A 115343-nucleotide genomic window follows, 5' to 3' on the forward strand; every position below is an offset into this window, starting at 1 on the left:
GATCCATTGCATTGACACGATTCCCCGATAGAAGTCAGTGCGCATAACCGCAAACGGCAGATCGCCACGCACGAGGGCGTGGCGATCTGCGGGGCGATTACTTGATGGTGGCCAGCTTCAGGCTGGCCGGCGAGCTGACTTCGATTTCGGCACGCGAGCTGTCGCGCTGGATCTTGCCGAGCACACAGACGTCCTTGCCTTCCAGGCTTTCCGGGGCAAAGCTGAACTTGCCGCGGTTGGCGCCGTCGATGCGGGCCGAGAAGGTGTGACGCGGGAACATGCCGCCCATGTACAGGAAGGTGGGTTCACCTTCCGAGCTCTGGGCGTACTTGGCCTTTTCGACCTTGCCGCACACCATGCCGTCCTTGCCGACGAAACGGGTCGCCATTTCCGGCGGAATCATTTCCTGCGACTGAGCCGACAGCGTGGGAGCAACAATCACGAGAGCAGCGACGGGGAGGAGCGAGAGCAGGAACTTCATAGGGATTCTCCAGAATCAAAAGTCGAACGGTGACCCGTTTGTGTACGCGGGCTTCTATTCAGCTATCGGCTAGCCGCCGTTCAACTTGAATCCGAAAAATGTGATTTCTATCTCACTTCAACTTCGTTGTGCGTCTCGTGTCGGGAAGCTCCCGACACCAGATGGTCTGAATCAGGCCGCTTCTTCGGCCAGTTGCTGCTGACCGAGCTCGGTGCTGTCCAGCAGGGTCTCGATATCCAGCAGGATCAGCATGCGATCGTCCTGGGTACCGATGCCCGAGATGAAGCGGGTGTCGACCGAGGCGCCGAATTCGGGGGTGGGGCGGATCTGGTCGTCGTTGAGCGGAATCACGTCCGAGACGCTGTCCACCACGATGCCGACGACGCGGTCTTCGACGTTGAGCACGATCATCACGGTGAAGGCGTCGTAGCGCGCTTCTTTCAGGCGCAGCTTCAGGCGCAGGTCGATCACCGGCACGATGGTGCCGCGCAGATTGATCACACCCTTGATGTAATCGGGTGCGTCGGGCAGGCGGGTGACCGAATCGTAGCCGCGGATTTCCTGCACCTTCAGGATGTCCACGCCGTAGTGTTCTTCGCCCAGGGCGAAGCTGAGGAATTCACCACCGGTGCCGGTGGTCGTGCTTTTGTCGTTCATGGAAACTCCGGGCGTTGCGGCTGAGTGTCGGATTGCAGCTATAGGAAAAGCATGCGGATGAGGATTGCCCTAGCAACATCGGCGCAGCGCAGGGCAACTTTAGCCGTGCGCCGTGGCTGGTGCGGGTGGGTTCAGAACACGCCGCTCTTGCGCGCATTGCGCTGGCGGTCGACCCGGAAGATATAGCGCTGGATGGTCTCGTCGGCACCGCGCGGCAGGTCGCTGAACTGCATGCCGACACGGAAACCTTCGCTCCCGTTGGGCAGGGTCTGCTTGTACTGGCTGCACACCGTCAGCGGCAGGGTGATCGGAGCGGTGTCGGGCAGTTGCAGCGTGCAATTGCGGTAGGTGCGCTGCGGTTCGAGCAGAGGCATGCCATCGGTGAGCGAGACCGCCAGGCCGCCGCTGCTGATATCGATCACGCGCAGCTGCAGGTTGAGATTGCCGCCCTGTGCCTCGTCCTGGCGAATGATGCAGACGGGCGAGTCGGTGATCGGCGTTTCCAGTCGGTACGACTCGCGACGCTGCAGGTGATACATCGCCTCGGGCAGCTCGGCGCGGAAGGCGACGTGGATGTCGCGCTCCAGCCGCTCGGGCGTTTCCAGGCGGAAGCGGATATTGACCCGTTCCAGTTGTGCGTAGCACAGCAGGTACTTGGCGTCCTGGATGGCGCGGTTGGAGGCCTCGTTATGGCTGCCGTCCAGAATCACGCAGTCGTCGTCTTCGTCCACCTCGAGCACGGCGGTGGGCACGGCCATGTCGCGCCCGGCGACATGCATGGTCACGATGGCGCGCTGGTCGAGCAACTGACGTAGCAGGCCACGGATCTGCCGTTTGTTGCGCAGCAGATAGCGCTCGTCACCTTCGGCGAGGTGGTCGGCGTCGTGGTCCAGCTCTGAGGTATCGCCTTGGGACATGGGCACAGGCACAGTAGATGCGGGAAGCCGCCGGAACGGTTGTCCCGGCGTCGCCTTGATATCGGCGGCAAAGCGAAATCTTTAAGAGCGGCTGACAAAAACTATTGCGTGAAGCCTTGGTTGCTTTGGGCGTTGTGTTCCCAGCGGCTGAATAGTGCACATGGATCAAGTGTAGAGCGCGTGGTGCTGCCGCTTGGCTGCAGGGCCCTTGCCCGCCCGCCATCGCAGAACACGCTGTAAGTACATCCATCTAGGCGCTGGCGCGGCATCCATGCCGCGAAAGGTCCCGCGACGGTGGGCGGACAGGGACCAGTGGAAATGGTCTGTGTGCAGGGTTCCAGGCCTCTTTTTTAGTTGCCGTGTTTCGATGGACTTGGGTAGTGCAGATATATAAGTCGCAGAGCGGGTGATCTGCGGGCTGGCTGCAGGGCCCTTGCCCGCCCACCATCGCAGGACACGCCGCAAGTACGTCCGTGTAGGCTCTTACGCGGCATCCATGCCGCGTAAGGTCCCGCGACGGTGAGCGGGCAAGAACCAGTTGAGATGGTCGGTATGCATAGGGGAAGCGATGCATGACATGTGCTGGTCGGATCACTAAGCGTTCGATCAATCTCTGACCATTTTCCATTCGCAAGCCAAACAATACGCTTTCAAGAAAGCGGCCGACTAACTCCCTGGCGCGGTGTCCTTGCCGGTTGCGGGACCCTTGGCGGCATGGATGCCGCCAAGGAGCCTCCATGGACGGATTCACGGCGTGTCCCGCGAGCGGTGAGGGCACCGCGCACTCGACTCAACGGGCTTTTGATTCGCGCCTCAACGACGAGGCGCAGTCTCCACTGACGGATTGATGGCCTGTCCCGCAAGCGGCGAGGGCATCGCGCCCTCGACTTACATATTCGATGGGCGCGCTGTCGTCGTTTGCCGCATCAGATGTAGGCGTGGCGCGCGTTGGCCAGCAAGGTGTTCAGTTGGTCCTGCTGTTCCAGGCGGAACACAGCCACTGCATCCACCAGTTGCGCGGCCTGGTCTTCCATCGCGCGTGCAGCCGCGGTGGCTTCTTCCACCAGGGCGGCGTTCTGCTGGGTGCTTTCGTCCATCTGGGTGACGGTCTGGTTGACCTGGGTGATGCCGGCGGCCTGCTCGCGCGAGGCGCTGGTGATCTCGCTCATGATGTCGGTGACGCGCTGCACCGAGCTGACCACCTGCTGCATGGTGCTGCCGGCTTCGGACGCCAGTGCGGCACCGTTGCCGATGCGGGTGACCGAGTCCTGGATCAGGTGCTTGATCTCCTTGGCTGCGCCGGCCGAACGCTGTGCGAGCGTACGTACTTCCGAGGCGACCACGGCGAAGCCGCGGCCCTGTTCGCCGGCGCGTGCGGCTTCCACTGCCGCGTTCAAGGCCAGGATATTGGTCTGGAAGGCGATGCCGTCGATGACGCCGATGATCTCGGCGATCTTCTTGGACGAGGTGTCGATGTCGGCCATGGTGGTGACCACGCGGCCGACCACATCGCCGCCCTGGGCCGCCACGCCGGCGGCGTCCAGCACCAGGCGGTTTGCCTGGTCGGCGTTGTCGGCATTCTGCTTGACGGTGGCGGTGAGCTCTTCCATCGAGGCGGCGGTTTCTTCCAGGGCCGCGGCCTGCTGTTCGGTGCGACGCGACAGGTCGCCATTGCCGGTGGCGATCTCGGTGGCGGCCGAGTTGATCGCCAGCGAGGAGTCCTTGATCCGGCGCACGATGCCGGCCAGCTGGTCGGCGGTGGCATTGGCGTCGTCGCGGATGGTGGCGAACACGCCTTGCAGGTCGCCATCCATGCGCGCGGTCAGATCGCCCTGCGACAACGCAGAGAGCAGGGCGGACACGCGCGACAGCCCGTCCGCATTGTTGTCCAGCAGCGCGTTGAGTTGCTGGGCGAGCAGCAACAGGAAGCCCTGCTTGCCTTCCAGGCCGACGCGCTCGCTCAGGTCGCCGGCGGCGGCGGCCTGCACGATACGTGCGACCTCCTGTTCCACCTGGACTTCCTGGGTGCGGTCGGCCCACTCGACCACAAAGCCCATGCGCTCGCCGGCCGCGCCCAGCACCGGGTTGACCACCAGCCGCATGGTGCGGCCGCCGACATGGATCTGCGCGGTGTGCGTGCCGGTGAGCTGGTCGAGCATGCGTGCCTGGTGCTCGGGCTTGCGATGGAACTGGTCGATGCTGGCATCGATCAGCGCATCGGCATCGAAGTTGGGCAGGTCGCGGCGCAGTTCGTCCTGCACGCTCTTGAGCATGCGTTGCAGCGGGCGGTTGACGTAGATGATGCGGCGATCGGCATCGGCGATCATCACGTTGGTGCTGACATCGTCCAGCGCGGTGCGCACGCGCAGCGCTTCGCTGGCGATCAGCTGATCGCGTTGCAGCCGCGCGCGCAGGTCGTCGCGCATGGCGCGCGCGTTGAGCAGCAGGCGACCGAGTTCGTCTTGGCGGTCGATCTCGATCGGGTTGTCCAGGCGCCCGGCAGCCACATCGCCGAGCACGCGTTCCACCGCCAGCAGCGGGCGGGTGACCATCTTGCGCGCGGCGATGAAGACCACTGCGATGCACAGGCCCAGCACCACCAGCGAGAACAGCAGCATGCTGCCCATCAGCTCGTCCAGCGGGCCGTCGATGGCACTGCGCGGCTGGGTGCCGATCACCGCCCACTGCCACGGCGCGTAGCGCTGGGCGGTGACTTCGAAGGCCTGGGCGTTGCCCTGGGCATCGCGCAACTGCAGGTTGGCGCTGGGCTGCTTGCCGTCCAGCACCGACTGCAGCAGCGATTGCTGCTCGGTCGGCACCAGCGCCGCCAGCGTGGCCGGTGTGCCCGGCGGTGCGGCGATGACCTGGCCCTGGTGCTCGCCCGGCGCCATGTCGACGATGAGGAAATAACCGTCCTGGCCCAGCTTGGTGGTGCTGACCTGCGCCTTCAGCGCGGCCAGGCCCTGGGTGTAGTTGCGCCCGACGAACAGTGCGCCGATCACCTCGCCAGCGGCATTGCGCAGCGGCTGGTAATGGGTCATGTACTGCTCGCCGAACAGCTGCGCCTGGCCGGTGAAGGCCTTGCCTTGCGACAACGCGGCGTAGGCCTTGCCCTTGCGGTCGAGCAGGGTGCCGATCACGCGCTCGTTCTGCTTGTTGCGCAGCGAGGTGGTGATGCGCACGAAGTCGTCACCGGTGCGCGCAAAGATCGTGGCGACCCCGCCGGCGGTCTGCGCGAAGCGATCCACGGCGTCGAAGTTGAGATTCAGTGCCTGCTTGCCGGCACGCAGCGACGGCGTCTGCTGCGCGCCGATGGCGACGGTGCTGGCGGTGTCGAGAGTGCGCTCGCCGCTGGGGAGTATGGTCTCGAACACGCTGCCCAGGCGCTGGGTGCCCTCGGTCAGGGTGACGTCGTACATCGCCACCGACTGCTGCATCAACCGGGTGCTGGAGCGCAGCTCGGCCTTGACCTGGGATTCGATGTCGTCGGCGGACTGGCGGTAGATGGTCAGGGCCAGCAGGCCGAGGGAGAGCGCGATCACCACGGTCAGCAGCGCGGACAGCCGGGTGCCGACGGACAGGCGGTTGAAGGAGTGCATGAGGAATCGACCTTGCCCGGGGGAGGGCGTTACGGATGCGTGAAGTCGATAGCGGCCGTTTATGCAATTAATTGATGGTTTGTGTCGAAATCCGCACAATTGTCCAGTTCGCTTGCCTAATTGGGCGGCTCCAGCGATGTGGCAGTTGTTAGTTTTTGATGAAGTATGGCGCGTCACATGATGCGTGGCCTGACGCCCGCTGGCGGATGGCCACAGATGCCCGGAACAAAAAAAGGGCCGCTTCCCTCGCCAGGAAGCGACCCTCAAGATTCGTCACCGAATCAAACTGCGCTCGAATGGTATTTCTGGAGACTGCGGGTGTGACGCGTTGCGGTGGGGCTCAGAACTCCTGCCAGTCGCTCGGATCGGCGGTGGCTGCCACCGTCGTCTTGCCGGTGTTGCTGCGGCGCGGGGCCGCGTTGCTGCCGGCACGGGCAGCCGGGCGGGCGGCAAAGCGTGCGTTGACCGGCGCAGCGACCATCGACGCGGGCTGACGTGCGGCCGGGCCCTGCTCGACGATCTTGAACACGGCCACCGCCTCGGTGAGTTGCTGGGCCTGTTCTTCCATCGCGCGGGCGGCGGCGGTGGCTTCTTCCACCAGCGCGGCGTTCTGCTGGGTGGCTTCGTCCATGTGGGTGACGGTCTGGTTGACCTGCTCGATGCCGGCCGACTGTTCCTGCGAGGCGGCGGAGATCTCGCCCATGATGTTGGTGACACGCTGCACGCTGGCCACGATCTCGGCCATGGTCTTGCCGGCCTGGTCCACCAGCTGCGAACCGTCGGCCACCCGCTGCACGGAGTCGTCGATCAGGCTCTTGATCTCCTTGGCCGCCGCCGACGAACGCTGTGCCAGGGTGCGCACCTCGGAGGCGACCACCGCAAAGCCGCGGCCCTGGTCGCCGGCACGCGCTGCTTCCACTGCTGCATTCAGGGCCAGGATGTTGGTCTGGAACGAGATGCCGTCGATGACGCTGATGATGTCGGCAATGCGCTTGGACGAGGCCTCGATGCCGCTCATGGTGTCGACCACCCTGCTGACCACCTCGCCGCCCTGCGAGGCCACGCTGGCGGCGCCGATGGCGAGTTGATTGGCTTGGCGTGCGCTTTCGGCGTTCTGGCGCACGGTGGAGGTGAGTTCCTCCATGGAGGCGGCGGTTTCCTCCAGGTTGGCGGCCTGCTGCTCGGTGCGCTGCGACAGATCCTGGTTGCCGGCTGCGATCTCGCTGGCGGCGGCGTTGATCGAGGTGGCCGAGTGCTGGATGTGCCCGACGATGCCGGACAACTGGGTCGCGGTGGCGTTGGCGTCGTCGCGCATCTGTGCAAACACGCCCTTGAACTCGCCGTCCATGCGCGCGGTCAGGTCGCCCGCCGCAATCGCGCGCAGGATGCCCGACAGCGACTGCAGGCTGCCGTCGGCGGTAGCCATCAACTGGTTGAGGCTCTCGACCATGACGCGGAAATCGAACTGGAACTGCGCCGCATCGCCGCGTGCACCGAAGTTGCCGTCGGCAGCGGACTGGGCCAGCTGCTTGATCTGCTGATTCATCGCCGCCAGGTTGGTTTTCACCTGCGCCATGGTGTCGGTCAGCCTGGCCTTTTCGCCGGGCAGCGCGTCCATGTCCTCGCTGAGGTCGCCGATGGCGTAGCGGCCCATGATCTGCGCCAGACGCAGCGTCACCTGCACGTGGCTGTCGACCAGTGCGTTGGTATCGCCGGCCATGCGGCCGTAGTCGCCCGGGAATGCGTCGGCATCCATGCGGAAGCTGATCTGGCCGTTGTCGTGGCGCTTGGCCATGTCCAGCTGCGCGGTGATCAGGTTACGCACCTGCGACTGCATCTTGTCCATTGCCTGCAGCAGGCGGCCGGTTTCGTCGCTGGCCTCGCTGTGCACTTGGTTATCGAGCCGGCCGTCGGCGATCGCTTCGGCGGCGCGGGTGGCGCGGTTCAACGGGCCGGTGAGGCTGCGCGTGATCGTCCAGGCCAGCAGGGCGCTCAGCAGCACCACGGCCAGGCCGCCGCCGACCAGCATGCTGCGGCCACGCGCCATCGAGGCATTGGCCTGGTCGTAGGCCAGCTGACTGCTCTTGCGCTGTGCGTCCGAGTAGGTGCGGATCGCATCCTGCCAGCGCTGGGTGGCCGGCGCGGCGCGTTCAAGCAGGATCGGCATGGCCTGGTCGACCTTGCCGGCCGTGCCCAGTTCGCGCACCTGCTGGTTATGCGCCAGCGCCTGCTCGCGGGTCGAATCCAGCGCGTTGCGCAATTGCTGGTCGTGCGCGTCGGCGGGGAACGCGTAGAGTTTCTCGCGCAGTTCCTTGTAGCGGATGCGCTGGGCGTCGATCACGTCGCCGAACTGGCGATTCTGCTCGGCAGTGGTCGGCAGCACGATGTTGCGCAGGTTCAACGAGATGGTGGCATTGGCGTCCAGCATGTCGGTGGCGTACTGGATCATCGCCATGTTGCGGTTGACGATGGTGTCCAGGCGCTCACGCGCCTGGCTGAGCGTGTACAGGCCGGCGGCCACCAGCGCGCAGGACAGAAGGATCAGCACGCCGAAAGCCAGGGAGAGGCGCTTGCCGACGTTGAAGCGGTGCAGAAAGGAATTCATTGGGTGACCTGAGCGAATGTGCCGTTAGGTGGACTGGCATGCGATGCACTGCTGGAGCAGTGCGTCGCACGTCATGCCTTGTGTGATGCGTCGGTCAGATAACGGCGTTAGAACTGCTGTATTGAGGCAGGCCGGGCTGGCCGGTAAAGCCGGGTCTCAGGCACGTGACGGCCATGTGTACAAGGGGTAGGGAATTGGTGGGGGTGTGTCGGGAATTTCCCTAGAAAACACGCGTTGAACGCGGTTTTGGAGGCAGCGCGATAGAGCCCGGGGTGCGCGATGTGAAGTGCGTTTTCACGCCGGACGCGGTGTATGCGGGCCTGCGGACAGTTGGCATGGCGCGCACAACGCAAAACGGCACCGCCTGTGCGGTGCCGTTGTGACCTTGCTGCGGATGCGGAACTGCACGGCCGCGTGCTCGAGCGTGGTGTCGAGCATATGTATCCCGCGCACCGTGCACGCCGGTTGCAACAACTGGCGTGCACTGCTGTCGATGTGCTGACAGCACCTGTTGGCGGTTTAGAACTCCTGCCAGTCGCCCACGTCGTTTGCCGTTGCCGATGCACCCGCGGTGCTGCGGCGCACGGGCGCGGCCGTGCTGGCGCGGGCGATCGGGCGCGGTGTGCTGCGGGCATTGGCGGGCGCATTGGCAATGGCCGACAACTGGCGCGCCACCGGTGCGTGTTCGGCAACCTTGAACACGGCGACCGCTTCGGTGAGCTGCTGGGCCTGTTCTTCCATTGCCCGTGCGGCGGCGGTGGCTTCTTCCACCAGCGCGGCATTCTGCTGGGTGGTTTCGTCCATCTGGGTCACGGTCTGGTTGACCTGCTCGATGCCGGAGTACTGCTCCTGCGACGCAGAGGAAATCTCGCCCATGATGTTGGTGACGCGCTGCACGCTGGCAACGATTTCGGCCATGGTGGTGCCGGCCTGGTCGACCAGGGTGGCCCCCTGGGTGACCTTGTCGACCGAGTCGTCGATCAGGTGCTTGATCTCCTTGGCCGCACCGGCCGAGCGCTGTGCCAGTGTCCGCACTTCGCTGGCGACCACGGCGAAACCGCGCCCCTGTTCGCCGGCACGCGCCGCTTCCACCGCGGCATTCAAGGCCAGGATATTGGTCTGGAACGCGATGCCGTCGATCACGCTGATGATCTCGGCGATCTTCTTCGACGAGCTCTGGATGTCGGACATGGTGGTGACCACCTTGGCCACCACATCGCCGCCCTGCGACGCCACTGCGGCCGCGCCGATGGCGAGCTGGTTGGCCTGGCTGGCGTGTTCGGCATTCTGCTTGACGGTGGAGGTGAGCTCTTCCATCGAGGCGGCGGTTTCTTCCAGGTTGGCGGCCTGCTGCTCGGTGCGCTGCGACAGATCCTGGTTGCCGGAAGCGATTTCGCCCGAGGCCAGGCCGATCGCGTCGGCAGCGGTCTGGATGCGGCCCACGATGCCGGCCAGCTGTTCGGCGGTGGCGTTGGCGTCGTCGCGCATCTGTGCAAACACGCCCTGGTACTGGCCACTCATGCGTGCGGTGAGATCACCGGCGGCGATCGACTGCAGCAGGCCGGACAACGACTGCAGGTTGCCGTCGGCGGTGGCCATCAAGGTGTTGAGGCTTTCCACCATGATGCGGAAGTCGAACTGGAACTGCTCGGCATTGCCACGCGCGGTGAAGTCGCCGTTGGCGGCGGCCTGTGCCAGCTGCTTGATCTCGGCGTTCATCGTCGACAGGTTCAATTTGACCTGATTCATTGCCGTGGTGATGGCGGCTTTTTCGCCCGGCAGCTGCGGCATGTCTTCGCTCAGGTCACCGATCGCATAGCGCTCCACCAGGTGGATGGTCTGCATCTTGACCTTGATGTGCGCGGCGACCAGCTCGTTGGTGTCCTTGGCCATGCGGCCGAAGTCGCCCGGGAAGGCGCTGGCATCCATGCGGAAGCTGATCTGGCCGTCATCGTGTCGCTTGGCCATGTCCAGCTGCGCGCTGATGAGGTTGCGCACCTGGCCCTGCATGCGATCCATGGCCTGCAACAGGCGGCCGGTTTCGTCGTTGGACTGCGTGCGTACGTCGTTGTCGAGATTGCCGTTGGCGATCGCTTCGGCGGCGCGGGTGGCCTGGGTCAACGGGCGCACCAGGCTGCGGGTGATCAAGAAGCCGAGCAGGGTACTGAACAGCACCACCGCCACGCCGCCGCCGATCAACAGCGCACGGCCGCGGGCCATTTCTGCCGTCGTGGCCACATAGGCTTCCTGGGTGCGCTGACGCTGCAGATCCGAATACTCCGTCAACGCATCCTGCCATTGCTGCGTGCCCGGTGCGGCCTTTTCCAGCAACAGCTTGAGTGCCTCATCAGCCTTGCCGGTCAGGCCCAGCTGCACGACGGTGTCCCTGGTCTCGCGGGCCTGCTCACTGGCAAGGTCGATCCGCTCGCGGATCTGGGTGGCCTGGGGCGAGGCCGAAAACGCATACAGCTTGCGGCGCGTGTCTTCGTAGCTCTTCAGCTGGTTCTTGATGATGGCGTAGAAGCGCAGATTGTCTTCTTGCGAGGTCGGCAACACGATGTTGCGCAACTGCACGGCGATGACCGAGGTGGCGTTGGTCATGTCCTGAGCGTACTGCATGATCGTGATGTTGCGGTTGACCACCGTGTCCATGCGATCGCGGGCCTGCGCCAATGTATGCAGGCCGGCGGCGACAAGTGCGCACGACAACAGGATCAGCGTGCCGAAGGCGAAGCTCAGGCGCTTGCCGACGTTGTACCGTTGAAGAAGAGCGATCATTTGGGGTCTCAAGGCAGTGGGACAAGAAGGAACAAGACGCGTCGGGTTGACGCGTGGGCGATGCGCAGTGACGGCGCAGCAGGCAGGCATCCAGCCGATCCATCGCCCGGGCCGTAGCGCGGCCCGGGCGATTGCAAGGCAGGTAGGCGTGCCGTTGTAGGTAACGGCCAGCGGCTATGGCACTGAACGGGTCAGCCCCGCTGCGTATGGGTGGCCGTCACCGAAGTGACGCGCATGTGCACAAACGGCCGAAAAATGCTGATGGGAGCGCTATCAACGCGCCTGCCCGCATCGGCGGATTCACATCTGTCTCACCCCATCGGGCGCGATGCGAGACGCCAGGCGCGAGCATGGCCGGGTGCAAGACACCGGCGGATGTAGCAATCCACCCGGCGATGCGACCTTGTCGCACCCGCGCGTAGAAGCAGGGCTTTGCCTGCGCCAGGCATCGAACGTGCCCTGCGCCGTGTTGACGCGGCAGCGGCGATCTCATGCCGCTGCATTGGTTTGGATCGGATGCAGCGCTTTCTTACGGAACAGGGGCTGTCACGTTGCACGAGGGCCCCGTGCGCCGGCCCGCAGGTGTGCAACAGACCGCGCGGCGCGCGCCACGCACATCCGCATGCGACCGCGTCACGCGGCGCGCACGAGCCTGGCCGGCCTGGCGAGGCCGTGCAGTTGGAACACCGACACCGCATCGCGCAACTGCTGCGCCTGTGCTTCCATCGCACGCGCGGCGGCGGTGGCTTCTTCCACCAGCGCGGCGTTCTGCTGGGTGGACTGGTCCATCTGCGCGATGGTCTGGCCGACCTGTTCGATACCCTGCGACTGCTGCTGCGAGGCTTCGCTGATCTCGTGCATGATCTCGGTGACGCCGTGCACCGAATCGACGATGTCCTGCATGGTGCGGCCGGCCTGGCTGACCAGCACGTTGCCTTGCTCGACCCGGTTCACCGAATCGTCGATCAGCTGCTTGATTTCCTTGGCCGCGCCGGCCGAGCGCTGCGCCAGCGTGCGTACTTCGCTGGCGACCACCGCAAAGCCGCGCCCCTGTTCGCCGGCACGCGCCGCCTCCACTGCTGCATTCAGGGCCAGGATATTGGTCTGGAACGCGATGCCGTCGATGACCGAGATGATGTCGGCGATCTTGCGCGAGGCGGCCTGGATGCCGGCCATGGTGCCGACGACTTCGCCGACCACCGTGCCACCTTGCGCGGCCACCGCGGCGGCACCGACCACCAGCTGGTTGGCGCGCCGCGCATGCTCGGCGTTGTTGCGCACGGTGGAGGTGAGTTCCTCCATCGAGGCGGCGGTTTCTTCCAGGTTGGCGGCCTGCTGCTCGGTGCGCTGCGACAGGTCCTGGTTGCCGGCGGCAATCTCGCTGGCGGCATCGTTGATCGCGTCGGTGGACTGCTGGATGCGTTCGACGATATCGGCCAGTTGCACCACGGTGGCATTGGCATCGTCGCGCATCTGCGCGAATACGCCGTGGAAGTCACCATGCATGCGGGTGGTGAGGTCGCCGGCGGCGATGGCCCGCAGCACGCTGGATAGCGCGCCCAGATTGCCATCGGCGGTGGCCATCAGCTGGTTGAGACTTTCCACCATGGCCAGGAAGTCGTGCTGGAAGCGCTGGGTATCGCCACGCACGCTGAAATCGCCGTTGGCCGCAGCCTGCGCCAGCAGCTTGATCTCGCTGTTCATCGCAGACAGGTTGCGCTTGACCGCGTCCATGGTGTCGCTGAACACGGCTTTTTCGCCGGGCAGGCGGTCCATGTCCTGGCTCAGGTCGCCGATGGCATAACGCGACATGATCTGGGCGAGTTTCATCTTCACCGCGATATGCGAGCCGACCAGCGCGTTGGTGTCGCGCACCATGGTGGCGTACGCGCCCGGGAAGGTCTCGGCGTCCATGCGATAACTGATTTGGCCGGCGTCGTGGCGCTGGGCCATCTCGCTCTGCGCGGCCAGCACCCGCTGCAGCTGCTCCTGCATCCGGCGCATGTTGTCGAGCAGTTGGCCGGTTTCATCGCGGCTGGGCGCGGCGATGCGCTCGCCGAGCTGGCCTTGCGCGATATTGGCGGCCACCACAGCGGCGCGGCGCACATTGCGGGTCAGCCGCGACAAGGTGTACCAGCCCAGCGCTGCGATCAGCACCGCCAGCAGCGACAACCCGGCGATGGCCTGCCACATCGCGTTGCGGGCATCGGCCAGGTGGCGTTCGGACTGGCGCTGCAGGGCCTGCAGCGAGACGCTGCTGAGCGCCTGCATGGCTTGGCCGAGATCGTCGAGCGCAGCGTTCCACTGGGTGTCGGCGTTGGCATCGCTGCCGTCCAGCGCGGTGCCGAGTGCGGCCAGCGCCGCGGTTGCACGCGTGGTTTCGGTCCTGGCGGCATCGGCCAGGGCGGGGTCGGGTTGTTCCAGCAGGCCCATCGCCTTGTCCAGCTCATGCCGGAAGCGCACATGGCTGCGAGCCAACTGGCCGAGCTGTTCGCGCAGCATGGCGCGGCTGTCGGCCGCCTGCGACGGATCGCTGGCCGCATCCAGGCGGGTCAGCGATTCGGTGGCATCGGGGCTGTAGATCAGGGTGGCCACCACCAGGTGGTAGCTCTCGATATAGGGGGTATAGACCAGCTGGCTGTCGTCGCGCAAGGCGTCGAGCGCAGCAAATGCCTGCTCGCTGATCGCGGCGTAGCCGTCTGCCGCGGCGCTGCCGACGTGGCGCTGCTGCAGGCCCAGCAAGGCCTTCTGGCTGCGTTCGAAGCCCGGCATCGTGGCGGTGGTGGCCAGCAGGTGTTGCAGATCGCGATCGGCGCGCGCGGCCGCGGCTGCAGCGGCGTCACCGCTGTCGACGTGGGCGGCGTGCAGGTCGGTGATCAGGCCCAGCATCTGCCCAAGCGGCGCATAGCTACGCAACTCGTTGCTGCTGATGGCCACACTTTCGTTGAGCTTGCCGCTGTACAGCAGTACCGGAATGACCAGGCCGGCCAAGGCCAGGATGCCGATCATGCCGAGTTTCTTGGCGATCGCCAGATCATCCCAGCGGCTGCTCCAGCGCTGGTGAGAGGGTGGGGCGGTCTGCGGCGACAGCGCGGGCGAAGTGGTCATGGAAGATTCTCGTAGGCGTACGCAGCCTATCGGCCCATAACAGTTATGCCTTGAGCCGGTCGGCATCGATGCCGACCGGCTCCATTCAGAATGTTGTGCTCGCTTGGCTCAGAACTCCTGCCAGCTGGCGTCGTTGCTTGGCGCGGTGACCACGGCACGCGGCTTGGACGCGGCGGTGCGTCCGGCCGCGACCACCTTGGCCTTCAGCGCGGGAGTCACCACCGGCCGCGGCGCGGCGGTGCGCACCGCCGCGAGGGCATGGGCGGCATCGGTCTTGAACACCGCCACCGCGTCGGTGAGCTGGGTGGCCTGGTCTTCCAGCGCACGTGCGGCGGCGGTGGCTTCTTCCACCAGCGCGGCGTTCTGCTGGGTGGCCTCGTCCATCTGGGTGACGGTCTGGTTGACCTGCTCGATGCCGGAGGACTGCTCCTGCGAGGCAGCGGAGATCTCGCCCATGATGTCGGTGACCCGCTGCACGCTGGACACGATCTCGCCCATGGTCTTGCCGGCGCTGTGCACCAGCACCGACCCTTCGGAGACACGCTGCACCGAGTCGTCGATCAGCCCCTTGATCTCCCTGGCCGCCGCGGAAGAGCGCTGCGCCAGCGTGCGCACTTCCGAGGCGACCACGGCAAAGCCGCGTCCCTGCTCGCCGGCGCGGGCGGCTTCCACCGCCGCGTTCAAGGCCAGGATGTTGGTCTGGAACGAGATGCCGTCGATGACCGAGATGATGTCGGCGATCTTCTTGGACGAGGCTTCGATGCCGCTCATGGTCTCCACCACCTTGCTGACGATCTCGCCGCCCTGCGAGGCCACGCCGGCCGCGCCGATGGCGAGTTGGTTGGCTTGCCGTGCGCTCTCGGCGTTCTGCTTGACGGTGGAGGTGAGCTCTTCCATCGAGGCGGCGGTTTCTTCCAGATTGGCGGCCTGCTGCTCGGTGCGCTGCGACAGATCCTGGTTGCCGGCCGCGATCTCGCTGGCAGCGCCCTTGATCGACACCGCCGAGGCCTTGATGCCGCTGACGATCTCGGCCAGCTGCGTGGCGGTGGCATTGGCGTCGTCACGCATCTGCGCGAACACGCCGCGGAAGTCGCCGCTCATGCGTGCGGTGAGGTCGCCGGCGGCGATGGACTGCAGCAGGGTGGAGAGCGACTGCAGGTTGCCGTCGGCGGTGGACATCAGGTTGTTGAGGCTTTCCACCATCAGGCGGAAGTCGTACTGGAAGCGCTCGGCATCGCCGCGGGCGCTGAAGTCGCCGTTGGCCGCCGACAATGCCAGGTGCTTGATCTCGGTGTTCATTGCACCGAGATTGACCTTGACCTGCGCCATGGTCTCGCTGAGCACGGCCTTTTCGCCGGGCAGTTTTTCCATATCCTCGGACAGGTCGCCGATCGCGTAGCGGCCCATGATCTGCGCCAGCCGCATCTTCACCGCAATGTGCGAGCCCACCAACGAGTTGGTGTCGTGCGCCATGCGGCCGTACTCGCCGGGGAAGGCAGCGGCATCGATGCGGAAGCTGATCTGGCCATCGTCGTGGCGCTTGGCCATATCGGTCTGCGCGGCGAGCAGGTTACGCAGCTGCAGCTGCATCTTGCTCATCGCCTTGAGCAGGCGGCCGCTTTCGTCGTTGAATTGGGTGTCGACGTCGTTATCCAGTTTGCCGCCGGCAATCGATTCGGCTGCGCGGGTGGCCCGGCTCAGCGGCTGGGTGAGGCTGCGGGTGATCAGCACGCCCAGCACGCCGCTCAGCAGCACCACCAGCAGCGAGCCGCCGACCAGCAGCTTGCGCGAGTCGTCCATGGATTGCAGTGCGACCGCAGAGGCCTCACCAGCCAGCTTGTCCTGCAGGGCGATGTTTTCGGCGATCTTGTCCTGCCATTGCTGCATCGCCGGCGCGGCCTGGGTCAGCAGCAAGGGCAGCGCCTCGTCGCTGTGGCCGGTCATGACCAGATCCATGACCTTGTCGTTCAGTGTCTTGACCACGGCGCGCCGGCGATCGATTTCTGCGCGGATCTCACGTCCCTGGTCAGACGGTGGAGTCGCATACAGCGCTTCGCGTGCCTTGGAGTAGTCGGCGCGCGCCGCCTGGATGAGCTCGATAAACTTGACATTATCTTCATTGCTGGTGGGCAGCACCACGTTACGGATCTGCATCGCAATGACGGAATTGGCATTCATCATGGCGTGGGAGAGGCGGATCTTCTCCATGTTCTGATGCACCAGCTGGTCCACCAGCGCGCGCGCGGAAGTCAGGCCGCGGTAACCGATAAAGGCAATAAGGCCGGATAAAACGATCAGGACAGCAAAAGCCGCCGCCAGTCGAGGTCCGACGTTGTAGCGTTGGAGAAGTGCAGTCATGACAGATCCTGGAAGGCGTTATGCGATGGATGGGAGCGACCGGATAATGCCAGCCCGTATTTTGCGTGACATGTCGCTATGCGCAGTAACGGCGCGCGATCGCAGTGCTGAATACCTCGATATCAAAAAAATATATAACCCGGTCAGGCTTGTGAAGAATATAAGTCGCCAGAGATGGGGTTAATTGGTTTTTGTAATCGCTACCAGTGGAAATAATGCCGAACTCGACAGTTTGAATATTGCTACATAAGTAAAAGTTTATTTTAAAGCTGTTTTATCGCCTAGCGGGTTGATGTGTCTTTTCAAAAGCGATGCGGCAATAAAAAAGCCGCGCTCCCAGGAGCGCGGCTTGTATCTTTTACAGCGGCCAGTGCGCGGCCGCTGCGGCGTTTCCTAGAACTCGGCCCAATCCGACTCGTTGGACGGTGCCAGCGCCACTGCGGCGCGTGCAGCGGGCCTGGCGACCGGCGGCTTGGTCGCCGCTGCGCTGGCGGCAGCGGGCCGCTTGGCAGCGATCTGGCGCACCACCGGTGTGGCACGCGTCACCGCTTCCAGTTCGGCCGACAGGCGGAACAGGGCCACCGCTTCGGTGAGCTGCTGCGCCTGTTCTTCCATCGAACGCGCGGCGGCGGTGGCTTCTTCCACCAGCGCGGCGTTTTGCTGGGTGGCTTCGTCCATGTGGGTGACGGTCTGGTTGACCTGCTCGATGCCGGCCGACTGTTCCTGCGAGGCGGCGGAGATCTCGCTCATGATGTCGGTGACGCGCTGCACCGAGGAGACGATCTCGCTCATGGTGGTGCCGGCCTGGTTCACCAGTGCCGAGCCTTCGGCCACCTTGCTGACCGAGTCGTCGATCAGGCTCTTGATTTCCTTGGCGGCGCCGGCCGAACGCTGCGCCAGCGTGCGCACTTCGCTGGCGACCACCGCAAAGCCGCGGCCCTGTTCACCGGCACGCGCCGCTTCCACCGCCGCATTCAAGGCCAGGATGTTGGTCTGGAAGGCGATACCGTCGATCACCGAGATGATCTCGGCGATCTTCTTGGACGAGGTCTGGATACCGGACATGGTGGTGACCACCTGGCCGACCACGCTGCCGCCATGCGAGGCGACATCGGCCGCCCCGATCGCCAGCTGGTTGGCCTGGCGTGCGTGCTCGGCATTCTGCTTGACGGTGGAGGTGAGCTCTTCCATCGAGGCAGCGGTTTCTTCCAGGTTGGCGGCCTGCTGTTCGGTGCGCTGCGACAGGTCTTGGTTGCCGGCGGCGATTTCGCCAGCGGCGGTGTTGATTGCCAGGGTGGAGTGCTTGATGCGCCCGACGATGTCGGTCAGGCGCTGGGTGGTGGCATTGGCATCGTCGCGCAGGCGCGCGAACACGCCGTGGAATTCGCCGTCCATGCGTGCGGTCAGGTCGCCTTCGGCCACGGCGCCGAGCAGCTGCGACAGCTTGCCCAGATTGCGGTCGCTGACCTCCATCATCGAGTTCAGGTCCGCCACCATCACCGCGAAGTCGTACTTGAAGCGCGCCGCGTCGCCGCGTGCGCTGAAATCGCCGGCCGCTGCGGCCTGCGCCAGCTGCTTGATCTCGGTGTTGATCGACAACAGGCTGGCCTTGGCGGCATCCATGGCCTCATGCAGGATGGCGCGGCTGGCCGGCAGACGGCGTGCGTCCTGGGTCAAATCGCCCTGTGCGTACTGGTTGAGGATGCGCACCGCATCGGTGATGGCATCCAGATGCTCGAAGATCATCGTGTTGATGCCAGTGGCCAGGGTGCCGTACACGCCGGGGAAATCCTCCGGCATGCGGTGGGTGATGTCTTCTGCCGCGTGCAGGTGCGACATGCGCGCGGTTTCGTCGCTGAAGCGGCGCAGCATCTGCGTCATGCTGCCGGTGGCGTCGAGCATCTGGCCGATTTCGTCCTTGCTGGTCTTGCTGACCTGCACGCTCAGATCGCCACGCGAGACCGCCTTGATGGCGCCCAGCGCCTTGGACAGCGGATTGGTGATGCTGCGTGCGATCAGCCAGCCGAAGGTTACCGACAGCGCCGCCATCAGCAGCGTGCCGATCAGCAATACCGCGCTGGTCAGCTTGAAAGAGGCGTCGCTGGCCGCGACCATGTCGCTCAGGGCCTTGGATTGCTGTGCATACAGCTTGTCGACCGAGGCGAACAGTTCCTTGCGGATCTCGCCGGACTGCTTGCGCGAAAATTCCATCGCCGCAGCGCGGTCGGGTTCTGCATAGAGCTTGCGCAGCTGCTGGTTGGCGGCAAAGTAACGCGTGCTGGCATCGCTCAGCTTCGCGTATTCGGCCTGCAGCGGCGAGCCGGCACCGATCTTGGCGTCCAGCAGCTTTTGCGTTTCGACGTACTTGGCCTGGATCTCGTCCATGCGTTTGAAGAACATCGCATAGCGTTCCGGATCGTCCAGATTGACGAACTGGCCCACTTCATAGACGCGGAATTCGCCGGCAAAGCCACGCAGCTCAGATAGACGGCTCAGCACCGGCACCACGTCCTGGTTGATCAGGGTGGTCTGCCGCTGCATCTGCTGCATGCGCGAAAAACCGAGCCCACCAAGCAGGGCGGTCAACACGGCACTCAGGCAAAAGGCAAACATCAGTTTGCGGCGGATCGGCCAATCGTTGAACTTGTTCATCAGTAACTCCGGGGCATTGCGCAGGAACGCTCTCCAGCACGCTAGCGGCTGCCCGGCATGATTCTTTATCTTTGAAGGATGAACGGTGCCGTGGCCGGCCCGCGGATGCCGCAATCAGGCCGTTGGCAACGCTGCCGTGGCGGGCAGGGCGGCACGCCGGTGGCGCGGCCGCTGCGCGGGTGCGGCCCAGGCTTGGGCCGCCTGCACGCGTGGCTCAGAAGTCCTGCCACTGCCCGTCGTTGCCGCTGGCAAGCACCGGCGTAGTTGCCGGCTTGCGTGCAGCCGCTGCGCCGGGGCCGCGCTTGGGCGCAGCCACTGCCGCCGTGGCCGCCGGCGCTGCCGCCATCGGTGCCGGCGCATCGGCAAGGGTGAAGCGCGACACCGCCTGGGCCAGCTGGCCGGCCTGGTCTTCCATGGTGCGCGCGGCGGCGGTGGCTTCTTCCACCAGCGCAGCGTTCTGCTGGGTGGCCTCGTCCATCTGGGTGATGGTGAGGTTGACCTGCTCGATGCCGGCCGACTGCTCCTGCGAGGCGGCGGCGATCTCGCCCATGATGTCGGTGACACGCTGCACGCTGGCCACGATGTCGGCCATGGTGGTGCCGGCCTGCTGCACCAGCACCGAGCCTTCGGCGACCTTGCTCACCGAGTCGTCGATCAGGTGCTTGATCTCCTTGGCGGCGCCGGCCGAGCGCTGCGCCAGCGTGCGTACTTCCGAGGCGACCACCGCAAAGCCGCGCCCCTGTTCGCCGGCACGCGCCGCCTCCACTGCTGCATTCAGGGCCAGGATATTGGTCTGGAAGGCGATGCCGTCGATGACGCTGATGATCTCGGCGATCTTCTTCGACGAGACCTCGATGCCGGACATGGTGGTGACCACCTTGGCCACCACCGCACCGCCTTGGGAGGCGACGCCGGCCGCGCCGATCACCAGCTGGTTGGCCTGGCGCGCGCTTTCGGCATTCTGCTTGACGGTGGAGGTCAGCTCCTCCATCGAGGCGGCAGTTTCTTCCAGATTGGCGGCCTGTTGTTCGGTGCGCTGCGACAGGTCGTTGTTGCCGGCGGCGATCTCGCTGGAAGCGGTGTGGATGCTGCCGGCGGCTTGCTGGATGCGTCCGATCACCAGTGCCAGCTGCTCGGCGGTGGTGTTGGCGTCGTCGCGCATGCGGGCAAACACGCCGTGGAAATCACCCTGCATGCGCGCGCTCAGGTCGCCATCGGCCAGTGCGCTGAGCAGGCGCGAGACCTCGGCGATGCTGACCGCGTTGGCATCGAGCAGTGCGTTGAGCTGTTGCGCCAGCTGCAGGAAGAAGCCTTGCTTGCCGGCGCTGTCGATACGCTTGGACAGGTCGCCGGCCGCGGCGCTGCGCACCACATCGGCCACGTCGATTTCCACGCGTGCCTCGGCGGTGCGGTCGCGCCATTCGCAGACAAAGCCCAGGTGCGCACCGGCCGAGTCGCGGATCGCCGAGACATCCTGGGTGATGCATGCCGCGCGGTACTGCACCTGGCGTTGCGCCGAATCCTGGCGATCCAGGCGTTGATAGATCTCCGCATCCTGCGCATTGCCCACTTCCAGCATGGACACCGATTGGCCGATCAGGTTGCTGGAGCGGTCGAACGCCGGCGCGCAGGCATGGATGTCGTCGGCATAGGTCTGCAGCAAGGTCCGCAGCGCGGTGTTGGCGTAGATGATGGTCAGGTCCGGGTCGGCGATGTACATGCCGGTGGAGGCGTTGTCGAGCGCGGTGCGGATGCGCAGGTTTTCCGCAGCGATGCTGCGCTCGCGCTCCAGGCGTTCGCGCAGGTCGCGCTGCATGCGCGCCAGTGCGGCCATCAGGCTGCGCGTGTGATGTGCGGCCACCGGAATGGGCTGGTCCAGGCGACCTTCGGCGATGTGCTGCGCAGCGCTCATGGCCAGCTGCGGCTCGCCGCCGAGCAGGCCGAACACCGAGCGCAGGATCCAGCCGGCGGCCAGTGCCAGGCAGACGAAAGCGAGCACCACCGCGCCGCCTTGCTGCCACATCACCCGGTGGCTGTCCTGTTCGGCCTTGAGCCGATTGGCCTTGTTCAAGGCCAGGATGCGCTCGCTGATCGCGCCCATGCGGGTTTCCAGCTGGGCAAACTTGGCGGTGAAGTCGGCGTAGGCCGCGCCGCTGTCGGCCTGCGTCTCGGCCAGGGTCATGACCTGGTCGGCCGCGCCGATATAGGCCTGCAATGCCGGTGCCGCCGCGTCCAGATCGCTGCGCAGTGCCGGGTCCAGCGGCAGTTTGCGGTTGGCCTGCAGCGCCTGACGAAACTCCGTGGCGTGTTCGCCCAGTGCGCTGCGTGCTTCTGCGATCGCGGCGGCGTCCTGGCGCGAGGCGGCCAGCAGGGCGGCTGTGACGTCGCCGCGCAGGGCGTCGTGCATCATGTCGGCCTGCATGTGGTTGCGCAGCGCATCGGAGGAGATGACCTGTGCGGCGATCGCGTCGAGCAGGCCGCGCTGGCCGTTGTAGCCGACGCCGCCCAGCGCGAGCAGCGCCAACGCTGCCACCAGCACCAGGATCCCCAGCATATGCATGATTTTCATTGTGCGGCCTGTTTCAGAAGCGGAAAGACAGACCCACGCCGAGCGCGTGATCCGGTGAGCGATCGTTGAGGCCGCGGCTGTACACCGCATCCAGTTGCACGTCGTTGCTCAGCAGCCAGGCCGAGCCGACGTCGAGCAGTGCCACGGTGCCGCCGTCCTCGCTGTTGGCGACCTGCGGCAATGCCACTTCCACGAAGGAGCGCACGCGCTCGTTCCAGGCCTTGCCCAGCACCGCACCGAAGATGCCGGCGGTGTAGCGGTTGCCTTGCCCATCGTCGTCCCACACCACGCCGGGCATTACCCCTGCGGAGAGGCTGTCGCTGAGCTCCCATTCGGCCACCAGCCGCAACGATGGCCGTGCACCGTGCCCACGCAGGGCGCGGGCGCCGCTGGGCAGGTCCACATGCAGCAGCCAGGCCAGCGAGGCCTTGCCGTCGTCGGACCCGGCAAGATGGTGCTTGACCCCGAGCGCCACATCGGACATGCCGCTCACCTTGGCCTCGCCGGGTGCGTCGATGCGCTGCCAACCGTCGGTTTCCAGCCGCAGTTCCCAGCTCTGGCCGAGGCCGTAGCGAAACAGCGTGGGCGTGGAATATCCGTCGACCGAGGCATCGCGCTCCCAGGCGACGCTGGTTTCCACCTGCAGCCGGCGGTCGCCGACGGTGAGGCTGGACTCGACGAAATCAGGACGGTCGGTGGCGATCAGATCTTCGGCGCGGGCATGGCCGACGACGCAACACAGCACAATACAGCTGGCAACAAGGCATGGCTTCATGGCAACCCCTGGAACGCGCGAATCTCCGGGCGCATGCGCGAGTCTGGCGACCGGGCACATGCGCTGCTGGACCGGCTGCTACGGTGGGGGCGCAGGCAGTCGATGTCTTCCTCGCTAACGGCAACGGCGGCTGAATCTTTAAGCGTGGCCGATGGCCGGAGCCGGGCAGGGGAACGCGGTCGAGTGTCAGGTCCGCGATAGGACGATGTGGATGTGCTTCATCCTGTGTCGGCAACTGCGCGCGTGCGCAGCTGCCGACGCCGCACTCAGAAATCCTGCCACTGGCTGTCGTTGCCGGCGACACTGCCGGGCGACTTGCGGGTAGGGGGACGCGGCGGTACCGCCGCACGCTTCTTGTCGGTCGGCGCCCGTGTGGATGGCGCAACCGCGCTGACCACCGGTCTGGCGGCAGGGGCAATCGCCGCCGGCCTGCCGGCATGGCTGAGCTTGAATACCGCCACCGCCTCGGTCAGCTGGCCGGCCTGTTCTTCCATCGCGCGTGCAGCGGCAGTGGCTTCTTCCACCAATGCCGCGTTTTGCTGGGTGGCCTCGTCCATCTGGGTCACGGTCAGGTTGACCTGCTCGATGCCGCTGGATTGCTCCTGCGAGGCGGCGGAGATCTCGCCCATGATGTCGGTGACGCGCTGCACGCTGGCGACGATCTCGGCCATGGTGGTGCCGGCCTGCTGCACCAGCGACGAGCCCTGCGCCACCTTGCCGACCGAATCGTCGATCAGGTGCTTGATCTCCTTGGCCGCGCCGGCCGAACGCTGCGCCAGGGTACGTACCTCGGAGGCGACCACCGCAAAGCCGCGGCCCTGTTCGCCGGCGCGCGCCGCTTCCACCGCCGCGTTCAAGGCCAGGATATTGGTCTGGAACGCGATGCCGTCGATGACCGAGATGATCTCGGCGATCTTCTTCGACGAGACCTCGATGCCCGACATGGTGGTGACCACCTGCGCCACCACCGCGCCGCCATGCGAGGCGACATCGGCCGCGCCGATCGCCAGCTGGTTGGCCTGGCGTGCGTGCTCGGCGTTCTGCTTGACGGTGGAGGTCAGCTCTTCCATCGAGGCGGCGGTTTCTTCCAGGTTGGCGGCCTGTTGTTCGGTGCGTTGCGACAGGTCGCTGTTGCCGGCGGCGATCTCGCTGGCGGCTGCGTTGATCTGCGTGGCCGAGGTCTGGATGCCCGAGACGATGCCGGTGAGTTGCGCCACGGTGGCATTGGCATCGTCGCGCATGCGTGCGAACACGCCCTGGAACTGCCCGTCCATGCGCACGGTGAGGTCGCCCTCGGCCAGCGCGCTGAGCAGGCGGGAAATACGCTCGAGGCCTTGCGAGGTGGTTTCCAGCAAGCCGTTGAGCTGACGGCCGAACTCCAGATAGAAGCCGCGCTTGTCGTCCAGCGCAAGACGCTGGCCGAAGTCGCCCATCAGCGCCGACTGCACCAGCGCGGCGACCTCTGCCTGCGTGCTGACTTCGGCACTGACATTGCGCCACAGCAGCATGCTGCCGCTGCGATGGCCGTCGGCGGCGTAGAGCGGGGTCATGGTCAGATCCAGCGTCACCGGGCCGAAGGTGTAGCGCTCCAGCGTGGTGGACTGCAGTTGCTGCAGGCGCTGCAACCGCGCCTTGCCCTCGGCATCGGTGCCGAACACGTAGTCCAGCGGTTTGCCGACCACCGCATCGGCGCTGAAGCCCTGCTGGCCCTTGGCATGAAACGCCGCTTCGCCGCATTTGAACGAGGTGTGCAGTGCCTCGGTGATGAACACGGCAGTGTGCTGCTCGTCGGCCAGCAGCACTTCCATTTCCGAATGTTCCAGCGCGGTGCGGATGCGCAGGTTTTCGTTGGCGATCTGTGCGTCGCGTTCAATGCGCTGGCGCAGGTCGGTCTGCATGCGCTGCATGGCGCCCATCAGGCGGCCCACTTCGTCCTGGCGCTGCGCGGCAATCTGGTTGTCCAGCTTGCCGGAGGCAATCGCATCGGCCACCTTGGCAGCGGCGTCCAGCGGACCCACCACCTGACGCCGCAACAGTACGAACAGCGCCAGGCTGAGCACCAGCGCCGAGCCCAGGCCGACCGCCAGAATGGTCCACAACAGCCGATGTGCCTGCTGCATGATCGCCGCATACGGCACCACCACGCCCAGCGCAAAACGCTCCTGCGCCTGGCCGATCTGCAACGGCACATAGGCGCTGACGGTACCGGCGGCATCCGGCGTGAAGTCCAGATAGTCCTTGCCGGCCCTGGTGGCCGCCAGCATCGTGCGATAGTCGGCGCCGTCGGCCGGCTTGCCGATCCGCGCAGCGTCGCGCGAGGCCAGAATCACCCCGGCGGGCGAGATCAGCTCGACGTAGCCGTCGTCCATCGGACGCAAGCCGCTCAGGCGCTTCTGCAACGCGGCCAGGGCGAAATCCACCGATACCACGCCCACATACTTGCCCTGGTCCATGATGGGCGTGGACAAGGTGGTCATCAGCACCGGCTTGCCGCCGATCTGGTAATCGTAGGGGCCGGCCACGATCTGCCGGCCCAGCTCGCGCGGTTTGAGGTTCCAGTCGCCGTCGCCGGGTTTTTCGTAACCGACCAGGGGTTCGCGGATCAGTGACTGGCCGTTGTGGGCCCAGTAGGTCATGAAACGGCCGGTGTTGTCGTGACCCTCGGCATCGACATAGTCGCCATCCTTGCCGTCGAAGGCCTGCGGCTCCCACAACGTGCCCATGCCCACCCATTCGGGATGGTTTTGCAACTGGTCGTGCACGATCGCCGACGCCGCCTCGCGGCTCACCCCGCCATGCGCACGCTGCGCCAGCAAGGCGCTGGCGACCGACTGGCCGGTGGTGAACGCCTGCCCCAGCTCGCTGCCGATCTGTTCGGCCTGATAGCGTGCGGCGTTCTGCATCGTGGTCTGTGCCGAGGCGATCAGTGCGCGACTGCTTTGCCAGTAGCTGATCGCCGCAGTGAGGCCGAAGCACAGCAACGCAGCGACGGCGGTGCCGAGCATCAGGCGGTACGCCAGACTGCCGCCGGAGCGGGATTGCGTGGGGGACGAGGGCATGGGCGTGGCTTCGAAGTGAGGGAGGTGGTGCGGGAGCGATCGGGCGGTCGTCAGCTGGCGACGCGCAAGGCCTCCGCGCGCGCGGCACTGCGGCTGCTGCCGCGCTGTGCGGGCGAGGCAACGCTCACCCGGAAGCTGGACACCGCTTCATCAAGCTGCTGCGCTTGCTGCTGCATGGCGTTGGCGGCGGCGGTGGCTTCTTCCACCAGCGCGGCGTTCTGCTGGGTGCTCTCGTCCATCTGGGTGACGGTGAGGTTGACCTGCTCGATACCGGCCGATTGTTCCTGCGAGGCGGCGGAGATCTCGCTCATGATGTCGGTCACCCGCTGCACCGAGGACACGATGTCGGCCATGGTCTTGCCGGCCTGATCCACCAGCGCCGAACCCTGCGCCACCTTGCCGACCGAATCGTCGATCAGGTGCTTGATCTCCTTGGCCGCGCCGGCCGAGCGTTGCGCCAGCGTGCGCACTTCGCTGGCGACCACCGCAAAGCCGCGGCCCTGTTCGCCGGCACGCGCCGCTTCCACCGCTGCGTTCAAGGCCAGGATGTTGGTCTGGAAGGCGATGCCGTCGATGACCGAGATGATCTCGGCGATCTTCCTGGACGAGGTCTGGATGCCGGACATGGTGTCCACCACCTGGCTGACCACCTGGCCGCCCTGCGAGGCCACCGAGGCGGCGCCGATCGCCAGCTGGTTGGCCTGGCGTGCGTGCTCGGCATTCTGCTTGACGGTGGCGGTGAGCTCCTCCATCGAGGCGGCGGTTTCTTCCAGGTTGGCAGCCTGCTGCTCGGTACGCTGCGACAGGTCGTTGTTGCCGGCGGCGATCTCGCTGGCCGACCCGGTGATGGCACCGGCGGCCTGCTGGATGCGCCCGACGATGCCGGCCAGCTGCGTGGCCGTGGTGTTGGCGTCATCGCGCATGCGTGCGAACACGCCGTGGAACTGACCGTCCATGCGCGCGGTGAGGTCGCCCTCGGCCAGCGCGGCCAGCAGCTCGGACAACTTGCCCAGGTTGCGGTCGCTGACTTCCATCATCGCGTTGAGGTCGTTGATCATGCGCGCCGAGTCGTGCTTGAAGCGCGTGGCATCGCCGCGCTGGCTGAAGTCGCCATTGGCCGCGGCCTGGGCCAGGCGCTTGATCTCGGTGTTGATCGCCAGCAGGCTGGCCTTGGCCGCATCCATCGCTTCGTGCAGCACCGCACGCGTGCCCGGCAGGCGCGCGGCGTCGCGCGACAGGTCGCCTTGCGCATATTCGTTGAGGATGCCGATCGCATCGATGATGGCGTCCAGGTGTTCGAAGATCATCGTATTGATGCCGCCGGCCAGCTCGCCGTAGACACCGGGGAAATCGGTGGGCATGCGGTGGCTGACGTCATCGCCGGCGTGCATGTGCACCATCACCTTGGTCTGCGCGGAGAAGCGCTCCAGCGTGTGCACCATGTCGTCGGTGGCCTTGAGCATCTGGCCGATTTCGTCGCTGCCGTGCTGTGCGGTGCGCACGCTCAGGTCGCCACGCGCCACGCCCTTGATGGCGGCGAGCGCACGCGAGACCGGCTCCAGGATCGAATTACCGATCAGCCAGCCCACCAGCAGGTTGAGCAGCACCAGCACGCCGCCGGCCAGGGTGACGACGCCGGTGAAGGCCAGCGCCTGCGACTGGGTGTCGTCCAGATACACGCCGGTGCCGATCACCCAGCCCCACGGCTTGTACAGCGCGGCGTACGAGGTCTTCTGCACCGGCTCCTTTTCGCCGGGCTTGGCCCAGGCGTAATCGACGTAGCCGCCGCCGGCCTGCGCCGCAGTGACGAAGGCCGGGAAAATCCGCTTGCCGTCCGGGCTCAGCACATCGTTGAGCGGCTTGCCGTTGAGATCCGGGCGGATGGGGTGCATCAGCATCACCGGCGTCTGGTCGGTGACGTAGATGTAATCCACGCCGCCGCGTGCGCGCATGGTGGACAAGGTATGCAGCGCGGCTTTCTTGGCGCTGTCCACGTCCATCTCGCCCTTCTCGGCGCGCTCGGCGTAGCCGTTGACCACCGCAATCGCCATCTCGATCTGGCTCTTGAGCCCATCGCGGCGCGTATCGGTGAGATCCACGTATTGCATGCGGGCGGCGATCACCGCCAGCGCGATGATGCCCAGCGCCACCAGCGCGGTCTGCGCCAGGAACTTGCGCTTGAGCGGAACGTTGGCCAGCGTGTTTGCAATCGTGGTCTTGAAGGTCATGGTAGGTATCCAGCAAAGGAATGTGACCGGGATAAGTCGAATAGCGACCTGATCCCCAAAAGGTTGAGTGCCGCGCGATAGCCGGTCTGATGGCGGTTTTTCAGCGTGTTTGCGGCTGTGGCCGCACGCCGAGCGCGCCTGACCCGGTTGCCGGCGCTGCGCGGCGGCAGCGCGCAACCGTGCGGGCAGGGCAGGCGGCACCGGGATCAGCCGGGCAGAACGCGGCACACGCGCAGCTGCACGCCAGGCCGCGTGGTTTGGCGCAGCGCCGGGCTAGCTAACCGGGAAGGCTGCAGCGCCGCCGCGACCACCCGGTCGCAGTGCGGACAATGCTCAGTTGCGTTGCGTGGTGCGCACGCTGGCGACCGATTGCTGCAGGGCCTGCAGTTCGGTCCACAGCACATGGCGCGTGTCGCCGGCATGGCCCAGCGACAGGGCCTGCGCGTCTTGCAGGTCGCCCTCGTGCAGGGCGCGGTTGGCCTGCCGATGTTGCGCCAGGTACTGGCCCAACTGCTGCTGCACCAGCGCGAACTGGCGCGCCTGTTCGCCCTGCGGCGCGCTGGCCTGGAAGTAGCCCGCATGCCGTGCAATGCGTTGACGCAGCTGACCCAGGCGCTCGTCGTAGGCCTCGATGCGGGCGGGGTCGTGCGCTGCGGCAAGCTGCGCCCGCTGGTCGTCGCGCAACTGCACCAGGTCGATGGCCAGCGACTGCAGCGCGCTCATCGGCACGTTGTCCAGCAGGACCGAAACCGGCGCGGCCGGCGCTGCGAAGGACGGCGGCAACGAGACGCTGGCAGCCAGCAGCGCGACGGCGAACACCGAGCCCAGCATCTGGCGGGCAGAGCGTGGTGAGTTGACGGTAGGCATGCGGACTTCCTCGGACGTAGCGCGGGCCAGGCAGCCCCCATTGCTCCTGGTATCGGCCGCCGAAGCTTGTGCTTGATCACCTTTCGACCAACGGCAGCAGTTCCTGGCGATCGCGGGGGTGGTGTGGTCCGTCTGTGAGTCGCTGCCGGATGGCAAGACGCCCCGACAGGATCGGGGCGTTGCGGGTGTCGATGTAGAGGTGCCAGACCCGACAGCGCGGTTGCCTGTTCCCGCGCACGACAGTGGCGTGCAGCCCCTGGGAAGGGGACGAAGGCAGCCTCGTTTGGCTTAAACCACGGCCAGATGCCGCGGGGCGGGTTGGCGACTTGCCGGCGACAGCGCAGCATGCGGCTGGATCTTGAAGATCGCCACCGCATCGGACAGCTGGCCAGCCTGTGCTTCCATCGTACGCGCAGCGGCGGTGGCTTCCTCCACCAGTGCCGCGTTCTGCTGGGTGGCCTCGTCCATCTGGGTGACGGTCAGGTTGACCTGTTCGATCCCGGCCGACTGCTCCTGCGAGGCGGCGGAGATTTCGCCCATGATGTCGGTCACGCGCTGCACCGAAGACACGATGTCGGCCATGGTCTTGCCGGCCTGATCCACCAAGGCCGAGCCCTGCGCCACCTTGCCGACCGAATCGTCGATCAGTTGCTTGATTTCCTTGGCCGCACCGGCCGAGCGCTGCGCCAGCGTGCGTACTTCCGAGGCGACCACGGCGAACCCGCGCCCCTGTTCGCCGGCACGCGCCGCCTCCACCGCCGCGTTCAAGGCCAGGATATTGGTCTGGAAGGCGATACCGTCGATGACGCTGATGATGTCGGCGATCTTCTTGGAAGACACCTCGATCCCGGACATGGTGGTGACCACCTGTGCGACCACGCTGCCGCCTTGCGAGGCCACTGCGGCGGCGCCGATCGCCAGCTGGTTGGCCTGGCGCGCATGCTCGGCGTTCTGCCGCACGGTGGAGGTGAGCTCCTCCATCGAGGCGGCGGTTTCTTCCAGGTTTGCCGCTTGCTGCTCGGTGCGCTGCGACAGGTCCTGGTTGCCGGCGGCGATGTCGCTGGCGGCCGAATTGATCGAGCCGGCGGCCTGCTGGATGCGCCCGACGATGCTGGCCAGTTGCTCGGTGGTGGCGTTGGCATCGTCGCGCATCTGCGCGAAGACGCCGTTGAACTGGCCGTGCATGCGTGCGGTCAGGTCGCCGGCGGCAATCGCCTGCAACAGCGTCGACAGGGAGCGCAGGTTGGCATCGGCGGTGGCCATCAGCTGATTGAGGCTGTCCACCATCGCGTGGAAATCGTACTGGAAACGCTGCGCATCGCCGCGCACGCTGAAGTCGCCGTTTGCAGCGGCCTGTGCGAGCAGCCTGATCTCGCTGTTCATCGCCGACAGGTTGTGCTTGACCGTATCCATGGTCTGACTGAGCACGGCTTTTTCGCCGGGCAGGCGGTCCATGTCCTGGCTCAGATCGCCGACTGCATAGCGCGACATGATCTGCGCCAGCTTCATCTTCACCGCGATATGCGAGCCGACCAGACTGTTGGTGTCGTGCACCATGGTGCCGTAATCGCCCGGAAATGCGCTTTGATCCATGCGGTAGCTGATCTCGCCGGCCTCGTGGCGTTGCGCCATTTCCGATTGCGCCGCCAACACTGCCTGCAGTTGTCGCTGCATGTCCTGCATGCTGCGCAGCAGCTGGCCCGCTTCGTCGCGGCTGTCGACATGGATGGCGTTATCCAGCTTGCCTTGGGCGATGGCGCCGGCCACCCGCGTGGCGCGACCGAGCGGCCCGGCGATGCTGCGGGCGATGAACCAGCCTGCGGACGCGGCCAGCAGCACCGCCAGCGTCATCGCTGCGAGCATGATGCGCACCGAGGTTTGATACGCCGCTTCGGCCATGGCGATTTCGGCATTCATCTGCGCGGTATTGAACTTGGTCAGCTCCACCAGCTTGGCGAACAGATCCCGACGTGCGGGGCGCGACTGCTCGTCGGACACGGTGTTGGCGGTGACCAGGTCGCCGGCACGCACGGCTGCGCCAAGCGCCGCGTTGGCCTTGTAGTAGTCGGCGAGCTTCTGCTTGACCGCCTCGTACAGCTCGGCCTCCTTGCCCGGCTGCGTGGTCCTGGCATACGCAGTCTGCGCGATCTCGACCTCGCTGCGGGCCTTGTCCATGCGCTCGAAGTAGTTCTGCACCGCCTTCGGATCGTCTGCGTGCGCAAGTTGCGCGAGCTCGTAGGTGCGGAATTCGCCAAGCAGCGCGCGCATTTCGCTGAGCTGTTGCACCGCCGGTGCCCAGGTATAGCCGATCTCGCGCAGCAGATGCGCACTGGATTGCATGCGTGTCAGCGCGAATACGCCGAGGCTGAGCGTGATCAGGACGGTAATGGAAAAGGCAACGGCGAGCTTGCGGGCAACGGCGAGATTGCGGAACCAGTTCATCGAAGTCATCTCGTGCGTACAGAGATCAATGGGCAGCGTTGGCGTCTGCAAGCGGGCAGACGCGCCAGGACGGTCGCTGAGTCGGACATGGCCGCGGGCCAGGACACCCCGCGGGTCGTGCCCTGCCGCGCGGGTTCGGCGCTGCCGGCGGGCCCCAGACCGCCGGAAACATCGCACCATGGTGTTGGATGTGTTGCAGGTGTTGCGATGCGGCGTCCGTGCCGCAGTTGTTGTACTGACTCAGGCGGCCTGCGGCACGCGAAGCGAGCGCACCAGCCCACCGATGTCCACGATCAGCGAGACCCGGCCATCGCCCAGGATGGTGGCGCCGGACACGCCCGGGATGCGGCGGTAGTTGTTCTCGATGTTCTTGACCACCACCTGTTGCTGGCCGAGCAGTTCGTCCACTTCCAGCGCGATCTTCTGGCCATCGCCTTCGACCACCACCACCAGCGGTTCCTGCGAGGACTGCTGCCCGCCGAAGCCGTAGTAATCGGTGAGCGACAGGATCGGCAGGTATTCGCCGCGCACCCGCAGCACCCGGCCGTCGCCGGCCATCGAGCGGATGTCTTCCGGTGCCGGCTGCAGGGCTTCGAGCACATAGGCCAGCGGCAGGATCAGGGTTTCGCCGGCCACCGACACGGTCATGCCGTCGAGGATGGCCAGAGTCAGCGGCAGACGGATCAGCACGCGGGTACCGCTGCCAGCATTGCTTTCCAGCTGCACTTCGCCACCCAGGCCCTGGATATTGCGGCGGACCACGTCCATGCCGACGCCACGGCCGGACAGGTCGGTGACGGCATCGGCAGTGGAGAAGCCCGGTGCGAAGATCAGATCCCACACCTGCGCATCGGTCGGGTTGTCCGGCACGGCGATGCCGCGTTCGGCCGCTTTTTCCAGGATCTTGGCGCGATTGAGGCCACGGCCGTCGTCGCTGACTTCGATCACGATATGGCCACCCTGATGCGAGGCCGCCAGGGTAATCGTGCCGGTCTCGTCCTTGCCGGAGGCGCGACGCGCATCGGGCATTTCCAGACCGTGGTCGATCGAGTTGCGCACCAGGTGCACCAACGGATCGGCAATCTTTTCGATCAGGCCCTTGTCCAACTCGGTGCCTTCGCCGATGGTGCGCAGGCGCACCTGCTTGCCGAGGCGGCTGGAGAGGTCGCGGACCAGGCGCGGGAAGCGGCGGAACACCGCATCCACCGGCAGCATGCGCACGCCGATGACCGCCTCCTGCAGATCGCGGGTATTGCGTTCGAGCAGATCCAGGCCGGCGAACAGCTGTTCGGCATGCGCCGGATCCAGGCCGGTGGAGACCTGCTTGAGCATGGCCTGGGTGATGACCAGCTCGCCGACCAGATTGATCAATGCATCGACCTTGTCGACGCTGACGCGGATCGAGGTTTCTGCTTCGGCAGCGGCGGCCTTGGCCGGCGTGGCAGCAGCAGCGGCCGCAGGTTCGGCAGCAGCGGCAGGTGCCGCAGCGACAGCGACCGGCGCCGCGACAGTGGCTTCGACGGCCAGGCTCGGCGGCGGGCCGGGCACCGCCATCGGGCGGATGTCCAGCTCGCAATCGTCCACCACCCAGGCGAAGGTGTCTTCGATCTTGCTGCGCGGAATCTTGCCGATCAGGCCCAGATCCCAGGCCAGGTAGGCTTCCAGCGGGTCGATGTTCTCAAAGCCCGGCATGCGCTCCAGGCGTGCGGCAATCTGCAGCGGGCCCAGGTGCTCGAGCTCACGGATGATGCGCAGCGGGTCGTTGCCGCTCATGAACAGCGACGGCGCCGGGGTGAACCCGATATGCCAGGCCTCGGGTTCTTCTTCCTTCGGCTTGGCGACCGCCGCGGCGGTCGGCGCTTCGCCGGCCAGCACGGCGTTCAAACGGGTATGCACGGCCTTGACCGCGGCCGGGTCGGCCGGGGTGCCGTGTTCGGCTTCGCGCAGCAGGGCGCGCAGCACGTCGACCGAGCCAAGCATGGCATCGACCGCATTGGGTTCGAGCTGGCGCTTGTTGGAGCGCAGCTCGTCCAGCAGCGTCTCCAGCACGTGGGTCAGGCCGGCGACGGCTTCGAAACCGAAGGTGGCCGCGCCGCCCTTGATCGAGTGCGCGGCGCGGAACACCGAGTTGATGATTTCCGGGTCGCGGTTGCCCTCTTCAAGGGACAACAGCCCGGCCTCCATCGCGTCCAGCCCTTCGCGGCTTTCCTCGAAAAAGGTGGCGTGGAAACGTTGCAGGTCCATGCTCATGGGCGTGAGATCCGATGGTGAAGCGAGTAAGGATTAACCCAGAACTTTCTGGACGGTGGCGATCAGCTGTTCCGGATTGAACGGCTTGACCAGCCAGCCGGTAGCACCGGCGGCCTTGCCTTCGGACTTCTTGTCGGCCGCCGACTCGGTGGTGAGCATCAGCATCGGGGTGAACTTGTAGTCCGGCAGCTGGCGCAGCTCGCGGATCAGCGAGATGCCGTCCATGTTGGGCATGTTCACGTCGGTCACCACCGCATTGAAGCGTTGGCCCTTCGCGCGGCCCAGCGCAACGGCGCCGTCCTCGGCTTCTTCGACGGCAAAGCCGGCAGAGGTGAGGGCGAAAGAGACCATCTGGCGCATTGACGCCGAATCGTCCACCACCAAGATACGTGCGCTCATGCGGCGTTCTCCACAGATTTCAGGTTGTCATTGGATGCGGAAAGTCCGAGCGCGTCGGTGACGCCGAGCAGACGGGCCGCATCTCTAAAAGTGTCGTTGCAGCCATCGAATTCGGTATGCAAGCCCGCCTGGCGGCGGCTCTGCACAAAGGCGCAGAGCAACTGCACGCTGGCGGTATGGATGCGCCGGACGTCGCCGGCATTGAGCACCAGGTCGCCGTCCTGGGTCAGGAACGCGGCAAGCTTCTGCTTGAGGTCGGCGCTGGTCTCGATGCCGAGATCCTCACCCAATGTCACTGTGCTCATTGTTGCTCCGAACGGATGGTTCTATGCGTACTAACGGCGGGGGGCGGGAAAGCTTTAACGCTGAATCGTTGCGCGTGCAGGTGCGCGTCAGCTGCGCGCTGGATCAATGCAGCAGATGGCTGGCATCGAGCAGGATCATCGGTTGATGGCCCAGCCGCGCGACGCCGCGGAACAGGTTGTTGGAAATGCGGCACAGGCGGGCGTTGTCCGGCGGCTCGATCTGTTGATCGGTCAGGCTGGTCACATCCTCCACCGCCGACACGCGCAGGCCCATGGTTTCGCCGTTTTCTTCCAGCACCACCACACGCGTCTGCAGATCCATGTCGATCGGTGCCGAACCCAGGTGCATGCCCAGGTCGATCACCGGCACCACCTGGCCACGCAGGTTCATGATGCCGAGCATTGCGCTGGCGGTGCCGCGCAGCGGCAGCAGCGGCACCGGCAGCACCACTTCCTGCACCTTGAGCAATTCCAGCGCATAGGTCTGCTCGCCGCAGCGCAGGCGCAGCCAGCGCGTACTGCGTTCGCTGGCGCGCCGCTCGGCCTGGATGTGCTCGGCCTGGCCGGGCGCCAGCAGCGCCTGCAGGCCTTGCGGATAGATCGGCGACGGCGGCGCGCGGTGCGGTGCCTGCATCGGTGCCGGTGCAGGCCGCGCCGGTGCCGGCGGGGCAGGTGCGGCATCGGCAAAGGCCGGGTCGGCATCCATCTCCGACAGCAGATCGGCCGCCAGCAGGTCCGCGCCGGCGGCAGCGGTGGCAAACGCCGGGTCGGCGTCCATTTCGGCCATCAGGTCGGCGGTGCTCATGAACGGGCTGGGTGCAGCGGTGGCAAAGGCCGGGTCGGCATCCATTTCGGCGAGGAAATCGGCAGCGATATCCGCGGCGCTGGGCGCGGCAACCACCGGCGGCCCGAAAGCCGGGTCGGCATCCATTTCGGCGAGGAAATCGGCAGCGATGTCCGCGGCGCTGGGCGCGGCGATCACCGGCGGCCCGAAGGCCGGGTCGGCATCCATTTCGGCCAGGAAGTCTGCAGCGATATCCGCGGCGCTGGGTGCAGCGACCACCGGCGGCCCGAAGGCCGGGTCGGCATCCATTTCGGCCAGGAAGTCTGCAGCGATGTCCGCGGCGCTGGGCGCAGCAGCCACCGGCGCCCCGAAGGCCGGGTCGGCGTCCATTTCTGCGAGAAAGTCTGCAGCGATCGCGTCGGCGCTCGCCACCGCTGCAACCGCGTGGGCGGTAGCCGCTTCCGACACGGCGGCCGCTTCGGGAGCCGCGGCAGCCTGCACCGGCGGCTCGGCCAGCGCAACGTCTGCGTCCGCAGGCGCCGGAGTTTCGCTGGCAGCAGGGGCGGCAGCGGTGGCAGCGGGGATCTCGACGCCGGCATCGTGCAACAGGCCTTCCAGATAATCGTCCAGCTCACCGTTGGCGGTGTGGTTGCTCATGCAGCTTGCTCCATACGCATCGCGTCATCGGCCAGCACCCATTCCAGCGCGCGGCGATAGGCGGACAGGCCGCGGCCCTGGTAGTCGCCGCCGGTGGCGGGAACGGTCAGTGCGGCGGCATTGCAGATTCGGGTATCCACCGGCACCGCGTCTTCCCAGACGACGGCGCCATAGGTGTCCTGCATCTCCTTGAGTGTCTCGGTGCCGGCACGGGTGCGACGGTCGAACAGGGTCGGCAGGATCGACACCGGCAGCGCGCGGCGACGCGAGCGCTGCACCATGTCGGCAGTCCGCACCATGCTGGCCAGGCCATGCAGCGCCAGCGGCTCGGCCTGGGTCGGCACCACCACGCGGTCGCAGGCGGCCAGTGCGTTGATCATCAGCAGGCCGAGCGTGGGCGGGCAGTCGAGCAGGATGTAGTCGTGCTGGCCGGCGTGCCGGGTCATCGCGTTCTGCAGCGCCAGGCCCAGGCCGGGCTGGTTGGCGCTGCGGCGTTCCAGCGTGGCCAGTGCGGCTTGTGCGCACACGTAGGACAGGCCGGGGATGGCGCTTTCATGGGCCAGGCTGGCCAGGTCGCTCGGCGGGGTGCCGAACAGGTCCAGCACACCGCGCGGCGGCGGGTCGATCGCCACACCGAACGCGCGGGTGAGGGAGGAGTGCGGATCGAGGTCGATCAACAATACCCGGTGGCCGAGCGCGGCCAGGCCGCGACCCAATGCCAGCGTCGTGGTGGTCTTGCCGACGCCGCCCTTTTGGTTGGCGATTGCCCAGATACGCATCTCACTGCACTCCTTGAATTACGGCGGGGACGGAACTTGTGCCGCTTTCGGTGGTGACGGCCGTTTGGCCGCCGTCAGACTTGGGAAGCTTGGGCGCCCCGGCGGCGGTCGCATGCATCTGCGATGGCGGATCGGGTGCGAGTGAGCCAGCCGAGTCAGCGAGGATGATCAACACCACACGCCGGTTCGCATTCCGTCCCGCCTCAGTGCTGTTATCGGCACGTGCGCGGAATTCTCCATAGCCCACCATCGCCAATCGTTGCGGGGCCACGCCGTCGTCGGCAAACAGGTGCACCACGCTGGCGGCGCGCGCGGCCGACAGCTCCCAGTTGGAGGGGAACTGTGCGGTGGCGATCGGCTGGTTGTCGGTATACCCCTCCACGCGCACGCCATTGGGCGCATCGCGCAGCACCGCGGCCAGCGCCGACAGGGTGCCGCGGGCGCTGCCGGCCAGCGAGGCCGAGCCGGTGCCGAACAGGATGTCGCTGTTGATCTCCACCTCGATCCACAGGTCGTTGCGGCGGATGGTGATGAGTTTCTGCTCGATCAGCGGCGCCAGCGTCTTGCTCAGCTGCTGGGCCACCGCGTCCATCTGCCGCTGCGCGCGCGCCAGCTGCGCCTGGTTGCGCAGCGACACCGGCATGCGCATCTGTGCGGCCATCGACGGCAGCAGGGTAGGGTCGGTCGGTCCGCTGGAGGCGGCCATCGGGGCGCCGGCCTTGATCACCGAGGGGCGGTCGTAATCGGCGCCCAGGGTCTGGGTCTTGCCGATCTGCACCGGGCTGGCGGCAGTGGACGAGCCGCCGAAAGCGGTGGTCAGCGCCTGCGCCATGACCTTGTACTTGCCCTCGTTGAGCGAGGAGATTGCGTACATCACCACGAAGAACGCCAGCAGCAGCGTCATCAGATCGGCATACGGAATCGCCCACGCTTCGTGGTTGCCATGGTCTTCGTGATGTTTGCGACGGCGGGCCATGACGGGACTAATGCAAGTATCCGGCCAATTTCGACTCGATGTTGCGCGGGTTCTCGCCCTGGGCGATCGCGATCAGGCCTTCGATCGCCATTTCGCGCTCGTTGGTGCTGCAGTGGATGACGCTCTTGAGCTTGGCGGCGACCGGCAGGAACAGCAGATTGGCCGAGGCGATGCCGTAGATGGTGGCGGTGAACGCCGCGGCGATGCCATGGCCGAGCATGGCCGGGTCGGCCAGGTTCTTCATCACCGCCATCAGCCCCAGCACGGCGCCGATGATGCCCAGCGTGGGCGCATAGATGCCCATGCCTTCGAACACCTTGGCCGCGGCAAGATCCTGACGCTCCTGGTTGTCCATTTCGATCTCGAGCATGTGCCGCATGGATTCGGGCTCCACGCCATCGACCAGCATCTGCAGGCCCTTGCGCAGGAACGCGTCGTCCTGGCGCGGGAGCTGGTCTTCCAGGCCCAGCAGGCCCTGGCGGCGGGCGATGTTGCTCCATTCGACGATGCGCGCCAGCAACTGCGGGCGGTCGCTGGCCGGCGGCTGGATCACCCAGCGCAGGATCTTGAAGGCGCGCCGGAAAACTGCCGGCGAGGTGTGCAGCAGGATCGCCGCCACGGTACCGACGATCACGATCACGAAGGCAGCCGGCGACCACAGCGACGAAATGCCGGCGCCTTTCAACACGCTGCCGCCCACGATCGCCACGATCGCGAGCACCAGTCCGATGATGCTGAGTCTGTCCATGGAAGCGATATCGGCGCGAGCCCGGCGGACTTGATAGACGCACTCGGTCGATGCGCCAGAAAGTTGTCGTTTTGCGGCATGGGCCGCTTCCACGCTGGCGGCGATGCAGGGTTGACAGGTCTTCGGCGCATGCGCTTCCGACCAAGGCGTGTCATCAATGCCGCAGCAGGCCCCGCCGTCCTTGCGCGTGTACGCAGGCAACAAGCGCGCGCATGTTCGGTGTGGCGATCGCGTTGGCGATGGCCGCCAAGCGGCGTGTGGCAGGCGATGCCCTCACGTCGATCCAGTCTCTTGCTGAGCTCGGTTTCAAACAAGGTGTGTGCTGGCGCGTTGGCAAAGCGCTTGCGTCCGGTTGCGGGCAAGGATGCATTGCTTGCAGCGATCACGCTGCTGCAGCCGGCAACGCGGCAGGCCGTGCCATGCCGCGTGCAAGCGTGGCGGGCCGGCCGGCCATCGTGGATGCCCTGCAATGCCGCGGGCCTGTTGCGGGGCAGAATGCGCTGCCGCATGGGCTGTGCTACTTAGCTTTCCACGGTATTAGAACGATCTAATTGCATCTGCGTGGAAGCGGACGCAAGAGGAGGGGGGCGCAACGGCGCCGGATATTTTTGTGTCACTTCGCGCAGCGTTCTTGGCGGATCGTTGGATCGACAGGAATCGGCCGAAGCCAATCACTATTGGGAGAGCATGATCGAAATGAACTGCATGCCATTCGCACGCAACCGCAGCACGCTGTCCGCCGGTATCGCCATCGTCTTGTTCGCGAGCGCCGCCTCTACCACCGCTGCCGCCCAGCAGGCCGGCGTCACGCGGGCGCCCACCGGCCAGGCCGACGTGCAGGCCACGGACCTGGATGCGGTGACGGTGACCGGCTACCGCTACGCGATCGAAAAAAGCCTGGAGCAGAAGCGCAACGCCAACGCCGTGGTCGATGTGATCACCGCCGAGGACGTGGGCAAGTTCCCCGACAAGAACGTGGCCGATGCGCTGCAGCGCGTGCCCGGCGTGGTCATCAGCCGCGACGGCGGCGAAGGCAAGAACGTCAGTGTGCGCGGCCTGTCCTCGGAGCTGGTGCTGACCGAATTGAACGGCAACTACATCGCCACCGCCGAATCCAACGGCGACCCGACGCGCTCGTTCAACTACACGCTGCTGCCGTCGAACCTGCTGGGCAGCGCGGAGCTGTACAAGACCCCGGAAGCACGCATCGACGAAGGCGGCATCGGCGGCACGGTGATCCTGCAGACGCGGCGCCCGCTGGAACTGGAGCCACATTCCGGCTTCGTCTCGGCCGAGGGCACCTGGTCGGATACCAGCAAGAAGACCGACGGCCAGTTCTCCGGTTCGTACTCGTGGCACGACAAGGACAACCGCTTCGGTGTCTTCGTGGGCTACACGCAGCAGAAGCGCACCGCTCGCACGCTCAATGCCAGTACCGAGAGCTGGCAGTGGTACGGCCGCGACGAAGTCGGCCCGGCGGTCGACGTGAATGGAAATCCGTCGGACTTCAACGCCAACTGGTGGGGCGGTACCGGTTTCTGGAACCAGGACGGCAATTACTCCACCGGTTTCATGATGCCGACGGCGGTCAGCCTGGACGCCAAACGCGAGGAGCGCGAGCGCAAGGGTGGGCAACTGACCTTGCAGTTCAAGCCGACCGACGACCTGACGCTGACCGCGAACTACTTCCGCTTCGACCTGTCGCAGGACTCGCAGACCAATACCATCAAGATTCCGGAGTGGAACATTGCCCGCTATAACGGCGACGGCAACTGGCGCGGCGGCCGTCTGCTCGACGGGCTGCAGTTCGATCCCAGCGGCACCATCGTCACTGGCGCCGCCTACAGCCTGCGTCCGGGCAAGACCTATTATTGCAGCGAGGCGCAGGCCGCCGCGGCCGGCCTGCCGCCGGGCGGCTGGGGCTCGGACGATTGCACCGTGCCGACGCCGCAGATCACCGGCAGCTACAACATCGAGAAATCGCAGTCGCAGACGGTGGACCTGGGCGGCGAATGGCGTGGCGAGCAGGTGGACGTGGCATTCAAGGTCGGCCGCACCTGGGCCAAGGGCGGGCCGGAGCTACAGTTCTCCCTGCCGATCAAACCGCGCCTGCAGAACGCCGACGGCAGCTGGAGCAACGGCAACTTCGCCAGCGCCTGGGACCTGACCGGCACACCGAGCATGACATTCTCGCCGCAGCTGATGCAGAACCTGCGCGACGGCATCCTGCAGGTCGACCTGGGCTCGACCGGCTCGTCCTGGACCCGTAACACCAATCAGCAGCAGTACGCGCAGATCGATACCACCTGGCATTTCGATGGCGAGGTCGTCGACTCGCTGCAGTTCGGCCTCAAGCGTCGCGACGGCGGCATCCACCGCAGTACCGGCAACAACTACTGGGTGTGCCCGGGCACCGATCCGGGCGACTACGACAACCGCTACTGGAACGGGCGCTGCAATGCCATCGCCACCCAGTTCTCGCCGGGCCTGCTGTTCGCGCAGGACAACCTGGCCGGTGGCGTCAACGCCAGCGCGTTCCCGGCGATCAACTTCCCGGGCTACATCGGCTACTTGAACCAGACCTACGGCGCGATGCAGACCCGCAGCGAAGACAACTTCGTCTACAACGTCGACGAGGAGATCTATTCCACCTACCTGCAACTCAACTTCCACACCGAGCGACTGCGTGGCAACGTCGGCGTGCGGGTGGCGCGCACCGGCCAGCGTGCCGATTCCACCGACAAGGTGACCGCCTACAACGACTACTTCTTCGATGGCGCCGACGGCAATCCGCTGGCCTGCCAGCAGGGCGCCGCCATGCCCAGCGGCGCCCCGGCCGACACCTATTGCGGGACCGAAGGCTACTGGCGTTTGTCCGACAGCGTGCAACGCACCGAGTCGTTCGTGGTCAGCGGGCTGGACCGCAACTACACCGACGTGCTGCCGAGTTTCAATCTGGCTTACGACCTGACCGAGAACCTGCTGCTGCGCGCGGCAGCCGCCAAGGTGATCGCACGTCCCAGCTACAACGACATCGCTGCGCCCGGCAGCCTGGAGTTCTACAGTCCCGAGTACGTGGCCGACCGGCGCCTGACCGGCGGTGCCAGCGAGCAGGGCTGGTACGGCTCGGGCAGCAACAAGAACCTGGAGCCGTACAAGGCCAACCAGTTCGACCTGGGGCTGGAATGGTATTTCCAGCCGGGCTCGGTGGCAGGTGTGGGACTGTTCCGCAAAAACGTGGAGAACTTTGCGGTCGACGTCATCAGCGACGTGAACATGATGGTCGACGGGCAACCGGTCACCGTGCAGAACTACAGCACCCAGGCCGGCGGCCAGGACGCGGTCTCGCAGGGTGTGGAGCTCTACGCGCAGCACACGTTGCCATTCGGTCTTGGTGTGCAGTTCAACTACACCTACAACGATGCCAGCAAGGCGGCGGTGCGGCTGGAGGATGGCACCGAGGCCGGCAAGACCTCCATGCCGGGCAGCGCCAGAAACCAGACCAACCTCACCGTGTTCTACGAGACCGACAGCCTGCTGCTGCGCGCCTCGTACAACCGTCGCGGCGAGCTGGTGCAGGGCCTGGTCAACGGGTTGAACGTCTTTGAGGAGCCGTACTACCAGATCGATCTGAACGCGGCGTACAACATCACCCCGGCGCTCAGCCTCACCGCCTCGGTGCTGAACCTGACCAAGCAGGAGTCCCGCTCGCACCTGGGCGAGGACACCCGCGCCCGCTTCTACACCGGCGGATACGCAGGCCGGCTGGCGTACCTCGGGCTGACCTACAAGTTCTAGCGCCAACGTGTCGCGCCCATGCCTGCCGCGTGGCGGTATGGGCGCGATGGTTCGGTGACGGCCGGACTGCAGTGTTCGCTGTCCGCGACGACATCGTCGCGTGTGCGCGGTCGTTCACCGCAGGATCTCATCGCATGAGGTCTTTGCTGGTGCGAATGCTCTCCCTGTCCCCGGTGCCGTCGCTGGCCACGCCGACGCTGGCTGCCGCACCGCGGTCAAACCGTCGAGCGATGCGGCGATCTAGTCGGGCCTTGCTGAAAAGAAGTGGACCTGGGCCTGTTATTTCGACCCGTTATTTCGACACCACGGGCGACGACGCAGCGCCATTTCGTCGGCGATCGGGGTGATTCATCGGCGGCTTCTGTGGCTTGGTCGCAAACGGATTGCCACGCCCCCGCGCGGATGGCAACTTGCAGCGGCGATCACGTCGACCTGGAGCCCCGCATGACCCCCGTTGCCCTGTATTCGCCCGATCCAGCCCGCGGCTGGCTGCCCTGGGCCTGGGTGACGCCGATCCTGATGATCCTGTTCAACGCGGCACCAGCGATCGCGCTGGACGGGTGGATGCAGTCGCAGCATTGGTCGACGCCGCACGGCGATCCGATCGGCCTCGCTGGCTTGTATGCGCTGTTGTGGATCGGCTTCGCGCCGACGCTGGCGGCCGTGCTCGTCTGGGTACGCTTCGTCGAAGGGCGCTCGCTGGCGAGTATCGGGCTGACCGGTCCGGCGCCGCTGAAAACCTTCCTTCGCGGACTGGCCGTTGGATTCGGCACGGTCGCGCTGGTCGTAGTCGCGATCTGGATGGCTGGCGGCATGCAGGCGGCGGGCTTGGGGCAGGCCTGGCGGTCGCCCGTCAGTCTGCTGCACATCAGTCTGCTGCTCTTGAGTTTCATGTTCCAGGCGAGCGTGGAGGAAGTCATCTTCCGCGGCTGGATGCTGTCGGTGGTGGCGCGCAAGACCAATGTCGCGGTGGCAGTGCTGCTGGTGTCGCTCGTTTTCTGCTTCCTGCATTTCAGTCCGCACCAGCCGCCCCTGGTCATGCTCGGCACGTTCCTGTTCTCGCTGTTCGCCTGCGCCTGGGCGCTGCGGACCGGCAATATCTGGGGCGTGATGGGCTGGCACGCGGGGTGGAACTGGTTGCTCGCGACCGGCTTCGAACTGCCCGTCACCGGCATCGATGCGCACTTGCCGGCGCTGCTGGTGGCGCTACGCCCGCAAGGCCTCGACGCTCTGACCGGTGGCGCGCAAGGGCCGGAAGGCAGTTACCTGTGCAGCGTCTTCTTCGTCGCCGCGATCGCGTGGATCCAGTGGCGAAAGACGCGCGGAGCTCAGAACTTCTCGCCGACCAGCAGGTAACGCCACTGCCCGGGCGGCATCGCCCCGTCCGGGCCCTTGCCGATCGGATGCTGGTTCGCGCCATACCGGCGACGACCACGCAATGGAGCGTCTGCTAGCGCTCGGTGGGCCGATCGACGCTCCGCTACGGGGCTTCTCGGTAGGGTAGGGGAACTGCTATCCAGTACTAGAATTAGGGATGTTTATCGGGAGTAGGGCAGCTCCCGACCCTAAGCGGTCACTCAAAAGAACGGGCTCAGATTCACTCAAGGAAGTCGACCTGACCCTGAGGTTTCAGAACTACAGCACCCAGGCCGGCGGCCAGGACGCGGTCTCGCAGGGTGTGGAGCTCTACGCGCAGCACACGCTGCCATTCGGTCTTGGTGTGCAGTTCAACTACACCTACAACGATGCCAGCAAGGCGGCGGTGCGGCTGGAGGACGGCACCGAGGTCGGCAAGACCTCCATGCCGGGCAGCGCCAGAAACCAGACCAACCTCACCGGGTTCTACGAGACCGACAGCCTGCTGCTGCGCGCCTCGTACAACCGTCGCGGCGAACTGGTGCAAGGCCTGGTCAACGGGTTGAACGTCTTTGAGGAGCCGTACTACCAGATCGATCTGAACGCGGCGTACAACATCACCCCGGCGCTCAGTCTCACCGCCTCGGTGCTGAACCTGACCAAGCAGGAGTCCCGCTCGCACCTGGGCGAGGACACCCGCGCACGCTTCTATACCGGCGGATACGCAGGCCGGCTGGCGTACCTCGGGCTGACCTACAAGTTCTAGCGCCAACGTATCGCGCCCATGCCTACCGCGTGGCGGTATGGGCGCGATGGTTCGGCGGCGGCCGGGCTGCAGTGGAAGTGAACCTGGAACCGTTACTTCGAAAGTAGATCTTCCATCCAAATTACACCAAAGTTTTTTGGCATTAAAAGCTCTGCAGTCCTCGCCTTTATGTGCACGTCCCCTTGAACCTTAACCATTTGCCCTTTGTCATGAGCAATAACTGCCAAATGGTAATCATCACCCATCAGTGAGACACGGATCTTACGATCCATATCGCTGACCGTAGCATCCAAGGTTATGACCCCCTCAGTTTCGCCTTTTTGACGAACGAGTTTTGTGATATGACCAGTCAATATTCTGTCTTGTAAGACGTAGTCATCTTTGTAGTAGTCCGATGCCTTCTTCAGAATTTGCACTTGCCGCTCTTCAAAATTGAATTTGCGGGGTTCGCTTTCAAACATCGGACCAGATGATGCCGTGACAATTACCTCAAAAGCTCGATTGTTTTTTTCACCACTAAAGCCGAGTAAAGCATCACAAAGATTTGCACTTGCACCTGATGAAACTGCTGCGTCGAACACTTTAATCTCGCCCATATCTTCGTATCTCACGCTCGCTGCCGAAAGTGCGTCTAACCCAGCTACGAGCTTGGATGTGATGGCTTGACCCAAACCAACAGAATCCGCAATTGGAATAGCGGCATCAGACTGATCGAGCGGGAAGTTCTCCTGATTAGGCGCAATTACATTGACTACGTAGCTTCCAATCTCTGTTTGCCCGAGAAGGAGAGAGTCCAGGTAGCCGCGAGCATCTTTAGAGGTGGGTCCGGAGAAATGCCGACGATTGGCGTACACGGCCTGCGCAGCGGCAGCCAGCAAATCTTTAGCTTTTGATATAAGCAACACACCATCGTTGATTGGGATAGTCCCGTCCTGCGTGTCCGCATGAATGACCCTAATGGTGATGACATTAGAGATGAGGCGCTTTACGTCACTAATCACATCGAAAACAGGACGCTTTTCAAATGATGCAATGGCCGTCAGCGCATCGCGTAGTCGCTGCTTAAGATCTTTAACATACGGAAACGGGAGAACCACTTCTGCGTCTAGGTCATTACGTCTATGCCATATTGTCGCTACGCTCCGAATCTTACCGTCTTCGAACCATTGCCTCGACTGTAGATAAGCATGTATCTGCTCGATGGATACGAGCATGTCCGTCCGAGCACGATTGTCGTTTCCAATCACAACGACTCACCCATGCTCGCACGGTCCATCATCTGCCAGAGCGCTGTGCTAGTTAGACGCTGCACCAGTGGTATATCCACGGTGACAGATGTCTGGTTGTCAGTCGGAGCATGATCTCGTAACGAAATCCAATGGCAAGAATTGAATAATACGATGTGATCGTCATTATTCTTTATCCATTCTTGAAAATCATCAGGCACTAGCAATACAGCGAGATAGCGCGGCACCACCACATCATCGCCACGCAGGTCATTGTAGTTTTTTATCTTCAACGGGAACTTAATTGCATCATTTACTATCAATTCCTGAGAAGAGCATTTTAACTGGACTTGAATCATTGGGCTCCGCATCCTGCCCGGACCGAAGTCACCTTTTGTTTGGAAGGTTATGTCGATGCTGTCGTCGTCAACTCGGAAATCGCCCCTATTTAGGCCAGCCTGCGCCGCAAGCGCGCAAACGTAGGCGTACTGGAACTCCTCTTTCTGTTTCTGCGGATCCATCTACCAAGCCATGCTCTTCCCAGAGAGTCTGATGTTCACACATATTCGGGTTGACAGCCAAGGGGCGGAAATAACGGTTCCAGGTTCAGTTTGCGTTGCCCGTATGGAACTGCGCCAGCGGCGCACACAGCCGCGCGAGACCCGCCAGCGTGTATTGACACGCCAGACCGTGTACTTGCAATCTAGTCCCAAGGAGCGTCGAAACTCCTCACGTAGCGGTACCCACCTCCGTCAAACCGGTGGGTTTTTTGTGCCTGCATCCTGCAGGTACAAGCCGACGCAATGCCTGTGTCGGGAGGGCGGCTAATACAACACCCGCAAGGGGAATATGCCCGCCGGCTACGTGCGGTTTCGAACCTCCCGACATCCCGTCGCCGTTGGCGGCGGTTCTTGGGTTGTTCCAGGAGGGCGTTGCCATGTCTACCGCACCATCCATGCCGGCATTTGTGCCGGTTGATCTGTTGCCAGCTTCCGCTCACCGCCTGCGGTGGGATATGGGCGATGTGCTGCGCAGGCTCGACGCAAGCACAGCTATTGAGCAGGCGAGAGACCATACCGCGCATCCGCTGAGTCGCCAGCTCGGTGTATTGCCGCACACCTCGCGCCGCCTGTCGGCACGCAGGGCTGTGCCATTGCAGCAGTACGTCGCTGCAACCATCACCTGCCACCACCCGGAGGCGCCATGACACGCCGCCGCCCACCCACGGCATCTGCCAGCGCACGGCCCACCCGCACGCGTGCGCGCCCCGCGCCACCCAAGCGGGTGCAGTGGGTTGTTGTGGAACCCGACCGCACCAAGCTGCCACCGATGCTGCCACCCGACCCGGACGCCTCCCCGCAAGGTCCCGGCACGCTACGCGCACCCCGCCGCGCCCGCCGCCCGCGCCAATGCACCGTCAGCTACACCCATTACCCCGGCGCCCACGACCACGCCGGCGACCAGCACGTGCCCCACGTCCGCCTTAGCGGCCTATGGCTGGAACAGCTGGGCTTCGCCATCGGCACCAAGCTGCGCATCACCGCCAGCGCGGGGCAGTTGTTGATGGAGGTGTTGCCGCCGGTGGAGGTGCCGGCCAAGGCGCGCAGCGTGCGGCGATGATGTGGCGGCTGCCATAAGCCTTGCGATTGACCTCGGTGCCGGATGCCACTAGCGTCGCAGCCACACCAGCGCACAACGGGAAATAACGGTTCCAGGTTCACTTCCACGGCAGCCTGGCCGTCGCCAAACCATCGCGCCCATGTCCGCGCGCGTAGCGGCGTAAATCGGCAGCGATACTGCTAGTGAAACGACAACGGCCGCAGTACGCGGCCGTTGTCATTAGATCAGGCAACCAGGATCGTCTTGCCGATTCCCGATTCCCGATTCCCGATTCCCGATTCCCGATTCTCCCAATCCCGAATCCCGAATCCCCAACCTCAATGATCGCTGGAGCGCAATCCATCCACATCCAGAATCAGCGCCATGCGGCCGTCGCCGATCAGGGTGGCGCCGGCGTATCCGGGCAGGCCGCGCAGGGCACGGGGCAGGGGCTTGATCACCACTTCCTCGCGGCCGCGGACCTGGTCCACCACCAGGCCGAAGCGGGTTTCGCCGGCCTGCAGCAGCACCACCGTCAATAGCGGCGGTTGTTCGGCAGGCACGCCCAGCCAGCGGCGCAGGTCGATCAGCGGCAGGGTGTGCGAGCGGCGGTCCAGCACGGCGCGGCCGTCGAACCAGCCCAGCGAGGTCTGCGGGGCGTGCAGCACCTCGACCACGCGCGCCAGTGGCAAGGCGTAGACCGCTTCGCCGGCCTGCACCAGCAGCGTGGGCAGGATCGCCAGGGTCAGCGGCACGCGGATCATGAAGCGGCTGCCGCGGCCCAGTTCGGACTGGATCTGGATCTGTCCGCTGAGTTCGCGGATGCGCGATTGCACCACGTCCATGCCCACGCCGCGGCCGGAGATGTCGGTGACTTCGGCCTTGGTGGAAAAGCCCGGCATGAAGATCAGGTGCAGGCACTCGTCGGTGCTCAGGCGGGCGGCGGCTTCGGCGTCGATCAGGCCCTTGTTGCGGGCGATCTCGCGCAGGCGTTCGGGGTCGATGCCGGCGCCGTCGTCCTGGATCTCGATACTGACGTAGTCGCCTTCCTGCTGCGCAGACAGACGCACGTGACCACTGCGCGGCTTGCCGGTGGCTTCGCGCAGGGCCGGCGATTCGATGCCGTGGTCGATCGCGTTGCGCACCAGGTGCACCAGCGGGTCGGCCAGGGCTTCGACCAAGTTGCGGTCCAGTTCCGTCTCGGCGCCGATCAGTTCCAGTTCCACTTCCTTGGACAGCGTGCGCGCGACATCGCGGGCCACCTTGGGAAAGCGCGCGAACACCTTACTCACCGGCTGCATGCGGGTACGCATCACCGCGGTCTGCAGGCGCGCGGTGGCGATGTCTAGCGTGCTGACCGCGCGGTCGAGTTCTTCGTCGCGCAGGCGGGTACGCAGGGTCTTGAGGCGGTTGCGCGACAGCACCAGTTCGCCGATCAGGTTGACGATGGCGTCCAGGCGCTTGGTGTCCACGCGCACGGTCTGCTCGGCGTCGGCCGCCTTGGCCGCCGCCTTGGGCGCGGCCTTGGCGCCAGGCGCAGCAGCGCCGTGTGCGTCATCGTGTGCGGGTGCTGCGGCAGCGGCCTTGGGCGCGGCCTTGACCGCCGGCGGGCCGCTCTTGGCATCGAACTGCGCAATCAGCGAGGCCGGCGCGTGCGGCACGGTTTCGCCCGAGCCCATCGCATCCAGCATGGCCTGCAGATAATCCAGCGACTGCTGCGCGGCATCGAAGTGATGCGCCTGCAACACCGCCTGGCCGGAGCGCGCCATGCCCAGGGTTTCCTCGGCGGCGTGGCAGAGCTCGACCATCGGCTTGATCGCCAGGAAGCCGGCGCCGCCCTTGAGCGTGTGGAAGCCGCGGAACACCGCGTTGAGCTGGTCGGCTTCGTCCGGTGCCTGTTCCAGCGACACCAGCTGTTCGCCGAGGCGATCCAGGATCTCCTGGGCCTCGACAATGAAATCGGCAGCAATATCGTCTGGAACAGCACTCATGGTTACAGCCCCAATCCGGACAGCAGGTCGTCGGCGTCGTCTTGCGACACCGCGTGACGGTCCAGGCCCTTGACTGCAGGACCGGCAAGACCGCCGTCGTCTTTCTTCGGCTCGGGATTCTTCGGCGGCAGGCCGAGTGCACCGAAGCCCTCGTGCACGCGCCGCACGATCCCGGCCACGCGACGGATGATCTGGCCGCTCAGGTCCTGGTAGCTCTGCGCCAGCGACAGCTCGGTCAGGTTATGGCGCATCTTGTCCATCAGCGCGCCCTGGTCCTGGTTCAGGCCACCGTCGCGCAGCTGGTTGGCCAGCTCGCGGCATTCCTCGACCAGGTCCAGCGTGCGATGGCTGGCCTTCTCGGTCATTTCCACCACGTGGTCCAGGCGCGAGCAGGCATCGTCCAGTTCGCCGGCTTCCTCGGGCACGGTGGGCAACTCGCCCAGCGCCTGCCCGAGTTCGCGCGCGAGCCGGCTCAGGCTCTGCATCATCGGGCGCGTGCGCAGCGCGGCGAGGTGGTCCACCTCGCGCCGCCAGGCGACCTGGTCACCGCTTTCCAGTGCATCGAGCGCGTGCTGCAGGCGCTCGATCAGGGCGGCACGTTCGGCATCGGCTTCCACGGTGGCGTTCATCAGGCGGTCGCCGCCAGACGTTCGAACACCTTGCCCAGCTTCTCTTCCAGCGTCTGTGCGGTGAACGGCTTGATGATGTAGCCGTTCACGCCGCACTGGGCCGCTTCGATGATCTGCTCGCGCTTGGCTTCGGCGGTCACCATCATCACCGGCAGGTGCTTGAGCTTGGCGTCGGCGCGGATGTTGCGCAGCAGGTCGATGCCGGTCATGCCGGGCATGTTCCAGTCGGTGACCACGAAATCGAACGGGCCCGCCCGCAACGCCGCCAATGCGCTGTTGCCGTCTTCGGCCTCTGCGGTATTGGTGAAGCCCAGATCGCCCAACAGATTCTTGACGATACGTCGCATCGTCGAGAAGTCGTCCACGATCAAAATCCGCATGTTCTTGTTCACATCAAGCTCCTAACACTAAAAAATGCGCGAAAAAATCATTCGTCAATTTCGACACCGGCATCGGCCAGTTCGAAGACCTTGAGGCGGCCGCGCAGACGCACCACCGCCTGGCCATGGATCTGGCAGACGCGCGATTCGCTGACACCGAGCACGGCGCCGATTTCTTTCAGGTTCAATTCCTGTTCGTAGTACAGCGACAGCACCAGCTGCTCGCGCTCGGGCAACTGGCCGATGGCCTTGCCCAGCTCGCGGCCGAATTCGCCACGCTCCATCATCTGCTGCGGATTGGGGCCGCCCTTGGCGGTGGTGTCCAGCTCGCCGTGATCCTCGATCCGCGACTCCAGGCTCAGCACCTGGCCGCGGGCGGCATCTTCCATCAGACGCAGGTAGTCGGGCAGCGGCATCTCCATCGCGGCGGCCACTTCGGTGGCGGCGGCGGCGCGACCGGTGTGCTGTTCGATCTTGCGCACGGCGGCGGCAGCGTCGCGTGCGCGGCGGTGCACCGAGCGCGGCACCCAGTCACCCCGCCGGATCTCGTCGATCATCGAGCCGCGGATGCGGATCGAGGCGTAGGTCTCGAACGAGGCGCCCTGTTCGGAGTCGTAACTGCGCGAGGCTTCGATCAGGCCGATCATGCCGGCCTGGATCAGATCGTCCACTTCCACGCTCGCCGGCAGGCGCGCGGCCAGATGGTGGGCGATGCGGCGCACCAGGTCGGCATGCTGGGTGACGATGTCGTTGGCGTTGTTGCGCTGCACGGCGCGGTACTGCGCGCTGGCCGTGGTTGCGGTAGCGGTGCTCATGCGGCCACTCCCCGTTGGATGATGCGTTCGACGAAGAACTCGACATTGCCGCGCGGCACGGTGGGGGCCTGCCAGCGCGAGGTACGGCGAGCGATTTCTGCAATGGCCTGCGCCGACGGACTGGCGGGGTAGGCCTTGATGACCGGTTGCTGGCGCTGCACCGACAGGCGCAACCAGTCGTCCTGCGGCACGTGGCCGAGGTAGTTCAGCGACACGTCGCCGAGGAATTTTTCGCAGACCCGCGACAGCTTGTCGTACAGCAGGCGGCCCTCGTTGGGGTCGCGCACCATGTTGGCGATGATCTGCAGGCGGTCCACGCCGCGTTCGCGCGAGAGCACCTTGATCAGCGCGTAGGCGTCGGTGATCGAGGCCGGCTCGTCGCAGACCACCACCACGGTGTCCTGGGCGGCCTGGCAGAAGGTCAGCACGCTGTCGGTGATGCCGGCGGCGGTGTCGATGACCATCACGTCCAGATCGCGTTCCAGCTCGGAGAACACGTTGACCAGGCCGATGTGCTGGGCCGGGGCCAGTTCGGCCATGTGGCGGCGACCGGAGGCGGCCGGGACCACCAGCACGCCGCCGGGGCCTTCGATGATGACCTCATCCAGCGTGCAGCGGCCGGCGATCAGGTCGGCCAGGGTGTACTTGGGCGACAGGCCCAGCACCACGTCCAGGTTGGCCAGGCCCAGGTCGGCGTCCAGCAGCAGGGTGCGCTTGCCCATGTCGGCCAGCGCCACGGCCAGGTTGGCGGAGATGTTGGTTTTACCCACGCCGCCCTTGCCACCGGTCACGGCAATGGTGCGCACCGGGCCCAGAGGCTCGGGACGGGTCGCCGACAGAGGGAAGGCGTTGGTCAGCTTGGCGTATTCACGCGACTGCATGGTTGTGCTCCGGAGTACAGGGCTTATCGGCAGCGCGCCGCAAATCTTCAAGGCGAAGAACGAGACTGGCGGCATTGGCGCGGTGCAGGTCGTCGGGGACCCGCTGTCCGTCAGTCACCCAGGTGATGGGCATTTGGTGATCGACGACGACCGACAGCGCACTACCGAAGCGGCCGGTCTCGTCAAGTTTGGTCAGCACCACGCCCTGGGGCTTGGCGTGGGCAAAGCGGCGCACGACCTCGTCGAGGTCGGAAAAGTGCGCGTTGGCAGGCAGCACCAGCAGCGAGGTGACCTGGTGCGCGGCGCGCAGCCAGTTCAGCTGGGCGGCCAGGGCGCGGTCGCGCTGGCCCATGCCGGCGGTGTCGATCAGCACCAGCTTGTAGTCGCGCAGGCGCTCGAGCAGTTCCAGCAGGCTCTCGGCGCTGTCGGCCTCGTGCACGGCGATGCCGAGCTGACGGCCGTAGCTGTGCAGCTGCTCGCGGCCGCCGACGCGCTGGGTGTCGGTGGTGACCAGGGCCACGTCGCGCGGGGCGTGCTGGGCGGCGAAGCGCTGGGCGAGCTTGGCGATGGTGGTGGTCTTGCCGGCGCCGGTCGGGCCGACCAGGGCGATCACGCCGCCGCGTTCCAGCGGGTCGACCGGGGCCACCGGCAGGCGCTTGGACAGCAGCCCCAGCATCAGCCCGCGGCCGCGGTGCAATTCGGTATCGGCCGGAATCTGCAGTGCCACGTCGCGGATCAGGCCGGCGTCGAAGCCGTAGTCGTCCATCAGCTCCAGGGCCTGCGCGCGCACCGGCGAGCCACGCAGGCGCTCGTCGGTGAGGCGGTTCATTTCGCGCTCGATCATCTGCCGCATCAGCGCCAGCTCGCCACGCAACTGCTTGAGTTCTTCGTCGTTCTGCGGCGCCGGGGCGGCGGCGACCGGCACCGCGGCCAGCGCCGGCGGGGCGACCACCAGCGGCGGCAACGCGGCCGGCGGCAGGATCTGCGGCAGCGCGTCCAGGTCGAAGTCGGCGTCGTCGTCCAGCGCGTCCTCGTCCTGGTCGTAGCCGGCCTGCGCAGGCGCAGCGGCGGCGGCCATGATCGGGGTCGGGGCCTGCACCGGGGCAGCCTGCACGGCGGCGCGCTGCACCGGCGCGGTGGTCAGGAAATCGGCGAACAGCTGTTCCGGCACGGCCGACAGCGCGTGTTCCTGGCGCGGCGCGGCGGTCACCGCGACGGCGTGGGCCAGCGCCTGGGCGGCGGGCGAGGGGACGGCGGCGCTACGCACCGGTGCGGGCACCTGCGGCTGGCGCGGCACGTTGACCGGCTGGCGCAGCGCAATCGCGGCGATCATGTCTTCGGCGGCACTGGCAACGCGCTGGCGCTGGCTCGTGCCGGCATCGGCGGCCGGCTTCAGCGGTGCGTGGACCGGTGCGGCGGCCGCTTGCGGGGCCGGTGCTTGCGGGGCAGCTGCCGACGGGATCGGCGCGGCGGTAACGGCCGGCGTCTCGGAGCGCGCGGTTTCCAGGGCGCGCTGCACGAGTTCTTCGTCGTAGTTGCTGGCAGCGACGATCTCGATGCCTTCGGCGGTGCGGCGATTGGACAGGATCACTGCGTCCGGGCCGTGTTCTTCACGCACCATGCGGAATGCGGTGCGCATGTCCGGGGCAACGAAGCGTTTGATTTTCATGCGAAGTGCCTCCAGGAACGGGACCCGCCGGACGCCGGACGGGTGCGCGATGAATGTGGGTGTGTTGCCAGCGTCATGAGTTGCCTGTCCCGTTCGGTTGTTCCAAGTGCTGCTCTCGCCCCGCAGCGGTGGCGCTGGCTGCGGTCTCGGCAGAGCTAATGCACGCGGCGTGCCAAAACGGGGTGCCGGGGTTCCGGCGCGGGAAGCTGGTGCGTTAGGACCAGGCGGGAGCTGTGTGTCCGGCTGGGTCCGACGGCTTCAAGTCAATGGATTGATTGACTTTTTTCCGGGGCGGCGATGCGCTGGCGTCGTCGTGCGGGCGGATGCGCTGGCGGGTCGGAGGTCCAGTCTGAGGCGCTCGGAACGCCTGGAAACGGCCAGCGCCGTGCAATCGATTGGAGATCCGGACCAGTGGCGGCTTTCCGACGCCGGGTGCTGGTCGGCGTGGTGGGTAGGTTCGTAGGAGCGCACCCGGGCGCGACGGGCCGTGCCGGTAACGCCTGTCGCGCCCGGGTGCGCTCCTACCGTGGTGTCGGCGTCTGCGGTGTGTTCCCGGGTTGCCTGGCCTGTCGTAGGAGCGCACCCGGGCGCGACGGGCTGTGCCGGTAACGCCTGTCGCGCCCGGGTGCGCTCCTACGGTGGTGTCGGCGTCTGCGGTGTGTTCTCGGGTTGCCTGGCCTGTCGTAGGAGCGCACCCGGGCGCGACGGGCCGTGCCGGTAAAGCCTGTCGCGCCCAGGTGCGCTCCTACCGTGGTGTCGGCGTCCGCGATGTGTTGTCGGATTACCTGGCCTGTCGTAGGAGCGCACCCGGGCGCGACGGGCCGTGCCGGTAACGCCTGTCGCGCCCGGGTGCGCTCCTACGGTGGGGTCGGCGTCCGCGGTGTGTTGTCGGATTGCCTGGCCTGTCGTAGGAGCGCACCCGGGCGCGACGGGCTGTGCCGGTAACGCCTGTCGCGCCCAGGTGCGCTCCTACAGTGGTGTCAGCGTCCGGGGTGTTTTCCAGGATTGCTGGCCTGTCGTAGGAGCGCACCCGGGCGCGACGGGGTGTGCCGGTAAAGCTAATCGCGCCCAGGTGCGCTCCTACGTCGGTGGGCGGTCTCAGCTGATCGTGCCGACCAGCTTCAGGCGCTTGTCTTCGGGCACTTCGCTGTAGGCCAGCACCGACAGGGACGGGACGCTGTGGCGGACCAGGCGGGCCAGGGCGGCGCGGACCTGGCCGGGCACCAGCACGACCGCCGGTTCGTTGCGCGCTTCCTGCTTGCCGACGCAGTCGGCCAGGCTCTGGTGCAGGCGTTCGGCCAGGCCGGGCTCCAGCGCCACGCCGTTGCCGTGGGTGGATTCCTGCAGCACGCGCTCCAGCTGCGGGGCCAGCGTGTAGACCGGCAGCTCGGCCGACATGCCGGCGATTTCCTGCACGATGAAGCGGCCCAGCGAGGTGCGTACCGCGGCGGTGAGGGTGGTCGGGTCCTGGCTGTGCGGGGCGTGTTCGACCAGCGCTTCGACGATCTTGCGCAGCTGGCGCACCGGGATGCGCTCGATCAGCAGGTTCTGCAGCACGCGCACTACCACCGACAGCGGCAGCGCCTTCGGGGTGAGGTCTTCGACCATCTTCGGCGCGGTCTTGGCCAGGGTCGCCAGCAACTGCTGCACTTCCTCGTGGCCGAGCAGTTCCGGGGCGTGTTCGCGGATCAGGTGCGACAGATGGGTGGCGACCACGGTGGCCGGGTCGACCACCGTGTAGCCCATCGATTCGGCATAGGCGCGTTGGTGCGGCTGGATCCAGGTGGCGTCCAGGCCGAACGCCGGGTCCTTGCCGGGGATGCCGTCGAGCTGGCCGAGCGCACCGCCCGGGTCCAGCGCCAGTTCGCGATCGGGATAGATTTCCGCGGTGGCCACCGGCACCCCGTGTACCAGCAACCGGTAGGCGTTGGCCGACAGCTCCAGGTTGTCGCGGATATGCACCGGCGGCACCAGGAAGCCGATGTCCTGGGTGAGCTTGCGGCGTACGCCCTTGATGCGCGCCATCAGTTCGCCACCCTGATTCTTGTCCACCAGGGGAATCAGCCGGTAGCCCACTTCCAGGCCCAGCGGGTCGATCGGGCGCAGCTCGTCCCAGCTCAGCTCCGAGCTGGCCTGGGCGGCAGTGGCCGCGGCGGCGGCCTTGGGATCGGTGGCGGGGTCGCCGGTCGGCGGGATGACCAGGCTGCGCTTGTACATTTTCCAGGCGATCACGCCCAGGATCAGGCCCAGCGTCAAAAACGCGACGTTGGGCATGCCCGGCACCAGGCCGACCAGGCCCAGGATCGCCGCAGCCACCGCGAGGGCGCGGTGCTGGCCGAACACCTGGCTGATCATGGCGCCGCGCATGTCCTGCGCACGCGAGGCGCGGGTCACCAACAAGGCCACCGAGGACGACACCAGCAAGGCCGGCAGCTGCGCCACCAAACCGTCGCCGATCGACAGCAGGGTGTAGGTGGAGGCGGCATCCACAAAGCTCATGCCGTGCTGGAACATACCCACCGCCATGCCGCCGACCAGGTTGATGAACAGGATCAGGATGGCGGCGATGGCGTCGCCGCGGATGAACTTGTTGGCACCGTCCATCGCACCGTAGAAGTCGGCTTCCTCGCGGACTTCCTCGCGGCGGGCCTTGGCTTCCTCGCGCGTCAGCAAACCGGCGTTGAGGTCGGCGTCGATGGCCATCTGCTTGCCGGGCATGGCGTCCAGGATGAAGCGCGCGGTCACTTCCGACACGCGTCCGGCACCCTTGGTGATGACCACGAAGTTGATGATGGTCAGGATCGCGAACACCACGATACCCACGGCGTAGTTGCCGCCGATCACGAACTGGCCGAATGCCTCGATCACCTTGCCGGCTGCGGCATGGCCGTCCTGGCCGTTGATCAGGATCACGCGGCTGGAGGCAACGTTCAGCGCCAGCCGCAGCATCGTGGTCATCAGCAGCACGATCGGGAAAATGGTGAATTCCAGCGGGCGCTGCACGTACACCACCGCCAGCAGCACCATCAGCGAGATGGCGATGTTGAAGGTGAACAGCGCATCCAGCACCGGCGCGGCCAGCGGCACCATCAGCATGGCCAGCATGGCCATCAGGGCCAGCGGCGCGCCCAGGCCGTTGCGCAGCAACTCCATGATGCGCCGGGCATTCATCGGGGCGGGTTGGGCGCTCATGCGCTGGCTCCCTTGCCGAACTCATCCACGTCCAGCGACGGCAATTCCGGCATCGGGCCGCCGTTCCAGCCACGCAGCTGGTAGACGTAGGACAGCACCTGGGCCACGACCGAATAGAGTCTCACGGGAATTTCCTTGCCGATTTGCGCTTCTCTATACAAGGCGCGTGCCAAAGGCGGGGCGGTGACGATCGCCACCCGGTGCTGTTCGCAGGCTTCGCGGATGCGGAAGGCCATTTCGTCCACGCCCTTGGCCACCACGATCGGGGCGCGCATCTTGCCGCCTTCGTACTTGAGCGCCACCGCGTAGTGGGTCGGATTCATCAGCACCACGTCGGCCTTGGGCACCGCTTCCATCATCTGGCGCTGCGACATCTGCATCTGCATCTGGCGGATGCGGCCCTTGACCTCCGGGCTGCCCTCGCTTTCTTTCATCTCGCGCTTGATCTCTTCGCGCGTCATCTTCAGCTTCCGCAGCCAGTTCCACTTCTGGTACGGCGCGTCGATGGCGGCCAGCAGCACCAGCGCGCCGGCGGTGTAGAACAGCAGGCTCTTGGTGAAGTCCAGGCCGTTGCCTACCGCCTGTTCCAGCGGCTGGTTCACCAGCGAGCGCAGGCCGTGCAGGCCCTTGGAGATGCACAGGCTGGCGGCCAGGCCGACGAACAGCAGCCGCAGCACCGACTTGATCAACTCGGCCAGGCTGTTGCTGCCCCACATGCGCTTGATCCCGTTCATCGGGTTGAGCTTGGTGAGGTCGGGCATGATCGCCTTGCCGGAAAAGCGCAGCCCGCTCATCAACAGCGGGCCGGCTAGGCCGGCGGCCAGGCAGATGCCGATCAGTGGCAGCATCACCCACAGCAGCTGCAGCAGCAGGTCGCCGAAATGGCCGAACAGCGCCATCGGGTTTTCACGCATCTTCGGGTCCGGACTGAGCGCGGTCTTCATCCAGACGCTGGCGCCATCGCCGATGCCGCGGGCCAGAGCCATCAGCGCGAACACGCCGGCACCGAACACCGCGGCAGTGGACAACTCGCGCGATTGCGGGATGTTGCCCTGCTCGCGGGCTTCGCGCAGGCGTTTTTCGGTGGGAAGCTCTGTGCGTTCGCCGCCGTCTTCGGACTCGGACATGGAGGTGCCGGTGACTGGTCAGTCCTGCGTCATGCAAGTGGCGTTCCAGTCGCTGGGGCCGGGGTTGGGGAGTCGGGGTCGGGGGAGAGCTGGCCGAGAGGGGGCCGGCCTGAAAAAGTGGCTGATCGGGGCAGGCGGCGCTGTGGGGCCGCTGCGTTGGATGCGCCTGGCCTGCGCCCCGGGGCGCGGCTGCTCATGCCACCGAGGATTCGGGCTCTTCCGGTTCGATGCGATTGCGGCCATGCCGCTTGGCGCGGTACAGCGCCTCGTCGGCACGCGCCAGCAGCGTGGCGGCGTTGTCACCGCTCCGGAACCAGGCCACGCCGACCGAACAGGTCACCGGCAGCGGCCGGGCGGCACCCACCTCGTACGGTGCCAGGCTGAGCTTTTCGTGGATGGCGCGCAGCCGGTGCTGGCTATGCTGCGACATGCCCGGCAGCAGCAACAGCAGTTCCTCGCCGCCGTAGCGGCCCACCTTGTCCGAGTCGCGCAGGCAGGCGGTCAGGCGCGCGCCGACCTTGGCCAGCACCGCATCGCCGACCAGATGCCCGTGTTCGTCGTTGACCAGCTTGAAGTGGTCCAGATCGATCAGCACCACCGCCAGCGGATGCCCGCCGTGCGCGCAGGCCTGCAGTTCTTCGGCCATGGCTTCGAGCACGCCGGAGCGGTTGAGCAGGCCGGTCAGGGAATCGTGGCTGGCCTTCAGGGCCAGCGCCGCACGCGCGCTTTCCAGATCGCGTTTTTCGTGTTCCAGCTGATAGGTGCGCTCGGCCACCAGTTCGGCCAGCATGCGTTCGCGCGCAACCAGGTGGCGGTGCCGCCAGCGCCACAGGCCGGCCAGCAGCGCGCTGCCGATCAGCACATACAACGCGATCGCCGGCGGGCTGCGCCACCACAGCGGGGCCACCGCAAACGGCAGGTCGGCGATCGGCGAGGTGGTGCGGCGGTAGCGGTCCAGCACCTGCACCTGCAGGCGGAAATGCCCGGAGGGCAGCGGCGCCTGGTCGATCGACAGGTTGTCGCTCTGGATCCATTCGTTGTGCAGGCCGAGCAGGCGGTAACGCACGGTCAGGCGACTCGGGTCGTCGTACACCTCCATCGTGGACAGCTCGATATGCAGCGGCTGGTCGCTCCAGCCCAGCAACTGGCCGCGCTGCACCGGCACGCCGCCACGGCTGACGCTGTCGATGCGCACGCTGGGCTGGCGCGCATCGAATAGCCGCGCCGGGTCCAGCAGATGGCTCACCCCGCGCGAGGTACCGATCCAGATCGACCCATCCGGATCCTCGGCGAAGGCCGCTTCGGAGATGTCGTCCCACAGCAGGCCCTGCGATTGCGACAGATGCGCCCAACGCTCGCCGTCGTAGACCTCCACGCCGCGCGCATGGCCCACCCAGACCCGGCCGAGGCTGTCGCCGCGCATCAGGTAGACGCCGACATCGCGCAGCGCCTCGTCGCTGATCGCCTGCAGATCCAGCCGCTCGCCCAGCAACATGCCGTGCCAGAGACCGGGCCGATAGAACGCCAGCCACACCTCGCCGCTGTCGCTGATGTGGAACTTGCTGATCCACGGGTCCGAGGCGCCGCCATTGACCAGCACCTCGACCCTGGACCAGCGCGCGCCCTGCAGCCGGAACAAGCCGTTGGCGGTGGACACCCACAACGTGCCGTTGGCGGTCTGCTGGATGTCGGTATAGGCGATGGTGGGCATCTCCGGAACAGCTTCCATCGTGCCGCCATCCAGCGGATGCCGGATCACGAACAGGCCGCCCGCGCTGAGCATCCACATCCGCCCCTGCCGATCGATCAGCAGGCGGCGTGCGGTGCGCGGCAGTTTGGCGATCTGCGCGCTGCGGCCATCGGGCCAGGTGCGGCGCAGTGAACCGGCCGAATTGAGCGTCCACAGGCTGCCATCGGCGCTGCGTTGCATGCCCACGATCTGGATCCCGGAGGCCTGCAGGGCCGGGACGAACCGGCCGCCCGGATCGACCTGGCGGCCGGTGCCGTGTTCGTTGCCGACCAGCAACGCGCCCTGCGCGTCGCGGGCGATCGACCAGGTAGGCGCGGCCGGCATGCCCTGCGAGGCGTCCCAGTTCTCGATCCATTCGTAGCCGGCCCAGCGCACCAGGCCTTCGCCATCGACGGTCATCCAGACATCGCCATCGCGGTCCACCAGGATCGCATCGCTGCTGCCGGGCGGCAGCCCGTTGTCGGCGCCGAAACTGCGCCAGCGGCCGTTCTCCCAGCGCGCCAGCCCGTCGTTGCGACGTACCAGCACGCGTCCTTCGCGGTCCAGCACCAACGGCGCCTGTCGCCCGATGGTTCTGCCATCGAGCAAGGGCAGCGGCCGCACGCTGAATTTGCTGGCGCCCGGCGCGCGATAGAGCAGGTTGCCGGTGCCGCGGACCCACAGTGCGCCGTCGTGATCACGCAATACGCTGTACCAGCGATCTTCCGGCACGCCTTGGTCCGGCCCGTACACCTGCACCTTGCGCTGCGCATCGATGGCGCACAGCCGCTTGGCGCAGCCGGCCCACAAGGTGTCGCCGTCCACCGACAGGCTCAGCACCTTGGACAGCTCGGGCACGCGCACCCGGGTGGCGGTATCCAGCAGCGGCTCGCTATGCCAGTGGCCGTTGCCGCGTGCGCTCAATCGTTCCAGCGTGCCGCCATTGGCCAGCACCGTGCCCCAGGAGGGACTGGCCAGCAGCATGTCTTCCTGCAGGTGTTCGGCCTCGTCGGGGGCCAGTTTGCGGAAGCCGTGCTCGTCGCCGACGAACAGGGCCTGGAAGCCGGCCACCCACAGCCGCCCGTCGGCGGCTTCGGCCATTGAGGTGATCGGTTCGTTGCGCAGGCCATCCAGCATCACCTGCTGGAAGCTGCGCCCGTTGTAGCGATACAGGCCACTTTCGGTACACACCCACAGCAGCGTGGCGCGGGTCTGCAGCAGGCAGGTGCCGGCCAGCCCGAGCAAGCCCTGGTCGTGGGCGTAGCGACGAATGCTCGCGCTCTGCGCGCCGGCCAGATCGGCCAGCGACAGCAAGGCCAGCAGCAGCACCGCCAAGAACGGTGCGCGCCGGCCTGACGACCTGCATTGACGGTACTCAACCCCCACGAGCGTTGCACTCTCCCACGCATCGGCGCGTGTGGTCCGCGCCCCTCGCGCGGGTGTCTCACGCTTGCCATGGGCGGCCCCCATAGCAGGCCGCAGTAAACCGACTAGCGGCTGTTCACGCGTGTTTCTTTAATGCTTAAGCAGGCATGGCGGCGTGAGTGCGCAGCGCGCACGGCCCTTGCCGGGCGCGTGTTGTTCCCTGGGCCGGACCCTGTCGCTGCAGGCGCGATCACGCCGATGGCTTGATGCCGGTCGCGCAACGGCTGCATGGCTGCCCGCACGCAGGCGTCGCAGCGGACACGTCTTTCCCGGCAAGGCGTCCGTGGGAGGCTACGTGCCCGGCCGGTTGGCAGATCGCAGCAATGGCGCTGTCCTTCGGCCTGCGGCCAGGCGCGGGTTCAGCCGCTGGACGCGGCGTCGTAGCGCACATGGTCGTAATCGATGCGGTTGCGTCCATTGCGCTTGGCGCGATAGAGCGCGGCGTCGGCACGCGCCAGCAGCTGTTCCAGGGTTTCGCCCGGCTGGAACCAGGCCACCCCGACCGAGCAGGTCACCGGCAGCACGCCACCATCGATCGGGTAGTTGCCACAGATCCCGCGATGCAACGCCTGCAGGCGATGGGTGGACTGGGCACTGAGCCCCGGCAGCAGCGCCAGCAATTCCTCGCCGCCGTAGCGACCGATGCGGTCGTCGCCGCGCACCAGCGTATCCAGGCGCCTGCCGACTTCGGCCAGCACCGCGTCCCCGGCCAGGTGGCCGTGCTGATCGTTGACCAGCTTGAAGTGGTCCAGGTCGATCAACACCACCGCCAGCGGCCGCGCGCTGGTGTCGGCACGCGCCAGCATGCCGCGCAGCGCGTGCAGGATGCCGGCGCGATTGAGCAGCCCGGTCAGCTCGTCGTGGGTGGCCTTGAGCGCGAGCTCGGCGCGTGCCGCCTCCAGCTCGCGCTTGTCCTGTTCCAGCTCGGCAGTGCGCTCGGCCACCAGTTGCTCCAGTTCGCGTTTGCGCCGCAGCAGCTTGCGCGTGCGCCAGCGCAGCAGCGCGATCACCGCGGCAATGCCCAGCAGCACGTAGCCGGCCACTGCCGGCACGCCGCGCCACCACGGCGGGCGCAGCACGAAACGCAGCCGCGCGACCGGGCTGGCGCTGCGCTGGTAGGCATCCAGCGCCTGGACTTCCAGCGTGTAGGTGCCGGGCGGCAACAGCGGGTAGGTGAGGTGACTGAGCGAGGTCTGGGTCCAGCGTGCCTGGTGGCCCTCCACCCGGTAGCGGAAGCTGATGCGGTCCGGGCCGCCTTCGGCGCCGGGCGCGCTGATGTCCACATCCAGCGGCACCTGCGACCAGTCGACCTGCGCCCCCGGCGTGATCGCCTGGTTGCCACGCCGCACGCGCAGGATGTCCACGCGCAATGGCGGTGCGGCGAACACGCGCAACGGATCGATCAGATGGGTGGCACCGCGGCTGCTGCCGAGCCAGATGCTGCCATCCACGTCCTCGAAGAACGCATTGGCCGACATGTCGTCCCACAACAGGCCCTCGGTGCGCGTGGCCCGCGACCAATGGCCGTTTTGCAGCATGTCCAGGCCCTGGCTGCTGCCCAGCCACAGCCGGCCCTCGCGGTCGTGGCGCAGGATGAACGGCATCACCCGCGCCACCAGCGGATCGTCGACCGCGCGCAGCGCCAGCACGCCATCGGCCTGCAGGCGGCCATGCCACAGCCCGGTGTCGCGCAGCGAGATCCACAGCTCGCCATCGGGAGCAAAATCGATCAGGAAGAAATCCTGGCTGGGCAGCACGCCACGCACCTGCACGCGTTGCCAGGCACCGTCTGCCTGCCGCTTGTACAGCCCCTCGCGGGTGCTGGCCCAGAGCCGGCCCTGGGGATCGAGATCGACATCGCCCACGAACGCGGCCGGCACGCCCGGATCGCGGATGGCCTGGTATGGCGCGCCCGGCGGCATGCGATACAGGCCGCGCGGGGTGGTGATCCACAAGGTGCCGGCGGCGTCGAACAACAGCTTGTTGATCGGCAGGCCCAGCTGCAGCACGTCGACGGTCCGGCCGCTGCGCGGATCGCGCCGCGCCAATGCGCCGGACGAGCGTGCCACCCAGGCGGCGCCGTCTATCGGCGAGAGCGCCAGGGAGATCGACTGCAGCAGCGGCTGGCCGTCGTCCAGCGTCCAGGGCTGCATGCGCCCGCTGCGCGGATCCAGCACATTGGAGCCGGCATCGCCGCCGACCAGCAGCTCGCCGCTGGGCAGGCGCTGGATCATCCAGGTCGGCGCTTCCGCCAGGCCCTGGCTCTCGTCCCAGTGTTCGATGTTGCCGTAGCCCAGCCAGCGCTGCACGCCCAGGCCACGGGTACCGATCCATAGCTGGCCGGTGCGCTGCATCAGCAACGGGCCGACCATCGGGCTGATCGGCAGCCCCTGGTCGTGGCCGAAGTAGCGCCAGTGATCGCCTTCCCAGCGCACCAGGCCGCGATCGGAGCGGGTCAGCAGGCGGCCCTGTGCATCTTCGGACAGGGTGGTGGCGGCCGAGAGCGTGTCGAAGCTGGTGCCTGCCGGCGCCGCATGGTTGCGGAATACACGCTCTCCCGGCGCGCGCGACAGCACCAGGCCACCGCCGCGCAGCCACAGGGTGTTCTGGTGGTCGCGAAAGATCGCCCGCCACTGCCGCTCCGGCACTCCGTCGGCTTCGCCGAGCAACTCGGTGCGTCCGTTCTCGTCGATCCGGCAGACGTGCGGCCCGCAGCTGCTCCAGAGTGCCGTGCCATCGGCAAGTAACGCCTTGCCGGCCGGCAGGCTGGTGCCATCGGCCAGCAGCAACGGCAGCGGGTGCACCGACCAGCCGCCCGTGTGATCCGGCGACAGGCGCAGCAAGGCGTTCTCGCTGACCACCACCATGCCGCCGGCATAGGCAGCCAGCACATTGCCGCTGTCGGCGCGGATCGGTTTGCCGTCGCGCAGCAACTGCACGAACGCACCGCCGTCGCGCACGAACACGCCGTTGGCACTGGCAACCCATAACCGTCCTGCGGCATCCAGCGCCAGGGCGCGGATATAGCGCGCATCCAGGCCACTCTCCTGGCCAACCGGGGTGAAGCTCTCGCGCTCGAAGCGGTGCAGGGCCAGCTCGGTGCCCACCCAGACCACGCCCTGGCGGTCTTCGAGCAGGCTGTTGACGGTCATGCCCTGCAGGCCATCGGCCTGGGCGTAGTCGCGGAAGCTGTAGGTCTGCGCCCGCGCGTGGCCGCACGCCAGCAGCACGGCAATCCAAAGACAGCCCCAGGCCCACCAGTGGCCGCGTCGTGACGCAATCGGAGCGAACAGCGCAGACACGTTGGGCATCGGTTCCCGCCGACTTTGGCGTGGGTGAGTGATGGCGATTGGCGGTATCAATCGTCCTGTGGCGTTGACGGCTGACCAGCGAAAAACTTGAGGCAGTTCACACTTATGGATGTGTCCGCTAGGCAGTCAAATCCCTGGCGGCGTCGAAGGCGGTATCGAACATGCGTTGCACGGGCGGCGCGAATTCGCTGGCGAAGCTGGACAGCAGGAACAGTCCCAGCAACACCGTCAGCGGCAGGCCCAGCTGCATCGGATTCAGCGCCGGCGCGGCCTTGGCCAGCGCGCCGAAGGCCAGGTTGACCGCCAGCATCGCCACCATCATCGGCAGTGCCAGGGTGAGCCCGCCGCGCAGGATCTGCAGGAACAGGGTCGGCGCCACCTCGGCGAAGGCGGCGGCATCGGGAAGCGCGGTGCCGATCGGCAGGGCCTTGTAGCTGTCCACCAACAATGCGATCACCGCCAGGTGTCCGTTGGCCGCGAAGAACAGCAAGCCGAACCCGAGATAGAACCACTGCGCGATCACTCCGGAGGTGACTCCGCGCAGCGGGTCGGACATCTGCGCGAACGACAGGCCGGTGGACTGCGACACCAGCTCGCCGGCCATCGCGCCGGCCTCGAAGATCAGCTTGAGCATGAAGCCCATGCTGGCGCCCACCGCCAGCTCGCGGGCGACGCTGAGCACCGCCTGCGCGGTGAAACCGTCCCAGTCCGGCACCGGCGGCAGCAGCGGCGCCAGCACCATCGACAAGGTCCCGGCCAGCATCACCCGCACCCGTCCCGGCACCGCGCGCGTGCCGATCAACGGCATCGCGGTCAGCAACGCACCGGTGCGCAGCATGGTCCACATGATCGCCCCGACCATCGCAAACGCGCGCTGGCCGTCGATCACCATCTGGGTGGCAGCATCCATCCGGCCGGGTCCGCTAACCGATCAGGTGCGGTATGCGCTGGAACAGCGCAATGGTGAACTCCACCAGATGCCCCAGCAGCATGCTGCCGGTGGCAAACAGGGTGGCCGTCAACGCCACCGCCTTGGCCACGAAGGCGATGGTCGGTTCGTTCAACTGGGTGGCGGCCTGCACCACGCCGATCACGACACCGACGACCAGCACCGCCAGCAACATCGGTCCGGCAATCCACAGGACGGTGACCAGGCCACCACGCAATTCGGTCAGGGCGATTTCAGGGCTCATGGGTGTGGTGATGCAAGTGGGGTGCCAATGGATAGGATTGGGGATTGGGGATTGGGGAATCGGGAATCGGGAGGCGGGAGGCGGGAGGCGGGAGGCGGGAGGCGGGAGTCTGAATAGGGGGCTGAGCTGTTCGACGGTGTGTGGGCTGACAAAGCTGCGGTCTGCAGAAACTCGCCCCTCTCCAGCGGGAGAGGGGGGTGGGGTGAGGGTGCGAGGCGAAGCCACGCGTGTTGGGTGGCTCCGCGGGCCCATTGCTCAGCCGTGCGCTTCGGCGCTATCGGCTGCACTGGTTGGCGCGCTTGCTGTCTGCTCTGCGTCTGTTGCTCGACTTCGGGACCCCATAGCGAAGCGGCAGGACGGGTCGGCACGCCGGCAGGGCGGCACGCATGCAGACCTTGCGGCTACGACGCGTTGAAGCTCGCGGCCAATGTGCCCACCACCAGCACCCAGCCATCCACCAGGATGAACAGCAGGATCTTGAACGGCGCCGAGATCAACATCGGCGACAACATCATCATGCCCATCGACATCAGCACGCTGGCGACCACCAGATCGATGATCACGAACGGGATGAAGATCAGAAAGCCGATCTCGAACGCCGTCTTCAGCTCGCTGGTCACGAACGAGGCCACCAGCACCGGGAACGGCACCGCATCCGGGCCGGCGTACTTGCCGTCGCCGGCCATGCCGGCGAAGGTCATCAGGTCGGTCTCGCGGATCTGCGCCAGCATGAAGGCGCGCAGCGGCTGGGTGGTCAGCGTCCAGGCGGTCTGGAAATCGATCTGGTTGTTGAGGTACGGCGAGAGCCCGGCGCCCCACATCTTCTGCCACACCGGCATCATCACCAGCGCGGTCAGGAACATCGACAGCCCCAGCAACACCTGGTTGGATGGGGTCTGGCCGGTGCCCAGCGCCTGGCGCAGCAGGCCCAGCACGATGGTGATGCGGGTGAAGGCGGTCAGCACCAGCAGCATCGACGGCAGCAGGGTGATCGCCGTCATCAGCAGCAAGGTCTGCAGCGGCAGGCTCACCGGCTGGTCGCCGATGCGGCCGACGCTGACATTGGGCAACGACGGCAGCTGATTGGCGCCGGCCGGAGCGGCCGCCGGCGCGGCGGCCTGGGCCATGGCCGGCAATGCGGCGGGCGTGGCAGCGGCCAGCAGCGGGCAGCTCATCACCAGCAGGATCAGCACCAGGCGGAGGCTGCGCCCCCAGCGATTCCAACGACTCAACATGTCACGGGTCCTTGCGCAGCTTCTGTGCCAGCAGCTGGGCGAAATTGGGAAGTTGCTTGAAGTTGGGCAGGGTGGGGGCGGGCGCGGACGGCAGCGGTTCGGACAGGGTGTGCAAGGTGTTGATGCCGCCGGCGGTGACGCCGAGCAACAACTGCTGGCCGTTGACCTCCACCACCACCACGCGTTCCTTGGCACCCACCGCCAGGCTGGTCACCACCCGCAGGCCCTCGGTACTGCGGAAACCGCTGCCGGGCATGCGCTTGAGCAACCAGCCCAGGCCGACGATCAGCGCCAGCACCAGCAGCAATGCAAACACCGCGCCAAACAGGCTGGGCGAGGACGGCGCCTGCGCGCCGACCTGGGTGGCCTTGGCCGCGACCGGCGCGGCAGCGGCCAGCAGGCCAATCACCGCAGCCTCCGGATCCGTTCGCTGGGGCTGACCACGTCGGTCAGGCGGATGCCGAAGCGGTCGTTGATGACGACCACTTCGCCATGCGCGATCAAGGTGCCGTTGACGTACACGTCCAGCGGCTCGCCGGCGCCACGCTCCAGTTCCACCACCGAGCCCTGGTTGAGCTGCAGCAGGTTACGGATCGGGATGCGCGCGCGGCCCACTTCCAGCGACAGCGTCACCGGCACGTCCAGGATGACGTCCAGGTTGAGGTCGGTGGCATTCTGGTCGTGCTCGGCCTGCAGGCTGTCGAAGGTTGCAGGCGCGGCGTCGAGGATGTCGGAGTTGATCATTTGCTGGAGTCCTGGGAGGGAACGGCGCGTGGGGCTTGCACGCCGGGCGGGCGTACGGCGGTGATCTTGACGGCGTTGTTGCCATTGGAAACGCCGAATTCGCCGGTGAACAACGGAATGTCTTCCACGCACAGCGGCACCTGTGCGGGCAGGTCGATCGGCAGGATGTCGCCGATCTTCAGGCCGGTGAGCTGGCGCAGGCTCATGCGCTTGCTGGCCAGCACGCTGGACAGGGTCACCTCGGCGGTATCCAGCTGCTCGCGCAGCATCACGTTCCAGGAGTCGTCGCGGTCGTTGCGGTCGCTCTGGATGCCGGCATCGAGCAGTTCGCGGATCGGCTCCAGCATCGAATACGGCAGGGTGATGTGGATCTCGCCGCCGCCGCCTTCCAGCTCGACATGGAAGCGGCACACCACCACGTACTCGCGCGGGGTGACGATGTTGGCGAAGTGCGGGTTGATCTCCGAGTTGATGTACTCGAAATCCACTTCCATCACCGGCGCCCAGGCTTCCTTCAGGTCGGCGAAGGTCTGCTTGAGCATCAGCTGCACCACGCGCATCTCGGTGGCGGTGAATTCGCGACCTTCGATACGGGTGTGGTAACGGCCGTCGCCACCGAAGAAATTGTCCACCACGGTGAACACCAGCGTGGGTTCGAACACGATCAGGCCGGTGCCGCGCAGCGGCTTGAAGCGGATCAGGTTGAGGTTGGTGGGCACATACAGCGAGTGCATGTACTCGTTGAACTTGACCAGGTCGATGCCGCGCACCGACAGGTCGGCCGAGCGCCGGATCAGGTTGAACAGGCCGATGCGCCACAGCCGCGCAAAGCGCTCGTTGACCATCTCCAGGGTCGGCATGCGGCCACGGATGATGCGGTCCTGGCTGGACAGGTCGTACTGGCGCGCCTCGCCGGGCAGCGGCTCCGGCTCGGTGTTGACCGCACCCGAATCCACGCCATGCAGCAGGGCATCGATTTCGTCCTGGGAAAGCAGATCGCTGACGCTCATGGGGCAGGCCTTACTGGGTGACGAAACTGGTGAACAGCAGTTCTTCGACGCACTTCTTGCCGGTCTCGCTGGTCATGACCTTCTGCGCTTCGGCCAGGGCGGCCTTCTGCAGCTTCTGCTTGCCGACCAGGTCGGCCACATCGGTGGCCTTGACCTGCGACAGCAGCATCAGCAGATGCGCGCGGATGGCCGGGGCGTTTTCGGTGATCAGCTTGAGGTCTTCCGGGTCGCGGGTGACCAGCTGCACTTCGACCTGCAAGTACTGCGGGCCGTCGCCGGGATCGGCCAGGTTGACCACGATCGCCGGATCCATCGGGAAGTACTGCGCCGGCTTGGGCACCTCGGCCACCTTGGGCGCGGCGTGCTTGCCGTCTTTCTCCTCGCCCTTGTGGCCGAAGAAGAACCAGGCGCCGCCACCGGCAGCGGCCAGCACCACGACCCCGACGGCGATCAGCAGAAGTTGCTTGCCGCCCTTCTTCTTGTCGCCCTTGTCGTCTTTGTCTTCGGTCTTCTTGGGTTTTTCCGCGGCTGCCACAGTCTGCTCCAGGGGGAATGCTCACCCAGTGGATGCAATTGGCATGCCAATCCGGCGACGGTTTCCTGGCGCGCATGCAGCTTCAACGACAAAACCCCCGCAGGCCTTGCGCTGCGAGGGTCGTGGGGTGCCGCCCGAGCTTGCCGGCACCCAGGTTTTAGCCGCGCCGGGGCGCGCCCGGCGCGCACGCTCAGGCGTAGGCGTCCAGCAATCCACGCTGGCGTAACACCACCGACGGAATTCCGACGGGCGGGCTGTCGTCCAGGCTGAGGCCATTGCCATCGCTGCCGCCGCCGTTGCGGTTGCCGGACTGGCTCTGCTGTTGCTGGCCGACATCGGCCTGGCCGAGCTGGAAGCCGTTCTGGCCGAGCATGTCGCGCAGGCGCGGCAGGCTCTGTTCCAGCGCCTGGCGCACGTCGGCATTGGCGGAGCTGAAGCTGGCATTGACCTTGTCGCCGTCCAGATGCAGCCGCACCTCCACCGGGCCCATCTCGTTCGGGGTCACCTTGATGTGGGCATGGCCGATCTTCTGGTCGGCCAGCCAGCTCAGGCGCGCGCCGATGGCGTCGTCGAAGGTGTCGCTGCCCATTTCCGGGGTCGGCGTGGGCGAGGCGCTGAACACCGGCGCCGGGTCCTGCAGGCGGCCGAGCGCGGCCGCCGTGGTGGTCGGCAGCACGAACGCCGGAGCGTCCGGCGCGGCCGGGCCGGCGCTGTCGTCGGTGCCCGGGTCCAGCGCCTTGGTCGCCATGCTCATTAGCGCGGCCGCCTGGGCGTCGCCGCTCAAGGCGGTGACGGAGGTGGGCTTGGCGCCTGCGGTGGCAGCCGGTGCCAGCGCGCCCAATGAGGGCAGGGCGGTGCCGGCGGTCGCGGGTGCGGTGGGTGTGGCCGCGTCGGTCGGCAGCGCGGTTGCAGCCGGCGTGGCGCCGGCGGCAGCGGTCACGCCGGCCGCCAGTGCCGCAGCCGCGGCCGCCAGCACATCGCCGCCGGGCAGTGCCTGCGCCAGCAGACCCATGCCGAAGCCGCCCAAGCCCGGCGGTGGCCAGCCGGTGTCGGCGGCGGTGGCTGCATCGGCCGGCGCGTCTTCGCCGTTGCTCGCGGTCTTGCCGCCCTTGCCGGTCTTGGCGGTGCCGGTGGCACTGCTGCCGTCGGCGGCAGCCGGTTCCTTGGCGGTGCCGGACTTGGCAGCCTTGGCATCGCCATCCTGCGCGCGCGGGCGTGCGGTGGCATCGCCCGGCGCGTCGTCGCCGTGGTCGTCGTCGCTGCGCTGCCTGTCGGACTGGTTGGGCTTGGGCGCAGCCTGCTTGGCCGGCACGCGCTCGGGCGCCTGCGGCGGGGCCTGGTTCGGCGTGTTGGCCGGGTTGAGCATGCGCGCGAACTGGTCCTGGCCAGCGTCCGGCTCGGACGAGGGATCGCTGTAGCTGGGTTTCTTGCCGGTGCCGGCGAGTGCACCGAGGCCGGCGGCAAAAGCGGACAAGGGGTTCATGCGGATTCTCCGTGGGTATCTTCGCTGCGGGCCAGGCGCGAACGACGCGCGCCGAGGTCGTCCATCTCACGCTGGTCGCGGCGTTCGATCACCTTGTTCTCCTGCGCGCGGTAGCTGGCGGCCAGTTGCTCCAGTACCTGTTTCTCGCGGCTGGCCAGCAGCAGCCGGGTGCGCTCGGCTTCCACCTTGTTGCGGTTGGTTTCCACGGTCTGGGCCTGTTGCAGCACGGCGCTGTCGAGCCGGTCCAGGAAGGCGCGGCGGTTGCTCAGCGCCACGGCGCTGGTGCCGGCCATGTGGCTGTTGGCGTATTCCTCGGCGTAGCGGCGCAGTTCGTCCAGACGCGACTGGTGGGTGTCCAGGACGCGCTGGCGCTCGGCCAGGTCGCGCGCGACCTTGTCTTCCTGTTCCTGGGCGCGGCGCAGCAGGGGGTCGATCCGTTTGGATTGCATCATGGATTAATTCTCCGGTTCCACCAGCTGCTGCAGCGCGGACAGGCTGTCGCTCAGAACCGACGCCTTGTGCACATCCTGGCCAAGGAATTCGACGATCTCTGGCCAGCGCGCCAGGGCTTCGTCGGTGGCCGGGTCGCTGCCGCGCTGGTAGGCGCCGATGGCGATCAGGTCGCGGTTGGCGGTGTAGGCCGACAGCAACCGCTTGAGCTTGCGGATGCGCAGGCGCCAGGTGTCGTCGGCGATGTCCTGCACCACGCGGCTGACCGAGGATTCCAGGTCGATGGCCGGATACAGGCCGCTGTCGGCAACCCGACGCGACAGCAGGATATGGCCGTCCAGGATGGCGCGCGCGGCGTCGGCGATCGGGTCCTGCGGGTCGTCGCCCTCGGTCAGCACGGTGTAGAAGGCGGTGATCGAGCCGCGCCCCTTGGCGCCGTTGCCGGCGCGTTCCACCAGCGCCGGCAATTTGGCGAACACCGACGGCGGGTAGCCGCGGGTGGTCGGCGGCTCGCCGACCGACAGGCCGATCTCGCGCTGCGCCTGGGCGAAACGGGTCAGCGAATCCATCAGCAACAACACGTTCAGGCCCTGGTCGCGGAACCATTCGGCGATGGCGGTGGCGCGGTAGGCGCCATGCAGGCGCGCCAACGGCGGCCGGTCGGCCGGGGCGGCCACCACTACGGCGCGACGCAGGCCTTCCTCGCCCAGCGTGGTTTCGACGAAGTCGCGCACTTCGCGGCCACGTTCGCCGATCAGCCCGACCACGATGACGTCGGCCGAGGTGAAGCGGGTCATCATGCCGAGCAGCGTCGATTTACCGACGCCGGAGCCGGCGAACAGGCCCACACGCTGGCCGCGGCCGATCGGCAGCATGGCGTTGATGGCGCGCACGCCCACGTCCAGCGAGGTGGTGATGGGCTCGCGCGCCAGCGGGTTGATCGACACGCCGGCCATGCTGACGCTGCCTTCGCCGCGGATCGGGCCCTTGCCGTCGAGCGGGGTACCGTCGCTGTCGATGACGCGGCCGAGCAGGCCTTCGCCCACTTCCACGCCGCCGCGGCGCCGCGAGGGCACCACGCGGGCGTTCGGCAGTAGGCCATGCAGTTCGGCGCTGGGCATCAGGTAGGTGCGTTCGCCGGCGAAGCCGACCACTTCGGCATCGACCCAGCCGCCGTCGACTTCGACCTTGCAGGTGGCGCCCATCGGTGCCTCGCAGCCGGTGGCTTCCAGGGTCAGGCCGACTGCGCGGCGCAGGATGCCTTCGCGGATCAGGGTGCGGCCGGCGCTCGGTTCCAGCCCGAGCCCGCTCAGGCGGGTGGCCAGGCGCAGGTTGCGCGCGTCCAGCCAGTCGGCCGGGGTGGCGCCCAGCAGGGCGCTCACAGGCCCGCTCCGGATTTGCGCATGACCGTCTCCAGCGCGGCCCGCAGGCGCGCGTCCAAGGTGCCGTCCACGCGCACGCTCTCGGCATGCACGCGCAGGTCGCCGCGGCTCAGGCTCAGGTCCGGGGCCACGCGGGTGGTGCTGCTGGGCGCCAGATGCGGCAGCAGCGCGGTGATGTCGTCCGGATGCAGGCGCACTTCCACCTCGCGGCCGGCGCCACCGACCGCATCGATGGCCTCCTGCACCAGCTCGGCCAGCAACTGCGGGTCGGCCTGGTAGGCACGCCCGACCAGCGAGCCGGCGATGCGCACGGCCAGCTCGCCGAGCGCGCCGACCACTTCGTTCTCCAGCCGCGCCAGCGGGCGGGTGAAGTTGTCCAGGATGCCGTCGATCTGCGCGGTCAGGCGGCGCACTTCGGACTGGCCCTGGGCAAAGCCTTCGGCATGGCCGCGGGCGAAGCCTTCCTGCTGGGCGGCGTCTTCGATCGCCTGGATCTCTTCCAGGGTCGGCGGACGCAGCACCGGCTCGAGCACGGCCGGCTCGTCGTACTCCGGCGCCGGCGGGGCCGGCTCCAGGTGCAGGTCGGGGGCCAGCCAGCGGGTGACGATGTCGTTCATACCATCGCCTCCGCACCGGCGCCGCCGAGGCTGATGGCGCCTTCGTCAGCCAGGCGGCGAACGATGGTGAGGATTTCCTTCTGCGCCGCTTCCACGTCGGCCAGGCGCACCGGGCCGCGCGCTTCCATGTCCTCGAGCAGGATCTCGGCGGCGCGCTGGGACATGTTGCGGGTGATCTTCTCGCGCACCTTGACGTCGGCACCGCGCAGGGCCAGGCCCAGGCGCTCGCCGGAGACCTCGCGCAGCAGCGTCTGCAGGCCGCGGTCGTCCAGGTCCACCAGGTTGTCGAACACGAACATCAGGTCCTGGATCTTGCCGGCCAGGTCGGCGTCGATCTTGCCGATCTCGCCCAGCACGCCCTGGTCGGCGCCGGTGTCGAGGAAGTTGAGGATGTTGGCGGCCACCTTGATGCCACCCACATTGGACGACTTGAGGTTCTGGTTGCCGGAAAACTGGCGCTCCATGATGTCGTTGAGCTCGCTCAGCGCATTGGGCGGGATGCCGTCCAGGGTGGCGATGCGCAGCAGCACGTCGGCGCGGGTGCGCTCGGGCAGCAGCTTCAGGGCCTCTGCAGCCTGGTCGCTGTCCAGATGCGCCATGACGATGGCGATGATCTGCGGGTGCTCGTTGCGCACCAGGTCGGCCACCGCGCGCGGGTCCATCCACTTCAGGGTGTCCAGGCCGGTGGTGTTGCGGCCGAGCAGGATGCGGTCGATCAGGCCACCGGCCTTGTCGGCGCCCAGCGCCTGGATCAGCACGTTGCGGATGTAGTCGTCGGCGCCCACGCCCAGCGAGGTCTTGCCGGCCAGTTCGCCGTTGAAGTCGTCCATCACCTTCTCGACCTGATCGCGCGAGATGCCGGTCATCGTGGCCATGGCGATGCCGATCTTCTGCACCTCCTTGGGGTCCATGTGCTTGAGCACTTCGGCGGCGTCGCTTTCCCCAAGCGACAGCAACAGCACGGCGGCGCGCTGTACGCCGGTCATCGGTGGTGTATCAGGCTTCACTGGCGACCCATCCCTTCACGACTTGTGCGACACGTTTTGAATCGGCTTTGACTGCTTCGCGTGCAAGACGCATGCGTTCTTCGTAGGCGTCCGGCAGCGCGATCGGGTTCTTGCGGTCCTGACCGAGCTGGGCGGTGTCCTCTTCCAGGCGCGGCATCAGGTCGTCATCGTCGACCATCCGCACGTCGGCGCTCTGCGGAGTGCCATCGTTGCCGCCCTTGGCCTGCTTTTCCTTGATTGCGGTCACGCCGGTGAGCTGGCGCAGGGTGGGGCGCACCACGCCGAACAGCAGCGCCAGCACCACCACCGCACCGACCAGCAGGCGCAGACCGTTCTGCACGCGCGGGTCTTCCCACCACTTCGGGCCTTCCTCGCCGGCCACCGCTTCGCGCACGAACGGGGCGTTCATCACCGACACCGTGTCGCCACGGGCCGCGTCGAAGCCCACCGCCTGCTTGACCAGGCCCTCGATGCGGGTGAGCTCGGCGGCCGTCAGCGGCTGCTCGACCATCTTGCCCTTGGCACCGGGGCGCGGGACGTTGTCCAGCAGCACCGCCACCGACACCCGCTTGATGCGGCCGGCCGGCTGGCGGGTGTGTTGCAAGGTCCGGTCCAATTCGTAATTGCGGGTGGCGCTCTTGGAACTTTCGGTCGGCGCGGCCGGTGCGGCGGCCTGGCCATTGGCAGCGGCCGGGGTGCCCGGTGCGCCGGCAGTGGCGTTTGCGGCCGGCGCCGGCGGCTGGCCGGGGCTGTTGCTGGTGGCGCCCGGGGGGCCCTGCGGGCCGGTGGCGCTGGTGCTGGTGTCGCTGACCTGTTCGCTGCGCAGCTTGGCCGGTTCGCCGTTGTAGAGCTCGCGGGCTTCCTCGACCACCGAGAAGTCCATGTCCACGCTGACTTCCGGGTTGACCCGGCCCGGGCCGGTCATCGGCTCGAGCAGCTCGCGGATACGCTGGTTGTAGGAGCTTTCCTGGCGACGCACCTGTTCGAACTGGGCGGCATGCTGGGCGGCGTCGCTGTTGGGGTCGGCGATGGAGAGCATGCGGCCGCTCTGGTCGACCACGGTGACGCGCTCGGGGGTCATGTCCGGGATGCTGGAGGCGACCAGGTTGACGATGGCATCGACCTGGTTGCGCTCCAGGCCCTGGCCGCCGCGCAGCTCCAGCACCACCGAGGCGCTGGCCACGTCACGCTGGCGGGTGAAGGCGCTGGGCTTGGGGATGGCCAGATGCACACGCGCCTCGCGCACCGGGCGCAGGGTGCCGATGGTGCGCGACAGCTCGGTTTCCAGTGCGTGCTGGTAGCGGGCGTTTTCGACGAACTGGCTGACGCCGAAGCCGGGGTCCTTTTCCATCAGCTCGAAGCCGCCGCCGGTTTCCTTGCCGGTCAGGCCGGAGCCGGCCAGCTTCAGGCGGGCATCGTACAGACGGTCCTGCGGCACCGAGATGGCGCCGGTGTCCTGGTCGATCTTGAACGGGATCTGCGCGGTGCGCAGCAGGTCGGCCGCTTCGGCATTGCCCTTGTCGTCCAGGCCGGTGTACAGCGACTGGTAACCGGGCTTCTGCGACCAGAAGAACACTGCCAGACCGGCCGCCACCGCCACGGCGATCATCGCCATCATGGTCAGCTTGCGGGTGATCTGCAGGCTGCGGACACGGTCGAACCATTGCCCCGCCTTTTCGGCGTTCTGGTTCATGTTTTCTTTGGTGATCGCGAGAGCCATGTGTCGTCAACCCTTACAGCGGCATGTTCATGACGTCCTGGTAAGCCTGGACGAGACGGTTGCGGACTTCCACGGTGGCGCGGAAGGCCACCTGGGACTGCTGGGAGGCGACCATGACCCGTGCCAGATCGGCACTGGGGTCGCCCATTTCAAAGGCCTTGGCCAGCGCGCCGGACTTCTGCTGGGCCTCGTTGACGCCGCCGATGGCGCCGCGCAAGGTCTCGCTGAAGCTCGGTGCCTGGGTGGCCGGTGTTCCCTGTGTGCCGGCCAGCCCCTGGATCTGATTGCCGCGCGCCGCATCGCCCACCGCGCCCATCGGGCCTTGGCCCATCTGCGTCTGGTAGCTGCGGATCTGCGAGAGGATGGAGGTAACGGAGTCGCTCATGGGTGCGGTCAGCCAGGGAGGCATCCACACCAATGCAAGCGGCGTGCCGAAACCGCGCCGGGATTCCGGCGCCGGGGGCGGGGAGGGGCTTTAAGTCAGCCGCGGATGGGTCTGGCGTTGGGCGATGGCCCAGGAGTATTGGGTGCAGAGCGTCGGATCTGCGGCTTGGCTGCAGGGCCCTTGCCCGCCCACCCTCGCAGGACACGCCGCAAGTACGTCCGTGTAGGCGCTTACGCGGCATCCCTGCCGCGTAAGGTCCCGCGACGGTGGGCGGACAAGGACCAAGCGAGACGGTGGTGCATGCACCCGCGGCCTCGATCCACTAATCCGGCAACCACGCCTTACGCCAGCGATCAAGATTGCTTCCGGTCAGCATCCAGTCGCGGCGCACCACGTCACGCAAGGCCGCGCCCTTTGCCGCTGAAGCGGCCGGGTCGGCCAGATGCTCGCGGATCGCGCCGATCCAGTCGCGGTAGCGGTTTTTCACCAGGGTCACCGGCAGGTTGCCCTGGTAGCAGCGCACATCGCTGGCGATCACCGGGTAGCCGCAGGCGCCGTATTCGAGCAGGCGCAGATTGCTCTTGCACTCGTTGAAAAGGTTCTGTTCCACCGGCGCCAGCGCCAGGTCCAGATCCAGCGCCGCCAGGGCGGCCGGGTAATGATCAATCGGCACGCCAGGCTGGAACTGATGGATGTGCTGGCGCAACGCGAACGGGTACATCCCCATGAACACCCATTCGACCTCGTCGGCCAGCTCGCGCACCACATCGGCGATCAGTTCGAGGTCGCCGGTGTGACTGACGCCGCCGGCCCAGCCGATGCGCGGCTTGCTGCCCTGGCGCTGCTTGCGTTCGCTGCTTGCGGGCAGGTGCTCCCACCAATGCGGCGGCAGGCGGTTTTCGGCCACGCGGATATCGCCATGCAATCCGGCGAACGCCTCGGCCAGGGCAGGGGTGGACACCACGAAGCGGTCCACCATGCCCAGCCCGCGCCGCACGGTCTTGAGGATGTCCTTGGGCATGTGCTCGCGATGCGCGTTCTTCAGCGGCAGGTTGGGCAGGTAGTCGTCCAGCTCGTAGACCTTGAACGCACGCGACAGCGCCTGCATCCGCCGCATCGCTTCCAGTCGTGGCTCGCCGACCTGGCGTTGCAGGATCACCACGTCGGGATCCTGGCGCGCCAGCTCGCTGATCTCCAGATAGCCGTTGAACAGCACGCCTTCGACCATGCCGGCTTCGCGCAGGGCGCGTAGCGGCTGGATTACCCGGTAGTGGCCGCAGCCTTCGATATCGGCGGGCAGGGCGATCATCGTCGGCAGCGGTCGCCACGACTGCAGCGGCCGCCAACTGGCGCGCGGGTCGGCCAGCTGGAAGCCGGCGCCGGGATCCAGCGAGAAGCCCGGGTTGTAGGCCGGGTCGTTGGCCATCACCGGCAGCCAACGCGCATACATCGCTTCTTCGTCGAGTGCAGTGGCGGGTGGCGCGTCAGGCGGGTCGATCAACAGCTGCGCGCGCGCGGCGTAGACATTGAGATAGCCGGCCTGCTGCAGGCGCAGACATAGATCGACATCGCTCCATTGCGTCAATGCCGGTTCCTGCGCAAAGCCGCCGGCGTCCAGGAACAGCTGGCGCGGCAGCATCAGGCATTCGCCACTGAGCGCGCTGTAGTTCTGATCCAATTGCAGGCGCTGCAGATAACCCGATTCGTCGAACGCCGCACCTGCGAAGGCGCGCGCCGCTGGTGCCCCCAGGCCTAGCAGCAGACCGGCGTGATGCACGGTGCCGTCGCCGCGCAGCAGCTTGCCGGCGACCGCGCCGACCTCCGGGCGCAGCGCGTGGTTGAGCAGCTGCGCCAGCCAATCGGCCTTGATCGCTGCGGCGCCGGCCGCCAACCACAGCAACACCTCCCCACGTGCCTGCTCGGCCGCCGCATTGCAGGCCGCCTCGCGCGAGGGCTCACCGTCGAAGCGCAGCACGCGGATCTGCTGCAGGCCGAGGTTGTCGATGCTCGCCAGCCAGTCGCGCAACCCCGGCTCGGCGCTGTCGCCGCGATCCAGCAACAGCAGCTCATAGTGCGGGTAGCCGGTGTTGGCGAGCACGCTTTCCAGGCAGCGCTGCACCTGCGCCAGGCGTCCATCCACCAGCACCAGAATGCTGATCAATGGTTGCTGTGCATGACGGTAGTCCACCGTGTGCCGGCCGGGGCCGTTGCTGCTCACCACCGCGTCCACGTACCCGCGCGCGGCAAGATGGCGGCTGATGGCGCGCTGCTCGTCTTCGTCGCCATGCCGCGTGGTGGCCGATGCCACCAGCAAGGGTTCGGCGATGTGCTGGATGCAGGCCAGGCCATAACGCTCGACCAGCCCAAGCTGGTAATCCAGTTCGAAGGCGTCGCTCGTTTCTGTTGCAAAGCCGCCATCGGCCAGCAACGTGCGGTGCCGGAATAGCCAATGCCGCGACATCGTCGACGGTGAACTGAGCAACATGTCCAGATACAGCGCCGGCCGCATCGCCAGCCCCAGCTGACCGCCGTCCAGTGCGACCACTTCGTCGGCGTAGACGGCCTGACACGCGTCCGGCAGCGCGAGCATCTCCAGCGCCAGCATCAGCAGACCGCTGGCGGTGAACAGGCTGCCGGCCTGGACCAGCAGTACCCAGTCGATGGACTGCTGTGCGGCGATGGCTTGGTTGAGTGTCGCTGCCAGGCCTTGCGGGCCGATCAACACGCCGCGCTCGCCGTGGTTGGCAACTTGCTCCGGCGAGCTGCTGATCACCCAGGTCTGCTGGTTCCGGTAACACGCCACCGCCGCCAGGCTGGCCTGGGTTGCGGCCACCGCTGCCGCATCGCCGTCGCTGTCGACCACCATCACTGCGATCCGCGGGCCGCCCGCATGCGCCTGCAAACGTGCATCGATCAAGGCGCGCTGCACGGTGCTGGGATGACGCACCCCCAACCAGGTGGCCGGCGACACGCGCTCGGCCATTCCTGCGCTCTGCATCAAGGCGTTGACCAGATCCACCGACTTGAACACCCGCGCCTTGTGCGGGCTAAGCGGGGCGACACGCACCTGGCGGTTGTCGCCGCCCTCGCGCCGCCAGCCGAGTTGGCGGATGCCCTGGCGCAGGTCGTCGTGACCTTGATCGCCGATACCGGGCTGATCGCGGCCGGCCTGACTGAACTGCGCGCTGGACACGCGGAACTGCGTGAGCGGGCTGGACAGAAAGGCCAGGTTGCCGTGACGCAGCAACTTGACGTAGATCGCCAGGTCGCCAACCCAGTGGATGGCCTTGCCGTTCAACATCATCAGCTCGCCACCCAGCGCCACCAGGTCGGCGCGCCGTGCAAGCACGCAACTCGGCTCGCCGATGAAGTTGATGGCGTGGTCGGCCAGGAACGACACCAGCTCCGGCCCGTGGATCAGCACATCCTCGGCAAACGGGAAGCTGGTGGCCAGGATGTCCGGCAACGGCGCACCGTCGTCGTCGATCCGCAGCCGGCGCGAGGACGCCAGCGCGGTGCCGGGGTTGCGCTCCATTGCGCCCACCAGCTGCGCGACGCAGTCCGGCTGCAGCACGTCGTCGTCGTGCAGGAACTTGACGTACTCGCCCTGCGCCAGGCCGATCCCCTTGACCGTGCTGCCGAGTTCGCCGAGGCGGGGGGTATTGCGGTGGTAGCGGATCGGAAATGGGGCGTCAGCCAGCTTCGACGCCAGCACGGCCTCGATGGCGCCATCGGCGTTGTCGTCGCAGATCACCAGCTCCAGCGCCGTGTAAGTCTGCGCCAGCACGCTGTCCAGCGCCTGCGCGAAATAGCGTGGCTTGTAGGTCGGCATGACGATGCTGACCAGGGCAGGAGAGCTCACGGGTGGTGGTTCGAGTTGATCATTCACGAATTATCCGATGCTGGATGCAGTGCCAACGCGAATTGGTCCGATCACGCGGAAGGCAGCGAGCATCGGATTGGCCGAACCGATGCAATATGCATGCCGCTCGAAGCATGACACGTCGCTATCGGGAGGAATGGCTGCGCTGCTACCGTGCTGCGCGTCGGCGACCATTTCCGTCCTGGCTCCTGAAGCAGGCAACGCGCTTGGCTACGGGCAATGATGAAAAGACCCTCGACCGGTGAGTGGCGATGCCTAGACAAGGTTGCAGGATTACGATTGCTGTGATCCGGCTATCCTGCATGTCAACGGTGAACGCATCGAGAGCGCAGTGCACGCGAGATCTGGACCGGTGAACAGTCAAAGGCCGGTGGGCAGTCTATCCAGAACGTCATAGGTTATGTTGATACTGCCGTTTCCGTTCGTTACCAGCCAAACGCCATAGCCCGGGGGGAGGTAGACCTGGTAGGGGAAGTGGTCTGAGGGAGGGGCAACGCCGAGAAATATTACCCTCTTGGTTCCGTCCCCATATCCTGAAGGTGCCGAAGTATCTGCGTAGACGGCAAGGCCTATTGCGGATGAAGCGCCGCTCAGACTACATGTGCGAATCACCAGGCCGTACTGGTTGGTGGCAGGAGACACAATTTGCGTGACAACGTTGGCTGCAACGCCGACATTCGCGAATTGAGTTCCTACCGGAACAATCGTTGTCTTGCCCGAGATTTCCATGGTGGTTTCCTCGTTTCAGAATACTGCTGAGATGCGCCGATAGGATGATATCCGTCGAGATCTACAGGACGTTTCGACGCACGACGCGCACACCGAACCATGACACTACCCAGTGGAGTGTAAGCTGACAAGTCGAGTTTTCGCTGTGTCCACAGTCCGGCTTATGACATTAATCGAGTGCCCTTTGCCATTCTCTCGCAAGTCGATGATGGCGTAGACTAACTGGTAGGTGTCCGACAGCATGAGCAGGTCCTATGCTTTTCAGGAAGTTCTATATCTCCATGGATTCAGGAAGGGGATGGTTGAAAAAAAAATTTGCGGGCGTCAATCATCGCTCTACCTATCCAAGCCGCGAAGTTTCCTGGGCTTACTCCGCCCAGGGCGGCGGTGCGGCACCAGCGACTGGCGATGCATACAAAACGAGGTCGTAGTAGTGGCCGGGAGAGTGCTGGCGTAGACGGAAGTGATAGCCATCCACCAACTTGTCCAGTTGTTCCACGATATCCAGTAAATCCTGGGCGTAGTGGTACACACAGATGGCCATGCGGGGACGCTGGGTGCGGATGAGGTGAGATGCGCCTTCGAGTGCCCTGGCTTCGAACCCTTCGATGTCCAACTTCAGTAACGTCAGCTTTTCCAATTCATCGTCAAGACGAGTAGTAGCAACGGAGATTCCGCCATCCGGCGACACATGGCTGGAAACGGTGCCGGTCTCCTCGAAGCGCAGCGTCGTCTGTTCGTTGGAGATCGCTTTTTTGATGGCCCTGAAATTGTGCGGGGGAAGGGGAAGGGCACTCGCGACGCCCTCCAATTTCTGGAAGTTGATATTGTCGGGTTCGAAGGCGGTGATGCTCTCGTAGCGATGGCGGGATGCTTCTAGAAACTTGTGGACGATGGGACCTTGGAAGGCACCGCCATCGCAAAAGTGTTCACGCTTGCCCAACTGGAATGTGCTGGTATCGGCGTATTCTGAAAAGTACTCGTTGATCGGCGTCGCCCAGCAGTCCAGCAGGAGGCTGGAATCGTAGGTCAGGCGGAACAACAGGTTGCTGTAAAGCGTAAAAACGCTGAACTCGTCGTCCAGTCGATCCGCAAAACGCAGAAATTCTTCCAGGCGTAGAAGCGTCCGCTGACGGTATACCTGAGCAGGCTCGTATACGGCGACCAGCCCACAGTGGGCAACGGCCAGGCAGGCATTTACCCTTTCAATGCCTGCTTGCTCGCAGAGCTCGCGGGCCAAGCCCGATTCTCCCGGGCTATAAGAAAAGTCGATGGCCAATGCCTGGGGATACTGGGCCGCTTGTTCGATGAACTGGCGAGAACTCCAGCGCGTCACCCCATGAACGGTGTCGCTGTCGCTTGGCTGGTCATCAACGGCGGCGATTACATGGCTGGCGTGCTGGACGATCTTTGAGCCATAAATGTTGCCAATTCCCGAGCGTGGATGGAGCAGAAAGAGGGGGCGCTGCTCGAAGTGTGGGATCAGCGGATCCAGGGAAGGCGCAACGCTCAGTTGCTCAATACCCGTGCTGGTGCACAGGTCATTTGCAAACGCCCGTCCGCGCGGGCTGCAGGAGAAATCGATAGCGATCGCATCGGCATACTGCCCCGCCTTGGCAAGAAACTCCTGACTGCTCCAGCGCGGCGCGCCGTGAATGCGGTCCTGGTGGATGCTTTGGTCATCAATTGCAGCAATAACATTGCGCAGGTGGGCAACGACCCTGGGAGCATGCACCATGCCTGCATAGGACTCGGGAGCGACGAGGAAGACAGGACGGTTGGCAATCGCGGGCAGGCGAGCAATGACATCCTCCAGCGCAGGGCGCTCCTGCTCCGCAATACGGAGAATCCGTTGGCGAAGCTGCTCATTTCTTGCGTTCATGAACGTCATTTCTCGTAGGTATGAATGGGAGCGTCGTAGCGGGCGTCGAAATAGGTCTTGGCAGGCACGTCCTCGCGGTAGATACGCGGCTAGCCAAGTTCGCAGCTTCGTCCCACCTTGACGCCCCGCGCACGATGGCGCCTGTGCTCAGCATGCTCTTGCCGCAGATTTCGACGCCTTTGCCGATTTGTACGCCATGCTATATCTAGCAGGAGGATTTGATACGGCATGCCGGCCCCGGGTGCGCGCCGGCAAGGATGACGGTGTTTGCACGCAGTTTTTTCCTGCGCGTGGCGAACTAACAGATTTCAAGGTCGGTCCTGTCCGCAGCCACGGGTTGGAAATGACGCTTTCATGGCCGCTGTAGTCTCTGCAAGACGGATCGTGCCTGGATTAGAGCTCGGCGCAAGCAGAAAAATTACCAAGGCGTGCGAGCTGCTCAATGAGCTCATCGGTTTGAGTCGTTGGGTCTGCATCTAGCGCTCTGTGTCAACTTTTATGATGCGCGCCGCCGGGCCTTATCAGGCCAACGAGGACGCCTGAATGCAGCTGCTGATGAAGTTTGCCGATCAGCAGCGTTTCGTGGCGTTTGCTTGTTTCGCTTGCTTAGATCAGCACATGCGCGCTGTCGTCGCAAACGATCATTTCCGATGCAGTCCAAGTCCGGTGAGCACGCTGTCCAGCCCGCTTGATGTAAGGAAATTTGTAGGCGGTCACGAGGATGCTGACCATTTTAAGGGGAATTGGCGCGGCATCGGCAAAAGCAACCGAGCGCGCTCAGCGCAAGTGCCGACGGAGGTCGTCCCAGTCCAGCAGGTCGGTAGCGACACCGCGTGCGGCGAGTAGGTCTGAATACTGCTGTAAATCGTAGGACAACGCTGTCCGCAGCGAGTCTAACTTTGGTGCGTCGAAGTCGGGCTTCTGCTCATCGAAAGGCAAGTCGCGGCTGGAGAAGCCAAACTTTACATCATTCGTCTCAGGTACCTCGCCGATCAGCCTCGACAGGAACTTCACGCGGTTTGCTTCCTCTTTCAGCTTGTCGAGTGAAACCAGGATCAGGTCCTCCGGGCGGTAGCGCTCAAGGAAGCTCCTAATGCAGGTGTAGTAGAAACTCGCCACCAGGATAGACATGAAGGGGAAGCTCCGGCGAGTCATCAGGAACGCTGTTTCGTAATCCAGCCGGCCTGCAAAGTCTCCTTTTCGGAGTCTATCGATCTCTGCATCGAAATGATGCTCGATGTAACCAGAGGAGACCCGAGAAAACATACGTATGTGAAGGTCCTTCTGTTCCTGGTAGGAAGTGGAGGCGGTGATCTTTGGCAGTCGCGTCCCATCTCGGGAAGTGGTGGTTCCGGAGATCGTCAGGTAACTATCGGAAAGCGCCAGCGCTTCGCTGCCCTGGAGGGCGTTGATCTTATTCATGCGGTAGGAGCTCCAGGTCCGCTCGAACGGATTGCGCAGGCATAGCACGATCCGGGTGCCATGTTCGGGCAGCCGCGAGATCGCATAAGGGCTGAGGGCGTAGCCCGAGCTGGCATCCAGCCAAGGTAGTTGTGCGGGTGCGGGCAGTTGCGGCTGCGTACCGGGAATCAGGTAGCTATGCGGCTCCTTGATGTCCTCGACCAGATACTTTGCGATCCCGTTTCTGGTCAGCCAACCGGCCAGGGACGTAGTTCCGCATTTCGCCATGCCGGAGAGAAATATGTAGTTGGTTTTCATTGTGCGACGGCCGTGCGACCCGGCTCCTCCATTACTGTTCGTCACTATCCGTAGACCAGGATGGGCTCGTCATAGCGAGTGTCGTACACCGTGCGGCTGGGCACGTCCCGGTTATATAGTCGTGGCCAGCCCAGTTCGCAATGGCGCCCGATCCGAACGCCGGGGGCGACCACTGCCCCCATTCGCAGGATGGCGTGCGCGCCGATCTCCGTGCCCTGGCCGATGCTGACGCCGATGTCGCACCAACACGAGGGGCGCAGATGCACGCCAGCCCCAATCTTGACCCCGCTCTGCAGCACGGTGTTGTAGTCGATACGGCTGCCTGCGCCGACCACCACGCCGTCGCCGATGAAGCAGTTGCGGCCGATCACCGCATCGGCAGCGACTACGGCCGACGTGCTGACGAAGGGCTCCAAGCTAAAACCGCGTGCCATCGCCAGCTGCATCAGCTCCGCGCGCTTGAAATTGCCGAAGCGTTCGTCGAAAGCCACGAACATGGCCCCGTCGGTCGGATTCAGTCCATCCAGCACGCCCAGATCGAATTCGTGTTCCGAGTCCTGTGGTACATCGATCCTGATGACCATCTCGTCCGGACGCGCGTGTTTCCAGGCATGAAAGGCCAGATCGAGGTATTCGCTGCTGCCGATGATCCACCTAGATATCATGCTCGGTCTCCATCAGCAGCGTGTACCAACGTTCGACCAGGCGATTCATGGATTCATAGGCTCCCTGGGTAGGCAGCGGCGCGTCGGTGTGCAATGCGGACTGCACCCGCTCCATGATGTCCACGTCTTCGCCCACTACCACCTTGCTGCCGTGCATCTGCGCAAGCAGCACTTGGCTGGAAGAACCGTAAGGCTGTTTCTTGCGTGCGCTAAACCAATAGATTTCCAGGTCGGTCCGGTCCGGGGCGACGGGGATATGGTGTTCCAGCGTGAAGGAATAGCCACCGTTGGAACTGGCGATATGCATGTTCGGGAAGGCAAGCCAGTTGAAGTAGGCATCCTGCTTGCCCCAGCGCTCCACTTTGTCGTGCCAGCCGAAATGCTGAAAGTTGGGGATGGGGGCTTCCGGGCCGCCGAAACTGAAGCGGCGCATCTCGCGCCGCAAGGCTGCGGGCGATGTGCCCTGCAAGGCTTCCATGGACTGCCTGGCTTGTTCCTCGTTTACCTGGGGAGTGAAGCTGACACTCTTGGCCAGTGTTTTGGGGTGGACAAAGCGCGGGTGGTTGGCGTCTCGCAGATTCTCGTAGGCCAGCTTCCAGTTGTACCGGCCATGCCATGTGGTCACCATGACCTCGGTGTCATATGCGTTGGAACTACTTTCCAGCAAGGCGATGAAGTCTGCCGAAAACTGCTCCTCGATGGGCATCGGGTTGGGGTCGAGGTTGACGAACAGCAGGTTGCCGATGGCGCGCAGTGAGAATTCGCGCAGCTTCAGGTTGTCCCTTTCACTAGTGTCCAGGCGATAGATCGCATCGCAGTCCGGGATGTTCTTTACCCGGCCTTGTTCGTCGTAACTCCAGGCGTGGTAGGGGCACACCAAAGGCCGGCAACCGATAGCACCGGTTTGAATCAGTGCACTGCGGTGAAGGCAGACGTTCTCGAACGCACGGATTTGGCCGTGGAAGTTCTGGATCACCAGGGGAATGCCCGCGATCTTGCGGGTGATGAAGCAGTTGTTTTCCCGCAGCAGTGTCTTGAGCCCTGCAAATAACCACACCCGACGGAAGATCTTGCGCTGCTCGCGCTCGAAGATTTCCTGCGACAGGTAATACTTGGGGTGCATCCGGGAGCGCATGGATCAGTCTGTTGGAATGTTTTTGTGGAAAACAATTTTGGCCGGATTGCCGAACACCGTGGCGCCGGCCGGTACGTCCTTCAGGACCACCGCACCGGCTCCGATGACCGCGCCGTCACCGACCTTGACGCCTGGCATCAGGGTAGCGCGTGGGTGCACGGTGACGAAGTCGCCGATCTGCACGCCACCGCCCATGAACGTCATTGCGCCAACGTGCACGTAGTCACCGATGCGTACGTCGTGCCCGAGCATGCTTTGGGCATGGATGGTGACAAAGTCGCCCATGCGCACGTCCGGCCCGGAATGGACCATCAGACCAAAGAAGCAGCCCTGGCCGAAATGCACCCGCCTGCCCAGACGGACGTCGGTGCAGATTGGAATGAACCGCCCGCCCTTTTCGAGGATCGGCAGAGCATAGCGGTGGCGGTCGTAGGGGTTTCCCATCGCACAGACGAATACATCGTCAGGCTGGGGCAGATAGCTCATCGGATCGCCGATGATCGGTGTATCGACCCCGTAGCGATCTAGGATATCGGCGCGGCTGTCCAGGAACCCGCCGATCAGCCAGTCCTTGCCATGCCCGGCATCGTTACGCATTTGCTCCAGGACTTCGCGGCCCCAGCCGCCGGCGCCGATAATGAGTGCGCGTTCCATCAGAGCACCGCCCCGCCGTCCATGACCAGACTGGTGCCGGTGACCCAGCGGCTGGCGTCGGACAGCAGGTAGACCGCAGCGTTGGCGACATCTTGCGGTGTGCCTAGACCCAGTGGATGGCGCGCGCGTTGTTGGTTCAGCAGTTCATTGAGCCCGTTGTCCTCGCCCCAGAGGCGCGGAGTGGGTACGGCCGATGGCGAAATCCCGTTGACTCTCACGCGGTGCTTCGCCTGTTCCAAAGCCAAGCACCGGATAATGCCCAGCAGGGCGGACTTCATTGCCGAGTACGGCCCCACGCCGCGTGTACCAATATGCGCGGAGGTGGACAGCATGAACACGATGGAGCCTTGCGTGTTAATGGCATTGGCTTGCAGCAGACGCTGCGTCAGCATGACCGGTGCCAGGAAATGCACCTGGTACATGCGCGTCATCAGTTCTTCCTTCAGTTGGCGGATCGGCGACAGCATCTGCCCGCCGAAGCAGTGCACGACGCCGTCGATGCGCTGGCTGGCTTGCACCAGGCGCTCCCGGTCCTGCGAAACAGTCAGGTCGGCCTGCACCTGCACATGCCCATCGCCGGCCAGTTGCGCATGGGTTTGCTGGAGACGCTCGGGATCGCGACCGCTGATGACCAAGCGTGCGCCACGCCGTGCGCAGGTCAGCGCGATTTCCTGGCCAAGGCCGGACGATGCGCCGGTGACCAGGATTGTCTTGCCAGTTAGGGAAAAGGCTTTGCGAGTCGGATTGCTCATGCGTAGATGTCCATCGGCACGGTCAGGCCACCATCTACGACGAAGTAGTTGCGGGTGACCCAGCGACTTGCGTCGGACAGATAAAACACCGCCGCATAAGCCACGTCTTCCGGTTCACCCAGTCCCAGCGGGGTCAGTTTGGCGTGCTCGTCGATGTTCCCGCCGCTCTTGTTGAGGCCTTCAAGCATTGGCGTGCGCACGTAGCCGGGCACGATGCAGTTGGCGCGGATACCGTGCTTGGCCACTTCCAGTGCCAGAGTGCGCATTGCGCCGAGCAGGGCTGACTTGCTGGCGGAGTAGGCGGCAGTGGCCACAGGACCGATGTGCGAGCCCACCGCCGAGATGAATAGGATCGAACCTTTGGCGTTGATGCGCTTTTTCGCCAGCAGGCCGCGCGTCAGTAGCAGCGGTGCATAGACATTACTGGCGAAGGTTTCGTCCAGTTGCGCGCGGTTGATCATCCGGAATGGTGCTAGCCGGGCGATGCCGGCCGCGTGTGCGACGCCATCCAGGGCGCCGACCGAAGCCACCAGATGGTCGATGTCCTCCTGCTTGTCCAGATTGGCGATTACCTGCTCATGCCCGGTGCCTTCAAGTGCGGCGAAGGTCTCGGCCAGGCGGCCTTCGTCGCGGCCGCTGATGACCAGTTGTGCGCCGATCTGCGCGCAGCTCAGCGCGATCTGTCGTCCGATGCCTGATGATGCGCCGGTGACCAGGATGCGTTTGCCCTGCAACGAGAACGGGTCGTTGGGATCGAGGGAGATATTCACGACTCGATCAACGCGGGAAACACCGCGCCTTCGATATCAACCAGACAGGTACCCCAAGACAACCCGATCCCGAAGCCTGAAAGAAGGACACGCTTGGGGCCAGATTCCAGTTCCTTGTTGATCCGTGCGGTCATGGTCAGCGGCAGCGATGCGCCGCTGGTGTTGCCGAAGTCGCGCAGGGTGGACGGCACCTTTTCGATCGCAAGGCCGAGCTTCTTGCGAATGGTCTCGTTGATCATCCGGTTGGCCTGGTGGAACACGAAATAATCGATGTCATCCTTGCTTACACCGGCATACGCGATCAATTTTTCGACTGCGGGGGGAACGCGCTGGGTCGAGAAGCTGAGCACGGCGGTGCCATCGAGCTGCAGATCGGTGGCCCGGTGCCAGCGATCCTTCTCGTTTTCACGATATGGCAGCAGGTGCTGAATGGCGACAGGCTCGCGTTGACCACCCACCGGCAGGATGATGGCTTTGTAGCCGCTGCCATCGCTGTTGAGGTCGAAATACATCGGCGGCGCGTCGGCGCTGAATTCCAGCGCCGTGGCGGTGCCGGAATCGGAGAAGATCGGGTCTTCCAGATTGGCGCTGCGGTCGCCGACCAGCAGCAAGCCTTTCTTGACGCCGCCGGCGGCGATCATCGAGCCGAGCAGGTTGATGCCGAACGGGTAGGCCGAGCAGCCCAGGTTGACGTCGAAGGCGACCGTGGCATGCGATAGCCCCAGTCGGTCCTGCAGGATGATCGCGGTGGCCGGGATCGGGTAATCCGGCGATTGGGTCACCACGATCAATGCATCGATTTCCTCACGCTTCCACTGCAGACGCTCCAGCAGCACTTCGGTCGCATCGAAGGCCAGGTCGGAAAAGCACTGCCAATCCGAGGCCATGCGGCGTGTCTCGATGCCGATGTTGCGCACCAGGCGCTCGCGTTCGGAGCGGATCTGCGGCCGGCAGTCGGTGAGATTGGACACCACCCGCTTCGGCACGCAGGTCGCCATGCCGGCAAAGCGGACGTTGTGCAGCGTGGAGGTCGGCATGTTACGCCTCGGTCAGTTTGTAGAGATCGCCCACGGTAGTTGCGGCGGTGAGATCTTCGCCGGTAATGGTCTTGCCGTACTCCATGTCGAACATGACGATCACACCCAGCGCGGCCAGCGAATCCCACTCCGGCAATTCCAGCAGCACGGTGTCCAGCGTGACCTCCACCGGTTCCTGGAAGTCGGTGGCGGAGAGGAAGTTCTCGATAAATGTTGCCTGGGTCATGCGAGCTCGCCTGGTTGCCTGTTGAAGAGATGGGAGTCTGAAATGCAGCTGCAGCGTGTTGCGATCATGTTGCGTGTGCGCCGGCGATCAGATCGGCAATGGTATCCACCTGGTCGCGGGTCAGGCCAGGAAAGATCGGCAGACACAATACCTGTGCGGCCACCGAGCGCGCGACCGGCAGCCATGCCGGCGCCGAGGAGGGCAGGGCGCGATACATCGGGAAATCGCTGATCAACGGATAGAAGTACCGCCGCACCAGGATGCCGTGCTCGCGCATCACTTGGTACAGCGCGTCGCGCGACAGCGGGTAGTCGTCCTGCACCAGGATCGGAAAGTACGCGTAGTTGGCACTGGCGTGATCGGGCCGCGCTACGCAGCGCACGCCGCGAACATCGCTCAGGCGCTGCCGATACTGCGCATCGATGGCACTGCGCTGGGCGATGGCGTGATCGATGTGCTTGAGCTGCAGCAGGCCGAAGGCTGCGCTGATCTCGTTCATCTTGCCGTTGATGCCCGGTGCCACCACCGTGGTCTCATCGACAAAGCCGAAATTCTTCAAATGCCCGATGCGCTGATAGGTTCTTTCGTCCGGGCAGACGATGGCGCCACCTTCGAAGGTGTTGAACACCTTGGTGGCATGGAAGCTCAACACGCTCAGGTCGCCATGGCGCAGGATCGAGCCACCCTCATCGCGCACGCCGAAGGCATGCGCCGCGTCGTAGATCACCTTGAGGTTGTAAATGTCGGCGATGCGCGTGATGGCAGCGGTATCGCAGGCGGTGCCGTAGCAGTGCACCGGCATGATGGCGGTGGTCTGCGGGGTGATGGCCGCCTCGATCTTGGACGGATCCATGTTGAGCGTCACCGGGTCGATATCCACAAACACCGGCGTGATGCTCTTCCACAGCAGCGAATGCGCAGTGGCCACGAACGAGTAGGGCGTGGTGATGACCTCCCCGGTGATGCGCAGCGCCTGCAGCGCTGTGATCAACGCGGTGGTGCCGTTGGTGAGCAAGGCCAGGTGCGGCACGCCCAGGTACTCGCACAACGCGCGTTCGAACGCGTGATGCATGTCACCGCCATTGCTGAGAATGCGGCTGGACCAGATCTGCTCCAGATAGGGCAGGAATTCTTCCAGCGGCGGCAGCAGCGGACTGGTGACAGGGATGGGCATCAATGCCTCGGCAGGTGCTGGTGAATGTCGGGATTCCGCCGCAGCCGACGGCTGCGGACGGGGCAATCCTGCTGAAGCAAACGCTATGCCAGCGAGCCGGGCGGTGAGGCCGGCCCGCTCAGTTCGCCAGCTCGGTCTGCTCGCGATCGATGCCGTACTTGCGCAGCTTTTCCACCAGCGTGGTGCGGCGCAGGCCCAGCAGTTGCGCCGCATGCGCCACCACGCCCTGGGTACGTTCCAGCGCCTCGTTGATCAGCGCCAGCTCGATGTTGGCCATGTGGCCCCGCAGGTCGATGCCATCGTCGGGCAAGCTGGAGCTGGTCGCCGGCTCGGCATCGGCTGACGTGGATGGCAGGGTCACCACGTTGCCCGGCAGCGCGATGTCTTCGATGGGGGCGGCAACCAGCGCCGGTTCGGGCGCAGGCTCGACCGGCACGGCCGCGGCAAAATCACCGCGGTAGCGCGCCGGCAGGTCCTGCACGCGTACCAGTCCGCCCGGATGCAGCACCGCCAGGCGCTCCACCAGGTTGGTCAGCTCGCGCACGTTGCCCGGCCAGTCGTAGCTGCGCAGCGCCTGCAGTGCTTCGTCGGCGAAGCGCACTTCGCCGCGTCCGGTGCGTGCCAGCTGCCCGGCGATGGTCTGCACCAGCATGGCCAGGTCGTCGACGCGTTCGCGCAGTGCCGGCATCTCGATCGGGAACACGTTGAGGCGATAGAACAGGTCCTCGCGGAACTGGCCGTCGCTGATGCGGGTTTCCAGGTTGCGGTGGGTCGCGGCGATCACACGCACGTTGCAACGGATGGTCTGGCCACCACCGACACGCTCGAAGCTGCGCTCCTGCAGCACGCGCAGCAGCTTGACCTGCATCGGCAGGCTCATGTCGCCGATTTCGTCCAGCAGCAGGGTGCCGCCCTCGGCCATTTCGAAGCGGCCCTTGCGGGTGCTCAGCGCGCCGGTGAAGGCGCCTTTTTCGTGACCGAACAGCTCGCTTTCCAGCAGATCCGGCGGGATCGCGCCGCAGTTGATCGCCACGAATGGCCCGTCGCGCCGCGGCGAATGCTGATGGATGGCGCGCGCGACGACTTCCTTGCCGGTGCCCGATTCGCCCAGCACCAGCACCGTGGTGTCGAAGGCTGCCACCTGGTCGATCAAGCGGCGCAAGCGGGTCACCGCCTCGCTGTTGCCGGTCGGGCCAGTGTCCTGCTGCACGCCGGCCTGGTGTTCGGCGTCCAGGCGCTTGAGGCTGGCACGGCGCAGCAAGGCTTCCAGCTGCGTGTGCCGCAGCGGCGTGTCCAGCGTCCAGACATTGGCTTCGTGCAGGCCATGGGCCTGTGCGAACGCGCTCGGGCTGCCCTCCATCAGCAGCACCGGTGGCGGCAGCTTGGCATCGGCCAGCCAGTCGAAGAACTTGTCGGCCTGTGCAGCGTCCTGCGCCGAGCCCACCATCACAGCCATCCATTCGTCGTGGCGATGGCGGCCGGGATTGATGTCGGCGCCGTCGGTGACCCAGCGGGGATTGAAGTCCATGAACTCGAGCAGCGAGACCGTGCGCTCGGCGCGCACGGCATCGCTGTCGATCAACAGAATGCGGGACTCACTCATTCCTGGCTCCTTCCGTCAGGCCCTCCAGGATTGGCATGACTTCCTGGATATAGGACAGCTTGCTAACAAAATTGTCAGCACCCGCGCGAAGAGCATGTTCACGATGCTCTGCATCGTCGAAGTGGCTCGCGATGACAATATACGGCGGATCGTCCTGCGTCTTGATCAGACGCGTTGCCTGCAGCCCGCCCATCTCCGGCATGGCCAGGTCCATCAGCACGACATTGGGGCGCAGCGACTCAGAGCGCTCGATCGCTTCCAGTCCATTGGCGGCACTGCCCACGATATCGAGCCACTCCACTTTGCGAAAATGACGCATCGCAGCGTTGATGAAGCCCTCGTGGTCGTCGACCAGCAGCACGGTGAGTTTGCTCATAGTAGTCCTTATCCTGCCCGGGCAAGCAGCGGTTTGTTGGTGCGGCGGCGCTCGCGTGCCGGGGCGATGTCGAGTTGTTCGCGGTACTTGGCCACAGTGCGACGGGCAATATTAACGCCCTGGCGCGACAACAGCCCGGCGATGGCTTCGTCGGCCAGCGGCCGCCCGGCCGGCTCGCTTTCGATCAGTCGCCGCACCATCGCCTTGACCGCCTGGCCGGAGACGCTGGCGCCTTCCAGGCGCACCGCAAAGAAGTGCTTGAGCTCGAAGGTGCCGCGCGGGGTCTGGATGTATTTGCCGGTGGTAATGCGCGAAATCGTCGACTCGTGCATGCCGATCTCATCGGCGATTTCCTTCAGCGTCAGCGGTGCCATCGCTTCTTCGCCGCGCACCAGAAAGGCGGCCTGGCGTTCGACGATGGCGCGGGTGGCGCGCAGCAGGGTCTCGTAGCGCATCGACAGGCCGCGGGTCAGCCAGCGCGCTTCCTGCAGCATGTCACGCAGCGGCTGGGCGGCATCGCCGGCCTCGGCCAGTGCGCGCTCATGCACGGGGTTGATGCTCACCCGATGCGTGGTGGCCGGGTTCAAGGCCACCCGCCAGCTGCCATCGGCATGCCAGGCGAGCACGTCCGGAATCACGTTGGCGTTGCTTTCCTGCGACAGGTCATCGCCGGGGCGTGGCTGCAACGACAGGATCAGCCGTACCGCTTCGCGCACATCGTCCAGCTCGGCATCGTGTGCGCGCGCCAGCACCGGATAGTCGTGGCTGGCCAGCAGGTCCAGGTCGCCGGCAAGGATGCGCGCGGCCAGATGGCGCGCCGGCACGCGGCCGGGCAGGGCGCCCAGCTGGGCCTGCAGGCACTCGCGCAGGTCGCAGGCGGCCAGGCCGGCCGGGTCGCCGTGCAGCAGGCGCTGACGGACCGCTTCCACTGCCTGCACGGTCATACCAAGACGGGTGGCACCGAGCTGCTGCAGCGTCGCCAGGGCCTCGCTCAGATAGCCGGCGTCGTCGGTCTGCTCCAGCCAGAACGCGGCGGCCCCCAATGCGGCCTCGTCCAGGTCCAGCGCCAGATCGCGCAGGATGCGCACATGCGGATCGGTGGATTCGCCGGCTGCCACGCGCTGCATGCGGTCATCGTCGTCGCCGTTCCAACTGCTGCTCTGCACGTCCCACATCGTGCTTTCCGGCAGTTCATCGAAGGCGGCGACATCGGATGCGCCATCGTCGCTGGTCGCGACAGCGTCGCTGTCGGCCAGTTCTTCCAGTTCCAGCAGCGGATTGGTTTCCAGCGCGCGACGGATTTCCAGTTCCAACTGCATGCCGTCCAATTGCAACAGACGGATCGACTGCAGCAACTGCGGGGTCAGGTGCAGTTGCTGGCCAAGCTGGGCGGAAATGGTCGTCTTCATCGAAGCGCTTCCGGAAGGCGCCGCACGTGGCAGCGATGGAACGCATCTTGCAGGACAAGGCGACGGGTTTCTAATCAGGGAATCGCGTGAGGCAATTCGTGATTTTCCTGACAGCGCGTGGGGAATTCCCTGACGTTCAATACGGACTCAAGCGTGCCCGCCGGAATCCCGTCACTGTTTTCGTCGCTGGCGGCCATTTCCGGTCGGCGCGGCGGTCTGCTCAGACCAGTTCGTTATGATGCTTGGCGGCCAGCAACACCAGGTCGTTGGCACGCCGGCAACCGAGCGATTCCATCATGCGCGCGCGATGGGTTTCCACCGTCTTGACGCTGATGCCGAGGTCGGCAGCGATTTCCTTGTTGCTCTGGCCGCGGCCGATCTCGCGCAGGATCTCGCGCTGGCGCGGCGACAAGGCGGCGATACCGACTGGTTTTTCCCGGCCCAGCATCGGCGCGATCATCTTGGACGAAATCTGCGGGCTCAGGAACACCTGCCCAGCTGCTGCTGCACGCAAGGCCAATTCCAGCTCGAGCGGCGCCGCATCCTTGACCACGAAGCCCACCGCGCCGCGATCGAGCGCATCGCGCACGTGCACCGGGTCGTCGTGCATCGACATCATCACCACATGCGTGCGCGGCGCGGCGCGCAACACATCGGTCATGGCATCCAGGCCGCTGCGGCCAGGCAGGGACAGATCCATCAACACCAGATCAGGCCGGTGCAGGGATGTCATGTCCAGGGCTTGCTGTGCGTTGCTGGCCTCACCCACGACATCGATGCCGGCGAAGGTTTGCAGCAGCCTGGACAGGCCGGCACGGACAAGGGTGTGATCGTCGACGATGATGACTCGCACGGCGCAGAAGAGACCTTTTTTCAGTAAAGGGCACCTTAGCCGACCCGGCGCCCCGCGCCAACAGGCGCTATCAGCGCTGGCGGCGGGCGTCGGCGATCTGACGGCGATGCAGACGGAACAGATGACGTTCCAGCGCCTCCTGCAAGCCTGGGGAAAGCGGCGCAAACCGCAGCCATAGCCAGTGATCGTGGCCATCGCTTGCGCTTGCCAGGACCTCGGCAGGAAGCTGTACCAGTTCAGGAAGCCAGTCGGAGGGTTGCAGGCAAACGCTGCCCAGGGTGCCCGGCGGGTGGCTGCTTGCGCAGCTCAGGCGGATTCCGCGCACCGACCACTGCACGTTCGCCTGGATCAGTCCGGTGTCGCCCTGTTGCACCAGGCGGCCGATCAGGGCCAGCATCAGGTCGAGCTTGGCGTCCATGCGCTGCACCAGCAGGGGCAGCTCGCCACGGTCTTCGCTGCTGTCTTCGCTGCGCAGGTCTTCCACCTGGCCCAGGCTGCGCAGCAGGGTTTCTGCGGCACTGTGCGAGCCGGCGTCGCTGCCGGCACGGAAGCCGGCCGGCAGGCGCACTTCGCAGCTGAGCGTGTCGGCGAACAGCGCGGCATCGGCCGATGGCGCGAGTGTGCCGAGCGCGGACATCAGATCCGTCCGACCCGTGCGTAGGCGCGGCTGGCCGTAGAGGACGTGCGCTGCGCGCGGATCAGATCCAGCAGCTTGCGTCGACGCTCGAGCATCATCCGCATCAGGTCCTGCTGCATCACCTGCAACGTCTGCAACGCGTCGCGGTCCTGACTCAGGTCCGCCTGCTGCGCGTACTCGCGCAGGTGCAGATCGTGGGCATCCAGCATGAACGGCATCACCTCGAATTCCTCCTGCGCCATGGCCAGGCGGATGTCGGCAATTTCGGCTTGAAGGCTCTGCGCGCTATGCATGGTATGACTCACGAAGCGGCGGAAAGGCCGCGTTGGTCCAGGGGGATGGAATTCCACGCCGAATCGATTTCGCTGAGCAGATCCAGCGCTTCGGTCAACGCGGTTTCGTCGTTGTGCAGGTTGGCGGCAGTCAGCCGCTGCATCACGTAGTCGTAGAGCGCCGACAGGTTACCAGCGATCTCGCCACCGGCTTCGTGATCGAGCGATCCGTTCAAGTGGCCGACGATCGCGCAGGCTTCGCCGATGGCCTTGCCCTTGCGCGCCTGGTCGCCCTGCGCCAGGCAGGCCTGGGCCAGACGGATGCGCTGGCAGGCGCCGGCGAACAGCAGCGACACCAGCTTGTGCGGGTCGGCTTCGGTCACGCTGGTGGACACGCCGACCTTGCGGTATTGCTCGGCATACTGACGATTGGAACCGTACATGGATGACTCCTCAATGGGCTGACCTTCGTTGGTCCCGGAGCGCTGCGCTCCTGCGACGACGCTCCTGCCGGAAGGCAAGGCCGAAATCACGATAGGCCCTTCTTGTATCGGCAACACCATTGCGGGACTTGAGGATCCTCATCACGGAAATCAGCTCGTCAGCAGGCTGCTGAGCGAACTGGTGCTGCTCTGCAGCTTGCTGATCATGGTTTCCATCGCGGTGAACTGCGCGGTGTAGCGATCGCTGAGCTTGGTCATGCGCGCGTCGAGGTCATCCAGGTCATCCTCGTAGCCCTTGATCTGCTTGTTCAAGCTGTCCGAACGCAGGGTCAGGGTGCCGTTGTTGGCGTTGACGTTGCTGTCGAGCAGCTTGGTCATGGCCGAGCCGAACTTGCTGTCCTTGCCGAGCACCTCGGCGGCGGCACCGCCGTCGGCGGCGATGGTGGTGTCGAACTTGCCGCCATCGAAGCTCATCACCCCATCCTTGTCGATGGTCAGGCCGAGCGACTTGAGTTCGGTGAGGTTGCCGCTGACCTGGCCGCGCAACTGCTGCTGCAGGCCGCGCACCAGCGAGTCGCCGGTCAACGCCGCGGCGGTCTTGGTGGTGGCATCGTAGGCGCTGCTCTTGGCCAGCAGGGTGTTGGCGGTGTTGTAGGCGGCCGCGTACGCGGTCAGATTGGCCTTGAGGCCGCTGGTGTCGGCCGCAACGCCCAACGTGACCTTGGTGCCTTCGGCGGCCTTGGTGAGGTTGAGCACCACGCCCGGCACGATATCGGTGACGGTGTTGGAACTGGAGGTGCGTTCGAAGCCGTCCACGCGCACCAGCGCATCGGTCGCGGCCACGGACTGGGTCAGGCCGCCGCTGACGCCGGGGCCATAGGTGAGGCTGCTCAGGCTGGGGTCGCTGGCGCTGACGGTCAGCGCGCCCTTGGTACCGGTGTCGACCGCGTTGAACACCAGGTGCTGGCCGTCGTTGGCGGTCACCACGCTGGCGGTGACGCCCTTGCCACCGGCCGCCTTGTTGATGGCGGCGGCGATGTCGGTGAGCTTGTCGGTGCCGCTGATGTCCACGGTGATTTTTTTCTCGCCATACCCGATCGTCAGCGTGCCGCTGCCGACAGTGGCATCGGCGACGAACGCGCCGGAGGCGAGCTTTTGCGCGCTGGCCAGCGAGACCACTTCCACCGAATAGTTGCCCGGCGCGGCCGAGCTGGTGGTGGTGGCGGTGAAGCCGGCATCGGTCGGCACCGTCGCCTTGTAGGCGTTGGTGTCGGCGCTGCTGATGACCTTGTCCAGCGCAGACTTGAGCGTGGTCATGCTGCTCTTGATCTGGCTGATCGCCGACAGCTGCGTGGTCGCGGCGGTCCCGGCCTTGTTGATGCGCGCCTGCTCCGGGTCTTTCTGCCGGGAAACCAGGGTGGACACCACAGTTGGGATGTCCAGACCGGAGCCGGAAGTGCTGATCACCGATGCCATGTTGCATTCCTCGTCTGGGCGTCCAAGCAAGGATGGACGCATGGGATTACGAGACGGGTATCGGCCGCATCCGTCAGGACTTTAGCGGCAGCGACCCCGTTTCGCTCACGAGTTTGGGTAGTGCAATTTCCATGCCGGCGGGATGCGTCAAAAAACCCGCGCCAGCAAACCGTGCTGCGCATTCGCCCTCAAATCTCGGGCGAAGCAATCTGCGGCCACAAAAAAAGCCCCTCCGAAGAGGGGCTCTTGAGTTGGTGCGAAGAGCTGCCGATTACTGCAGCAGGCTCAGCACGTTCTGCGGAACCGACTTGGCCTGGGCCAGCATCGCGGTACCGGCCTGCTGCAGGATCTGCGTGCGGGTCAGCTCGGCGGTTTCCTTGGCGTAGTCGGTGTCGCGGATACGGCTACGCGAGGCCGACAGGTTTTCCGAGGTTGCGCTCAGGTTGGCGATGGTGGAGGTGAAGCGGTTCTGCACCGCACCCATGTCGGCGCGCGAGGAGTTGACCGCGGTCAGCGCCTTGTCGACGATTTCCAGGGCCTTCTGTGCGCCGGAGAACGTGGAGATGTCCAGGGTGCTCAGGGTCGAAGCGGTGGAGCCGGAAGCGGCCGAGGCGGTGGTGATGCCTGCGCCGACGGTGATGCCTGCGGCGCTGGAAGTACCGGCGGTCAGCGAGGTGAAGTCCTGGCCAGCCTTCAGCGATTCGATCTGCACCGTACCGTCGGTCTTGATCGAGGCGTACATGCCGGTCTGGTCGAGCTTGTCGTTGATCGCCGCAGCCACCTTCTTGTTGACGTCGGCAGCGCTCTCGCCGACGCCGATCTTGACGTCCGCGATGGTGACGCTCTTGGCCGCGCCGCTGGCGTCCTTGAACGACAGGCTCATGCCGCTGATCGAGCCCGATGCGGTGGAGGTGCCGGTCACGCCAGCGCCGGAAACGGCGGCAGCGAAGTTGGCCTTGCCCAGCGAATCGACGTTGGCGTCGACGATGCTGTTGATGCCGATGGTCTGGCCGGCGTCGGCGCCGACCTGGAACAGCGCGCCGGAGAAGTCGCCGTTCAACAGCTTGGTGCCGTTGAAGTTGGTCTGGTTGGCGACGCGGTCGATTTCGGCGGTGAGCTGCTTGACTTCGGAGTTCAGCGCGTCACGGTCGGTCGGCGAGTTGGTGGCGTTGGACGACTGCACCGACAGCTCGCGGATACGCTGCAGGTTGCTGCCGATTTCGACCATCGCGCCTTCGGCGGTCTGGGCCAGCGAGATACCGTCGTTGGCGTTGCGCGAGGCAACGTCCAGGCCGCGGATCTGCGTGGTGAAGCGCTCGGAGATCGCCAGACCTGCGGCGTCGTCCTTGGCGCTGTTGATGCGCAGACCCGAGGACAGACGCTGGATGCTCGTCGACATGCTCGCGCTGCTGGTGTTGAGGTTCCGCTGAGCGTTCAGCGACATTACGTTGGTGTTGATTACCTGTGCCATTTTGATTTCTCCTAAGCGATTTTTCCGGCAAGGGGGACTTGCCCGGAGCCTCCGCAGGGGGGCCATCAAGTTGGCCGTTGCCGCTGCTGAGATGAATAACGGCGTTGCGTCGGGAACCTTTAGCGAAATCCAGTGTTTTTTTACTGTCTTTCTGCTGCGGGACGAAATACGGAAGCGTTGTGTATCAAGGGGTTTGGTTTATTCGGCAGCACCCCGTAGATCTTTAGGGTTGGTATAACTTTCGACGAATAAACTCCGTCGGCCTGCGCAAGTGCTCGCGCGCAGGAGTGCAGAAAACACGGGTTTTCTGCTGTAAATCAGCGGATCAGGTTGAACAACGACGACGACTGCATCTGCTGAAAAATCGTTTGAGCGGCCTGCAACGAGGCCTTCTCCAGTTCGTACTGACCAAGCGCCGAGGCGTAGTCCAGATCGCGGATCGACGACAGCGTGGTCTTGAGGGTGACCTCGTTGGATTCGAGCAATGAGTTGGCGTTGTCGATCGCCGACAGCTGCGCGCCGCCGGAGGCGCGCGCATCGATCATCTTCGACGAGGCCTGTGCGATGTCGCGCATCGACGACTGCAGCGTGTTGATCATCGCCGCCTTCTGCGGCTGGGTCAGCGTGTCGGAGTTGAGCGCGCCGACCAGGTCGTCGATGGTGGAGAACACGTCCTTGGTGGTGGAGGCGCCGATCTGGAAACTGTCGCCCACCGCCGGTGCGCCGCTGATGCGCATGCGCACGCCGGCCGCGTTGATGTCCTCGCCATCCTTGTAGGTGCCGGTACCGACCACCGTATTGGTGCTGTCGCGCACCTCGTAGGTGTCGGCGGCGGTGAACTGCACGCTGTAGCTGCCGCCGTTCCAGCTGCCGGTGCTGGAGTCGCGGCTGAAGTCCAGCAGCAATCCGGTGCCGGTGTTGGCAGTGTTGGGGTGCGCATCCACGGTGCCGTCGCCGGTGCGGATACGCATGAAGATTTCGCTGCCGGGCAGGGTGTCGCTGACGAAGGTGTCCGGCGCCACTTCGACCTGTTTCTGGGTCTGGTCGCCGTTGTAGGTGACGCCGCCGCTGCTCTTGATGAACGGTGCGCTGCCATCGGCGGTGCCGCCGAACAGGTAGCGGCCGGTGCCGTCGGTGCTGTTGGCCAGGCTGACCATGCTGTCGCGCAGGGCGGTCAGTTCCGAGGCGATCGCCTTGCGGTCGTCGGGGCTGAGCGAGGAGTTGTTGGCCTGCACCGCCAATTCGGTGACGCGCGCCATTTTGTCGCCGGCCTGCGACAGGGCGTTTTCCTGCAGGCCAAGGCGGTTCTGCACGTTGTTGGCGTTCTCGCCAAAGCGGGTGATCGCGGCCAGTGCGCGATCCAGGCCGACCGCAGTGCCGGCGGCGACCGGATCGTCCTTGGCGGTGACCAGGCGCTGCCCGCTGGCGAGCTGGGCCTGGATCTGGTTCAGCCGGGACTGCTTGGCCGTCATCGACGACACCGACTGGCTGTACATCATGCTGGTGGAGATACGGTCAGTCATCAGCGTACGGCACCCAGGATGGCTTGGAAGATGGTGTCGGCGGTGGAGATCATCTGTGCGGCGGCCTGGTAGGCCTGCTGCAGCTTCAGCATGTTGGCGGCTTCCTCATCGAGGTTGACGCCGGAAATCGAGTCGCGGCTGGCCTGCGCCTGGTCGTTGATGACCTTCTGCGCGTCCGAGGCATAACTGGCCGCACGCGCGGCCGAGCCGACCGAGGTGGTCAGGCCCGACAGCGCGCCGTTGAGCGTGACCGTGCCGCCGCTGAGCGCCTTGGCATCGTCGAGATTGGCCAGCAACTTGGCGTTGCCGTTGTCGCTGGAGCCGGCGCCGGTGGGGCCGACGCCGAAGGTGTCGCCGGCCTTGGGCGCGCCGTCCAGCGCAAAGCTCCAGCCGTTGGCGCTGATGGTCTGGCCGGCGGTGTAGGCGAACGGGCCGGTGCCGTCGATGGTGTACTGGTTGGCGTCGATGAACTCCACCGACGCCGGGGTCAGCAGCGCCGGGTTCTGCGCATTGGTGACCTTGACGTCGCTGATCTTGCCGGTGCCCAGGTTGGCGACCGTGGCGGTGGCCTTGACCGGGGTGGCTGCGGCAATCCGCGAGGGGTCGGTGATGGCCACCGACAGGGTGCCGGCCAGCCCGGCAGTGGGCTGCAGCAGGAACTTGTCGCCGTTGGCCGGCGTGCCGCCGACCACCAGGCTGACGCCGTTGAGCACCAGCGGATTGGCCGGGGTGCCGGTGCCGCTGAGCGGCACCGCCGAGCCGGTGCTGGCATTGGTGGCCTTCCACGCGGTGCCGTCGAAGCTGAGCGTGACGTTCTGCCCATCCACCGCCGCCATGTTGCTGAAGCTGGCACTCAGCGACGCGCTGCCGGTGTTGGCGGGGTTGGCGGCGGTGGTGGGCGAGCCGATGTTGAAGAAGTTGCCGCCCATCGCGCCGTACAGGTCCATGCCTTGCGCGTGACCGGCGTTGAAGGTGCTGGCCATGCCCACGGCCAGGCGGCCGAGTTCGGCCTGGGTCGGCTCCAGCACGCTGGTGCGGAATTCCAGCAGCCCGCCGATCTGCCCGCCCAGCGAGCTGGCGCTGAGGCTGACATTCTGGCCCTGGGTCTGCATTGCCACCTGCAGTTTGCTCGGCTGATACGGGTCGGCGACGGTGGTCAGCTTGGACGAGGTGGTTCCCACCACCAGGGCCTGGCCGCCGGAGGTGAAAACGTTCATGAAGCCGCCGTCCTGCATCACCGCGGTGCCGCCGGTGTAGCCGACCAGCTTGGACACCAGCGCGTCGCGCTGGTCGAGCATGTCCGGCGAGGCGCTGTCGATGCTGTTGCCGATGGTGCCGTTGATCTTGGCGATCTGCTGGGTCAGGCGATTGACCTCGTCCACCGCGGAGGTCAGGCCGCTGTTGACCTCGTTGCTCAGGCTGTCCATCTGCCCGTTGAGCTGCTTGAAGCGCGTGGCCAGCGAGTTGCCGCTGTCGAGCATGCTCTGCCGCTCGGCGGTGGACGAGGCATTGGACGAGACCGCGCTGGTGGAGTCGAAGAAGTTCGACCACAGCCCGGCCACATTGGTGGCAGTGTTGGAGTACAGGCTGTCGACGCGGTTGGACAGCGAAGACAGCTGCTGCAGCCGCGACAGCTCGCCGCCGCTGTCGAGCAGGCGCGAGGTGGCCAGCTGGTCGGCCACCCGGCTCACATCGGTGATCTTGGCGCCATTGCCCACGAACGCGTAGCCCATGTCGGTGGGCGTGCGCGTTGCAAATTCCACACGTTGGCGGCTGTAGCCTTCGGTATTGATGTTGGCGACGTTATGGCTAACGGTCGACAACGCCCGTTGGAAGGCGATCAGCGCACTGGTCCCGGTGGACATGATGGACATGGGCGTTTACCTCAACGACGGATGGTGCCGAGCCCAGCAGGCTCGGCGGTGCTGGCATAGCGGTTGGACAGGTCGGCCGCCGCGTTGCCGATCGCGGCCACCGCACGGTCGATGGTCGGACCGTTGGCGATCGCCGCGATCTTGGCTGCGTAGCCCGGATCGGTGGCGTATCCGGCCTGTTGCAAGCCGCGTGCAAAACCCTTGATATCGGTGCCGGCCTGCAGCGCGGGCTGGTAGCGACTGTTGTTCTTCAGCAGCCGCACGTAGTCGGCAAAACTCTCCTCGGCCGAGCCGTAGGCGCGGAAATCGGCGGTTTCGGTGGTTTTGACGCCATTGACGTATTCGTGGGTGCCGGTGGTGACCTTGTCGCCGCTCCAGCCGGTGGCCTTGATGCCGAACAGGTTGTTGGAGTCGCCGCCATTGCCGATGCCACGCCGGCCCCAGCCGGTCTCCAGCGCGGCCTGCGCGACCAATGCACGCGGATCCACGCCCAGTTCGCGCGCGGCCTTCTGCGCATGCGTCCAGATCTTGGCGACGAAGCCTTCCGGGGTACGCTCGCCCAGGCTGGCGGCGGCGCTGCTCGCCGCGCTCGCATTGACCGCGGCGTTGGCATCGGCGGCATCGCTGGCCGCCACATCGCTCCAGCGATCGTTGGCCGAGGGCCAGCTCAGCGCGGCCGCATCGTCGCTGCCGGCATCGCTGCTGCCGGTGCGCCCGGCGATCAGATCCAGCACCTGGCTCATGCCGATGCCGCCCAGGCCGCCTGCGCCGATGCCTGCAGCGGTGCCGGTGCTTGCGCCGACGCCGGTCGCCGCGCCATCGCGGCTCGGCAACGGCAACGAGGCGTCGCGCTTGCCGGCCACCAGCGAATAGGCCTTGGCGGCATCGGCGGTGCTCAGCGAGGTATTCAACGCCGGGCCGCCGGTGTCGCCGCTCAGCTGCTTGGAGATCATCGCCGACAGGCCCAGCCCCTTGCCGTCGGTCAGCGCCTTCGCCATCTGCTGGTCGTACATCTCGCGGAACATCTGGTTTTCGCCCGGAAACATCGGGTCGCCAGAGCTCGCATCGCGCATGCTCTTGACCAGCATCTGCGCGAACTGTCCTTCGAGCTGACGTGAGACCTTGTCGATCTTGGCGGGATCGGCCTTGGTGCTCGGGTTGAGATCAATGGGCGAGGCTGCGATACGCATGTCAGATCACCTCCAGCTCCGCCGTGAGCGCACCGGCTTGCTTGAGCGCTTCCAGGATGGCCACCAGGTCGCCGGGAGCGGCGCCCACTTCGTTGACCGCACGCACGATCTGATCGAGCGTGGTGCCGCCTTCGAACTTGAACATGCGGCTGCCTTCGGATGTGGCCGTGATCGTCGACTGCGGGGTCACCGCGGTGCGGCCGCCACTGAAGGCGCCTGGCTGGCTGACGTTGGTGTTCTCGCTGATGGTCACGGTGAGCGAGCCATGCGCGATCGCCGCCGGCATCACCCGCACCAACTGGCCGATCACCACCGTGCCGGTGCGTGCGTTGACCACCACCTTGGCCGGGGCATCGCCCGGAGACAGTTCGACATTTTCCAGCCGCGACAGCAGGCCGATACGCGCGCCGGGATCGGTCGGCGAGCGCACTGCCACGGTCACGCCGTCCACCGCACGCGCGGTGCCGGCGCCGAAGCTGCTGTCGATCGCCGCGACCATGCGCGAGACGGTGGTGAAGTCGTTCTGGTGCAGGTTGAGGGTGATCTCGCCGCTGCCGGCAAACACGTCCGGCAATGCGCGTTCGACGGTGGCGCCGTTGGGAATGCGGCCGACGCTGGGAATGTTGACCGACACCCGCGAGCCGTCCTTGCCCTGCGCGCCGAAGCCACCGACCACCAGGTTGCCCTGCGCCATCGCATAGACCTGGCCGTCGGCGCCTTTCAGCGGTGCCATCAGCAGCGAGCCGCCACGCAGCGACACCGCGTTGGCGATCGAGGACACAGTGATGTCGATCGGCTGGCCGGGCTTGGCGAACGGCGGCAGTTCGGCATGGATGGCCACGGCCGCGACGTTTTTCAGCTGCGGATTGACGTTCGCCGGAACATTGACGCCCAGCTCGCCGAGCAGATTCTTCAAGCTCTGCACGGTGAAGGGCGCCTGGCTGGTGCGGTCGCCGCTGCCGTCCAGGCCGACCACCAGGCCGTAACCGACCAGCGCGTTGCCGCGCACGCCGCCGACCTGGGCAAGATCCTTGATGCGCTCGGCCGAGGCCGGCGCGGCGATCGCGCAGACCGCCACAGCGGCGGCCAGCAGACGGAAGGGCAGGGAAGACAGATTCATGGTCGCAGGCTCAGTAGGGCGACAGACGGGAATTGAAGAAGCGGCTCAGCCAGCCCATCGCATTGGACTGCGCGATCGCGCCGCGGCCGCCGTAGGCGATGCGGGCGTCGGCCACCTTGCTTGAGGGCACGGTGTTGTCCGGGGCGATGTCGGCGGCGCGCACGATGCCTTGCACCTGCACCAGTTCGTCGCCCTGGGTCAGGCGCAGGTTCTTCTGCCCCTGGATCACCAGATTGCCGTTGGGCAGGCGCTGCATCACGGTGACCGTGACGCTGCCCTGCATGCGGTTGCTTTGCGCGGTGTTGCCCTTGCCGTCGAAGCTGCGATCGCCGCTCAACGAGTTCTGCAGCACGTTCAAGCCACCGACGGTGAGCGGCGCTCCCAGCAGCGTCGGCGCGGCCATGGTGGTCGCGTCCTTCTTGCTGATGCTGGTATTGGCGGTGGACGAGGCGGTGGTGCTTTCCACCAGGTTCACCGTCAGCAGATCGCCGACATCGCGGGCGCGGCGGTCGCCGTACAGGTTCAGGCTCGGGCCGGCGGCGTAGATCGCACCGGCGGTGGGCTGCGCCACCGGCGCGACCACCGGCACGATCGGCGCCAGTTCGGCGAACGGCCGCACATCGCCGGCCGCCACGCAGCCGCCCAGCAGCGCGCTGCAGGCAATGGCGAGGCACAGGGAGGAGAGAGAAGGCAGGCGGGACATGGCGTGGATTCCTGAGAGGGCAGCGACCGGCGGGCCGATCAGACGTTGTTGTTCAAGTAACCGAGCATCGAGTCGGTGGTGGAGATCGCCTTGGCATTCATTTCGTAGGCGCGCTGCGTTTCGATCATGCTCACCAGCTCTTCCACCGTGTTGACGTTGCTGCCTTCCAGCGCGCCCTGCACGGTGTTGCCCAGGCCGTTGAGGCCGGGGGTGCCGTTCTGCGCGGGGCCGGAGGCGGTGGTTTCGACGAACAGGTTCTCGCCCTTGGACTGCAGGCCCGAGGGGTTGATGAAGTCGGTCAGCGTCAACGCGCCGATTTCCTGCGCGGCGGCCTGGCCGGCCAGCGTCACGCTGATGGTGCCGTCGTTGCCGATGGTCAGCGACTGCGCGCCTTCGGGGATCTGGATGCCCGGCTGCAGCGGGTAGCCGCTGTTGGTGACCAGCTCGCCCTGCGCATTGATCTGGAAGGTGCCGTCGCGGGTATAGGCCGAGGTGCCGTCAGGCATCTGCACTTCGAAAAAGCCGCGGCCGTTGACCATCACGTCGAGCGCGCGGCCGGTCTGCTGCTGGCTGCCCTGGTCGAAGCCCTTGAAGGTGGAGACCACCCGCACGCCGGTACCCAGCTGCAGGCCGGTCGGCAGCTGCGTCTGCGCGGAGGTGGAACCGCCCGGCGCACGCACCTGTTGGTACAACAGGTCTTCGAACGCCGCACGATCGCGCTTGAAGCCGGTGGTATTGGTATTGGCCAGGTTGTTGGAAATGACCGACATGCGCGTCTGCTGCGCATCCAGTCCGGTTTTGGCGACCCACAAAGCCTGATTCATGACCCGATTCCTCGTTAGACCCGGGGATGTGTTCCGGGTACGGGTGGGTATATGCACGTGCCGTGCCAAACCCGCGTCGGATTTTTGCCGGCTGTGCACTGGATCACGCGCAGCGGGCGCGACGGCCTGCGCGGGGCAGGGCTGGCGGCGGGAAGGCAGCGGCTAGGCCGAAGCGGTGGAAGCCTGCGCGGCAGATCAGGCGCGGCAGATCGGTCGCCGGTCAGCGATATGTGCGACGACGTGTGAACCCCTGGCGCTGCGTGCGGAAGGGTTCTTGGGAGCGCGCGGTGTCCTCACCGCCCGCGGGACACGCCGCAAGTACGTCCATGTAGGCTCGGTGGCGGCATCCATGCCGCCCCACGGTCCCGCAATCGGCGAGGCCACCGCACCAGAGAGTTTGAAGGTTGCTTTCTTAAAGCTTGTCCATTGCTCGGCTTGCATTGAGAGATCATTGGACGCGCCGTTATCCAAGCAACCCACGTCAGGCATTGTTTGCACCATGCACGCCGACCATCTCGACAGGTCCTTGCCCGCCCACCGTCGCGGGACCTTACGCGGCATGGATGCCGCGTAAGCGCCTACACGGACGTACTTGCGGCGTGTCCTGCGATGGTGGGCGGGCAAGGGCCCTGCAGCCAAGTCACAAACCAGCCGCTCTGCAGCGAATGCCCAGATCAACAGCATTGCCAACTGCACACACCTGGCCGACAAACCATCGCTAGTCAGCGTCAACCGCGTACGAACCACCTGCGAGACCGCGGGAGTCGAACGACATGCCACTTCGCTCGCGAGCCACGTCCCTCGGGCGGCCGCCAGGTGCTCGGTAGCGCGGCAAGCCAACCAGCGGTGCGTCAATGGGCGCCAGTGGCGCTTAGCCGCTGACCCGCAGCAGCGAATTGGCCGACTGCGCGTTGTCGTCGCCGTTCTTGATGATCTTGACCTGCATTTCGAACTGCCGCTGCAGCTGGATCATCTCCACCAGCGCGCCGGCGGCGTCCACGTTGCTGCCCTCCAGCATGCCGCTGTTGATGGTCTTGCCGGTGGCCACCGCAAACGCCTGCGCCGGGTCGGTGCTGGTGTTACGCATCAGCCCGTCCGGGCGCCGCGTCAAACGGTCGGCGGGGGCATCGACCACCTTCATCTTGCCGACGATGGCCATGGTCTGCGGGCCTTCGCCCTGCGGAATGATCGAGATGCTGCCGTCACTGCCGATCTCCATCGCCTGGTGCGGCGGGATCGTCATCGGATTGCCGCCCTCATCCAGCACCGCATGCCCATTGGCGGTGACCAGCTGGCCATTGGCGGTGAGTGCCAGCTCGCCGTTGCGGGTGTAGGCCTCGCTGCCGTCGGGCGACTGCACCGCCAGCCAGCGGTCCTGCTGCAGCGACACGTCCAGCGGGTTGCCGGTGACCTTCTGGTGGCCCTGGCTGCGGTCGAAACCCTGGTCCACATGCAGCGCATCGATCCGCGACGGATAGCCCTTGCCCTGGATCTTGAACGCCTCGGTATTGGCCAACGCAGCCTTGAACCCCACCGTATCGACGTTGGCGAGATTGTGCGACACGGTGCCCTGCGCCTGCAGGGAGGCGCGGGCGCCGGTCATCGCAACGTAGAGAGCTTTGTCCATGAGGCACCGGGGTTGGGGAGTCGGGATTCGGGATTCGTAAACGCGGGCTATTGCGACCTGGCAGAAGAGGGAGTAGGGCCGGTATCCGCTTGACGGAGTACCGGCTCTTGCCAATCCCTAATCCCCAATCACTCATCCCAGCCGTTAACGAATATTGATGATCGTCTGCGTGACCTGATCCTGGGTCGAGATCATCTGCGAGTTGGCCTGGAAGTTGCGCTGGGCCACGATCATGTTCACCAGCTGCTCGGTCAGGTCCACCGTGGAGGATTCCAGCGAGCCGGATTCGATCTGGCCCAGGTCCGAGGTGTCCGGCGCGCCGGTGCGGGCGGCACCGGAGGTGTAGCTTTCGGCCCACATGTTGTTGCCCTGCGACTGCAGGCCCTGCGGGTTGACGAAGGTGCTCAGCGCGACCTGGCCCAGCGGCTTGTCGGCGCCGTTGGAGTAGCGCGCGAACACCACGCCGCTGGTATCGATGCTGATCTCGTTGAGCTTGCCGCTGGCATAACCGTCCTGGCGGGTGTCACGCAGCGCGAAGGCTTCGCCGTACTGGGTCGAGCCGCTGACGTTGAGCTGCATGTTCAGCACGCCGGCGCCGGTGCTCGGGGTGAACGGGTCCATCGTGATGATGCCGTTGGCCGGGGTGGTCAACGCGCCGGTATCGGAGAACTGCAGCGTGGTGGGCGCGCCGACCGCGGCACCGTCCACGTAGTTGTGCACCTGCCACTCGTTCGGGTTGGCGGTCTTGACGAAGTAGGAGGTCTGCACATGGCTGACGCCCAGCGAATCGTAGACGTTGATGCCGCCGGTGGAGTGGCTGTAGGTCTTGTCGTCGGCCGGGCTGAACGGGGTCACCGACGGGGCGGTGGCATTGCCGGGCAGGGTGAAGGCCAGGTTGACCGTGGAGGTCGACTTGGGCGGGCTGTCGGTGGTCAGCAGCTGCAGGTCCGACAGGCGGCCGACGTCGAAGCCGTTGCCGCTCGGGTTGGGGGCGAAGACTTGCAGGCGCGCGCCCTGCGGATTGATCACGTAGCCGTTGGCATCGGTCTGGAAGTTGCCGGCGCGGGTGTACATCTTGGCGCCGTTGGAGGTCACGGTGAAGAAGCCTTCGCCGGAGACCGCCAGGTCCAGGCTGCGCCCGGTCGGATCGATATTGCCCTGCGAGAACTGCTGCGCCACATTGCTGACGCGCACGCCCGAACCCACCGCGTTGCGCGACAGGCCGTAGCTGGTGCTCTGGAACATGTCGGCAAACTCGGCACGCGATTCCTTGAAACCGGTCGTGTTGACGTTGGCGATGTTGTTGGAGGTGACGTTCAGATCGGCATTGGCTGCGTTGATGCCGGACAACGAGGTATTGAAAGCCATGGATGAGGTCCTTTAAGTGTCGGTTGCCGGCTCAGCTGACGCGGAGCACGTTGGCGAGCGGGGAAGTGCCTAGCCCGGTCAGGTTGAGATACAGGCCGTCCGAGCCGATCGTGACGCTGTCCACCGGCGCGTCGACATAGGTGGACAACTTGCTTTTGGAACCGGCGGTGTCGGTCTGGGTGGCGGTCACGCCGTACTTGCCGGCGGCCATGCGGTTGCCGTTGGCATCGGTGCCGTCCCAGGCAAACGACACTTCACCGGCGGCGCTGGCCGGCACGCTGAGCTGTTTGACGAAGGCGCCGTTGGCATCGGTGATTTCGAAATTGACGGTGCCGGCCGAGGTCGCGGCGACCACGCCCTTGGCCGAATTGGTGGCATCGATGGCGAGCTGTGCGGACGGCACCAGCACGTTGTGCCCGACCAGCGAGGCGCCCTTGAGCACCTGATCGCTGCTCTGCGCCGCCGAGAAGCTGCTGACCTTGGTATTGAGGTCGCCGATGCCCTGCACGGTGGAGAACTGCGCCAGCTGGCCCAGAAACGCGCTGTTTTCCATCGGCTTGAGCGGGTCCTGGTGCTGCAGCTGCTCGGTCATCAACTTGAGGAAGTCGGCCTGGCCGAGCGATTCCTCCTTCTTCTTGGTCGCTGTGGCGCTGCTGGAGGTCAGCCCGAGGCTGGTGTAGAGGTCACTACCGATCGTGCTCATGTGAAAGGGTCCGTAAGGGAAGGGTCAGCTAGGAGGGTCAGCGACCCATGGTCAGGGTGGCGAGCGCCAGTTCCTTGGCGGTGTTGAGCATTTCCACGCCGGCCTGGTAGTTGCGCGAGGCCGAGATCATGTTGACCATTTGCGAGACCGGGTCCACGTCCGGCGAGAACACGTAGCCATCGGCATCGGCCAGCGGATGGCCGGGCTCGTAGCGACGGATCGGCGGCGCGTTGGTGGTGGTGATCTCCTTGACGTTCACCGAGGTCAGGCTGGGGTCCTGGCGACTTTGCTGGGCCTGGAAGATCGGCTCGATCGGCTTGTAGGTCGCCTCGGCCGAGCCAGCGACGGAGTCGGCATTGGCCAGGTTGGAGGCGATGGTGCTCAGGCGGACCGACTGCGCGTGCAGCGCCGAGCCGGCCACATCGAAGATGGGTAGATTGCTCATGACTTATTGGCCGGTGATCGCGGTGAGCATCGAGCGCACCTTGGATTCGAGGAAGCTCAGCGAGGCGCGGTATTCCAGCGCGGCGCGGCCGTAGGCAGCACGTTCGGCATCGGGATCGACGGTATTGCCGTCCAGGCTGGGCTGGTCGGATTCGCGGGTGATCTGGAAGGGGTTGAGTCCGGCACTGCTGCCGATCTCGTAATGCTTGGCGTCGGTGGTCTGCAGCAGGGTGCCGTCGCGCACGCCTTCGGCCGATTTGAGCGCCGCCTCGAAATTCAGATCCTTTGCCTTGTAGCCAGGGGTATCCACATTGCTCAGATTGCTGGCAATGAGCTTCATGCGCTGCTCGCGTAGCGGCAGAGCATCGCCGTGGATGCCTAGAAAGGACGAGATGGAATTGGACACGGTGCTCTCCCGCGAAGTGTTACCAGGGAGAAAGCAATGTTTGTGCCAATCGAGGTGGTACGGGCCGCGGAACGCGGAGAACAATCGGAGCTGCCGACGAACGGCGGCTTGGCCGTCCGGGAGAAGCGGTGAACCTGCGTCCGTCGCGGAGCTGGTTCACTCAGGCGCGCCAGGCCGGAAGGTTCGGCACTAACCGAGGCGCGATCCGGCCACGTCCGGCGTCAGCGGATGTCACTTTAAAAGCGGGTCGACGCACACCGCCCCGACTTCAATGCTGCCGGGCTCTTGGAAGCCCGGCGCAGCGCCTTGTCGCTGCCATCGGCTCCGACCCGGCAGCCGCCTGGCCTGCTCAGGCCGCTTCGGCGACCACTTTCAGACGCGCCAGCACGTAGTCGGCCAATTCGTGGGCGCTGTACTTGGCCACGAAAGCATTGGCGCCCACCTGTTCGACCATGGCGTTGTTGAACACGCCCGACAAGGAGGTGTGCAACAGCACGTAGAGGCCTTGCAGGCCCGGCGTGCGCCGGATTTCCGTCGTCAGCGTGTAGCCGTCCATGGCCGGCATTTCGATGTCGGAGATGACCATCGCATAGCGGTCGGCCGGATTCTCGCCTGATGCAGCCACCTGCAAGAGGTGGTCCAGCGCCTGGCGGCCGTCGGACAACAAGGTCGCCGAGACGCCGAGCTGGTCGAGCACGCTGCGGATCTGCTGGCGCGCCACGCGCGAGTCGTCCACCACCAATACCTGGAACTGCCGGTCGTAGGCGACCAGCTGCAGCGAGGGATCCAGCTGCACGTCCTTGCTGACCTTGGCGATGTCGGCGAGCACGCTTTCCACGTCGATGACCTGGATCAACTCGCCCTGGAAGCGCGTCACCGCCGTCAAATAAGTGGCTTCGGCGCCCAGTTCCGGCGGCGGGTGGATATCTTCCACCGCAATATTGACGATGCGCTCCACGCCGCTGACCAGAAAGCCCTGAACCGAGCGGTTGAATTCGGCCACCACCAGGTAGCCGGGGCCGTTTTCCGAGTGCGCGTCGCGCTCTGGATGGCCGATCGCCAGGCCCAGGTCCAGTACCGGCACCGAGCGCCCGCGCACGTCGGCTACGCCGGCGAACTCGGTCGGCAGGCCGGGCACCTGGAACAGCTCCGGGCGGCGCAGCACCTCCTGCACCTTGAACACGTTGACGCCAAAAAGCTGGCGCCCGCCCAGCCGGAACAGCAGCAGGGCCAGTCGGTTGTGGCCAGCCAGACGCGTGCGCTGGTCGATGCGGTTGAGCAGATCGTGGGTCATGGGGCAGATATCGACAGCGCCCCTGGAAAACTTGAGTGGTTTTAAGTTTGGTGTGGGGCGCTGTCGGGATTGGGGAGTCGGGATTCGGGATTGGCTCAAGCGCCGGGATCTGGTGATTTGGGATTGGGGATTGGCTCAAAGGCGTGAATGAGCGCGTTGGTCAGGCCGTTGCTGCTTCTGCAGCCCTGAAGACTTCGGAGGCAGTTGGTCGGATAGACGCGCTGGCTCAAAGGGCCTTGGCACCGGCCAAATGAATCACCCGCCAAGCCGCTTTTACAAATCCCCAATCCCAACTCCCCAATCCCGGCAAAAAACAGGCACGCCTCTTGCACTGTCTGTTCCGTCTCCCTCCGGATCTGGTCCCATGCGCCTGCTCCTGCTTGTCATCTTGTTGGCTGCCGCTCCGGCCTGGGCCCAGAGCTATCAGTCTGTCGATTCCATCCGCGCTGCGGCGCTGGCCACCGTTGGCCCGGATGCCGAGGCCGAGGCCACGCTCGATCCGGGCTTGCGCATGCCGGCCTGCCCGATCGCGCTGCAGGCGCAGCCGACCGGCACCAATACGGTGGAAGTGGCCTGCCCGCAGCCGGCCGGCTGGCGCCTGTTCGTGCCGCTGAAGGTGCGCCGCAACCAGGATGTGCTGGTGCTGCGCCGGGGCATCAGTGCTGGAGAAACCATCTCGCTGGCCGATATCAGTATCGAGAAGCGTGACGCCGCCCGCATCGTCGGTGCGGTGCTGGCCGATCCGGTGGCGGCGGTGGGCAAGACCGCCCGGCGCATCCTGCCGGCCGGCTCGCTGCTGTCGGCCAACGATCTGGTCACCCAGCGGCTGGTCCGGCGCGGCGATACCGTGCCGCTGGTGGCGCGCAATGGCGGGCTGGAGGTGCGCATGAGCGGTCGCGCGCTGTCCGATGCCGGCGAGAACGAGCGGGTTTCGGTGGAAAATTCCTCTTCGCGCCGGGTGGTGCAGGGGATCGTCGAAGCGAGCGGGACCGTTGTGGTGTCCAGATAGAAAATCGCTATAAAGTTTTTTTTTGGCATGCCGTTATCCCCTACGACCTGTAGAGGAGTTCCCGACATGAGCCAGAAAATCGAAGGCAATCTACCGACCGCTGCAACCCTTCGCACCGCGGCCACGAGCAGCAAGATCGCCTCGGCCGGTGAAGATCGCGCGTCCCCGATCGCCGCATTGCCGCCGACCGACAGCGTCAAGCTGACCGGTGAGGCGACCAACCTGCAGAACCTGCAGCGCACGCTGTCGCAGTCCTCGGCGATCGACACCGGTCGCGTCCAGGCAGTGAAGGATGCGTTGCAGAACGGCAGCTACTCCATCAACCCGGATGCCATCGCCAGCCGCATGATGGATCTGAATCAGCAACTGGCGGGCTAATCCCCGACCCAAAGGATGAACGTGAACGAGTTCCTGCAACGTCTCAGCGATGCGCTGGCCGGCGAACGCCAGGCATTACTCGAGAACGACATCGATGGGTTGATGCGCCATACGCAGGACAAGCTGTCGGCACTGCGCGCGCTGGAAGCGGCAATGCCCCAGGGCGAAGAAGAGCGGCTGCGCGAACTGGCCGAAGCCAATCGCGCCAATGGCGCGCTGCTGGCACGCCGGCGTCGCGAGGTGAACTGGGCACTGCGTCATCTGGGCCGCACCGAGAGTGCGCCGTCCTACGACGCCAAGGGCCAATCGAGCGTGCTGCGCGGCGGTCGTTCGCTGGCAGTGGCCTGAAGCACCGCAGCGTGCCCGAGCGCACGCGCAGGCTAAACGATGTGTGTAGTGCAGCTTTGAGCTGCCCGGTCGTGCAAGAGCGTGGCCCCGCGCAATACGAGGCCTGGGCGGTTCGGCGTATATTGAAGCGTCCTCTACGCCGCCCTGTCCCGTGACTGCCAAGTTTTTTCTCAATCAAACCCTGTTACCGTCCTCGACCATGCTGCGCGCCTTCGGCGACCAGATGCTCGAAGGCGTGCTGCTGTTCCGCGCCGACGGACAGCTGATCCTGGCCAACGCCATCGCCCGCCAGAGCCTGTGCAAGGAAGATCCTGCCGACGACCGCAATCTCGGCGAACGGATCTCGCAGGTGCTGCCGTCGGATGCGCTCAATCAGGCGCGCAGCAAGGGCAGCTGGACCGGCAGCCTGCCGGTGGCCGATCGCGTGGTCATCGCGCATCTGTACTACAACGAAGAGCAGGGCGTCGGGCACTTCCTGGCGCTGTTCCACAACATCGAAGGCCAGCAGGACTACGAGCGCGAGCTGCAGCAGCGCCATGCCGAATTGCGGCAGGCCTATCTGCGTTTGAACGGCGCGCAGGACAAGCTGCTGCAGTCGGAGAAGATGGCCTCCATCGGCCAGCTGGCCGCCGGCGTGGCGCATGAAATCAACAATCCGATCGGCTATGTGCACTCCAATCTTGGCAGCCTGCAGGAATACCTGCGCAGCCTGTTCACGCTGATCGAAGCCTATGAGCGCGCACTGCAGGCGCCGGATCCGAAGGCGCTGATTCCGGAGATCGACGAGATCCGCAACCGTGCCGACATCGACTTCATCAGCCGCGACCTGCCGCAGTTGATGGCCGAATCGCGCGAGGGCATCGAGCGGGTCACCCGCATCGTGCGCGACCTCAAGGACTTCTCGTATTCGGACCGGTCCGAGTCGTGGAAGATGGTCGACCTGCATGCCGGTCTCGAATCCACGATCAACATCATCTGGAACGAGCTCAAGTACAAGGTCACGCTGGAGCGCAATTACGCCGAGCTGCCGTTGGTGGAATGCCTGCCGTCCGAGCTCAACCAGGTCTACATGAACATGCTGCTCAACGCCGGCCAGGCGATCGTCGAGCGCGGCACGATCACCGTCACCACCGGCCGTGACGAGACCGAGAATGTCTGGATCCAGTTCCAGGACAGCGGCGCGGGCATCGCCCCGGACCTGCTGCAACGCATCTTCGACCCGTTCTTCACCACAAAGCCGGTCGGCAGCGGCACCGGCCTGGGCCTGTCGATCTCCTACGGCATCATCAACAAGCACCACGGCCGCATCGACGTCGAAAGCGTCCCGGGCCAGGGCGCCAGTTTCCGCATCGTGCTACCGGTGCGACAGCCGCGGTAGCGCTTCGCGCTGGGATTGGGGAGTCGGGATTAGGGATTGGCAAGAACGGTTTTGCCGCGCTCTTGCTGTCTGCCTTGCTCAGCGAATCTCCGATTGCGGCTCAGGAATATCGCTGTTGGCTTTTGCTTTTACCAATCCCCAATCCCGAATCCCTATTCCCTGCCGTTACGCAGCTCATCATGCGTGCGAAATGCCTGACGAATGTGCTCGCGCAGCTCGTCGTCGTTCCAGGGCTTGGTCAGGAAGCGGTAGATCGCGCCGCGGTTGATCGCTTCGGTGACCGTGGCCAGGTCGGTGTAGCCGGACAGCACCAGGCGCACGGTGTCGGGGTAGAGCATCT

General features: G+C 65.6%; 90 protein-coding genes and 3 pseudogenes (2 of these 93 cut by a window edge). 9 read left to right on the plus strand and 84 right to left on the minus strand.

Annotated features, from left to right (window positions below; translation table 11 throughout):
* From ACCQ04_RS09400 to ACCQ04_RS09510, 23 genes and pseudogenes are all read right to left on the minus strand, one after another.
* On the minus strand, positions 1 to 12 hold the 5' end (the start) of the coding sequence (locus ACCQ04_RS09400; RefSeq protein WP_046342488.1) for a methyl-accepting chemotaxis protein. It extends 2358 nt beyond the left edge of the window; 12 of the gene's 2370 nt are visible here — the first part of the coding sequence; it begins with the start codon at positions 10 to 12; its stop codon lies beyond the left edge, outside the window.
* A gap of 85 nt (positions 13 to 97) precedes the next feature.
* Complete coding sequence (locus ACCQ04_RS09405) at positions 98 to 403, minus strand: hypothetical protein (RefSeq protein ID WP_372358778.1); 306 nt, start codon at positions 401 to 403, stop codon at positions 98 to 100.
* Between the two features lie 249 nt (positions 404 to 652).
* Positions 653 to 1138, minus strand: a complete 486-nt coding sequence (locus ACCQ04_RS09410) for a chemotaxis protein CheW (RefSeq protein WP_016904902.1) — start codon at positions 1136 to 1138, stop codon at positions 653 to 655.
* A gap of 131 nt (positions 1139 to 1269) precedes the next feature.
* Positions 1270 to 2055 carry a flagellar brake protein gene (locus ACCQ04_RS09415; protein WP_016904901.1) on the minus strand — a complete coding sequence of 262 codons (786 nt, stop codon included), beginning with the start codon at positions 2053 to 2055 and terminating at the stop codon, positions 1270 to 1272.
* 926 nt (positions 2056 to 2981) lie between these two features.
* Positions 2982 to 5654: a methyl-accepting chemotaxis protein gene (locus ACCQ04_RS09420; protein ID WP_226427792.1), complete on the minus strand. Its 2673-nt coding sequence runs from the start codon at positions 5652 to 5654 to the stop codon at positions 2982 to 2984.
* Between the two features lie 340 nt (positions 5655 to 5994).
* Positions 5995 to 8259: a methyl-accepting chemotaxis protein gene (locus ACCQ04_RS09425; protein WP_226427793.1), complete on the minus strand. Its 2265-nt coding sequence runs from the start codon at positions 8257 to 8259 to the stop codon at positions 5995 to 5997.
* 519 nt (positions 8260 to 8778) lie between these two features.
* Positions 8779 to 11037, minus strand: coding sequence for a methyl-accepting chemotaxis protein (locus ACCQ04_RS09430; protein WP_226427794.1), 2259 nt, complete (start codon positions 11035 to 11037; stop codon positions 8779 to 8781).
* Between the two features lie 633 nt (positions 11038 to 11670).
* Positions 11671 to 14145, minus strand: coding sequence for a methyl-accepting chemotaxis protein (locus ACCQ04_RS09435; RefSeq protein ID WP_226427795.1), 2475 nt, complete (start codon positions 14143 to 14145; stop codon positions 11671 to 11673).
* Between the two features lie 108 nt (positions 14146 to 14253).
* On the minus strand, positions 14254 to 16503 hold the full coding sequence (locus tag ACCQ04_RS09440; protein WP_226427796.1) for a methyl-accepting chemotaxis protein: 2250 nt from the start codon (positions 16501 to 16503) through the stop codon (positions 14254 to 14256).
* A 393-nt stretch (positions 16504 to 16896) separates the two neighbouring features.
* On the minus strand, positions 16897 to 19155 hold the full coding sequence (locus ACCQ04_RS09445; RefSeq protein WP_226427797.1) for a methyl-accepting chemotaxis protein: 2259 nt from the start codon (positions 19153 to 19155) through the stop codon (positions 16897 to 16899).
* 214 nt (positions 19156 to 19369) lie between these two features.
* Positions 19370 to 21724 carry a methyl-accepting chemotaxis protein gene (locus tag ACCQ04_RS09450; RefSeq protein ID WP_226427798.1) on the minus strand — a complete coding sequence of 785 codons (2355 nt, stop codon included), beginning with the start codon at positions 21722 to 21724 and terminating at the stop codon, positions 19370 to 19372.
* 13 nt (positions 21725 to 21737) lie between these two features.
* Positions 21738 to 22499, minus strand: coding sequence for a transporter (locus ACCQ04_RS09455; RefSeq protein ID WP_372358746.1), 762 nt, complete (start codon positions 22497 to 22499; stop codon positions 21738 to 21740).
* A gap of 266 nt (positions 22500 to 22765) precedes the next feature.
* Positions 22766 to 25558 carry a methyl-accepting chemotaxis protein gene (locus tag ACCQ04_RS09460; protein WP_226427799.1) on the minus strand — a complete coding sequence of 931 codons (2793 nt, stop codon included), beginning with the start codon at positions 25556 to 25558 and terminating at the stop codon, positions 22766 to 22768.
* 50 nt (positions 25559 to 25608) lie between these two features.
* Complete coding sequence (locus ACCQ04_RS09465; RefSeq protein ID WP_226427800.1) at positions 25609 to 27786, minus strand: methyl-accepting chemotaxis protein; 2178 nt, start codon at positions 27784 to 27786, stop codon at positions 25609 to 25611.
* A gap of 333 nt (positions 27787 to 28119) precedes the next feature.
* Positions 28120 to 28653, minus strand: coding sequence for a hypothetical protein (locus ACCQ04_RS09470; RefSeq protein ID WP_226427801.1), 534 nt, complete (start codon positions 28651 to 28653; stop codon positions 28120 to 28122).
* A gap of 297 nt (positions 28654 to 28950) precedes the next feature.
* Positions 28951 to 31095, minus strand: a pseudogene (locus ACCQ04_RS09475) (methyl-accepting chemotaxis protein); the annotation flags it as partial.
* A gap of 240 nt (positions 31096 to 31335) precedes the next feature.
* A complete protein-coding gene (locus ACCQ04_RS09480) occupies positions 31336 to 33345 on the minus strand; it encodes a chemotaxis protein CheA (protein WP_065046977.1) in 2010 nt (669 codons plus the stop codon).
* A 33-nt stretch (positions 33346 to 33378) separates the two neighbouring features.
* The gene (locus ACCQ04_RS09485; RefSeq protein WP_002806565.1) at positions 33379 to 33744 is read right to left on the minus strand and encodes a response regulator; all 366 of its coding nucleotides are present in this window, start codon (positions 33742 to 33744) and stop codon (positions 33379 to 33381) included.
* Complete coding sequence (locus tag ACCQ04_RS09490) at positions 33741 to 34049, minus strand: STAS domain-containing protein (RefSeq protein ID WP_024937684.1); 309 nt, start codon at positions 34047 to 34049, stop codon at positions 33741 to 33743. The genes ACCQ04_RS09485 and ACCQ04_RS09490 overlap by 4 nt, the downstream gene beginning before the upstream one ends.
* 103 nt (positions 34050 to 34152) lie before the next feature.
* Positions 34153 to 35490 (minus strand): chemotaxis protein CheW, encoded by a 1338-nt coding sequence (locus tag ACCQ04_RS09495; protein ID WP_226427802.1) that lies wholly within the window; start codon positions 35488 to 35490, stop codon positions 34153 to 34155.
* On the minus strand, positions 35487 to 36269 hold the full coding sequence (locus tag ACCQ04_RS09500; protein WP_024937682.1) for a ParA family protein: 783 nt from the start codon (positions 36267 to 36269) through the stop codon (positions 35487 to 35489). Before ACCQ04_RS09500 ends, ACCQ04_RS09495 begins: the two co-directional genes overlap by 4 nt.
* Position 36270: 1 nt before the next feature.
* Positions 36271 to 37245, minus strand: coding sequence for a flagellar motor protein MotD (gene motD, locus ACCQ04_RS09505; RefSeq protein WP_039515497.1), 975 nt, complete (start codon positions 37243 to 37245; stop codon positions 36271 to 36273).
* 7 nt (positions 37246 to 37252) lie between these two features.
* Positions 37253 to 37993 carry a flagellar motor protein gene (locus ACCQ04_RS09510; RefSeq protein WP_026064871.1) on the minus strand — a complete coding sequence of 247 codons (741 nt, stop codon included), beginning with the start codon at positions 37991 to 37993 and terminating at the stop codon, positions 37253 to 37255.
* Between the two features lie 642 nt (positions 37994 to 38635).
* Here ACCQ04_RS09510 and ACCQ04_RS09515 point away from each other — a divergent pair.
* From ACCQ04_RS09515 to ACCQ04_RS09525, 3 genes and pseudogenes are all read left to right on the plus strand, one after another.
* The gene (locus ACCQ04_RS09515; RefSeq protein ID WP_372358747.1) at positions 38636 to 41791 is read left to right on the plus strand and encodes a TonB-dependent receptor; all 3156 of its coding nucleotides are present in this window, start codon (positions 38636 to 38638) and stop codon (positions 41789 to 41791) included.
* Between the two features lie 444 nt (positions 41792 to 42235).
* Positions 42236 to 43147: a CPBP family intramembrane glutamic endopeptidase gene (locus tag ACCQ04_RS09520; RefSeq protein WP_372358748.1), complete on the plus strand. Its 912-nt coding sequence runs from the start codon at positions 42236 to 42238 to the stop codon at positions 43145 to 43147.
* A 274-nt stretch (positions 43148 to 43421) separates the two neighbouring features.
* Positions 43422 to 43913: pseudogene (locus ACCQ04_RS09525) on the plus strand (TonB-dependent receptor domain-containing protein); the annotation flags it as partial.
* A gap of 92 nt (positions 43914 to 44005) precedes the next feature.
* On the opposite strand, the gene ACCQ04_RS09530 reads toward ACCQ04_RS09525, so the two are convergent.
* Together ACCQ04_RS09530 and ACCQ04_RS09535 are read right to left on the minus strand one after the other, a co-directional pair.
* The gene (locus ACCQ04_RS09530; protein WP_372358749.1) at positions 44006 to 45010 is read right to left on the minus strand and encodes a hypothetical protein; all 1005 of its coding nucleotides are present in this window, start codon (positions 45008 to 45010) and stop codon (positions 44006 to 44008) included.
* A 146-nt stretch (positions 45011 to 45156) separates the two neighbouring features.
* Positions 45157 to 45660 (minus strand): DUF4365 domain-containing protein, encoded by a 504-nt coding sequence (locus tag ACCQ04_RS09535; RefSeq protein WP_372358750.1) that lies wholly within the window; start codon positions 45658 to 45660, stop codon positions 45157 to 45159.
* Positions 45661 to 46076: 416 nt separating this feature from the next.
* Here ACCQ04_RS09535 and ACCQ04_RS09540 point away from each other — a divergent pair, with 416 nt between their 5' ends.
* Together ACCQ04_RS09540 and ACCQ04_RS09545 are read left to right on the plus strand one after the other, a co-directional pair.
* Positions 46077 to 46346: a hypothetical protein gene (locus ACCQ04_RS09540; protein ID WP_372358751.1), complete on the plus strand. Its 270-nt coding sequence runs from the start codon at positions 46077 to 46079 to the stop codon at positions 46344 to 46346.
* The gene (locus ACCQ04_RS09545; RefSeq protein WP_184517352.1) at positions 46343 to 46759 is read left to right on the plus strand and encodes a SymE family type I addiction module toxin; all 417 of its coding nucleotides are present in this window, start codon (positions 46343 to 46345) and stop codon (positions 46757 to 46759) included. Before ACCQ04_RS09540 ends, ACCQ04_RS09545 begins: the two co-directional genes overlap by 4 nt.
* A gap of 317 nt (positions 46760 to 47076) precedes the next feature.
* Here the strand turns inward: ACCQ04_RS09545 and ACCQ04_RS09550 are convergent, their stop codons facing one another.
* From ACCQ04_RS09550 to ACCQ04_RS09835, 58 genes and pseudogenes are all read right to left on the minus strand, one after another.
* Positions 47077 to 48729, minus strand: coding sequence for a chemotaxis protein CheA (locus ACCQ04_RS09550; protein ID WP_016904945.1), 1653 nt, complete (start codon positions 48727 to 48729; stop codon positions 47077 to 47079).
* Positions 48730 to 48731: 2 nt separating this feature from the next.
* Positions 48732 to 49358 carry a protein phosphatase CheZ gene (locus tag ACCQ04_RS09555; RefSeq protein WP_016904946.1) on the minus strand — a complete coding sequence of 209 codons (627 nt, stop codon included), beginning with the start codon at positions 49356 to 49358 and terminating at the stop codon, positions 48732 to 48734.
* On the minus strand, positions 49358 to 49750 hold the full coding sequence (cheY, locus tag ACCQ04_RS09560; protein WP_002813536.1) for a chemotaxis response regulator CheY: 393 nt from the start codon (positions 49748 to 49750) through the stop codon (positions 49358 to 49360). Before cheY ends, ACCQ04_RS09555 begins: the two co-directional genes overlap by 1 nt.
* Before the next feature lie 35 nt (positions 49751 to 49785).
* Positions 49786 to 50553, minus strand: a complete 768-nt coding sequence (locus ACCQ04_RS09565) for an RNA polymerase sigma factor FliA (RefSeq protein WP_024937674.1) — start codon at positions 50551 to 50553, stop codon at positions 49786 to 49788.
* Entirely contained in the window at positions 50550 to 51434 is an 885-nt protein-coding gene (locus ACCQ04_RS09570) for a MinD/ParA family protein (protein WP_010374294.1), read from the minus strand. Before ACCQ04_RS09570 ends, ACCQ04_RS09565 begins: the two co-directional genes overlap by 4 nt.
* A complete protein-coding gene (gene flhF / locus ACCQ04_RS09575; protein ID WP_372358752.1) occupies positions 51421 to 53103 on the minus strand; it encodes a flagellar biosynthesis GTPase FlhF in 1683 nt (560 codons plus the stop codon). Before flhF ends, ACCQ04_RS09570 begins: the two co-directional genes overlap by 14 nt.
* A gap of 1098 nt (positions 53104 to 54201) precedes the next feature.
* Positions 54202 to 56274, minus strand: a complete 2073-nt coding sequence (gene flhA, locus ACCQ04_RS09580; RefSeq protein WP_024937671.1) for a flagellar biosynthesis protein FlhA — start codon at positions 56272 to 56274, stop codon at positions 54202 to 54204.
* 17 nt (positions 56275 to 56291) lie between these two features.
* The gene (gene flhB / locus ACCQ04_RS09585) at positions 56292 to 57422 is read right to left on the minus strand and encodes a flagellar biosynthesis protein FlhB (protein ID WP_039511031.1); all 1131 of its coding nucleotides are present in this window, start codon (positions 57420 to 57422) and stop codon (positions 56292 to 56294) included.
* Positions 57423 to 57615: 193 nt separating this feature from the next.
* Positions 57616 to 60537: a ligand-binding sensor domain-containing diguanylate cyclase gene (locus ACCQ04_RS09590; protein WP_372358753.1), complete on the minus strand. Its 2922-nt coding sequence runs from the start codon at positions 60535 to 60537 to the stop codon at positions 57616 to 57618.
* Positions 60538 to 60935: 398 nt separating this feature from the next.
* Positions 60936 to 63887, minus strand: a complete 2952-nt coding sequence (locus ACCQ04_RS09595; RefSeq protein WP_372358754.1) for a diguanylate cyclase — start codon at positions 63885 to 63887, stop codon at positions 60936 to 60938.
* A gap of 118 nt (positions 63888 to 64005) precedes the next feature.
* On the minus strand, positions 64006 to 64797 hold the full coding sequence (gene fliR / locus ACCQ04_RS09600; RefSeq protein ID WP_024937668.1) for a flagellar biosynthetic protein FliR: 792 nt from the start codon (positions 64795 to 64797) through the stop codon (positions 64006 to 64008).
* Positions 64798 to 64810: 13 nt separating this feature from the next.
* Positions 64811 to 65080, minus strand: coding sequence for a flagellar biosynthetic protein FliQ (locus tag ACCQ04_RS09605; RefSeq protein ID WP_005917968.1), 270 nt, complete (start codon positions 65078 to 65080; stop codon positions 64811 to 64813).
* A gap of 401 nt (positions 65081 to 65481) precedes the next feature.
* A complete protein-coding gene (gene fliP / locus ACCQ04_RS09610; RefSeq protein WP_104609406.1) occupies positions 65482 to 66315 on the minus strand; it encodes a flagellar type III secretion system pore protein FliP in 834 nt (277 codons plus the stop codon).
* Between the two features lies 1 nt (position 66316).
* Positions 66317 to 66724 carry a flagellar biosynthetic protein FliO gene (gene fliO / locus ACCQ04_RS09615; protein WP_024937666.1) on the minus strand — a complete coding sequence of 136 codons (408 nt, stop codon included), beginning with the start codon at positions 66722 to 66724 and terminating at the stop codon, positions 66317 to 66319.
* On the minus strand, positions 66721 to 67059 hold the full coding sequence (fliN, locus tag ACCQ04_RS09620) for a flagellar motor switch protein FliN (RefSeq protein WP_016904992.1): 339 nt from the start codon (positions 67057 to 67059) through the stop codon (positions 66721 to 66723). Before fliN ends, fliO begins: the two co-directional genes overlap by 4 nt.
* The gene (gene fliM, locus ACCQ04_RS09625) at positions 67056 to 68069 is read right to left on the minus strand and encodes a flagellar motor switch protein FliM (RefSeq protein ID WP_016904991.1); all 1014 of its coding nucleotides are present in this window, start codon (positions 68067 to 68069) and stop codon (positions 67056 to 67058) included. Before fliM ends, fliN begins: the two co-directional genes overlap by 4 nt.
* 10 nt (positions 68070 to 68079) lie before the next feature.
* Positions 68080 to 68604 carry a flagellar basal body-associated FliL family protein gene (locus tag ACCQ04_RS09630; RefSeq protein WP_372358755.1) on the minus strand — a complete coding sequence of 175 codons (525 nt, stop codon included), beginning with the start codon at positions 68602 to 68604 and terminating at the stop codon, positions 68080 to 68082.
* Positions 68605 to 68794: 190 nt separating this feature from the next.
* Complete coding sequence (locus ACCQ04_RS09635) at positions 68795 to 70087, minus strand: flagellar hook-length control protein FliK (protein WP_372358756.1); 1293 nt, start codon at positions 70085 to 70087, stop codon at positions 68795 to 68797.
* Complete coding sequence (gene fliJ / locus ACCQ04_RS09640) at positions 70084 to 70539, minus strand: flagellar export protein FliJ (protein ID WP_054591189.1); 456 nt, start codon at positions 70537 to 70539, stop codon at positions 70084 to 70086. The genes ACCQ04_RS09635 and fliJ overlap by 4 nt, the downstream gene beginning before the upstream one ends.
* 3 nt (positions 70540 to 70542) lie before the next feature.
* On the minus strand, positions 70543 to 71919 hold the full coding sequence (fliI, locus tag ACCQ04_RS09645) for a flagellar protein export ATPase FliI (RefSeq protein WP_046342558.1): 1377 nt from the start codon (positions 71917 to 71919) through the stop codon (positions 70543 to 70545).
* Positions 71916 to 72536, minus strand: coding sequence for a FliH/SctL family protein (locus ACCQ04_RS09650; protein WP_024939589.1), 621 nt, complete (start codon positions 72534 to 72536; stop codon positions 71916 to 71918). The genes fliI and ACCQ04_RS09650 overlap by 4 nt, the downstream gene beginning before the upstream one ends.
* A complete protein-coding gene (gene fliG, locus ACCQ04_RS09655) occupies positions 72533 to 73522 on the minus strand; it encodes a flagellar motor switch protein FliG (protein WP_024939590.1) in 990 nt (329 codons plus the stop codon). The genes ACCQ04_RS09650 and fliG overlap by 4 nt, the downstream gene beginning before the upstream one ends.
* A 10-nt stretch (positions 73523 to 73532) precedes the next feature.
* The gene (fliF, locus tag ACCQ04_RS09660; protein ID WP_016904679.1) at positions 73533 to 75263 is read right to left on the minus strand and encodes a flagellar basal-body MS-ring/collar protein FliF; all 1731 of its coding nucleotides are present in this window, start codon (positions 75261 to 75263) and stop codon (positions 73533 to 73535) included.
* A 13-nt stretch (positions 75264 to 75276) separates the two neighbouring features.
* Positions 75277 to 75648 carry a flagellar hook-basal body complex protein FliE gene (fliE, locus tag ACCQ04_RS09665; protein ID WP_006449786.1) on the minus strand — a complete coding sequence of 124 codons (372 nt, stop codon included), beginning with the start codon at positions 75646 to 75648 and terminating at the stop codon, positions 75277 to 75279.
* 322 nt (positions 75649 to 75970) lie between these two features.
* Positions 75971 to 79480, minus strand: coding sequence for a glycosyltransferase (locus ACCQ04_RS09670; protein ID WP_372358779.1), 3510 nt, complete (start codon positions 79478 to 79480; stop codon positions 75971 to 75973).
* A gap of 411 nt (positions 79481 to 79891) precedes the next feature.
* Positions 79892 to 80260, minus strand: a complete 369-nt coding sequence (locus tag ACCQ04_RS09675) for a hypothetical protein (RefSeq protein ID WP_129111546.1) — start codon at positions 80258 to 80260, stop codon at positions 79892 to 79894.
* 367 nt (positions 80261 to 80627) lie between these two features.
* Positions 80628 to 82151: an FkbM family methyltransferase gene (locus ACCQ04_RS09680; RefSeq protein ID WP_104590936.1), complete on the minus strand. Its 1524-nt coding sequence runs from the start codon at positions 82149 to 82151 to the stop codon at positions 80628 to 80630.
* Positions 82148 to 82413 (minus strand): annotated as a pseudogene (locus tag ACCQ04_RS09685) (UDP-3-O-(3-hydroxymyristoyl)glucosamine N-acyltransferase); the annotation flags it as partial. The gene ACCQ04_RS09680 and the pseudogene ACCQ04_RS09685, both read right to left, overlap by 4 nt.
* Before the next feature lie 506 nt (positions 82414 to 82919).
* Positions 82920 to 83861 carry a hypothetical protein gene (locus tag ACCQ04_RS09690; protein ID WP_226427816.1) on the minus strand — a complete coding sequence of 314 codons (942 nt, stop codon included), beginning with the start codon at positions 83859 to 83861 and terminating at the stop codon, positions 82920 to 82922.
* A gap of 44 nt (positions 83862 to 83905) precedes the next feature.
* The gene (locus ACCQ04_RS09695; protein WP_104590935.1) at positions 83906 to 84526 is read right to left on the minus strand and encodes an LbetaH domain-containing protein; all 621 of its coding nucleotides are present in this window, start codon (positions 84524 to 84526) and stop codon (positions 83906 to 83908) included.
* Entirely contained in the window at positions 84516 to 85661 is a 1146-nt protein-coding gene (locus tag ACCQ04_RS09700) for an aromatic ring-hydroxylating oxygenase subunit alpha (RefSeq protein WP_154831963.1), read from the minus strand. Before ACCQ04_RS09700 ends, ACCQ04_RS09695 begins: the two co-directional genes overlap by 11 nt.
* 3 nt (positions 85662 to 85664) lie before the next feature.
* The gene (locus tag ACCQ04_RS09705) at positions 85665 to 86315 is read right to left on the minus strand and encodes an acetyltransferase (protein WP_154831964.1); all 651 of its coding nucleotides are present in this window, start codon (positions 86313 to 86315) and stop codon (positions 85665 to 85667) included.
* Complete coding sequence (locus ACCQ04_RS09710; protein ID WP_154831965.1) at positions 86315 to 87067, minus strand: SDR family NAD(P)-dependent oxidoreductase; 753 nt, start codon at positions 87065 to 87067, stop codon at positions 86315 to 86317. The genes ACCQ04_RS09705 and ACCQ04_RS09710 overlap by 1 nt, the downstream gene beginning before the upstream one ends.
* A complete protein-coding gene (locus ACCQ04_RS09715; RefSeq protein WP_104590932.1) occupies positions 87064 to 87837 on the minus strand; it encodes an SDR family NAD(P)-dependent oxidoreductase in 774 nt (257 codons plus the stop codon). The genes ACCQ04_RS09710 and ACCQ04_RS09715 overlap by 4 nt, the downstream gene beginning before the upstream one ends.
* The gene (locus ACCQ04_RS09720) at positions 87834 to 88874 is read right to left on the minus strand and encodes a ketoacyl-ACP synthase III (protein ID WP_154831966.1); all 1041 of its coding nucleotides are present in this window, start codon (positions 88872 to 88874) and stop codon (positions 87834 to 87836) included. The genes ACCQ04_RS09715 and ACCQ04_RS09720 overlap by 4 nt, the downstream gene beginning before the upstream one ends.
* A gap of 1 nt (position 88875) precedes the next feature.
* The gene (locus ACCQ04_RS09725; RefSeq protein WP_024939600.1) at positions 88876 to 89100 is read right to left on the minus strand and encodes an acyl carrier protein; all 225 of its coding nucleotides are present in this window, start codon (positions 89098 to 89100) and stop codon (positions 88876 to 88878) included.
* A 64-nt stretch (positions 89101 to 89164) separates the two neighbouring features.
* Positions 89165 to 90274, minus strand: coding sequence for a DegT/DnrJ/EryC1/StrS family aminotransferase (locus ACCQ04_RS09730; RefSeq protein ID WP_024939601.1), 1110 nt, complete (start codon positions 90272 to 90274; stop codon positions 89165 to 89167).
* Positions 90275 to 90392: 118 nt separating this feature from the next.
* Positions 90393 to 91877 carry a sigma-54 dependent transcriptional regulator gene (locus tag ACCQ04_RS09735; RefSeq protein ID WP_184631948.1) on the minus strand — a complete coding sequence of 495 codons (1485 nt, stop codon included), beginning with the start codon at positions 91875 to 91877 and terminating at the stop codon, positions 90393 to 90395.
* A complete protein-coding gene (locus ACCQ04_RS09740; protein WP_016904817.1) occupies positions 91870 to 92253 on the minus strand; it encodes a response regulator in 384 nt (127 codons plus the stop codon). Before ACCQ04_RS09740 ends, ACCQ04_RS09735 begins: the two co-directional genes overlap by 8 nt.
* 8 nt (positions 92254 to 92261) lie before the next feature.
* Positions 92262 to 93662 carry an RNA polymerase factor sigma-54 gene (gene rpoN, locus ACCQ04_RS09745; RefSeq protein WP_054591182.1) on the minus strand — a complete coding sequence of 467 codons (1401 nt, stop codon included), beginning with the start codon at positions 93660 to 93662 and terminating at the stop codon, positions 92262 to 92264.
* Positions 93663 to 93882: 220 nt separating this feature from the next.
* Entirely contained in the window at positions 93883 to 94515 is a 633-nt protein-coding gene (locus ACCQ04_RS09750; protein WP_003482986.1) for a response regulator transcription factor, read from the minus strand.
* 70 nt (positions 94516 to 94585) lie between these two features.
* Positions 94586 to 95152 carry a PilZ domain-containing protein gene (locus tag ACCQ04_RS09755; RefSeq protein ID WP_226427817.1) on the minus strand — a complete coding sequence of 189 codons (567 nt, stop codon included), beginning with the start codon at positions 95150 to 95152 and terminating at the stop codon, positions 94586 to 94588.
* Positions 95152 to 95445 (minus strand): hypothetical protein, encoded by a 294-nt coding sequence (locus ACCQ04_RS09760; RefSeq protein WP_039407718.1) that lies wholly within the window; start codon positions 95443 to 95445, stop codon positions 95152 to 95154. Before ACCQ04_RS09760 ends, ACCQ04_RS09755 begins: the two co-directional genes overlap by 1 nt.
* An 8-nt stretch (positions 95446 to 95453) precedes the next feature.
* On the minus strand, positions 95454 to 95867 hold the full coding sequence (gene fliS, locus ACCQ04_RS09765; protein ID WP_024939606.1) for a flagellar export chaperone FliS: 414 nt from the start codon (positions 95865 to 95867) through the stop codon (positions 95454 to 95456).
* A gap of 150 nt (positions 95868 to 96017) precedes the next feature.
* On the minus strand, positions 96018 to 97343 hold the full coding sequence (gene fliD / locus ACCQ04_RS09770; protein ID WP_039521497.1) for a flagellar filament capping protein FliD: 1326 nt from the start codon (positions 97341 to 97343) through the stop codon (positions 96018 to 96020).
* A 271-nt stretch (positions 97344 to 97614) separates the two neighbouring features.
* Complete coding sequence (locus ACCQ04_RS09775; RefSeq protein WP_024939608.1) at positions 97615 to 98814, minus strand: flagellin; 1200 nt, start codon at positions 98812 to 98814, stop codon at positions 97615 to 97617.
* Between the two features lie 317 nt (positions 98815 to 99131).
* Positions 99132 to 100337, minus strand: coding sequence for a flagellar hook-associated protein FlgL (flgL, locus tag ACCQ04_RS09780; protein ID WP_104542846.1), 1206 nt, complete (start codon positions 100335 to 100337; stop codon positions 99132 to 99134).
* Complete coding sequence (gene flgK, locus ACCQ04_RS09785) at positions 100337 to 102211, minus strand: flagellar hook-associated protein FlgK (RefSeq protein WP_046342684.1); 1875 nt, start codon at positions 102209 to 102211, stop codon at positions 100337 to 100339. Before flgK ends, flgL begins: the two co-directional genes overlap by 1 nt.
* A gap of 11 nt (positions 102212 to 102222) precedes the next feature.
* Positions 102223 to 103401, minus strand: a complete 1179-nt coding sequence (flgJ, locus tag ACCQ04_RS09790) for a flagellar assembly peptidoglycan hydrolase FlgJ (RefSeq protein ID WP_102252098.1) — start codon at positions 103399 to 103401, stop codon at positions 102223 to 102225.
* 1 nt (position 103402) lies between these two features.
* The gene (locus ACCQ04_RS09795) at positions 103403 to 104521 is read right to left on the minus strand and encodes a flagellar basal body P-ring protein FlgI (RefSeq protein ID WP_039521506.1); all 1119 of its coding nucleotides are present in this window, start codon (positions 104519 to 104521) and stop codon (positions 103403 to 103405) included.
* A gap of 10 nt (positions 104522 to 104531) precedes the next feature.
* On the minus strand, positions 104532 to 105224 hold the full coding sequence (gene flgH / locus ACCQ04_RS09800; protein ID WP_016901722.1) for a flagellar basal body L-ring protein FlgH: 693 nt from the start codon (positions 105222 to 105224) through the stop codon (positions 104532 to 104534).
* Between the two features lie 38 nt (positions 105225 to 105262).
* Positions 105263 to 106048, minus strand: a complete 786-nt coding sequence (flgG, locus tag ACCQ04_RS09805; RefSeq protein WP_016901723.1) for a flagellar basal-body rod protein FlgG — start codon at positions 106046 to 106048, stop codon at positions 105263 to 105265.
* A gap of 871 nt (positions 106049 to 106919) precedes the next feature.
* Entirely contained in the window at positions 106920 to 107675 is a 756-nt protein-coding gene (gene flgF / locus ACCQ04_RS09810; RefSeq protein WP_005921307.1) for a flagellar basal-body rod protein FlgF, read from the minus strand.
* 144 nt (positions 107676 to 107819) lie between these two features.
* A complete protein-coding gene (flgE, locus tag ACCQ04_RS09815) occupies positions 107820 to 109043 on the minus strand; it encodes a flagellar hook protein FlgE (protein ID WP_016901724.1) in 1224 nt (407 codons plus the stop codon).
* A gap of 31 nt (positions 109044 to 109074) precedes the next feature.
* Positions 109075 to 109746, minus strand: a complete 672-nt coding sequence (locus ACCQ04_RS09820) for a flagellar hook assembly protein FlgD (protein ID WP_016901725.1) — start codon at positions 109744 to 109746, stop codon at positions 109075 to 109077.
* Positions 109747 to 109783: 37 nt separating this feature from the next.
* Positions 109784 to 110191 carry a flagellar basal body rod protein FlgC gene (flgC, locus tag ACCQ04_RS09825; protein WP_005914451.1) on the minus strand — a complete coding sequence of 136 codons (408 nt, stop codon included), beginning with the start codon at positions 110189 to 110191 and terminating at the stop codon, positions 109784 to 109786.
* Positions 110192 to 110194: 3 nt separating this feature from the next.
* The gene (gene flgB / locus ACCQ04_RS09830) at positions 110195 to 110596 is read right to left on the minus strand and encodes a flagellar basal body rod protein FlgB (protein ID WP_024939612.1); all 402 of its coding nucleotides are present in this window, start codon (positions 110594 to 110596) and stop codon (positions 110195 to 110197) included.
* Positions 110597 to 110945: 349 nt separating this feature from the next.
* Entirely contained in the window at positions 110946 to 111890 is a 945-nt protein-coding gene (locus ACCQ04_RS09835) for a chemotaxis protein CheV (RefSeq protein WP_016901727.1), read from the minus strand.
* Positions 111891 to 112254: 364 nt separating this feature from the next.
* Between ACCQ04_RS09835 and flgA the strand changes: the two genes are divergently transcribed.
* The 4 genes from flgA (at position 112255) to ACCQ04_RS09855 (ending at position 115003) form a co-directional block, all read left to right on the plus strand.
* A complete protein-coding gene (flgA, locus tag ACCQ04_RS09840; protein ID WP_024939613.1) occupies positions 112255 to 112899 on the plus strand; it encodes a flagellar basal body P-ring formation chaperone FlgA in 645 nt (214 codons plus the stop codon).
* A gap of 66 nt (positions 112900 to 112965) precedes the next feature.
* Positions 112966 to 113277: a flagellar biosynthesis anti-sigma factor FlgM gene (gene flgM, locus ACCQ04_RS09845; RefSeq protein ID WP_016901729.1), complete on the plus strand. Its 312-nt coding sequence runs from the start codon at positions 112966 to 112968 to the stop codon at positions 113275 to 113277.
* A 15-nt stretch (positions 113278 to 113292) separates the two neighbouring features.
* Positions 113293 to 113625, plus strand: a complete 333-nt coding sequence (locus ACCQ04_RS09850) for a hypothetical protein (RefSeq protein WP_024939614.1) — start codon at positions 113293 to 113295, stop codon at positions 113623 to 113625.
* Positions 113626 to 113776: 151 nt separating this feature from the next.
* Positions 113777 to 115003: an ATP-binding protein gene (locus ACCQ04_RS09855; RefSeq protein ID WP_039527359.1), complete on the plus strand. Its 1227-nt coding sequence runs from the start codon at positions 113777 to 113779 to the stop codon at positions 115001 to 115003.
* 152 nt (positions 115004 to 115155) lie between these two features.
* Here the strand turns inward: ACCQ04_RS09855 and ACCQ04_RS09860 are convergent, their stop codons facing one another.
* Positions 115156 to 115343: the 3' end of an EAL domain-containing protein gene (locus ACCQ04_RS09860; protein WP_016901733.1), read on the minus strand. 1534 nt of this gene lie beyond the right edge of the window; the window shows 188 of its 1722 coding nt (coding positions 1535–1722); its start codon lies beyond the right edge, outside the window — the gene reads right to left on this strand; the stop codon is at positions 115156 to 115158.

Origin of the sequence: Xanthomonas sp. NCPPB 2866 (genome assembly GCF_041475745.2) — a bacterium.
Taxonomy (GTDB): domain Bacteria; phylum Pseudomonadota; class Gammaproteobacteria; order Xanthomonadales; family Xanthomonadaceae; genus Xanthomonas; species Xanthomonas arboricola.

What these genes read in the sequence shown, in the direction of transcription:
- ACCQ04_RS09565 (WP_024937674.1), bottom strand. Translation starts at nt 50,553, where the DNA reads ATGAGCACCGCTACCGCAACCACGGCCAGCGCGCAGTACCGCGCCGTG.
- flgE (WP_016901724.1), bottom strand. Translation starts at nt 109,043, where the DNA reads ATGGCTTTCAATACCTCGTTGTCCGGCATCAACGCAGCCAATGCCGAT.
- ACCQ04_RS09415 (WP_016904901.1), bottom strand. Translation starts at nt 2,055, where the DNA reads ATGTCCCAAGGCGATACCTCAGAGCTGGACCACGACGCCGACCACCTC.
- flgG (WP_016901723.1), bottom strand. Translation starts at nt 106,048, where the DNA reads ATGAATCAGGCTTTGTGGGTCGCCAAAACCGGACTGGATGCGCAGCAG.
- ACCQ04_RS09520 (WP_372358748.1), top strand. Translation starts at nt 42,236, where the DNA reads ATGACCCCCGTTGCCCTGTATTCGCCCGATCCAGCCCGCGGCTGGCTG.
- ACCQ04_RS09710 (WP_154831965.1), bottom strand. Translation starts at nt 87,067, where the DNA reads ATGAGCAATCCGACTCGCAAAGCCTTTTCCCTAACTGGCAAGACAATC.
- ACCQ04_RS09470 (WP_226427801.1), bottom strand. Translation starts at nt 28,653, where the DNA reads ATGCCTACCGTCAACTCACCACGCTCTGCCCGCCAGATGCTGGGCTCG.
- ACCQ04_RS09555 (WP_016904946.1), bottom strand. Translation starts at nt 49,358, where the DNA reads ATGAACGCCACCGTGGAAGCCGATGCCGAACGTGCCGCCCTGATCGAG.
- ACCQ04_RS09700 (WP_154831963.1), bottom strand. Translation starts at nt 85,661, where the DNA reads ATGCGCTCCCGGATGCACCCCAAGTATTACCTGTCGCAGGAAATCTTC.
- ACCQ04_RS09595 (WP_372358754.1), bottom strand. Translation starts at nt 63,887, where the DNA reads ATGCCCAACGTGTCTGCGCTGTTCGCTCCGATTGCGTCACGACGCGGC.
- ACCQ04_RS09500 (WP_024937682.1), bottom strand. Translation starts at nt 36,269, where the DNA reads ATGCGTATCTGGGCAATCGCCAACCAAAAGGGCGGCGTCGGCAAGACC.
- ACCQ04_RS09545 (WP_184517352.1), top strand. Translation starts at nt 46,343, where the DNA reads ATGACACGCCGCCGCCCACCCACGGCATCTGCCAGCGCACGGCCCACC.
- fliS (WP_024939606.1), bottom strand. Translation starts at nt 95,867, where the DNA reads ATGTACGGTTCCAATCGTCAGTATGCCGAGCAATACCGCAAGGTCGGC.
- flgJ (WP_102252098.1), bottom strand. Translation starts at nt 103,401, where the DNA reads ATGCGTATCGCAGCCTCGCCCATTGATCTCAACCCGAGCACCAAGGCC.
- fliJ (WP_054591189.1), bottom strand. Translation starts at nt 70,539, where the DNA reads ATGATGCAATCCAAACGGATCGACCCCCTGCTGCGCCGCGCCCAGGAA.
- flhF (WP_372358752.1), bottom strand. Translation starts at nt 53,103, where the DNA reads ATGAAAATCAAACGCTTCGTTGCCCCGGACATGCGCACCGCATTCCGC.
- fliG (WP_024939590.1), bottom strand. Translation starts at nt 73,522, where the DNA reads ATGACCGGCGTACAGCGCGCCGCCGTGCTGTTGCTGTCGCTTGGGGAA.
- fliP (WP_104609406.1), bottom strand. Translation starts at nt 66,315, where the DNA reads ATGTTGAGTCGTTGGAATCGCTGGGGGCGCAGCCTCCGCCTGGTGCTG.
- ACCQ04_RS09420 (WP_226427792.1), bottom strand. Translation starts at nt 5,654, where the DNA reads ATGCACTCCTTCAACCGCCTGTCCGTCGGCACCCGGCTGTCCGCGCTG.
- flgM (WP_016901729.1), top strand. Translation starts at nt 112,966, where the DNA reads ATGAGCCAGAAAATCGAAGGCAATCTACCGACCGCTGCAACCCTTCGC.
- ACCQ04_RS09695 (WP_104590935.1), bottom strand. Translation starts at nt 84,526, where the DNA reads ATGATATCTAGGTGGATCATCGGCAGCAGCGAATACCTCGATCTGGCC.
- rpoN (WP_054591182.1), bottom strand. Translation starts at nt 93,662, where the DNA reads ATGAAGACGACCATTTCCGCCCAGCTTGGCCAGCAACTGCACCTGACC.
- ACCQ04_RS09635 (WP_372358756.1), bottom strand. Translation starts at nt 70,087, where the DNA reads ATGAACCCCTTGTCCGCTTTTGCCGCCGGCCTCGGTGCACTCGCCGGC.
- ACCQ04_RS09450 (WP_226427798.1), bottom strand. Translation starts at nt 21,724, where the DNA reads ATGAAAATCATGCATATGCTGGGGATCCTGGTGCTGGTGGCAGCGTTG.
- ACCQ04_RS09795 (WP_039521506.1), bottom strand. Translation starts at nt 104,521, where the DNA reads ATGAATCTGTCTTCCCTGCCCTTCCGTCTGCTGGCCGCCGCTGTGGCG.
- fliR (WP_024937668.1), bottom strand. Translation starts at nt 64,797, where the DNA reads ATGGATGCTGCCACCCAGATGGTGATCGACGGCCAGCGCGCGTTTGCG.
- fliN (WP_016904992.1), bottom strand. Translation starts at nt 67,059, where the DNA reads ATGATCAACTCCGACATCCTCGACGCCGCGCCTGCAACCTTCGACAGC.
- flgK (WP_046342684.1), bottom strand. Translation starts at nt 102,211, where the DNA reads ATGTCCATCATGTCCACCGGGACCAGTGCGCTGATCGCCTTCCAACGG.
- ACCQ04_RS09405 (WP_372358778.1), bottom strand. Translation starts at nt 403, where the DNA reads ATGATTCCGCCGGAAATGGCGACCCGTTTCGTCGGCAAGGACGGCATG.
- ACCQ04_RS09725 (WP_024939600.1), bottom strand. Translation starts at nt 89,100, where the DNA reads ATGACCCAGGCAACATTTATCGAGAACTTCCTCTCCGCCACCGACTTC.
- ACCQ04_RS09465 (WP_226427800.1), bottom strand. Translation starts at nt 27,786, where the DNA reads ATGACCTTCAAGACCACGATTGCAAACACGCTGGCCAACGTTCCGCTC.
- ACCQ04_RS09485 (WP_002806565.1), bottom strand. Translation starts at nt 33,744, where the DNA reads ATGAGCGCACGTATCTTGGTGGTGGACGATTCGGCGTCAATGCGCCAG.
- flgH (WP_016901722.1), bottom strand. Translation starts at nt 105,224, where the DNA reads ATGTCCCGCCTGCCTTCTCTCTCCTCCCTGTGCCTCGCCATTGCCTGC.
- ACCQ04_RS09675 (WP_129111546.1), bottom strand. Translation starts at nt 80,260, where the DNA reads ATGGAAATCTCGGGCAAGACAACGATTGTTCCGGTAGGAACTCAATTC.
- flhB (WP_039511031.1), bottom strand. Translation starts at nt 57,422, where the DNA reads ATGTCCGAGTCCGAAGACGGCGGCGAACGCACAGAGCTTCCCACCGAA.
- fliD (WP_039521497.1), bottom strand. Translation starts at nt 97,343, where the DNA reads ATGGCATCGGTGATCAGCACTTCCGGCTCCGGTCTGGACATCCCAACT.
- ACCQ04_RS09740 (WP_016904817.1), bottom strand. Translation starts at nt 92,253, where the DNA reads ATGAGCAAACTCACCGTGCTGCTGGTCGACGACCACGAGGGCTTCATC.
- ACCQ04_RS09430 (WP_226427794.1), bottom strand. Translation starts at nt 11,037, where the DNA reads ATGATCGCTCTTCTTCAACGGTACAACGTCGGCAAGCGCCTGAGCTTC.
- ACCQ04_RS09445 (WP_226427797.1), bottom strand. Translation starts at nt 19,155, where the DNA reads ATGAACAAGTTCAACGATTGGCCGATCCGCCGCAAACTGATGTTTGCC.
- ACCQ04_RS09670 (WP_372358779.1), bottom strand. Translation starts at nt 79,480, where the DNA reads ATGCCGACCTACAAGCCACGCTATTTCGCGCAGGCGCTGGACAGCGTG.
- ACCQ04_RS09850 (WP_024939614.1), top strand. Translation starts at nt 113,293, where the DNA reads ATGAACGTGAACGAGTTCCTGCAACGTCTCAGCGATGCGCTGGCCGGC.
- ACCQ04_RS09440 (WP_226427796.1), bottom strand. Translation starts at nt 16,503, where the DNA reads ATGACTGCACTTCTCCAACGCTACAACGTCGGACCTCGACTGGCGGCG.
- ACCQ04_RS09535 (WP_372358750.1), bottom strand. Translation starts at nt 45,660, where the DNA reads ATGGATCCGCAGAAACAGAAAGAGGAGTTCCAGTACGCCTACGTTTGC.
- ACCQ04_RS09705 (WP_154831964.1), bottom strand. Translation starts at nt 86,315, where the DNA reads ATGGAACGCGCACTCATTATCGGCGCCGGCGGCTGGGGCCGCGAAGTC.
- fliE (WP_006449786.1), bottom strand. Translation starts at nt 75,648, where the DNA reads ATGAGCGACTCCGTTACCTCCATCCTCTCGCAGATCCGCAGCTACCAG.
- ACCQ04_RS09650 (WP_024939589.1), bottom strand. Translation starts at nt 72,536, where the DNA reads ATGAACGACATCGTCACCCGCTGGCTGGCCCCCGACCTGCACCTGGAG.
- ACCQ04_RS09540 (WP_372358751.1), top strand. Translation starts at nt 46,077, where the DNA reads ATGTCTACCGCACCATCCATGCCGGCATTTGTGCCGGTTGATCTGTTG.
- fliF (WP_016904679.1), bottom strand. Translation starts at nt 75,263, where the DNA reads ATGGCTCTCGCGATCACCAAAGAAAACATGAACCAGAACGCCGAAAAG.
- ACCQ04_RS09755 (WP_226427817.1), bottom strand. Translation starts at nt 95,152, where the DNA reads ATGTCCGCGCTCGGCACACTCGCGCCATCGGCCGATGCCGCGCTGTTC.
- ACCQ04_RS09735 (WP_184631948.1), bottom strand. Translation starts at nt 91,877, where the DNA reads ATGAGTGAGTCCCGCATTCTGTTGATCGACAGCGATGCCGTGCGCGCC.
- ACCQ04_RS09460 (WP_226427799.1), bottom strand. Translation starts at nt 25,558, where the DNA reads ATGCCCTCGTCCCCCACGCAATCCCGCTCCGGCGGCAGTCTGGCGTAC.
- ACCQ04_RS09760 (WP_039407718.1), bottom strand. Translation starts at nt 95,445, where the DNA reads ATGCATAGCGCGCAGAGCCTTCAAGCCGAAATTGCCGACATCCGCCTG.
- flhA (WP_024937671.1), bottom strand. Translation starts at nt 56,274, where the DNA reads ATGAATGCCCGGCGCATCATGGAGTTGCTGCGCAACGGCCTGGGCGCG.
- ACCQ04_RS09775 (WP_024939608.1), bottom strand. Translation starts at nt 98,814, where the DNA reads ATGGCACAGGTAATCAACACCAACGTAATGTCGCTGAACGCTCAGCGG.
- flgL (WP_104542846.1), bottom strand. Translation starts at nt 100,337, where the DNA reads ATGACTGACCGTATCTCCACCAGCATGATGTACAGCCAGTCGGTGTCG.
- ACCQ04_RS09720 (WP_154831966.1), bottom strand. Translation starts at nt 88,874, where the DNA reads ATGCCGACCTCCACGCTGCACAACGTCCGCTTTGCCGGCATGGCGACC.
- ACCQ04_RS09490 (WP_024937684.1), bottom strand. Translation starts at nt 34,049, where the DNA reads ATGAGCACAGTGACATTGGGTGAGGATCTCGGCATCGAGACCAGCGCC.
- ACCQ04_RS09690 (WP_226427816.1), bottom strand. Translation starts at nt 83,861, where the DNA reads ATGAAAACCAACTACATATTTCTCTCCGGCATGGCGAAATGCGGAACT.
- ACCQ04_RS09455 (WP_372358746.1), bottom strand. Translation starts at nt 22,499, where the DNA reads ATGAAGCCATGCCTTGTTGCCAGCTGTATTGTGCTGTGTTGCGTCGTC.
- ACCQ04_RS09820 (WP_016901725.1), bottom strand. Translation starts at nt 109,746, where the DNA reads ATGAGCACGATCGGTAGTGACCTCTACACCAGCCTCGGGCTGACCTCC.
- flgF (WP_005921307.1), bottom strand. Translation starts at nt 107,675, where the DNA reads ATGGACAAAGCTCTCTACGTTGCGATGACCGGCGCCCGCGCCTCCCTG.
- motD (WP_039515497.1), bottom strand. Translation starts at nt 37,245, where the DNA reads ATGGCCCGCCGTCGCAAACATCACGAAGACCATGGCAACCACGAAGCG.
- ACCQ04_RS09730 (WP_024939601.1), bottom strand. Translation starts at nt 90,274, where the DNA reads ATGCCCATCCCTGTCACCAGTCCGCTGCTGCCGCCGCTGGAAGAATTC.
- ACCQ04_RS09425 (WP_226427793.1), bottom strand. Translation starts at nt 8,259, where the DNA reads ATGAATTCCTTTCTGCACCGCTTCAACGTCGGCAAGCGCCTCTCCCTG.
- flgA (WP_024939613.1), top strand. Translation starts at nt 112,255, where the DNA reads ATGCGCCTGCTCCTGCTTGTCATCTTGTTGGCTGCCGCTCCGGCCTGG.
- ACCQ04_RS09510 (WP_026064871.1), bottom strand. Translation starts at nt 37,993, where the DNA reads ATGGACAGACTCAGCATCATCGGACTGGTGCTCGCGATCGTGGCGATC.
- ACCQ04_RS09410 (WP_016904902.1), bottom strand. Translation starts at nt 1,138, where the DNA reads ATGAACGACAAAAGCACGACCACCGGCACCGGTGGTGAATTCCTCAGC.
- ACCQ04_RS09435 (WP_226427795.1), bottom strand. Translation starts at nt 14,145, where the DNA reads ATGACCACTTCGCCCGCGCTGTCGCCGCAGACCGCCCCACCCTCTCAC.
- ACCQ04_RS09605 (WP_005917968.1), bottom strand. Translation starts at nt 65,080, where the DNA reads ATGAGCCCTGAAATCGCCCTGACCGAATTGCGTGGTGGCCTGGTCACC.
- flgC (WP_005914451.1), bottom strand. Translation starts at nt 110,191, where the DNA reads ATGAGCAATCTACCCATCTTCGATGTGGCCGGCTCGGCGCTGCACGCG.
- ACCQ04_RS09495 (WP_226427802.1), bottom strand. Translation starts at nt 35,490, where the DNA reads ATGAGCAACCACACCGCCAACGGTGAGCTGGACGATTATCTGGAAGGC.
- ACCQ04_RS09835 (WP_016901727.1), bottom strand. Translation starts at nt 111,890, where the DNA reads ATGACCCACGATCTGCTCAACCGCATCGACCAGCGCACGCGTCTGGCT.
- ACCQ04_RS09550 (WP_016904945.1), bottom strand. Translation starts at nt 48,729, where the DNA reads ATGAGTGCTGTTCCAGACGATATTGCTGCCGATTTCATTGTCGAGGCC.
- ACCQ04_RS09680 (WP_104590936.1), bottom strand. Translation starts at nt 82,151, where the DNA reads ATGACGTTCATGAACGCAAGAAATGAGCAGCTTCGCCAACGGATTCTC.
- fliM (WP_016904991.1), bottom strand. Translation starts at nt 68,069, where the DNA reads ATGAGCGTCAGCGATCTGCTTTCCCAGGACGAAATCGATGCCCTGCTG.
- ACCQ04_RS09480 (WP_065046977.1), bottom strand. Translation starts at nt 33,345, where the DNA reads ATGAGCATGGACCTGCAACGTTTCCACGCCACCTTTTTCGAGGAAAGC.
- ACCQ04_RS09570 (WP_010374294.1), bottom strand. Translation starts at nt 51,434, where the DNA reads ATGCAGTCGCGTGAATACGCCAAGCTGACCAACGCCTTCCCTCTGTCG.